At 66.1% G+C, this 114,477-nt stretch carries 111 protein-coding genes, 1 pseudogene and 2 riboswitches (1 of these 114 only partly in view); of the genes and pseudogenes, 59 read left to right on the top strand and 53 right to left on the bottom strand.

Features of this window, described 5'->3' with window-relative positions; translation table 11 throughout:
• Positions 1-101: 101 nt before the first annotated feature.
• On the bottom strand, positions 102-1,352 hold the full coding sequence (locus tag CI785_RS09905; RefSeq protein ID WP_157940224.1) for an MFS transporter: 1,251 nt from the start codon (positions 1,350-1,352) through the stop codon (positions 102-104).
• A gap of 310 nt (positions 1,353-1,662) precedes the next feature.
• On the opposite strand from CI785_RS09905, the gene CI785_RS09910 reads away from it, so the two are divergent.
• Complete coding sequence (locus CI785_RS09910; RefSeq protein ID WP_105032160.1) at positions 1,663-2,496, top strand: acetolactate synthase small subunit; 834 nt, start codon at positions 1,663-1,665, stop codon at positions 2,494-2,496.
• A gap of 35 nt (positions 2,497-2,531) precedes the next feature.
• On the opposite strand, the gene CI785_RS09915 is transcribed toward CI785_RS09910, so the two are convergent.
• From CI785_RS09915 to CI785_RS09940, 6 genes are all read right to left on the bottom strand, one after another.
• Complete coding sequence (locus CI785_RS09915; RefSeq protein ID WP_240615122.1) at positions 2,532-3,197, bottom strand: HAD hydrolase-like protein; 666 nt, start codon at positions 3,195-3,197, stop codon at positions 2,532-2,534.
• A gap of 116 nt (positions 3,198-3,313) precedes the next feature.
• Entirely contained in the window at positions 3,314-4,675 is a 1,362-nt protein-coding gene (gene nhaA, locus CI785_RS09920; protein ID WP_105031913.1) for a Na+/H+ antiporter NhaA, read from the bottom strand.
• Positions 4,676-4,805: 130 nt separating this feature from the next.
• Positions 4,806-6,413: a gluconokinase gene (locus CI785_RS09925; protein WP_240615123.1), complete on the bottom strand. Its 1,608-nt coding sequence runs from the start codon at positions 6,411-6,413 to the stop codon at positions 4,806-4,808.
• Positions 6,410-7,429, bottom strand: coding sequence for an L-idonate 5-dehydrogenase (locus CI785_RS09930; RefSeq protein WP_105031914.1), 1,020 nt, complete (start codon positions 7,427-7,429; stop codon positions 6,410-6,412). Before CI785_RS09930 ends, CI785_RS09925 begins: the two co-directional genes overlap by 4 nt.
• A 48-nt stretch (positions 7,430-7,477) precedes the next feature.
• Positions 7,478-8,248, bottom strand: coding sequence for an SDR family oxidoreductase (locus CI785_RS09935; protein WP_105031915.1), 771 nt, complete (start codon positions 8,246-8,248; stop codon positions 7,478-7,480).
• Positions 8,248-9,630, bottom strand: a complete 1,383-nt coding sequence (locus CI785_RS09940) for a GntP family permease (protein WP_105031916.1) — start codon at positions 9,628-9,630, stop codon at positions 8,248-8,250. The genes CI785_RS09935 and CI785_RS09940 overlap by 1 nt, the downstream gene beginning before the upstream one ends.
• Positions 9,631-9,766: 136 nt before the next feature.
• Here CI785_RS09940 and CI785_RS09945 point away from each other — a divergent pair, with 136 nt between their 5' ends.
• Positions 9,767-10,450, top strand: coding sequence for a FadR/GntR family transcriptional regulator (locus tag CI785_RS09945; RefSeq protein ID WP_240615124.1), 684 nt, complete (start codon positions 9,767-9,769; stop codon positions 10,448-10,450).
• Positions 10,451-10,894: 444 nt separating this feature from the next.
• On the opposite strand, the gene CI785_RS09950 is transcribed toward CI785_RS09945, so the two are convergent.
• Positions 10,895-11,998, bottom strand: a complete 1,104-nt coding sequence (locus tag CI785_RS09950; protein WP_240615125.1) for a DUF3500 domain-containing protein — start codon at positions 11,996-11,998, stop codon at positions 10,895-10,897.
• Here CI785_RS09950 and CI785_RS17505 point away from each other — a divergent pair.
• On the top strand, positions 11,946-12,194 hold the full coding sequence (locus CI785_RS17505) for a hypothetical protein (protein ID WP_240615154.1): 249 nt from the start codon (positions 11,946-11,948) through the stop codon (positions 12,192-12,194). The genes CI785_RS09950 and CI785_RS17505 overlap by 53 nt on opposite strands.
• Before the next feature lie 215 nt (positions 12,195-12,409).
• Here the strand turns inward: CI785_RS17505 and CI785_RS09955 are convergent, their stop codons facing one another.
• The 5 genes from CI785_RS09955 to CI785_RS09975 all read right to left on the bottom strand — a co-directional run bounded on the left by CI785_RS09955 (position 12,410) and on the right by CI785_RS09975 (position 17,049).
• Positions 12,410-13,807 carry a sensor histidine kinase gene (locus CI785_RS09955; RefSeq protein ID WP_105031919.1) on the bottom strand — a complete coding sequence of 466 codons (1,398 nt, stop codon included), beginning with the start codon at positions 13,805-13,807 and terminating at the stop codon, positions 12,410-12,412.
• A gap of 221 nt (positions 13,808-14,028) precedes the next feature.
• Entirely contained in the window at positions 14,029-14,778 is a 750-nt protein-coding gene (locus CI785_RS09960; RefSeq protein ID WP_105031920.1) for a response regulator transcription factor, read from the bottom strand.
• Positions 14,779-14,925: 147 nt separating this feature from the next.
• Positions 14,926-15,183, bottom strand: a complete 258-nt coding sequence (locus tag CI785_RS09965; RefSeq protein WP_157940225.1) for a hypothetical protein — start codon at positions 15,181-15,183, stop codon at positions 14,926-14,928.
• Positions 15,184-15,478: 295 nt separating this feature from the next.
• The gene (locus tag CI785_RS09970; protein WP_105031922.1) at positions 15,479-16,045 is read right to left on the bottom strand and encodes a hypothetical protein; all 567 of its coding nucleotides are present in this window, start codon (positions 16,043-16,045) and stop codon (positions 15,479-15,481) included.
• A gap of 365 nt (positions 16,046-16,410) precedes the next feature.
• Complete coding sequence (locus tag CI785_RS09975) at positions 16,411-17,049, bottom strand: helix-turn-helix domain-containing protein (RefSeq protein WP_157940226.1); 639 nt, start codon at positions 17,047-17,049, stop codon at positions 16,411-16,413.
• A gap of 382 nt (positions 17,050-17,431) precedes the next feature.
• Here CI785_RS09975 and CI785_RS09985 point away from each other — a divergent pair, with 382 nt between their 5' ends.
• Complete coding sequence (locus tag CI785_RS09985; RefSeq protein ID WP_157940227.1) at positions 17,432-18,667, top strand: HupE/UreJ family protein; 1,236 nt, start codon at positions 17,432-17,434, stop codon at positions 18,665-18,667.
• A gap of 157 nt (positions 18,668-18,824) precedes the next feature.
• On the opposite strand, the gene CI785_RS09990 is transcribed toward CI785_RS09985, so the two are convergent.
• Positions 18,825-19,742, bottom strand: coding sequence for an EamA family transporter (locus CI785_RS09990; protein WP_105031926.1), 918 nt, complete (start codon positions 19,740-19,742; stop codon positions 18,825-18,827).
• 86 nt (positions 19,743-19,828) lie between these two features.
• On the opposite strand from CI785_RS09990, the gene CI785_RS09995 reads away from it, so the two are divergent.
• Positions 19,829-20,683, top strand: coding sequence for a LysR family transcriptional regulator (locus CI785_RS09995; RefSeq protein WP_105031927.1), 855 nt, complete (start codon positions 19,829-19,831; stop codon positions 20,681-20,683).
• A 132-nt stretch (positions 20,684-20,815) separates the two neighbouring features.
• Here the strand turns inward: CI785_RS09995 and CI785_RS10000 are convergent, their stop codons facing one another.
• Complete coding sequence (locus CI785_RS10000; RefSeq protein ID WP_105031928.1) at positions 20,816-21,730, bottom strand: AraC family transcriptional regulator; 915 nt, start codon at positions 21,728-21,730, stop codon at positions 20,816-20,818.
• Between the two features lie 271 nt (positions 21,731-22,001).
• Here CI785_RS10000 and CI785_RS10005 point away from each other — a divergent pair, with 271 nt between their 5' ends.
• From CI785_RS10005 to CI785_RS10040, 9 genes are all read left to right on the top strand, one after another.
• Entirely contained in the window at positions 22,002-23,363 is a 1,362-nt protein-coding gene (locus CI785_RS10005; protein ID WP_105031929.1) for an ABC transporter substrate-binding protein, read from the top strand.
• A gap of 79 nt (positions 23,364-23,442) precedes the next feature.
• Complete coding sequence (locus CI785_RS10010; RefSeq protein ID WP_105031930.1) at positions 23,443-24,414, top strand: carbohydrate ABC transporter permease; 972 nt, start codon at positions 23,443-23,445, stop codon at positions 24,412-24,414.
• Positions 24,411-25,310, top strand: coding sequence for a carbohydrate ABC transporter permease (locus CI785_RS10015; RefSeq protein ID WP_105031931.1), 900 nt, complete (start codon positions 24,411-24,413; stop codon positions 25,308-25,310). The genes CI785_RS10010 and CI785_RS10015 overlap by 4 nt, the downstream gene beginning before the upstream one ends.
• Before the next feature lie 27 nt (positions 25,311-25,337).
• Positions 25,338-26,387, top strand: a complete 1,050-nt coding sequence (locus tag CI785_RS10020) for an NAD(P)-dependent alcohol dehydrogenase (RefSeq protein ID WP_105031932.1) — start codon at positions 25,338-25,340, stop codon at positions 26,385-26,387.
• The gene (locus CI785_RS10025; protein WP_105031933.1) at positions 26,387-27,352 is read left to right on the top strand and encodes a carbohydrate kinase family protein; all 966 of its coding nucleotides are present in this window, start codon (positions 26,387-26,389) and stop codon (positions 27,350-27,352) included. Before CI785_RS10020 ends, CI785_RS10025 begins: the two co-directional genes overlap by 1 nt.
• A gap of 50 nt (positions 27,353-27,402) precedes the next feature.
• Positions 27,403-27,774, top strand: a complete 372-nt coding sequence (locus tag CI785_RS17700) for a nucleoside/nucleotide kinase family protein (protein ID WP_338064893.1) — start codon at positions 27,403-27,405, stop codon at positions 27,772-27,774.
• Positions 27,750-28,034 (top strand): nucleoside/nucleotide kinase family protein, encoded by a 285-nt coding sequence (locus tag CI785_RS17705; protein ID WP_338064894.1) that lies wholly within the window; start codon positions 27,750-27,752, stop codon positions 28,032-28,034. The genes CI785_RS17700 and CI785_RS17705 overlap by 25 nt, the downstream gene beginning before the upstream one ends.
• 38 nt (positions 28,035-28,072) lie before the next feature.
• On the top strand, positions 28,073-29,542 hold the full coding sequence (locus CI785_RS10035; protein WP_105031934.1) for a mannitol dehydrogenase family protein: 1,470 nt from the start codon (positions 28,073-28,075) through the stop codon (positions 29,540-29,542).
• Positions 29,543-29,544: 2 nt separating this feature from the next.
• A complete protein-coding gene (locus tag CI785_RS10040; protein WP_240615149.1) occupies positions 29,545-29,982 on the top strand; it encodes a MarR family winged helix-turn-helix transcriptional regulator in 438 nt (145 codons plus the stop codon).
• 100 nt (positions 29,983-30,082) lie between these two features.
• Here CI785_RS10040 and CI785_RS10045 read toward each other — a convergent pair whose 3' ends face one another.
• The 12 genes and pseudogenes from CI785_RS10045 to CI785_RS10100 form a co-directional block, all read right to left on the bottom strand.
• Positions 30,083-30,577: a DUF6644 family protein gene (locus CI785_RS10045; RefSeq protein ID WP_105031936.1), complete on the bottom strand. Its 495-nt coding sequence runs from the start codon at positions 30,575-30,577 to the stop codon at positions 30,083-30,085.
• Positions 30,570-31,334 (bottom strand): hypothetical protein, encoded by a 765-nt coding sequence (locus tag CI785_RS10050; protein WP_205753597.1) that lies wholly within the window; start codon positions 31,332-31,334, stop codon positions 30,570-30,572. The genes CI785_RS10045 and CI785_RS10050 overlap by 8 nt, the downstream gene beginning before the upstream one ends.
• Positions 31,335-31,619: 285 nt before the next feature.
• A pseudogene (locus CI785_RS17510) lies at positions 31,620-31,739 on the bottom strand (sugar O-acetyltransferase); the annotation flags it as partial.
• A gap of 63 nt (positions 31,740-31,802) precedes the next feature.
• Positions 31,803-32,390: a cyclophilin-like fold protein gene (locus CI785_RS10060; RefSeq protein ID WP_157940228.1), complete on the bottom strand. Its 588-nt coding sequence runs from the start codon at positions 32,388-32,390 to the stop codon at positions 31,803-31,805.
• Positions 32,390-33,157: a glucose 1-dehydrogenase gene (locus CI785_RS10065; protein ID WP_105031938.1), complete on the bottom strand. Its 768-nt coding sequence runs from the start codon at positions 33,155-33,157 to the stop codon at positions 32,390-32,392. Before CI785_RS10065 ends, CI785_RS10060 begins: the two co-directional genes overlap by 1 nt.
• 54 nt (positions 33,158-33,211) lie before the next feature.
• Positions 33,212-33,556: a lipocalin-like domain-containing protein gene (locus CI785_RS10070; RefSeq protein ID WP_205753598.1), complete on the bottom strand. Its 345-nt coding sequence runs from the start codon at positions 33,554-33,556 to the stop codon at positions 33,212-33,214.
• A gap of 202 nt (positions 33,557-33,758) precedes the next feature.
• The gene (locus CI785_RS10075; RefSeq protein WP_105031940.1) at positions 33,759-34,169 is read right to left on the bottom strand and encodes a (R)-mandelonitrile lyase; all 411 of its coding nucleotides are present in this window, start codon (positions 34,167-34,169) and stop codon (positions 33,759-33,761) included.
• A 49-nt stretch (positions 34,170-34,218) separates the two neighbouring features.
• Positions 34,219-35,430, bottom strand: a complete 1,212-nt coding sequence (locus CI785_RS10080) for an MFS transporter (protein WP_105031941.1) — start codon at positions 35,428-35,430, stop codon at positions 34,219-34,221.
• Positions 35,431-35,494: 64 nt separating this feature from the next.
• Positions 35,495-36,670 carry a PQQ-dependent sugar dehydrogenase gene (locus CI785_RS10085; protein WP_105031942.1) on the bottom strand — a complete coding sequence of 392 codons (1,176 nt, stop codon included), beginning with the start codon at positions 36,668-36,670 and terminating at the stop codon, positions 35,495-35,497.
• A gap of 56 nt (positions 36,671-36,726) precedes the next feature.
• Positions 36,727-37,392, bottom strand: a complete 666-nt coding sequence (locus CI785_RS10090; RefSeq protein WP_105031943.1) for an SDR family NAD(P)-dependent oxidoreductase — start codon at positions 37,390-37,392, stop codon at positions 36,727-36,729.
• Positions 37,393-37,556: 164 nt separating this feature from the next.
• The gene (locus CI785_RS10095) at positions 37,557-38,711 is read right to left on the bottom strand and encodes an alpha/beta hydrolase (RefSeq protein ID WP_105031944.1); all 1,155 of its coding nucleotides are present in this window, start codon (positions 38,709-38,711) and stop codon (positions 37,557-37,559) included.
• 145 nt (positions 38,712-38,856) lie between these two features.
• Complete coding sequence (locus CI785_RS10100; RefSeq protein ID WP_205753599.1) at positions 38,857-39,882, bottom strand: zinc-dependent alcohol dehydrogenase family protein; 1,026 nt, start codon at positions 39,880-39,882, stop codon at positions 38,857-38,859.
• A gap of 149 nt (positions 39,883-40,031) precedes the next feature.
• Between CI785_RS10100 and CI785_RS10105 the strand changes: the two genes are divergently transcribed.
• Together CI785_RS10105 and CI785_RS10110 are read left to right on the top strand one after the other, a co-directional pair.
• Positions 40,032-40,910 (top strand): helix-turn-helix transcriptional regulator, encoded by an 879-nt coding sequence (locus tag CI785_RS10105; RefSeq protein ID WP_105031945.1) that lies wholly within the window; start codon positions 40,032-40,034, stop codon positions 40,908-40,910.
• A gap of 219 nt (positions 40,911-41,129) precedes the next feature.
• Complete coding sequence (locus tag CI785_RS10110) at positions 41,130-41,489, top strand: hypothetical protein (RefSeq protein ID WP_105031946.1); 360 nt, start codon at positions 41,130-41,132, stop codon at positions 41,487-41,489.
• A 20-nt stretch (positions 41,490-41,509) separates the two neighbouring features.
• Here CI785_RS10110 and CI785_RS10115 read toward each other — a convergent pair whose 3' ends face one another.
• Entirely contained in the window at positions 41,510-42,241 is a 732-nt protein-coding gene (locus CI785_RS10115) for a response regulator transcription factor (protein ID WP_105031947.1), read from the bottom strand.
• Positions 42,242-42,512: 271 nt separating this feature from the next.
• On the opposite strand from CI785_RS10115, the gene CI785_RS10120 reads away from it, so the two are divergent.
• Both CI785_RS10120 and CI785_RS10125 read left to right on the top strand, forming a co-directional pair.
• Positions 42,513-43,859, top strand: coding sequence for a hypothetical protein (locus tag CI785_RS10120; RefSeq protein ID WP_157940229.1), 1,347 nt, complete (start codon positions 42,513-42,515; stop codon positions 43,857-43,859).
• Between the two features lie 29 nt (positions 43,860-43,888).
• On the top strand, positions 43,889-44,788 hold the full coding sequence (locus CI785_RS10125; RefSeq protein ID WP_157940230.1) for a class F sortase: 900 nt from the start codon (positions 43,889-43,891) through the stop codon (positions 44,786-44,788).
• 33 nt (positions 44,789-44,821) lie between these two features.
• On the opposite strand, the gene sfnG is transcribed toward CI785_RS10125, so the two are convergent.
• The 8 genes from sfnG to CI785_RS10165 form a co-directional block, all read right to left on the bottom strand.
• On the bottom strand, positions 44,822-45,991 hold the full coding sequence (sfnG, locus tag CI785_RS10130; protein WP_105031950.1) for a dimethylsulfone monooxygenase SfnG: 1,170 nt from the start codon (positions 45,989-45,991) through the stop codon (positions 44,822-44,824).
• A gap of 5 nt (positions 45,992-45,996) precedes the next feature.
• Positions 45,997-46,102, bottom strand: a riboswitch (SAM riboswitch).
• Between the two features lie 260 nt (positions 46,103-46,362).
• On the bottom strand, positions 46,363-47,760 hold the full coding sequence (locus CI785_RS10135; protein WP_105031951.1) for an L-serine ammonia-lyase: 1,398 nt from the start codon (positions 47,758-47,760) through the stop codon (positions 46,363-46,365).
• A 117-nt stretch (positions 47,761-47,877) separates the two neighbouring features.
• Positions 47,878-48,513, bottom strand: coding sequence for a sarcosine oxidase subunit gamma (locus CI785_RS10140; protein ID WP_105031952.1), 636 nt, complete (start codon positions 48,511-48,513; stop codon positions 47,878-47,880).
• Positions 48,506-51,448, bottom strand: coding sequence for a sarcosine oxidase subunit alpha family protein (locus CI785_RS10145; protein WP_105031953.1), 2,943 nt, complete (start codon positions 51,446-51,448; stop codon positions 48,506-48,508). Before CI785_RS10145 ends, CI785_RS10140 begins: the two co-directional genes overlap by 8 nt.
• Positions 51,445-51,852 (bottom strand): sarcosine oxidase subunit delta, encoded by a 408-nt coding sequence (locus CI785_RS10150; protein ID WP_105031954.1) that lies wholly within the window; start codon positions 51,850-51,852, stop codon positions 51,445-51,447. Before CI785_RS10150 ends, CI785_RS10145 begins: the two co-directional genes overlap by 4 nt.
• A 14-nt stretch (positions 51,853-51,866) precedes the next feature.
• Positions 51,867-53,087, bottom strand: a complete 1,221-nt coding sequence (locus CI785_RS10155; protein WP_105031955.1) for a sarcosine oxidase subunit beta family protein — start codon at positions 53,085-53,087, stop codon at positions 51,867-51,869.
• Entirely contained in the window at positions 53,084-54,382 is a 1,299-nt protein-coding gene (gene glyA / locus CI785_RS10160; protein ID WP_105031956.1) for a serine hydroxymethyltransferase, read from the bottom strand. The genes CI785_RS10155 and glyA overlap by 4 nt, the downstream gene beginning before the upstream one ends.
• A 186-nt stretch (positions 54,383-54,568) precedes the next feature.
• Positions 54,569-55,246 (bottom strand): GntR family transcriptional regulator, encoded by a 678-nt coding sequence (locus CI785_RS10165; RefSeq protein WP_105031957.1) that lies wholly within the window; start codon positions 55,244-55,246, stop codon positions 54,569-54,571.
• Positions 55,247-55,365: 119 nt separating this feature from the next.
• Between CI785_RS10165 and purU the strand changes: the two genes are divergently transcribed.
• Both purU and CI785_RS10175 read left to right on the top strand, forming a co-directional pair.
• Positions 55,366-56,280, top strand: coding sequence for a formyltetrahydrofolate deformylase (gene purU, locus CI785_RS10170; protein ID WP_105031958.1), 915 nt, complete (start codon positions 55,366-55,368; stop codon positions 56,278-56,280).
• Positions 56,281-56,331: 51 nt separating this feature from the next.
• Positions 56,332-58,824, top strand: coding sequence for a GcvT family protein (locus tag CI785_RS10175; RefSeq protein WP_105031959.1), 2,493 nt, complete (start codon positions 56,332-56,334; stop codon positions 58,822-58,824).
• A gap of 36 nt (positions 58,825-58,860) precedes the next feature.
• On the opposite strand, the gene CI785_RS10180 is transcribed toward CI785_RS10175, so the two are convergent.
• Positions 58,861-59,556 (bottom strand): GntR family transcriptional regulator, encoded by a 696-nt coding sequence (locus tag CI785_RS10180; RefSeq protein ID WP_105032163.1) that lies wholly within the window; start codon positions 59,554-59,556, stop codon positions 58,861-58,863.
• Between the two features lie 477 nt (positions 59,557-60,033).
• On the opposite strand from CI785_RS10180, the gene CI785_RS10185 reads away from it, so the two are divergent.
• Positions 60,034-62,052 carry a BCCT family transporter gene (locus tag CI785_RS10185; RefSeq protein WP_240615126.1) on the top strand — a complete coding sequence of 673 codons (2,019 nt, stop codon included), beginning with the start codon at positions 60,034-60,036 and terminating at the stop codon, positions 62,050-62,052.
• Between the two features lie 70 nt (positions 62,053-62,122).
• Here CI785_RS10185 and CI785_RS10190 read toward each other — a convergent pair whose 3' ends face one another.
• Positions 62,123-63,055 carry a LysR family transcriptional regulator gene (locus tag CI785_RS10190; protein ID WP_105031960.1) on the bottom strand — a complete coding sequence of 311 codons (933 nt, stop codon included), beginning with the start codon at positions 63,053-63,055 and terminating at the stop codon, positions 62,123-62,125.
• A 158-nt stretch (positions 63,056-63,213) separates the two neighbouring features.
• Between CI785_RS10190 and CI785_RS10195 the strand changes: the two genes are divergently transcribed.
• The 16 genes from CI785_RS10195 to CI785_RS10270 all read left to right on the top strand — a co-directional run bounded on the left by CI785_RS10195 (position 63,214) and on the right by CI785_RS10270 (position 81,492).
• Positions 63,214-64,518: an aromatic ring-hydroxylating oxygenase subunit alpha gene (locus CI785_RS10195; RefSeq protein ID WP_105031961.1), complete on the top strand. Its 1,305-nt coding sequence runs from the start codon at positions 63,214-63,216 to the stop codon at positions 64,516-64,518.
• Entirely contained in the window at positions 64,515-65,930 is a 1,416-nt protein-coding gene (locus CI785_RS10200) for a ferredoxin reductase (RefSeq protein ID WP_105031962.1), read from the top strand. Before CI785_RS10195 ends, CI785_RS10200 begins: the two co-directional genes overlap by 4 nt.
• 191 nt (positions 65,931-66,121) lie before the next feature.
• Positions 66,122-66,595: a cupin domain-containing protein gene (locus CI785_RS10205; protein WP_105031963.1), complete on the top strand. Its 474-nt coding sequence runs from the start codon at positions 66,122-66,124 to the stop codon at positions 66,593-66,595.
• 459 nt (positions 66,596-67,054) lie between these two features.
• Positions 67,055-67,144, top strand: a riboswitch (SAM riboswitch).
• 143 nt (positions 67,145-67,287) lie between these two features.
• Complete coding sequence (locus tag CI785_RS10210; protein WP_240615127.1) at positions 67,288-68,907, top strand: ABC transporter substrate-binding protein; 1,620 nt, start codon at positions 67,288-67,290, stop codon at positions 68,905-68,907.
• 6 nt (positions 68,908-68,913) lie between these two features.
• Positions 68,914-69,873, top strand: coding sequence for an ABC transporter permease (locus CI785_RS10215; protein ID WP_105031965.1), 960 nt, complete (start codon positions 68,914-68,916; stop codon positions 69,871-69,873).
• Positions 69,874-69,900: 27 nt separating this feature from the next.
• Complete coding sequence (locus CI785_RS10220; protein ID WP_240615128.1) at positions 69,901-70,830, top strand: ABC transporter permease; 930 nt, start codon at positions 69,901-69,903, stop codon at positions 70,828-70,830.
• 84 nt (positions 70,831-70,914) lie between these two features.
• Positions 70,915-72,591 carry an ABC transporter ATP-binding protein gene (locus CI785_RS10225; protein WP_240615151.1) on the top strand — a complete coding sequence of 559 codons (1,677 nt, stop codon included), beginning with the start codon at positions 70,915-70,917 and terminating at the stop codon, positions 72,589-72,591.
• 11 nt (positions 72,592-72,602) lie between these two features.
• Complete coding sequence (locus CI785_RS10230; protein WP_240615129.1) at positions 72,603-73,898, top strand: acyl-CoA dehydrogenase family protein; 1,296 nt, start codon at positions 72,603-72,605, stop codon at positions 73,896-73,898.
• Positions 73,898-75,286 carry an NtaA/DmoA family FMN-dependent monooxygenase gene (locus tag CI785_RS10235; RefSeq protein WP_105031968.1) on the top strand — a complete coding sequence of 463 codons (1,389 nt, stop codon included), beginning with the start codon at positions 73,898-73,900 and terminating at the stop codon, positions 75,284-75,286. The genes CI785_RS10230 and CI785_RS10235 overlap by 1 nt, the downstream gene beginning before the upstream one ends.
• A gap of 289 nt (positions 75,287-75,575) precedes the next feature.
• A complete protein-coding gene (locus CI785_RS17755) occupies positions 75,576-75,980 on the top strand; it encodes an MmyB family transcriptional regulator (protein ID WP_205753601.1) in 405 nt (134 codons plus the stop codon).
• A gap of 162 nt (positions 75,981-76,142) precedes the next feature.
• A complete protein-coding gene (locus CI785_RS10245) occupies positions 76,143-76,889 on the top strand; it encodes an ABC transporter ATP-binding protein (RefSeq protein WP_105031970.1) in 747 nt (248 codons plus the stop codon).
• A complete protein-coding gene (locus CI785_RS10250) occupies positions 76,876-77,688 on the top strand; it encodes a hypothetical protein (RefSeq protein ID WP_105031971.1) in 813 nt (270 codons plus the stop codon). Before CI785_RS10245 ends, CI785_RS10250 begins: the two co-directional genes overlap by 14 nt.
• 52 nt (positions 77,689-77,740) lie before the next feature.
• A complete protein-coding gene (locus CI785_RS10255) occupies positions 77,741-78,997 on the top strand; it encodes a serine hydrolase domain-containing protein (protein WP_105031972.1) in 1,257 nt (418 codons plus the stop codon).
• A 122-nt stretch (positions 78,998-79,119) separates the two neighbouring features.
• Positions 79,120-80,304, top strand: coding sequence for a sensor histidine kinase (locus CI785_RS10260; protein ID WP_105031973.1), 1,185 nt, complete (start codon positions 79,120-79,122; stop codon positions 80,302-80,304).
• Positions 80,301-80,996 (top strand): response regulator transcription factor, encoded by a 696-nt coding sequence (locus tag CI785_RS10265; RefSeq protein ID WP_105031974.1) that lies wholly within the window; start codon positions 80,301-80,303, stop codon positions 80,994-80,996. The genes CI785_RS10260 and CI785_RS10265 overlap by 4 nt, the downstream gene beginning before the upstream one ends.
• A 163-nt stretch (positions 80,997-81,159) precedes the next feature.
• A complete protein-coding gene (locus CI785_RS10270; RefSeq protein WP_105031975.1) occupies positions 81,160-81,492 on the top strand; it encodes a DUF6968 family protein in 333 nt (110 codons plus the stop codon).
• A gap of 195 nt (positions 81,493-81,687) precedes the next feature.
• On the opposite strand, the gene otsB is transcribed toward CI785_RS10270, so the two are convergent.
• Positions 81,688-82,464, bottom strand: a complete 777-nt coding sequence (otsB, locus tag CI785_RS10275) for a trehalose-phosphatase (protein WP_105031976.1) — start codon at positions 82,462-82,464, stop codon at positions 81,688-81,690.
• Between the two features lie 201 nt (positions 82,465-82,665).
• On the opposite strand from otsB, the gene CI785_RS10280 reads away from it, so the two are divergent.
• The 4 genes from CI785_RS10280 to CI785_RS10295 all read left to right on the top strand — a co-directional run bounded on the left by CI785_RS10280 (position 82,666) and on the right by CI785_RS10295 (position 84,764).
• Positions 82,666-83,097 (top strand): universal stress protein, encoded by a 432-nt coding sequence (locus CI785_RS10280; RefSeq protein WP_105031977.1) that lies wholly within the window; start codon positions 82,666-82,668, stop codon positions 83,095-83,097.
• A gap of 207 nt (positions 83,098-83,304) precedes the next feature.
• On the top strand, positions 83,305-83,976 hold the full coding sequence (locus CI785_RS10285) for a class I SAM-dependent methyltransferase (protein ID WP_105031978.1): 672 nt from the start codon (positions 83,305-83,307) through the stop codon (positions 83,974-83,976).
• 121 nt (positions 83,977-84,097) lie between these two features.
• A complete protein-coding gene (locus CI785_RS10290) occupies positions 84,098-84,385 on the top strand; it encodes an ArsR/SmtB family transcription factor (protein WP_105031979.1) in 288 nt (95 codons plus the stop codon).
• Entirely contained in the window at positions 84,375-84,764 is a 390-nt protein-coding gene (locus CI785_RS10295) for a VOC family protein (protein ID WP_105031980.1), read from the top strand. Before CI785_RS10290 ends, CI785_RS10295 begins: the two co-directional genes overlap by 11 nt.
• 63 nt (positions 84,765-84,827) lie before the next feature.
• Here CI785_RS10295 and CI785_RS10300 read toward each other — a convergent pair whose 3' ends face one another.
• Both CI785_RS10300 and CI785_RS10305 read right to left on the bottom strand, forming a co-directional pair.
• Positions 84,828-86,231, bottom strand: coding sequence for a multidrug effflux MFS transporter (locus CI785_RS10300; RefSeq protein ID WP_338064897.1), 1,404 nt, complete (start codon positions 86,229-86,231; stop codon positions 84,828-84,830).
• 69 nt (positions 86,232-86,300) lie between these two features.
• Positions 86,301-87,389, bottom strand: a complete 1,089-nt coding sequence (locus CI785_RS10305; protein ID WP_105031982.1) for a LacI family DNA-binding transcriptional regulator — start codon at positions 87,387-87,389, stop codon at positions 86,301-86,303.
• A 209-nt stretch (positions 87,390-87,598) separates the two neighbouring features.
• Here CI785_RS10305 and CI785_RS10310 point away from each other — a divergent pair, with 209 nt between their 5' ends.
• The 12 genes from CI785_RS10310 to CI785_RS10365 all read left to right on the top strand — a co-directional run bounded on the left by CI785_RS10310 (position 87,599) and on the right by CI785_RS10365 (position 99,784).
• Positions 87,599-88,444, top strand: coding sequence for an ABC transporter substrate-binding protein (locus CI785_RS10310; RefSeq protein WP_105032166.1), 846 nt, complete (start codon positions 87,599-87,601; stop codon positions 88,442-88,444).
• A 95-nt stretch (positions 88,445-88,539) separates the two neighbouring features.
• Positions 88,540-89,328, top strand: a complete 789-nt coding sequence (locus tag CI785_RS10315) for an amino acid ABC transporter permease (protein WP_105031983.1) — start codon at positions 88,540-88,542, stop codon at positions 89,326-89,328.
• Positions 89,325-90,092, top strand: coding sequence for an amino acid ABC transporter ATP-binding protein (locus CI785_RS10320; RefSeq protein WP_105031984.1), 768 nt, complete (start codon positions 89,325-89,327; stop codon positions 90,090-90,092). Before CI785_RS10315 ends, CI785_RS10320 begins: the two co-directional genes overlap by 4 nt.
• Positions 90,092-91,138: a Gfo/Idh/MocA family protein gene (locus tag CI785_RS10325; protein ID WP_105031985.1), complete on the top strand. Its 1,047-nt coding sequence runs from the start codon at positions 90,092-90,094 to the stop codon at positions 91,136-91,138. The genes CI785_RS10320 and CI785_RS10325 overlap by 1 nt, the downstream gene beginning before the upstream one ends.
• 33 nt (positions 91,139-91,171) lie before the next feature.
• Positions 91,172-92,287, top strand: a complete 1,116-nt coding sequence (locus CI785_RS10330) for an NAD(P)/FAD-dependent oxidoreductase (RefSeq protein ID WP_105031986.1) — start codon at positions 91,172-91,174, stop codon at positions 92,285-92,287.
• Positions 92,288-92,559: 272 nt separating this feature from the next.
• Entirely contained in the window at positions 92,560-93,558 is a 999-nt protein-coding gene (locus CI785_RS10335) for an SIS domain-containing protein (protein ID WP_105031987.1), read from the top strand.
• A gap of 73 nt (positions 93,559-93,631) precedes the next feature.
• Positions 93,632-94,546, top strand: coding sequence for a PfkB family carbohydrate kinase (locus tag CI785_RS10340; protein ID WP_105031988.1), 915 nt, complete (start codon positions 93,632-93,634; stop codon positions 94,544-94,546).
• A 6-nt stretch (positions 94,547-94,552) separates the two neighbouring features.
• Positions 94,553-95,662 (top strand): LacI family DNA-binding transcriptional regulator, encoded by a 1,110-nt coding sequence (locus tag CI785_RS10345; protein WP_105031989.1) that lies wholly within the window; start codon positions 94,553-94,555, stop codon positions 95,660-95,662.
• 143 nt (positions 95,663-95,805) lie between these two features.
• Complete coding sequence (locus tag CI785_RS10350; RefSeq protein ID WP_105031990.1) at positions 95,806-97,122, top strand: ABC transporter substrate-binding protein; 1,317 nt, start codon at positions 95,806-95,808, stop codon at positions 97,120-97,122.
• Positions 97,123-97,128: 6 nt separating this feature from the next.
• Positions 97,129-98,103, top strand: a complete 975-nt coding sequence (locus tag CI785_RS10355; protein WP_240615130.1) for a carbohydrate ABC transporter permease — start codon at positions 97,129-97,131, stop codon at positions 98,101-98,103.
• Positions 98,097-98,933: a carbohydrate ABC transporter permease gene (locus tag CI785_RS10360; RefSeq protein ID WP_105031991.1), complete on the top strand. Its 837-nt coding sequence runs from the start codon at positions 98,097-98,099 to the stop codon at positions 98,931-98,933. Before CI785_RS10355 ends, CI785_RS10360 begins: the two co-directional genes overlap by 7 nt.
• Positions 98,930-99,784 carry a sugar phosphate isomerase/epimerase family protein gene (locus CI785_RS10365; RefSeq protein ID WP_105031992.1) on the top strand — a complete coding sequence of 285 codons (855 nt, stop codon included), beginning with the start codon at positions 98,930-98,932 and terminating at the stop codon, positions 99,782-99,784. Before CI785_RS10360 ends, CI785_RS10365 begins: the two co-directional genes overlap by 4 nt.
• Before the next feature lie 104 nt (positions 99,785-99,888).
• Here the strand turns inward: CI785_RS10365 and CI785_RS10370 are convergent, their stop codons facing one another.
• Both CI785_RS10370 and CI785_RS10375 read right to left on the bottom strand, forming a co-directional pair.
• The gene (locus CI785_RS10370) at positions 99,889-100,284 is read right to left on the bottom strand and encodes a DUF2256 domain-containing protein (protein WP_105031993.1); all 396 of its coding nucleotides are present in this window, start codon (positions 100,282-100,284) and stop codon (positions 99,889-99,891) included.
• Positions 100,281-101,123 (bottom strand): DUF1206 domain-containing protein, encoded by an 843-nt coding sequence (locus CI785_RS10375; protein ID WP_205753602.1) that lies wholly within the window; start codon positions 101,121-101,123, stop codon positions 100,281-100,283. Before CI785_RS10375 ends, CI785_RS10370 begins: the two co-directional genes overlap by 4 nt.
• A gap of 284 nt (positions 101,124-101,407) precedes the next feature.
• On the opposite strand from CI785_RS10375, the gene CI785_RS10380 reads away from it, so the two are divergent.
• Entirely contained in the window at positions 101,408-102,967 is a 1,560-nt protein-coding gene (locus CI785_RS10380; RefSeq protein WP_105031994.1) for a GGDEF domain-containing protein, read from the top strand.
• Between the two features lie 76 nt (positions 102,968-103,043).
• Here CI785_RS10380 and CI785_RS10385 read toward each other — a convergent pair whose 3' ends face one another.
• Together CI785_RS10385 and CI785_RS10390 are read right to left on the bottom strand one after the other, a co-directional pair.
• Complete coding sequence (locus CI785_RS10385) at positions 103,044-103,808, bottom strand: MerR family transcriptional regulator (RefSeq protein ID WP_105031995.1); 765 nt, start codon at positions 103,806-103,808, stop codon at positions 103,044-103,046.
• Positions 103,809-103,943: 135 nt separating this feature from the next.
• A complete protein-coding gene (locus tag CI785_RS10390; RefSeq protein ID WP_105031996.1) occupies positions 103,944-104,207 on the bottom strand; it encodes a cupin domain-containing protein in 264 nt (87 codons plus the stop codon).
• Between the two features lie 157 nt (positions 104,208-104,364).
• Here CI785_RS10390 and CI785_RS10395 point away from each other — a divergent pair, with 157 nt between their 5' ends.
• Positions 104,365-104,775, top strand: a complete 411-nt coding sequence (locus CI785_RS10395; protein ID WP_105031997.1) for a helix-turn-helix domain-containing protein — start codon at positions 104,365-104,367, stop codon at positions 104,773-104,775.
• A 24-nt stretch (positions 104,776-104,799) separates the two neighbouring features.
• On the opposite strand, the gene CI785_RS10400 is transcribed toward CI785_RS10395, so the two are convergent.
• A complete protein-coding gene (locus CI785_RS10400; protein ID WP_105031998.1) occupies positions 104,800-106,026 on the bottom strand; it encodes a PucR family transcriptional regulator in 1,227 nt (408 codons plus the stop codon).
• Positions 106,027-106,292: 266 nt separating this feature from the next.
• On the opposite strand from CI785_RS10400, the gene ald reads away from it, so the two are divergent.
• On the top strand, positions 106,293-107,405 hold the full coding sequence (gene ald, locus CI785_RS10405; RefSeq protein ID WP_105031999.1) for an alanine dehydrogenase: 1,113 nt from the start codon (positions 106,293-106,295) through the stop codon (positions 107,403-107,405).
• Here ald and CI785_RS17100 read toward each other — a convergent pair.
• Positions 107,402-108,460, bottom strand: coding sequence for a Gfo/Idh/MocA family protein (locus tag CI785_RS17100; protein WP_170068232.1), 1,059 nt, complete (start codon positions 108,458-108,460; stop codon positions 107,402-107,404). The genes ald and CI785_RS17100 overlap by 4 nt on opposite strands.
• Positions 108,457-109,158 carry a TetR/AcrR family transcriptional regulator gene (locus tag CI785_RS10415; RefSeq protein WP_105032000.1) on the bottom strand — a complete coding sequence of 234 codons (702 nt, stop codon included), beginning with the start codon at positions 109,156-109,158 and terminating at the stop codon, positions 108,457-108,459. Before CI785_RS10415 ends, CI785_RS17100 begins: the two co-directional genes overlap by 4 nt.
• Positions 109,159-109,273: 115 nt before the next feature.
• Here CI785_RS10415 and CI785_RS10420 point away from each other — a divergent pair, with 115 nt between their 5' ends.
• Positions 109,274-109,834, top strand: a complete 561-nt coding sequence (locus CI785_RS10420; protein WP_105032001.1) for an NAD(P)H-dependent oxidoreductase — start codon at positions 109,274-109,276, stop codon at positions 109,832-109,834.
• 208 nt (positions 109,835-110,042) lie between these two features.
• On the opposite strand, the gene CI785_RS10425 is transcribed toward CI785_RS10420, so the two are convergent.
• From CI785_RS10425 to CI785_RS17105, 3 genes are all read right to left on the bottom strand, one after another.
• On the bottom strand, positions 110,043-110,234 hold the full coding sequence (locus CI785_RS10425; RefSeq protein ID WP_105032002.1) for a hypothetical protein: 192 nt from the start codon (positions 110,232-110,234) through the stop codon (positions 110,043-110,045).
• A complete protein-coding gene (locus CI785_RS10430; protein ID WP_105032003.1) occupies positions 110,231-111,205 on the bottom strand; it encodes a lantibiotic dehydratase C-terminal domain-containing protein in 975 nt (324 codons plus the stop codon). Before CI785_RS10430 ends, CI785_RS10425 begins: the two co-directional genes overlap by 4 nt.
• Positions 111,206-111,287: 82 nt before the next feature.
• A complete protein-coding gene (locus CI785_RS17105; RefSeq protein WP_157940232.1) occupies positions 111,288-111,428 on the bottom strand; it encodes a hypothetical protein in 141 nt (46 codons plus the stop codon).
• A 375-nt stretch (positions 111,429-111,803) separates the two neighbouring features.
• On the opposite strand from CI785_RS17105, the gene CI785_RS10435 reads away from it, so the two are divergent.
• Together CI785_RS10435 and CI785_RS10440 are read left to right on the top strand one after the other, a co-directional pair.
• On the top strand, positions 111,804-112,772 hold the full coding sequence (locus CI785_RS10435) for a helix-turn-helix transcriptional regulator (protein WP_105032004.1): 969 nt from the start codon (positions 111,804-111,806) through the stop codon (positions 112,770-112,772).
• Positions 112,773-112,839: 67 nt separating this feature from the next.
• A complete protein-coding gene (locus CI785_RS10440) occupies positions 112,840-114,144 on the top strand; it encodes an aminotransferase-like domain-containing protein (RefSeq protein WP_105032005.1) in 1,305 nt (434 codons plus the stop codon).
• A gap of 3 nt (positions 114,145-114,147) precedes the next feature.
• Here CI785_RS10440 and CI785_RS10445 read toward each other — a convergent pair whose 3' ends face one another.
• Both CI785_RS10445 and CI785_RS10450 read right to left on the bottom strand, forming a co-directional pair.
• Positions 114,148-114,369, bottom strand: a complete 222-nt coding sequence (locus CI785_RS10445; RefSeq protein WP_105032006.1) for a hypothetical protein — start codon at positions 114,367-114,369, stop codon at positions 114,148-114,150.
• A 9-nt stretch (positions 114,370-114,378) separates the two neighbouring features.
• Positions 114,379-114,477, bottom strand: the 3' portion of a protein-coding gene (locus CI785_RS10450) for a 2-oxo acid dehydrogenase subunit E2 (RefSeq protein WP_105032007.1). 1,563 nt of this gene lie beyond the right edge of the window; 99 of the gene's 1,662 nt are visible here — the last part of the coding sequence; its start codon lies beyond the right edge, outside the window — the gene reads right to left on this strand; it ends in the stop codon at positions 114,379-114,381.

Consider the following 114,477-nt stretch of genomic DNA (forward strand, 5'->3'; position numbering starts at 1 on the left):
CCCCCGCGGGCGGCACGGATCGAGTCTTCGAGTCCATCGCCGCCGACGGAGCGCTCCGTCACCCCGGCGCCCACAGCGGCGCACGCCATCCGCTCCCTGAGTCAGGTGGTGCGACGACGCCGGTCTGTTGCACGGATGGAACCGGCGAGCCCGGCAGCGGCGAACACGACAGTAGCCGCCAGCACGACGCCGATCGGCAACGCCCAGGTGCTGGTGGTGTCATGGACGGCACCGATGAGGGAGGGAGAGGTGGCGCCGATGGCGTAACCGGCGCCCTGCACCATTGCGGACAGCTGCCGCGCGTGCGTACCGCTCAGTGCCAGCTGCACGACCAGCATGAAGACGATCGTGATGCCGCCGCCCTGGGCCACACCACCCAGAAGACCCCATGCCAGCCAGCCGGCGGGAGCCAGCAGCAGTCCCAGCGGACAACTGATCCACAGCGCGGCGACCAGGGCGAACGTCCTCGGGACACCCAGCCGCTGGGAGAGCAACGGCACCCCGAGCGCGCCGACGACCGCCGCGATCTGGAAGATGGACGAGCTCGTCCCGGCCCGGCCGGCCGAGTAACCGAGCTCCTGCTCGAGGATGGTCGGCAGCCACGCGGTGAGCCCGTAGTAGGAGAACGCCTGGGCGCCGAAGGTCAGCGCCAGCAGGACGGCCGAGAGGCTGAGCCAGGTGCGCGGTTTCGCGACCGGGAGCGGGATGCCACCGGTGCCAGGCCCTGCTGCGTCGGCCGCGGATGATTCGACGGCGGGTCTGAGCGGCCCCCACCGGAAGGCCGATCCGGGCCCGATGGCGATCAGCCACACTGCGGCAGCGGTGACAACGAACCCGATCCACGTCAGTAGTGCTCCACGCCAGCCGAAGGCGGCGGCCAGAGGGACCGTCGCGAGGGTCGTGATCATCGAGCCCACGTTCAGCGCCGAGGTGTATGCACCCGTGACGATGCCGACACGCCTGGGCTCGATATCCCGCCGGATGATCACCGGGAGGACCACATTGCCGACGGTGATGAACGCTCCCATGATGATCGTGCCCGCGACCGTGGCTTCCACGCCGCCGGCCGAGCGCACGATGGAACCGACCCCGACGCCGAGGATGGCCGTCGTCGTGGCGAAGTTCGCGCCCGCTCTCCCGACGAACAGGGACGCGAACGGCGTCATGAGGGCGAAACACAGGACCGGCAGCGTCGTCAGCAGCCCTGCCTGGGCCGCGCTCAGCGACAGCTCACCGCTGATCTGGCCGGTAATGGGAGCGACGGCCACAATCGGCCCCCGAAGGATGAAACCGATGAACACGATGCCCAGCAGAAGAAGAACCGGGAAACGGGATCGGGCAGCGGTATTCATCGATCCCACCGTACGCCGAGAGGGGGCATATTTTGACACGCATCGTACTAAGTGACGTGCGGGAGATCTACTCCTCGACGGTGCCCGGTGCTGACGAGCACTGACACCATATCTCCGAACCTCGCCGTGCAACGGGTCATCCACCATCCACATGACGCTCTTGCGAGAATTAGACGAGCACCGGCGAACATGACGACATCCCACATCTCGGGAGCTGGATCCTGATCACTTCCGAGCCCCATGCGTCAAGTTGTTCGTCGTGGAACAGGGCCGCAACGTTGTCGAAACGGGCGCCTTCCACGCTGAAGCCATGACACGTTCTACAGGTTCCACTGCCGCGTCGCTTCGATGCGATTCCTGCGGGCAGCTGCCCGAGCCAGGGAAGGTCCGGCTGACGCTGGCCAATGTCGCCGTGATGCTGCCCATCGAACTGGCCGTCCACGCCGTGATCGTGCAGACGCACCTCAGCTACCCGCTCAAGGTCCTCATCCTCGCGCTCACCGCGACCGCACTGGTGATCTGGGTGGCGGAGCCCTCGGTCATGAGGTTTCTCCGAGCCTGGCTCCACGCGCCTGCCCTGCGACAGCGCAGGCACCTCGACACGGCGACCGATCTCTGGCGGGCTCGCGTCCTGGTCGAAGAGAGCCCGGGCGCGCTTGAGCGTGTCTCTCACCAGCTTGCCCGGCGCGGTGTCAACATCCTCTCGCTGCAGATCCACCCCGGCGCACAGGCGAGTGTCGATGAGTTCGTCCTCGCAGTACCCGCAGGCGTCTCTGAGCAGGACCTCGTTCGGGCCTTCACCGCTGGGGGCAGCCTATCGGCCCGGGTGTGGCCGTCGACGGCTCTGGCTCTCGCCGACGGGCAGACGAAGGCTCTTTCGCTCGCCTGCCGGGTCGCCCAGGATCCCGCGGAACTGCGCTACGCCGTCGCAGAACTCCTCATGGCCGAGCCCGTTCTGGCGCCGTCGGCGACTGTCAGGTCGTTCGTCGAAGGGTCCGAGGTCCTCAAGATCCCCTCCCCCGCCGGAGAACCGTTGGTGTTCTCCAGGGTCGGGGATCCCTTCACGGCCGCCGAATCGGCGCGGGCCCATCGGCTGTCCGAGCTGGCTGCGGTGGCCACGCACCCCACGAACCGCATCTTCTAAGGTTGCGGCGCCGCCGTACTCCCGCGCGCGTCATGTCACGGACCGGTCTGAAGCACCTCGAGCAGTTCGTCGGCTGATTGCACGACGGCGGAGGCTCCCGCGTCCTCCAGCTCCCCCGGCGCGGCGAAGCCCCAGCCGACGCCGATGCAGGGCAGGCCGTTCGCGGCGGCGCCCTCGACGTCGTGCCGGCGGTCCCCGATCATCACGGCGGAGCCGGCCACGTCGGGGTGACGTTCGAGGGCTGCCCGGATGATGGGGGCCTTGCCTGGAGCGGCCGTGGTTTCGTCCCGCGGTGAGCCGTGCACCGAGGCGAAGAGGTGTCGGAGCCCCTGTACGGCGAGGAGTTCCTCGGCGAGCCATTCGGGCTTCTGGGTTGCCACGGCGACGACGGCGCCGTCGTCGGCCAGCGCGCCGACGCAGCGGGCGATCCCGGCGTAGGGCCTGCTGCGCGCCATGCCGGTGGCGACGTAGCCCTCGCGGTAGGAGGCGATGACGTCCTGCACGTGGGAGGCAGGCACCCCGGCCAGCGAGGTCAGCGATTCGACGAGGGATGGCCCGACCATGGCCTGAAGGGTATCGTCGTCAGGAACCGGCAGCCCGTGGCGGCGCAGTGCGGCGCTGATGCCCCCGGTGATAGCTCCCGCGGGGTCGACGAGCGTGCCGTCGAGGTCGAAGAGGATCAGCGAATGCACAGAAGCCACCGGGCAAGCTTGCCATAGTGCCGGGAGGGCATGCATCACGCACTCCCCCGAACCGCCGTCCAGCGGGTGGACTCCCTCCCCCGGAGTTCAGCCGGCGTGCCTACGCCTCGCTCGCCCTACTTCCCGTGGTCTTCGTAGAGGTCGGGGATGCCGTCGTCGTCGGCATCGATCGTTTCCTGTTCCTCGATACGGCGGTAGTGCTTGTTGCGGCTGCGCAGCACCACGCTGGCGAGTAGGGCGGCGGTGAGTGAGGCGGTGAGGATGGCGACCTTCGCGTGGTCCTGATGCTCGCTCCCGGCACTGAAACTGAGGTCGTTGACCAGGAGGGAGACGGTGAAGCCCACTCCGGCGAGGATTCCGACGCCGAGCAGGTCCCACCAGCTCAGGCCGGGGTCGAGATGGGCCTTGGTGGTTCTCGTGACGATGAACGTGGTGGCCATGATCCCGAGCGGTTTTCCCAGGACCAGGCCGAGGACGATGCCGATGAGCACAGGGTCGGCCAGGGCCGAGGTGAAACCCTGGACGCCGCCGATCGCCACCCCGGCGGAGAAGAACGCGAAGACGGGCACGGCGAAGCCGGTGGAGATCGGCCGGAACCGGTGTTCGAGCACTTCTGCGAGGCCGGGCTTGTTGGGGCGTGGCAGGGCCGGCTTGCCCTCGGGTGTGCGTCGCAGCACCGGGACGCAGAAACCCAGGAGCACGCCGGCGACGGTCGCATGGACGCCGGAGGCGTGCATGAGCGCCCAGGCCGTGATGCCCAGCGGCAGGAGGATGAGCCATGGTCCGACGGTGGTACTGCCGAAGAACTTCGGATTGCGCTGGGCGAGGATCGCGAAGAGTCCCAGCGGCAGGAGCATCCACAGCAGGAAGATCAGGTGGACGTCCTCGGAGTAGAAGAACGCGATGATCGCGATCGCGATGAGGTCGTCGACGACGGCGAGGGTCAGCAGGAAGATTCGTAAGGCACCGGGTAGGTGTGAACTGATCACGGCTAGGACGGCCAGGGCGAAGGCGATGTCCGTCGCGGTGGGGATGGCCCAGCCGCGCAGGGTGTCCGGCGAGGACAGGTTCACGATGGTGTAGATCAGTGCCGGGACGGCGACTCCGCCGAAGGCCGCGGCGACGGGCACGATCGCACGGCTGATCCGCCGGAGGTCACCGGCGACGAATTCCCGCTTGAGTTCGAGGCCCGTGAGGAAGAAGAACACCGCGAGGAGCCCGTCCGACGCCCACGTGCCGACCGAGAGTTTCAGGTGCCACGGCTCGTAGCCGAACTCGAAGTCCCGGACGGCGAAGTACGAGTCGGCGAACGGGGAATTCGCCCAGAGGATCGCGATGGCGCTACTGATCAGCAGCAGGATGCCGCCCACGGTCTCCTTCCGCAGGATCTCCGTGATCCGCAGGTACTCCGGATAGCTGGAGCGCTCGAGAAGCACGCGTGCAGAACGATTCGGTTCAGCTGGTTCTGAGGCGGACATGCCGACTCCTTCGACGACGTGGAGAGAGACTGAGGTAGGCATCGGCCCGGTTCTCGTCGTCCCAGAGACGACTACGTATCGGAGCCCTCTGTTCGCTGACTGTTGCCGGCAGCCCGAGGCAGGTGTTGCTTCACGTCGAACGATCGGCAACGGCGGATCCTGAACCAGGGTCGAGGTCGATGGGTAGTGATGGAGCAAGTCGGCGCAGGGAGGTGAAGGTCGGTACGAGGGCGTTGTACAGCTCGGAGTAGACCGGCAGGAGCGAGGCGTAGACCGCGGCGGCGGCGGGGCGGGGCCGGACGGTCTGCTCGATCTCGACCATGTCAGCGACAACGTCGATGGACGTGATGAGGCCGAGGGCTTCCATTCCCAGTAGCGCCGCGCCGAAGCCCGAACCCTCCTGTCCGTGCGCGAACTCGATGGGCATCCCGAAGACGTCAGCCAGGATCTGACGCCAGAGCGGACTACGCATGACGCCCCCTGTGGCTCGTATGTGGGTAACCTCGAGTCCGGCGGCGCGCATGGAGTGAAGTACCAGTGCCAGTTGCAGGCAGACTCCCTCGAGGGCGGCTCGTACGAGGTGCTCGCGACGATGAGCCCGGGTGAGACCGACGTAGGCGCCCCGGGGTATCGAGCTCCAGTGAGGTGCCCGCTCGCTGAGCAGGTAGGGAAGCATCAACAGTCCCCCAGATCCGGGGGCTGCCCGTGCTGCGAGAGCTAACAGCTCTTCCTCTGACGGTTCAGGAAGGTCCGGCGCGATCGCGTCACCGGCCCATCCGAGGACCACTCCCCCGTTGTTGATCGCTCCGCCGACAACCCACCGGGTGGAGGTGAGCGCGTAGCAGAAGACTCCACCGAGCGGATCGACAGCGGGTCGGTCGACAGAGACACGCAATGCCCCGCTCGTTCCGACCGAGCATGCTGCGACGCCCGGGCGTACCGCGCCTACTCCGAGGTTCGCCAGGGGCCCGTCTGCGGCTCCCACGACCACGGGTGTGGCGGTCGGCAGACCCAGGGCAAGGGCCGTCTCGTCGGTCAGTGATGGCAGCACCGTCGTCGTCGGGACGATCTCCGGTAGCTGTTCGGGTTGCACACCGGCGATCGTGAGCGCTTCCTCATCCCATGTCAGGGTGCCCATGTTGAGCAGACCGGTTGCTGAGGCGATGGAGTGATCTGTCACCAGGGCACCGCAGAGTCGTAGGAGGACGAATTCCTTGATGCCGACCCAGAATCCGACGGCCTCGCACAGCTTCGGCTCCTGTTCGCGGAACCACACGAGTTTGGGCAGCGGCGACATGGGATGCACAGGGGTGCCCGTACGGCGATGGAGGGCCAGCCCGCCGGCCGAGGCACGCAGGCGCTCTGCCTGGACACGTGAGCGGGTATCGGCCCAGGTCACGACATCCGTCACCGGATCTCCGGCCGGGGACAGCCCGATGAGACTGTGCATCGCCGAGCTGAACGAGAGGCCGGCGACGCGGTGTGCACCTACCTGGCTCACGACGTCACGCACCGACTCGAGTACTGCTGCCAGGATGAGCAGCGGATCCTGCACGGCGTGCCCCGGGTGTGGCTCATTCAGCGGGTACCCGGCCGAATGCGAGGCCTCGAGGGTGCCGTCGGTCCGGAAGGCGACCGCCTTCGTGTTGGTCGTGCCGAGGTCGACGCCGATGACGACGCGGTCGGACGCACGCGGTTCCTGGTCCATCTCGCCCTCTCCGGCTGCGGTGGTATTCATCGCTCGTCGTGCCAGAGAGAGATGACCACCTTGCCGGAGGTTCCGGAGTCCTTGGCGATCGCAAAGGCTTCGAGTGCCTGGCTGGCCGGTAGGACGTGCGTGATGACGTCCTCGATCGCGGGAATGTCAGCGAGAAGTTCGATGGCGCGGTCCATCTCGTCGTTGAATCGGAAGGCACCCCGGAGCTGGAGCTCCTTGGAGATCAGGGGGGCGAGGTTGATGCCCCGAAGTTCGTTCGGAACCATCCCGACCTGCACGACGATTGCTGCGCGCCGGGCGGCCTGCAGTGCTGCGTTGACGGCCGCGGGAACGCCGGAGCACTCGAGGACGACGTCGAACTCCATGGCAGGGACGTCCTCGGTACCGATCTGGATGGTCCTGTGGACGCCGAGGGATCGGGCGCGTTCCAGCGGTCCGGGAAGGACATCGGTGGCGACGACCTCGGCTGCGCCTTCAGCGAGGCAGGCGGCCATCGTGAGCAGACCGATGGGCCCCGACCCGGACACGAGTACGCGCTTACCCCGGACTCCTCCGCTGACCGTGAGTGCGTGCAGTCCCACAGCGAGAGGTTCTGCGAGGGCTGCCCGCCGCAATGACAGACCGTTCGGGAGGGGCCGCACCATGGATCGATCAACGATGAGGAATTCGCTCATCCCCCCTTGAGTGTGTGGCTGGGTGGAGGCGCTGCCAAGATAAGCGCCTCCGGGCCATAGATGCCGGCGGTCCTCGATGCCCGGTTCGGGATGACCGAAAGTAGCGGGGTGGACAGTCACAGGAGTACCTGATGGGAGCGCACCCGAGGGGTCCGAGTCCACCGTGCCTGACACTTCGTGGCCGGGAACGAGGGGTTCGCGCACCACGTACTCACCGTTGGCACCCTCGTTGTAGTAGTGGAGGTCGGAGCCGCAGATACCGCCGAAGGCCATCCGGAGGCGGACCTGACCCTTCCCGGGTTCGGGCGTGGGCACATCGGTCTCGACGAGGTCGAGCTTGCCGTTGATGACGAGCGCTCTCATGTGATGCCTTTCATTCGGTGCCGCTCCTGCCGACCTTGAGGTCCATGGTCAGACGACGGAAGTCATCCCGCCGTCGACGAAGATGTTCTGACCGGAGACGAAGGTCGATGCGTCGGAAGCCAGGTAGACGAGTGTGCCGACGAGCTCGTCGAGGCTGCCCCACCGCTGAGCGGGCGTGCGGTTGATGACCCAGGTGTTGAAGGCCTCGTCTTCGACCAGCGCGCGGTTCATGTCGGTCGCGAAGTATCCGGGGGAGATCGCATTGACCTGAATGTTGAACCGCGCAAGATCCGCCGCCATACCCTTGGTGAGCATGGCCACCGCGCCCTTGGTCGCCGAGTAGGGGGCGATGGTCTGGCGTGCCAGCATGGACTGGACCGATCCGATGTTGATGACCTTGCCCGAGCCGCGTTCTGCCATTCCTCGAGTGACTTGCTGGGAGACGTAGAAGACGCTGGACAGGTTCGTCGTGACGATGTCGTCCCAATCAGCCGGTTCGAAATCGTTGAACGGTGCCCGTCGTTGCACTCCGGCGTTGTTGACCAGGATGTCCGGTACTCCATGTTCCGCGACGAGGGAGGTGATGCCCTGCTCGACCGCTTCCACGTCCGTGACATCGAAGGTGGTGGTGGCGGGTGCGGTGCCGGTTGCCTCCCTCATCATCCTGGCAGCGTCGGTCACGGTGTCCGTGTCGCGTCCGTGGACGATGACACGGGCACCGGCTCGGGCCAGACCGGTTGCAAGGGCATGACCCAAGCCCCGGGATGAACCGGTGACGAGCGCGAGGCGGTCTGTGATGTCGAAGATGTTGGTTGTCATCAGCCGATCCAGAAGACGACGAGGGTGAGCCCGAACCCGGCCACGGATTCAAGGGACTGCTGAACGGTCCAGGTTTTCAGCGTGGTCTTCACATCCATGCCCATGAGTCGGCCGACCAGCCAGAATCCGGAGTCGTTGACATGGCTGGCGAACACGGATCCCGCCGCGCTGGCTAGCGTGATGGCGGCGATCTGGAGGGGGCTGAATCCGCCGGCGAGCACGGCCGGCGCCATCAGGCCTGCCGTCGTGACGAGTGCGACCGTGGCCGAGCCCTGCGCGACACGAAGGATCACGGCGATGACGTAGGCGGCGAGGATGATCGGCAGCCCGATCGATGCGAGGGAGTCCGAGAGTGCATCCCCGATACCGGAGGCGCGAAGGACCCCGCCGAACATCCCGCCTGCGCCGGTGATGAGGATGACGGAGCAGACCGGGCCCAGCGCCGAGTCGAGCACTTTCTCCAGGGCCGTGCCGTTCTCGCCTCGCCGGTGACCGAGGACCGCAGTCGCGACGAGGACCGAGATGAGCAGTGCCACGGGTGATGAACCGATGGCGGTCAGAACCTGCACCCAGGTCTGCTCCTCTGCGTTGACCACGCCGGCAGCGTTCAGGAAGTCCAGGCCGGTGTTCATGAAGATGAGGACGAGGGGCAACAGCAGCATCGCGACCACGGTCGAGAACTTGGGTGGATTGATCGGCTGGTCATTGTCGATCGCACCGAACAGTGCCGGCACCGGAAGGATGTACTTGGTGGAGACGAACTTTCCCCACAGGTACCCCGTCACGTACCAGACGGGGAAGGCGATCAGCAGGCCGATAAGGAGCACCAGCCCGAGATTTGCGCCATACAGTTCGGTGGCTGCAACTGGCCCGGGATGCGGCGGCACGAAGACGTGCATCACCGAGAACGCGGTGGCCGCAGGGATGCCGTAGAGCAGTACGTTTGTTCCACCCATGCGCCGAGCGACGGCGAAGATGATGGGAAGCATGACGATGAGGCCCGCGTCGAAGAAGATCGGGAAACCCATGATCAACGATGCGAGCCCGAGGGCGAACGGCGCACGCCGTTCGCCGAACACATCGACGAGCCTGTCTGCGAGGACGCGAGCCCCACCGCTGTGCTCGATCATCTTGCCCAGCATCGCGCCAAGCCCGATCAGCAGGGCGACGGACCCGAGGGTAGTGCCGAAGCTCGTCACCAGGGTAGAGACGATGTCGCTCGTCGGGATCCCTGTTGCGAACGCGGTCACGAGGGACACGAGAACGAGCGTGAGGAACGCGTGTACCTTGAACCGGATCACCAGGATCAGGATCAGAGCGATTGCACCGGCCGCGATGCCCAGCAAGGGGCCCGCGCCAAGTGTTTGGGTCCAAGTCTCCACAGAACTCTCCATCGATGTTCAGGCCCCAGGGGGGGCGTTTTCCCGCTTGGAGCGATAGTGTGTCACAAAGATCACATCTACAGCAAGAAAGATGACACCTTTGAGTCGCCGCGCTCCAGAACCCTCACCCGCCCCAGTGCTGCACAACGCCGTTCTCGAACGCCTCGGCATAGAAATCGCACAGGGCATCCGACCGCCGGGTAGCGTCATCACGCTCGCTCAGCTGGAAGGTGAGATCGGTGTGTCCCGGACTGTCATCCGCGAAGTCGTACGCATCCTCGAGTCGATGGGGATGGTCGAATCCCGCCGGCGCGTGGGCATAACCGTGCTTCCCGTCGCTGCCTGGAGCGTCCTGGATCCTCAGCTGATCCGATGGCGTCTGAAGGGAGATGAGCGGCTCACCCAACTACACCGGCTCACCGAGATGAGACTTGCCCTCGAACCGACTGCAGCCCGCCTCGCTGCACACAAGGCACCCGCCGAGGTAGGACTGGAGCTGCTCGAACTTGCCAGTCGCCTGCGCATCCTCGGTGAGGCCGGTCAGGGACACTCGCGGCCTTACCTCGAAACGGACATCGCCTTCCACGCACTGCTGCTTGCAGCAAGTGGAAACGACATGATCGCTTCCCTCCACGGAATCGTCACAGAGGTGCTGGCAGGCCGTACCGAGTTGGGCCTCTCACCCGAACACCCGGTCGCGATCGCCTTCGACAATCACGAGGCAGTGGCTCGTGCCATCGTGGACCGGGATGAAGACCTGGCGGAGCAGCACGCCCGAGCCGTAGTGATGGAAGTGTGGCAGGAACTGAGTAATCAGTAACCCGACAGGGCTTGAGGGCACGTACACCTGGACCTGTCCATGCAGGGCTAGGAGGAGTGCCCTCGTATCGTTGGCGTTGATCAGATAATGCGGAAAGATCCGGGCGACATAGGGTCGGTTGCTTGAAAGAGTTTTGAAGGGCCGCAACGGGATTCGATGAGCTCGGCTGGCCTGGTGTGTGGCGGAGTTCCTTTATGACACTCGACAGATGTACGTGTGGTCGGCGCAGTAGCACTGGCAATTTTCGGACTCGTTACCCGCAGAGCACGCCTCCTCCGCGCCGAAGTGAGCAAACCAACTACCGGAGTCGGTATGAAAGCAAGGCCCCCCGTAAGCTGCACTTCGACCCATCACACCGCTGAAAGCAAGAGGCAGCCGAACCGCAGTTACACGGATCGGCTGCCTCTTCTTCATTGATGGATCTGCTGTGACACAGAGTAGGGGTTAGCCGTTGGGAGGTGTTCCGCCGGGGGCAGCAGCGCCGCCCATACCGCCCATACCGGTTGCTTCCTCCTGCGTGACGCTGTTCGCGTAGTCGTTGCTGGGGTCGCGGTAGATGGTGTGAATGTGTCCCCAGCCGCCGGTGGTGTACCCGGTCACATCAGCACCGGCAGATCCCTGTTGGTTGGAGAACTCGATGAAAGCATCCGGCCCTGAGATCTGGAAGTAGATGCCGTCGCCCTGGGTCATGTCGTAAACGGTAGCTCCGGACCAGTTGATGTAGGTCTCATCCAGCGTCGCCTCGATGTCCGCCAGCGCGGCAGCGGTTGTCTCTTCGTCGGCGAGACCAACCCAGTTCGCGATCACGTCGAGCAGCAACTGCTTCTGCTCATCGGTGAGTTCCGATCCGGCGATACCGGTACCGGTTGGGTAATCACAGGTGCCTCCTGGGGCGCAGGTCAGGTTCGAGACCTCCTCGCCCTGGTACAGGGCGGCTTGCTGCTCGGCGGTCAGGCTGTCGTAGAAGGCGAATGCCGTCTCGTACATACCGGCCAGGGGCTGCACTTCGGTGCCATCAGCGGCCGTGTAGACAGCTGGCTGGGACCCCAGGTGGGTCGGCGCGAAGGTGATGGCGTCCGCCGTTCCGTCAAGGGTGGCGTTGATACCAAGGTGGTGGCCACCGAACTGAACCTCCCAGGCACTGGTATCGGAAGGGTCGCCGAAGAACGCGATGTAGTACTGACCGAGCGAGGCCTCTGTGCTGGTGCTGTTCTCGAGAAGGAACTGATCCCCGTTCATGATGCCCTCGACGGTGGCATAGGCCTCGTCGCTGAGCAGGGACTCGAGCACCCCCAGAGCCGCGGTCTGCTGCTCCTCGGTGAGGTCCGCCAGGTTCACACCCGCTCGCTCGACGAAGGTCACCGGAAAATTGGACCACGATGTCGTCTTGGTCGCATCGTCGTAAGAGTAGAGAACCTGTTCCTGCTGCTCGGCTGTCAGCGTTGCGAGGAAAGCCTCGGCAGCCGCAGCAGTATCTGTGACAGTCTCAGCCGTCGTGGCCGCACTGTCCGTAGCCGCCCTTTCTGTCGTCGTGCTCTCCGACACCATTGCCGTGCTGCTTGCCGTGCTGCTTGCCGTACTGGTGGACGAGGAGGACGCGACGGTGTCGGTTGCGGCACTAGTAGTGGAGTCGGAGACACTGCAGGCCGCCATCGAACCAGCCAGGGCCAATGCCGCGATGGAGGAAGCGAAGCGATACCAAAGACGCCGGGAGGAAGTTGTTGAAGTAGTCATGAATCCATGACAGCGGCCCTCCCTATTCGGAGTTTTGTTCTGCGCTGTGTGCAAGCTGTGAGACGCCTCGGTCAGTCGAGGTTGTTCGCTGGGGCCAACTCAGGATCCCCCTCAAGCGAGCCCGATGCAGTGTGCCTACTCCTTTAGCAGAACACAACACAGCAGGCCCCGACTGAGTCGGAGCCTGCTGTGTTGTTGTCCTACGAGTGCGGGATGTAGTGCCGCTCACACCAGGATGTGCTGCACCTGTCGGGCCGGTTGCGGGAGTGGCAGGTCCACCCTGAACTGTGTGCGGCCCGGCTCGCTGGTCACGCTGATCGTGCCTCCGTTCGCCTCGACGAGGGCCTTCACGATTGCCAGTCCCAGCCCGGTGCTGGTGGTGCTGCCGGTTCCGGCCGAGCGCGCGGCATCACCCCTGCTGAAGCGCGTGAAGATGGTGTCAAGGAATGATGGGTCGATGCCTGGTCCGCTGTCCGTGACCGTGACGGTCGCGTGCTCGCCATCGTCGTCCGGGGTGATGGTGAGTGCCGTCGCGATCTTGGTGCCGGGTGGTGTGTGCTTGTGTGCGTTAGAGAGGAGGTTGATCAGGACCTGGCGGATCTCGGTGCCCACGGCCCGGATTTCGACGGGCTCTTCCGGCAGGTCTAGGCTCCACGTGTAAGCCGGCGCTGTGACCCGGGCATCGCTCGTGGTCTCGATGACCAGTTCGGTCAGGTCGACGTCGGACACCTCTCCCCGCTGGCCCTCGTCGAGGCGGGCGAGCAGCAGGAGGTCCTCGACGAGGGAGGACATGCGCCGCGATTCGCTGTCGACGCGCTCGAGGGCCGACCGGCCGGCCGGGCTGACCGTCTCGCTCATTAGGACCAGTTCGGTGTACCCGCGGATGGAGGTCAGGGGTGTGCGGAGTTCATGGCTCGCGTCCGCGACGAACTGGCGCACCTTTGTCTCACTCGCATGCCGTTCGCGCAGGGCGCTGGTGACGTGGTCGATCATCTCGTTCAGGGCCAGCCCCACGGTGCCGACCTCCGTCCCGGGCTGAGCGGCCGCGGGCGGGACGCGCATCGGCATGGCCACCTCGCCGGATGACAACGGTAACCGAGACACGGACGTCGCGACAGCGGACAGCTCCTCCAGCGGCCGCAGGGACCGCCGGATAATGGCCGTCCCGGCCAGGCCGGTGAAGACCAAGCCCGCGAGGGACACCCCGGCAACGGTCAGGTCCAGAGATGTCAGCGTACTGTCCCGCTCCGCCGTGGAGAGGCCGGTGACGAGGACGGATCCCTTATCAGGGCCGAAGGCCAGTGACGCTGCATCGACTCGGTATTGCCCGGATGAGAGCACCAGCTCTTCAGGCCCGTTGGCCGGATCCACCGAGGCGAGCAGGTCGAGGTCGGCGTCGGTGAGGGGCTCGGTGCTGCCGTTGTCCTGCACGAGCGCGGATTTCTGTGCTTCGCCGTCGTCGAGCACCGCGTTGAGGGTGCCCGGCCGTTGACCGGCCGCATTCTCCGGATTCACGTCGTTGATGTCCGGTGATTGCCCAGGAGGTGGGCCGTTGGAGAAGCCGGCTCGCCCCGCGGCCGGGGTCAGTGCCTCATCGAGTTGGCCCGTGAGGTAGCTGCTCATCGCAACATGACTGAACACGCCGATCGCAATGCATATCGCGGTCAGCAGTGCCAGAGTCGCGAGGATCAGCTTGGTCCGTAGGTGTAGTCGCCGTTGGCGGTGTTTCCACCATCGGGCACCGGGGCGACGGGGAGGAGCGAGACCCGGTTGAAGGCTCGGCGTAGGAGTGAGTTTGGAGTCAGATACGTCAGTACCTGGCAGCGCGGGCGGGGGTGGAGGACTCACGGGACCGCGGGCTTGATGACGTACCCGGCGCCGCGCACCGTGTGGATCATCGCGGGGCGTCCGACGTCGATCTTCTTGCGCAGGTAGGAGATGTAGAGCTCGACGATGTTGGCCTGTCCGCCGAAATCGTAATTCCAGACGTTATCGAGGATCTGGGACTTACTAACGACGCGGCGCGGGTTCTCCATGAGGTAACGCAGCAACTCCCACTGCGTGGTGGTGAGCACGATGTCCTCTCCCCCACGGGTGACCTCCCTCGTGTCGACGTTCATCACGAGGTCCCCGACGACGAGTTCGGCGGAATCGGACGCCGCGACGCCTGAGCGCTGCACGAGCCGGTGCAGGCGGAGCATGAGTTCCTCCATGCTGAAGGGTTTGGTGACGTAGTCGTCTCCCCCGGCGGAGAGACCGGAGATGCGGTCCTGGACGGCGTCCTTGGCGGTAAGGAAGAGTGCGGGCATGTTCGGGGCGAACGTGCGGATCTTTTTCAGGGCCTCTATGCCGTCCACCCCGGGCATCATGACGTCGAGCACCAGGACATCGGGGCGGAAGTCGCGCGCCGCGGCCACTGCTGTGGCACCGTCGTTCGCCGTGGTGACGCTCCAGCCCACCATGCGCAGACCCATGCTGACGAGTTCGGCGAGGCTCGTCTCGTCGTCGACGACGAGCGCCCGGATGGGGCTGCCGTCTGGGTGCGCGAGACGGGGCAGGTTGTCGGTCATGGAGTGGTGCGAGGCGTCGGCCATCGTGTCTACCTTGGTGTCTTCCGTCATGTCGTACGCGGGTGCCGGTGGGACCGGAGGGATTGCGGGCTCGGCGTTGCGGTCCAGTATCCCGTACGGAACAACATCCCATGCGGGACGGCAGGACGGCGGGACCGCTTGAGCGGTGCGTCAGGCGGTCAGGGGTCCGGTTGCAGCACCCTGGTCGAGAGAGCCTCCGGTGTCTTGACGGCGGACCGTCGCCTGCTCCGCGGGGACAGTGGTTTCGACGACGACGCCGGCGCGGGCCTCCGAGGCGATAGGGGTTTTGGCTCCGATGGGCGCGAAGGCCGTAGTCCCGAGGACCGCTGCCAGGGCCATGGCACCAATTGCAGCTCTGAAGTCCTTGCGTCCTGCGGTGAGTTCTGGGGTGGGTCGGTAGCTGATCATGATGTTCTCCTGGCGGGCTGTGGTTGTTCTTCCACTGTGCCGCCCGGGCTTAGGACGTGCCTTCTCAAAAGCTGTGCAGCTGCTGTGCAGTTGTTTTCAGACTCACGCGGAGTTGATCGGTCGCCCCGCGGAAGAGCTTTCGGAGACCACCTGGAGCAGGGCAGCCTCGGTGCCGAAGTAGTCGATGTGTTCAGTGGCGGCTTTTGGAAAGGCTGTCGTCCCGGCGAGGTACACAGTGGTTTATACCGGTGTCTACCTCGCCGAGACGCTTGTTCTCTTCTACATGCGGTGGCTGTTAACCGCGACCTCCGCCGCCGAGGATTCCCAGTTCGAGTGCCTTGGCGGCGCCATCGGCTTCGGCTTGGCTGAGAGACCCGTCCGTCACCGCAGCGTCGAGTCGCTCCTGCACTGCCGCGGATCGTTCGGCTTTCTTCTCTGTCTGAAGCTCATCGATGGCCGTCTGGACGGTTGCTTCATCGAGGCCGAGAGCTTCGGCCAATGATGCGGCCACAGCACTCTGGAGTGCTTCCCTGTCAGGCTTCTCGCCCTCGGTGGTTTCGGTGTGCGCCTTGGCTGCGTCCCTAGTGGCCTGCAACGCGTCGGTCATTGCTGCCTCGTCGACGCCGAGCTTGGTTGCCAGTGCAGCGGCGTCCACACCGCCCTGCCCGCGCACGTGTCCGGGTCCGCCCTTGCGGTCCATGGCTGTCTCGTCCCCGGTGGTGGCTTCCGCGGTAGCCGAGGATGTTGAGGTCGGGGCGGGGTCCGTGGTCGCAGCCGAAGCCATACCGGTAGCGCCCAGACTTACTCCGAGAGCGACTGCCGCCGCGCTGGCTCCGAGTGCGATTTTCTTGGGAGTAGACATGATGTGTGTTCCTCACTGTGCCGCTACGCGGCCTTGGTAATCGTTCCTGGTGGTAGTAGTCCCGATGGAGGGACTACTACGAATCTGGGCTCGCACTGTAGGTGTGCCCTGTCATGCACCTGTCATCGGGCTGTGAACCGAAGGGGGTTTCCTGTGCTGCCCTTCTTTTGGCCCATCCGTACTCTGCACCCGGGCCGTTTAACCACACCCTGCATGGATACATGCCAGTGCGCATCGATTCCTCACGCAGGTGGGAGTGGCAGCGCTAGCACAACGAAGGCACCCGGTGGTTTGCCGGGCGCCTTCGTTGTGATGTTTCGGACGTGCAGTGAAGTAGGTCCTGAGGATGTTGTCCGCCGCCGGTGTTAGGCGGTGAGGCCGTCGAAGGTAGGGGTTGCTTCTTCGCCGTCCCAGGTGACGCGGTAGGTGAAGGCTTCCTCGAGTGCGGCAGTGTAGGCGTCGGCTTCTTCCTGGGTGATGGTGCCCGCCGCGAGGAGGTTGTCAATCGCGGGGCTCCACGATTCAACGAGTGCATTGACGAGGGTTTGCGTGCCGACGCCGAGCTCGTCGGCGATGTCGGAGAGGTTCTGACCGGCTTCCATGCGTACGTGCAGTTCCTCATGGGAGATGGCGAGGACCTCGTCGAGGACGTCCTGTACCGGCATGTGGCCGCGGTGCAGGTCTAAGCCCGCATCGCCATAGGCTTCCTGGATCAGTGCGATGAGTTCGTCTTCGGTCGCGACGCTGGAGGCATCGACGCCACCGCCCGGGTCGCCCGCAGGCATCTCACCGGCGGGCATGCCGCCTTCAGGAAGGGTTCCAGTTCCGATGGTTGATCCGGCTGTCGACCCAGCGGCAGATTCGGTGATTGTGGCGGAGGCGCTGGAGGACGTGGTGGTTGCTGAGGAGTCGGTGGTTGAGCTGGCTGTGGATCCGGCTGCGCAGCCTGAGAGGGCGAGGCCAGCGGCGAGGCTGAGAGCAGCGAGCTTCATTTTGAGGTTCATGGTGTTGGCCCTTCCAGGCTGGTACGGGTGGAGTTGATGGTCTAAGCCTCGAACCCGATCCTTTCGAATTCCTATGAACCACCCATGGCATGGGTATAACTAAATTCGCGCCCCGACTGGACCAGGCACACCGATCGGAGGGGTAACCACTTCCCCACCCATTCCCGCTCATCTCTTCGCCCATTTCGTCGCCGGACGGAGAGCGGTAGAGGGGCAGGTGTGTAGGCATTGGTGGGGCTAATGACGGTCACAGGCTGAGCAAAGCAACGGTGGCGAGCCTTGATTCATGCAATCTTTTCAACGACGTAGCCTTGCCGCTTTCACCGCTGTAGCCGCCACTCTGCTGACACTGATCCCTGCAGCATCAGCGCAGGCACACAGTGTGGACAGCAGCACCATCGCGGTGCGCCTGACCGATGACTCGGCGGAGGCGACAGTGTCGGTCGCGTTGGAAACACTCGATGAGACACTCGGTACTTCCTACGCGACAGCGACGGAGCTGACCGAGGGCCAGGTCGAGGTCATCACCGAATACATCGACGAGCACCTCACGCTGACCGGGACCGATGGAACCACGTGGTCTGAGACCTATTCGGATGCCGTCGTGGAATCGGTTGAAGGGATCCAGTCATTCAGTGTCGACGTCACCTTCGATACCGGCGCGGTCGATCCCTCCAGCCTGGTCATCGACTATGACGGCATCATCGAATCCGATGCCTCCCATGAGGCGGTCGTCGTCCTCACCGATGCAACCGGCTCCATCTCAACGCCAGGGGTAATCACCGCGTCCGATGGAACCCTGGCCATCGGTGATGCTGTCGAACCGGGTCTGATCGACATGATCAGCTACGGCTTCCACCACGTCCTCAGCGGAGCTGACCACCTACTGTTCCTCACTACCCTCCTGCTCGTCGCACCCCTGGTGGTGACGCGCGGGCGTCGTTGGGTTCCGCGTGGCGGTTTCGAGCGGTCCCTGCGTATCGTCGTCAGCGTCGTGACGGCCTTCACCATCGGACACTCATTGACTCTCATCGCAGCCGCCTTGGACTGGATCGCGTTACCGTCCGGGCCCGTGGAAATCCTCGTCGCCGCGTCCGTCGCCGTCGCGGCCCTCCACGCCATTAGACCTCTCATCCACGGGGGTGAGGTCCTCATCGCGGGCCTGTTCGGGCTGGTCCATGGATTAGCATTCGCCGGTATCCTCACCGACCTCGGGTTCGACAGAACCCTGTCAATGCTCACCTTGCTCGCGTTCAATGTCGGCGTGGAACTCGCCCAGCTCACTACCGTCGCCCTGGTCTTCCCATCCATCTACGTCATCTCGCGCACCAGCTGGGGTACACGGATACGCACAGGGATAGCCCTCGTCGCCCTCACTGCTGCCGGTTTCTGGATCCTCGACCGCACCGGCGTACTCACCAGTCCCATCACGGGACTGGAAGAAACACTCATCGACAATTCCTGGGCCACCGTTGCAGTCCTCGCCGGCATCGCTGTCACCGCTTGGCTGACGAACCGTAACGGCACGGAATCTCAGCTAACCGGAACCACTCCCACCACAAAACGGCCACGCGCGATGCGACGAGCCGACAAGGTATACAGTCCCGGGCTGCGTTGATTTATCAGTTCTGGCCTTTTGAAGAAATTTTGGGGTCGCCTGCCGGTGGACAAGTCAGGTGAAAGACAGAAGCTTCAAGAGCGACGTTATGTGGGCAGAGAGCCACACCGAAGCGCGATCTCTGCCACTACCACCGTGGGCAGGTGGAGCCCGAAGGCTAGAGTTTAGAGCCGCCTACCTGTGCAAGAACGGACGCGTCCGCATCCGGCTGTGAAGCGGACCGGGCACGAGAACAAAGGAGTGCTAGGGCGTTGGCGGTGACGATCAAAGCAATACCCGCCCATTCGATCGCTCCGAGTGTTTCGTGGAGGGAAATAACGCCGATCAGCGCGGCCAGAACGGGGTTCACACTCATCAGAATCCCGAAGAGACCCGCCGGAACCCGGCGAAGGGCCAGCAAATCAGCGACGAATGGCACTACGGAAGCGAGTATCCCTGCAGCTACCGCGTACAGCACCGCAGCAGTATCCGGTTGCTTGTCGATGAAGATCAGGACGGCGATCGGCAGGAACGCCCCTGCGGAAACGCCCGTCGCGGTCGCGGTGCCTTGGACTCCCGGTATGCGGGCACCGATGGTCCTGTTGAGCAGGATATACGCGGCCCAACTGCAGGCTGCGATCATGCCAAGCCCGATGCCGATGTAATCAGTGGTCGGTTGAGGGCGGGCTATGGCTATGACGCCGGTTCCTGCGATGACGGCGCAGACCGCACTGATTCTGGTGCGGGAGTTGAATAGGGCAACAGTCAGGGGACCAAGGAACTCCAGAGTGACTGCGAGTCCGAGCCCGACGCGCTCCACCGCCGCGTACAAGCTCAGGTTCATGGTTCCGAACACGACGGCCAGCAGCAGGACCGGCCACCACTGAGCTCGGGTCATTGATCTAACCCTGGGTCGGACAAGCGGCAGCAGGACAGCGGCGGCCACAAGCTGGCGGACCGCGACTACTCCGACCGGCCCGATGACCGGGAAGGCCAGCGATCCACTGGCAGCGCCCAACTGGTTCGAGGACGCACTGATGATCGAAATGATGATGCCGGCGCTCCGGCCCCGCCCCACGGGTGCTCCTTTATCCATCCTCGGAGTGTGCACTGCACCTCCTGCTGTCTCACAATGCATAGAACACATCACTTATGCGTTGGATGCATCAATAAACTGGGAGTATGGATGTGGAACTGCGCCACCTACGCTCACTGGTCGCTGTCGTCGACGCCGGCAGTTTCACCGACGCAGCAATCGAGCTCGGTATCTCCCAAGCTGCCGTGTCACGCAACATCGCAGCCCTTGAACGCACCTTAGGGGTCAGGCTCTTGCACCGCACTACCCGCAGCGTAGAGCTCACCATCGTTGGAGAACGGGTGATTCAACGGGCACGCCGTACCCTCTCAGCTGTAACCGACCTCCGTCATGCAGCATTGGTTGGCAACGAGATTCTCCGGATTGGGTACGCCTGGTCCGCTTTGGGCAAATACACCCCTGAGTTCCAACGCCAATGGGCGGCAGCCTTCCCGCACAGTGAATTGCGCCTGAACAGGACGAACACTCCTACGGCGGGACTGCATGAGGGGACCAGTGATCTAGCGATCCTGCGCCGACTTCCACTTACGCACAGGCTCGAAGTGTTCGTCATCGGTGAGGAAAAACGCTATTGCGCGATGACCGCCGGCCATCGGCTGGCCGGCAGACGCAGTGTCACCCTCGCGCAGGTCGCGGCCTGTCCACTGGCGGTAGACCGACGAACTGGGAGTACACAGCTGGACCTCTGGCCCAAGGACAACCGACCAGCAGAGGTCGTCGAGACGGACGACGTCGATGACTGGCTCACCGTCATTGGTAGTGGCCAAGCACTGGGTGTGACTGCGGAATCGACAGCACACCAGTACCGCCGCTCAGGTCTGGTGTACCGTCCGGTCAGAGACGCGCCACCAGCTCCGGTCTACGCCGCATGGAATGAGGGCGAACCACCTGCAGGGCATCAAGCCGTTCTGGCACTCCTTCGCAACCTTTACCCCTCGTGACGCCACTTTGAGTGCGACGAAGGCCTAAGCCTTCGCATTGTCAACGCCACCCTGTGTTGAAAGCAGATGCAACTCAGGCAGGTGTTAGGCGAAGTGCTGCCGATTCTGGCGAGGCACTTCTCTGAGATCCGTTTAGATGGTTCGTGCGCGGTATGCGCGAGGAGTCATGCCCATCTCGGTCTGGAAGTGCCGGTTGAAGTTGGAGAGATTCGAGAATCCGACGTCGTAGCAGATGGAGGAGACCGGGATGTCGGTCTGGTCCAACAGACGGCATGCATGAGCAAGGCGTAGCTTGCGGACCATCTCGCTGAAGTTCTGTCCTGTGGACTTTCGAAAGTATTTGGAGAAGGTGGGCTCTGTCATACCTACCAACTCCGCTACCTCGCCCAGCCGTACCGTGCCGGAGTGGTTTGCGAAGATGTACTCGAGGGCGATGTCGACGATTGCAGCTGCTTCACCATCGAGTTGTGGTTCGAACCAGTCGCGAGCGAGTAGACGTCGCTCGGCCAAGGGTGATCTTGCGAAGATCGTGAAGACTCTCAGCACGTGGTGTAGGCGCTCCATTCCGGTGGCAACTCCTACGGACTCGATGGCATCTGCAGCCTTGAGCGCGGTTTCGCCGGTGAACTGAATACCTCGTGCTGATTGCTGCAACACTTCTTCTGCCTCCAGGAGCTCTGGCATCAGTTCGGCGCATCGGAGTAACCATTCGCCATCGAACTGAAGGACGGCGTCACGTTTTTCGATCACCTCCCCCGGTTCGAGGTCGCTGACCCAATCATGTGGGAGGCCTGAACCGATAAGAGTGACTTGCCCGGCCTCGAACGTGCCGAGATAGTCACCCACGATGAAGCGACCCGTGCCCTTGCGAATGAGGTGGATTTCGTACTCGGGGTGGTAGTTCCACCGCGCGATGGGGCTTGGATAGTCGTGTTCATGCCATCGAACGGAGTGCTTGGGGTCATGGGGAATCACCTCGCGGTTCGCGTGAAGCCCAGTCAGGCGCTCAGCGAGGCGGACTGCTGCGTCCGATGCTTTCTGAGCCACTACGCGTCTCCTCCTCGTACATAAAAGTTATCCAACGGTCCCCGCTATGGGTCTCACGTAGCTGGAGGCACGGTTGTGACCTTCAGAGCCTCTTGGAAAATAAGTATCAGTCGGGGGCAACTAGAACGCTAGTTGTGCACCATGTCACACCTCTACCTTTGTAGGACAGGGGCAGGCACCCGGTTCCCCCGGTTGTAGTCCTCCCCCTCCACCCTGAAGGCACCTGCGTCGATCCGACGCGCCCTTATTGAGTAAGAACAAAGGAGTCCTTATGCGAATCCCACCTGCACGGGCAACACTCACCGCCGGCCTTGCCTGTCTGGCCCTGACCCTCACAGCCTGCTCCGGTGCCGGCGGAGGCGGGGGTGGCGGAGCCGAATCCGGCGAGGCACAGAGCATCAACGTGCTGATGGTCAACAACCCGCAGATGGAGGACCTGCAGCGCCTGACGGCGGAGAACTTCACGGCGGAGTCGGGTATCACCGTGAATTTCACGTCCCTGCCGGAGAACGACGTCCGGGCGAACATCAGCCAGGAGTTCTCGGCCCAGGCGGGCCAGTACGACGTCGCATCCCTGTCCAACTACGAAATCCCGTTCTACTCCGCCAACGGGTGGCTCGCCCCTCTCGACGAGTTCGTTGCAGCGGACAAGGAATTCAATCAAGAAGACATCCTTCCGGCGTACACCGAGTCCCTGACCGGAGAGGACGGCAAGCTCTACGGTGAACCGTTCTACGGCGAGTCTTCCTTCCTCATGTACCGCACGGACGTATTCCAGGAGCTCGGCCTCACCATGCCGGAGAACCCCACCTGGGACCAGGTCGCGGACCTCGCCGCGCAGGTCGACGAGGCCAAGGAGGACATGAAGGGCATTTGCCTGCGCGGCCAGCCGGGCTGGGGCCAGGTCTTCGCCCCGCTGACCACCGTGGTCAATACCTTCGGCGGGACCTGGTTCGACAAGGACTGGAACGCGCAGGTCGACTCCCCCGAGTTCACCGAGGCCGTCCAGTTCTACACCGACCTCGTGAAAAACCACGGCGAGGCCGGAGCCGCCCAGGCCGGCTTCACCGAGTGCCTGAACAACATGACGCAGAGCCAGACGGCTATGTGGTATGACGCCACTTCCGCGGCCGGCAGCCTCGAGGCCGAAGGATCACCCGTCGCGGGCAAGATCGGCTACGCAGCCGCCCCGGTCAAGGAGACGGAATCCTCCGGTTGGCTCTGGACCTGGTCGTGGGGCATTCAGGCCGCCTCCGAGAAGCAGGACGCCGCCTGGGAGTTCATCTCCTGGGCAAGCTCCCAGGAGTACGAGGAACTGGTGGCAGAAGAGCTCGGCTGGGCGAAAGTCCCCTCAGGCAAGCGGATTTCCACGTACGAGAACCCTGAGTACCAGGCTTCGGCACCGTTCTACGAGGCCGAGCGCTTCGCGATCGAGAACGCCGACCCGAAGAACCCGGGCCTGCAGGAACGCCCCTACATCGGCATCCAGTTCGCCGGATTCCCGGAGTTCGCCGATCTCGGAACCACCGTGTCTCAGGACATCAGCGCCGTGATCGCCGGACAGAAGACGGTCGAGGAAGCCCTTGCCAAGGGGCAGGAAACCGCCGAGGCCATCGGCGAAGAGTACAAGTAGCCACACCTACCGCACGGACGGTGTCCGTTGCCCGCCTCAATCCCACGGCAACGGACACCGTTCGGCAGGAGACCCCCCCATGAGCTCAGCTACCGCAGCCCCGCAGCGCCAACGTCAATCTCGTCCCTCCACCTCGGATCCAAAAGCCACCGCACGCGCCCGTACCACCCGGTGGGCCCGCCGCGCCCCACTGCTACCGGCACTGATCTTTCTGATCATCGTCACCCAGCTACCGTTCGTCGCGACGCTGATCATCTCGTTCATGAACTGGAACAGTCTCCGGCCCAACGACACGAGCTTCGCCGGTATCGACAACTACATCAGTGTCCTGACCGACCAGGGCCTGCGAGCGTCGATCATCACCACCATCATCCTCACCGTCACGGTGGTGCTGGTCAGCCTGCTCCTCGGGCTCGGCCTGGCCCTGCTGCTGGACAAAAAATTCATCGGTCGAGGGATCGTACGAACCATGCTGATCGCGCCATTCCTCATCGTGCCGGTCGCGGCGGCCCTGGTCTGGAAGCATGCACTGCTCAACCCCTCCTATGGGCTCGTCAACGGCACGCTCACCTGGGTCTGGTCCCTGTTCGGCAGCGACAATCCGCCCCAGCCCGAGCTCCTGTCCCAGGCACCCCTGTTCGCCGTCGAGGCCTCGCTCATCTGGCAGTGGACCCCATTCATGATGCTGATCCTGCTGGCCGGGCTGCAGTCCCGCCCCATGGACGTCATCGAAGCAGCGCAGATCGACGGCGCCTCCCGGTGGCAGATCTTCCGCTACCTCACCCTGCCCCACCTGCGGCAGTACCTGGAGCTGGGCGGACTGCTAGGCACCATCTACATCGTCCAAAACTTCGACGCCGTCTTCACGCTCACCTCCGGAGGACTCGGGACAGCAAACCTCCCGTTCTCCATCTACCAGACGTTCTACACGGCCAACGACTACGGTCTGGCCTCGGCCACGGGCGTCGTCGTGGTGATCGGCACCATCATCATCGCCACCTTCGCCCTGCGCACCGTCTTCACACTCTTCCAGAAGGAGGAATCCCGATGACCGCCCTGAACCCCACCGTGCAACCCTCCGCCGGCCCCACGTTCCTTGGACGGCGCCGCAAGTCCCGCATGGACCCAACTCGTAACAGCACCATCGCCGGCCTGGCCGCGTGGGCTGCCGCGCTCATCTTCGCGATCCCCGTGTTCTGGATGGTGCTGACGTCCTTCCACTCCGAGAACGACGCTGCGACCAACCCGCCGTCCATCGCAGCCGAGCTCACGTTGGACTCCTACCGCAATTTCTTCGGTGGTGCGTCCGGGCTGGACCCGTGGCCGCCACTGATTAACTCGGCGACCGCCTCGATTACCTCGACCATCCTGGTGCTCGTCCTCGCGATTCCGGCGGCCTACGCGCTGTCCATCAAGCCGGTCGAGAAGTGGACGGACGTCATGTTCTTCTTCCTCTCCACGAAGATGCTGCCGATCGTCGCCGCATTGCTGCCCCTGTTCCTCTTCGCACGCAACGCCGGGACGCTGGACAACATCTGGTTCCTGGTCCTTTTGTACACGTCGATGAACCTGCCCATCGCGGTATGGATGATGCGGTCCTTCCTCGCCGAAGTACCTGCGGAGATGCTCGAGGCAGCACAGATCGACGGCGCCGGACTCATCCTCACGCTGCGCAAGGTCGTCGCCCCCGTGGCAATGCCCGGCATCGCCGCCACGGCGCTGATCTGCTTCATCTTCAGCTGGAACGAACTGCTGCTCGCCCGAGTCCTGACCGGTGTCGTGGCCGGCACGGCACCGGTATTCCTCACCAGCTTCGTCTCCAGCCAGGGCCTGTTCCTCGCCAAGGTCTGCACCGCGGCCGTAATCATCTCCCTGCCCGTCCTCCTCGCCGGCTTCGCCGCCCAGGACAAGCTCGTCCAGGGCCTGTCACTCGGCGCCGTGAAGTAACGCCTCCCTTCCCGAAAGGATTCAGTCATGACTGCAACAGTCGAACGGACAACCCTCGAGGTTCCCACGACCATGCGCGCGTCCCTCCTCAAGAAGCAGGGCGACGTCGCCTTAGAAAACCTCGCGGTACCCACCATTGATGAGGACCAGGTCCTCGTGCAGGTCGCCGCGGTCGGCGTCTGCGGCAGCGACGTCCACTACTACGAACACGGCCGGATCGGCCCGTACGTCGTCGATCACCCCCTGATCCTCGGCCACGAACTCTCCGGACGCATCGTCGCCGTCGGCGCGCAGGTCGATTCGTCACGGGTAGGTCAGCGCGTGGCCGTGGAACCCCAGCGCCCCTGCCGGGTCTGCGACCAGTGCAAGCACGGACGGTACAACCTCTGCCCGAGCATCGAGTTCTACGCCACCCCACCCATCGATGGCGCCTTCACCGAATACGTCGCCATCCAAGCGGACTTCGCGTTCCCTATCCCCGACAGCGTGAGCGATGAAGCCGCAGCACTCATCGAACCGCTCTCGGTGGGCATCTGGGCCTGCCAGCGTGCCGGGATCGGCTCTGGCAGCCGCGTCCTCATCGCCGGCGCGGGGCCCATCGGCATTATCGCCGCGCAGACCGCCCGGGCCTTCGGAGCCACCGAGGTCTATATCAGCGACATTTCCCCCGACCGACTCGCATTCGCCGTCAAGTACGGGGCTACCCACGCCCTCAATGCACGCACCGACTCTGTGGAGGGCCTCGACGTCGATGCTTTCATCGACGCCTCCGGCGCACCGCGGGCAGTGCGCTCCGGCATCCTCGCGGTACGTCCGGCCGGTCGTGTGATCCTCGTGGGGCTCGGCGCGGACGACGTCGAACTGCCTGTCTCCTTCATCCAGAACCGGGAGATCTGGCTCTCCGGCGTCTTCCGGTACGCCAACACGTGGCCGCTGGGCATCCAGCTCATCGCGGACGGGAAAGTGGACCTCGACGTTCTGGTCACCGGGCGCTTCGGCCTGTCGGAAGCCGAGGCTGCGCTCCAGGCCGGCAAGCAGCCGGGGCAGCTCAAAGCCGTCGTCTACCCCGGCCGCTGATGAACCCGAACCCGGAGGCACCCCGCATCGTGGTCATCGGCGAATCCCTCGTCGACGTCGTCCAAGATGACGGCCGGCAGGCCACCGTCGAACATCCTGGTGGAAGCCCGATGAACGTGGCGGTCGGGACGGCCCGGCTCGGCATGCCGACAACCCTGGTCACCGCCTTCGGGAACGACCGCCGCGGTCAGGTCATCGAGCATCACCTCACCGCGAACGGGGTCCACGTCATCAACGCCGGGGCCGCGCGCACCAGCACCGCTGGTGCGCGCATCGGCACCGACGGGTCCGCCACCTACTCCTTCGACATCGGCTGGGACATTTCCACCTCGGTCGACGCTGCACGTTCCACGGCGCCAGCGCACTTCCATACGGGATCGATAGCAACCGTCCTCGCGCCGGGGTGCCACGACGTGTTGGACCTCCTTGAACAGGTCCGGGACAGCAGCACGATCAGTTTCGACCCCAACTGCAGGCCTACGATCACACCAGACCGTGATGAGGCACGCCAGACAGTGGAACGTTTCGTCGTGCTCAGCGACATCGTGAAGGCGAGTGACGAGGACCTGGCCTGGTTGTACCCAGGAACGGAGCTGACGGACGTGATGGATGCGTGGTTGACCCTCGGGGCCGGTCTCGTTGTCGTCACCTGTGGCAGCGAGGGGTCCCTCGCCGCAACCGCGTCCGCGCACGTTACTGGGGAAGCAGCTCCGGTGAACGTCGTCGACACCGTCGGTGCGGGGGATTCCTTCATGGCCGCGCTTCTGGCCGGGCTGCGGTGGTGCGGAGTCCTAGGAACAGATGATCGATCAAGGATCGCAGCTCTTGACCACTTGACCGTGCAGCAACTTCTGTCCTTCGCGGCTACAGCGGCCGCCATCACCTGCTCACGAGCAGGAGCCAACCCGCCGTCACTGTCCGAGGTGGCAGCCGTCGAGGGCGTCCCGTGGAAACTGCTCGCATGACACCCACGATAGGAACACCTTCGGGAGTCGGAGGCACTACAGCCGCTGTGATGCACATCAGGAACGCCCACGAACTCCAGGATCTACTCCCCCGACTAAGTACTGGCCGCACCCTGCTGGGCATCGTCGGAGCACCCGGCTCGGGTAAGTCAACCGTCGCCGCCGCACTCAAAGTACTGAGCCCAAGAACGTTCGAGCAGGTACCTATGGACGGCTTCCACCTCGCGGACAAGGCGCTGGACAGACTCGGGTTGCTGGAGCGCAAGGGGGCGCCGGAGACGTTCGACGCCCACGGCTACGCCGCCCTCCTGTCCCGTCTCCGAGACAGACCTGATCATGTCGTCTACGCGCCGGCCTTCGAGCGGGACCTCGAACAGCCCTGGCCAATGCGCTGCCTGTGCCACCGGCAGCCTCACTCCTGATCACCGAAGGCAATTATCTTCTTCTCGACGGGCCCGGATGGCGCAAGGCCCGGCAGCAGCTCGACGAGGTTTGGTTCATCGACGTGGACCCGGATGTACGTCGGCGCCGACTCATCACCCGGCACATCCTATTCGGCAAAGACCCCGCCGCAGCCGAGGAATGGGTGCGGCGAGTGGACGAACCGAACGCCGAACTCGTGGCCGCTACCCGGCACCGGGCAGACCGCATCCTCGACCTGTCCAACTGGCAGCTCAACTGACCCAACCAGGCACACCATCTACTACGCAAAGGCGCGCAATGACCCAGCTTTCAAACGCAGCACTGTCTTCTCTTCCTCCCGGACTGCCGGTGCCCACATATGATCGTTCGGCGCTCAGTGTCGGCATCGTTCACTTTGGCGTAGGCGGCTTCCACCGCGCCCACCAAGCCATGTACCTCGACCGACTCATGTCCCAGGGGCAGGCCCACGACTGGGCGATCCTCGGCGTGGGCGTCCTCCCCCACGACGTGACCATGAAACGGGTCATGGACAACCAGAACAGCCTCTACACGCTCGTCGAGAAAGCACCCGATGGCACGCAGAATGCCCGTGTAATCGGCTCGATCGCGGACTATCTCTTCGCGCCCGATGACCCTAAGGCTGTCATCGAAGCCATCGCAGATCCCGGTGTCCGTATCGTATCGATGACTATCACCGAGGGTGGGTACTGCATCGACCCGGTGACCGGAGAGGTCGACGTCGATCATCCCGCCCTGCGCGCCGATCTCGCGCCAGACGCCGTGCCAGCATCGGTCTTCGGGCTCGTCACTGAGGCCCTAGCCCGCCGTCGGGAAACCGGACTTCCAGGTTTGACCGTCATGTCCTGCGACAACATTCAGGGCAACGGTGACACCGCCCGTGCCGTGTTCACCGCCTTCGCACATCTCCGTGACCCCGACCTCGCCATCTGGATCGCAGACAATGTCACCTTCCCCAACTCCATGGTCGACCGCATCACGCCCGCGACGACGGATCAGGACCGCGCCCAGGTTGCAGAGGACTTCGGCCTCGAGGACGCCTGGCCCGTGGTGTGCGAGGACTTCGAGCAGTGGGTCCTCGAGGACGACTTCGTGCAAGGGCGCCCCGCCTGGGAGAACGCGGGCGTGCAGCTCGTGGACGACGTCGAACCGTACGAGCTCATGAAACTCCGGCTACTCAACGCAAGCCACCAGGCCCTCTGCTACCCCGGCTACCTTGCCGGCTACCGGCTCGTCCACGACGTTTGCCAGGACCAGACCTTCGCCCGATACCTTCTCGCTTACATGGAGCAGGAGGCCACCCCGACCCTCCGCCCCGTACCCGGCGTGAACCTCGACGCCTACCGGCACCAGCTCATCTCGCGGTTCTCGAACGCCGCCGTTCGCGACACCGTCGCCAGGTTGTGCGCCGAGAGTTCCGACCGTATCCCCAAATGGCTGGTCCCGGTCATCCGCGAGAACTTGGCCGCCGGACGAAGCGTCCGCTACGGGGCGGCGATCATCGCGACCTGGACACGCTACGCCGAAGGCATTGACGAAGCAGGGACACCCATCGACGTCGTCGACCGGCTCAAGGACCAGGTGATGGACGTCGCCGCACGCACACGGACGGATCCACTCGCTTTCCTGCAGCAACGCGATCTCTTCCTCGACCTGGCCGACCAGCCCGCGTTCGTCGACGCCTACCTCGAAGCCCTCGGAACACTCCACGGGCCAGGCGCCGCGGTACTAGTGACCGAAATGGCGTGACCATGCACCAGGAAGCAACACCCGCTGATCCCGATGGGGCCGCGATGTGGAGCCTCATCCGAGCCTCACGGAAAATTGAGCGGGTCCTCGCTGATGTCCTCGCGGCCTATGGCCTGACGCCGACTCAATTCAGTGTGCTCGCCCAACTCGACGGCGTCCTCGCCCTGACCCAAGCAGACCTTGCGCGCACCACCTTCGAGCAGCCCCCAAGCATGGCGGCACTCCTGAGGGGACTGGAGAACCGGAACCTCATTGCGCGATCGCCTGCACGGGGCCGGGGTAACCGCCAACCATTCGAGCTGACGAACCAAGGCCGAGTGCTGCTCTCCTCCGCGCGCCCGGCTGTGGGATCCGCCAATGACCTTCGCCGGTACGGGCTCTCATCCCTTGAGGCAACTTTCCTCAATACAAGCCTGCAATCAATCCTGACCAATGGATGATCCTGGGTCGCACCGGGCAAACTGACAAAAGGTCAATCTTCGGTACTTTAGTGAGGCGTTCGAGTGCGTGAGAGTACCGCTTGGTAGGGGTGATGAACCATCAGACGTAGGCCAGAAATCGCCCTGCGAAGATCACGCCCGTCCACGTCGCCATTGATACGACCGCTGAGATGCGGGCTGCGATTGGTGTCGCATCGGCGTCTGCCCACTCGTCGACTCGACGGTGGACGCCCTGGTGGAACACAAGGACGTTCAGCCCGGCCAGGAGCAGGAGTCCGAGCTTCCACGGGGCAGCACCGGAGCCGGCGACGCCGACGGCCTGTGTGCTGAACAGCAGGATGCCGGTGACGACTGCGAGGGCAAGTCCGAGGTGGGAGACTGGCAGGAGATAGCGTGCGGCTCTCGTCACGGGTATCAGACGACGCCCGACGCCCAGCAGCCGGAAGTCGAAGGCGAAGGCCGGACCGACGAGCATGGCGATCCCGAGGATGTGGAGGCTTTCGAGCGTCGGATACATGAAGGGAGTAGAGCGCACGGCATCACCGAGCGCGGAATCCTGCAGCCAGCGCAGAATCGGTTCAAGCCGTTCAGGCATCGGGGTTCCATTCGTCCTGGCGGGTGCGGCGGCGCATGTAGAAGAATCCGCCCACGACAGCGGCGACGACGGCGACACCAAACACTACCCAGACGACCTGCGTCTCCAATCCGCTGTCATCGATGCTGCCGGCATCCTCTGCCGGAGAGTCCATCTCCACAGGATCATCTACCGCAGAGGGCGCACCGGCAGGCTCGTCGCCTGCCCGGGCGCCGCCCGGTATCGGTGCCCTAACCGGGAGCGTATTGCCGATCACCTGGTTGACGGGCGCATGGTCGTCTCCGTACCAGAACGCAACTGGACGGAAGAGACCGTCGTCGGTGCTGTTGATGTACCCGACGCCCTGGAAGCGCTCTCCTACCTCCAGGGCGCGATCCAAGCCGTTGCTGCTCGACCACCACGGCGGAGCGATGATGACCTCGAGCTCGTCGTGGGGGCCGTCATACGCGAGAGCGGTTTCGACCCGGACGCTGTCCTCCGGGCCTGACAGCTCCTCAGGGACCGTCAGATCGGGCGTGATAGCCGGGAGCTGTGCATCAAGTGCCACTTCGAAAAGCGAATGCGGATCACCCCAGTTTCCGTCGGACGAGACGGTGCCGGCGATGTAAACGAGGTCGTCGGTCTCAAAGCCGTCCCAGCCGTGGTGCGCGGAGGCCGGTGATGCCGCGAGCAGCGCAGTGGCTGCCGTGACGAGGACAGCCGCCGTGGCCAGAAGGCCGTGGTGGGGTCGTCGGTCGGTGTGTATGGAGACGCTCAAAGTCGTCGATCCTCTCTATGAGCGGTGTGGCTCTCGTTTGGCGAGCCTGGGGTTGGAGTTCAGCTTTCTGCGGGGAACGACACGCCGGTCTGCTCGGCGTAGGAGGCCAGCAGCCGGTCCTGCGCCTGGGCGTCGTGCACGAGCTCGTTCACACAGTTTTCGACCGTCTGGTGGGAAAGGAACTCGTCGGTGACGTCGCTGTCGGGCTCAATGCCCTCAGCCAGTCAGACCTGGATCATGTAGCCGTCGCGCGCGCTGTCGGGAGTGCTGATGTCCCCCGTTGCATCAGTCGGAGACGTAGCGGACAACCTTGGCCGGCGACCCGACAACGATCGCATTATCAGGGACGTCCTTCGTCACGACCGCGGCAGCCGCTACGACGGCGTTGTCGCCGATGGTGACCCCGAGCCCGCCTAGGTAGTTCGGCGGATGAAAGCTGCTGCGAAGGCTCGGGCCAGGAGCCCGGAATCACTCGTCGATCCGGAGGGTGAGGGTGGTTCCGTCGGGCGCACCCTCGATGGCCGGCACATCGTCGAAGGTGCCGAGGGGGACGATGCCGGCGTGATACCCGACCTGCTCGTAGTAAAGGATGAGCCGTTGGTCCGGCACGTAGTAGCCGATCAGGCCCGGTTCGGCACCGCTGCCGGCTGGTGCTCCGTCGAGATCGAGGGGCTTGGGAAGATCGGCGACTTTCTCCTGACCGCCGAAGTCGCGGACGGGCAGGGTGAGCGGAAGCTGCTCCACCAACGAATCAGAGACCGCGCTGCCGTCGAGGCGCGCAGAGATCGTCGAGCCGTTGACGTCCAGCAGAAGCGGTGTGCTGCCGCCCACGGTGTCGCTGGTGGGAGCGGTTGCTCTGGTGGGGCGATCGGATGCAGTGCTGGATCCGGGCGGATTGTTGGGTGAGGACGCCATGGGGGTCTCCCGTAGTGGTAGGGACGGTGCGGTATCGAGAGTCGTGCCGGTGGTCCCGCTGCACCCGGTGAGGGCGACGGCGGCCACCAGTGCGACGGCGAATGCGGTGTAGATGCGATACACGTCACGATTTGGGCTCATCAGCCGACCGTTTGTCCGCCGTCGACGATGAGGGTGTGTCCGACGGCGAAGGCACTCTCGTCGGCTGAGAGCCATAGCACGGCGGAAGCAATTTCCTCTGGTGTTCCGAGTCGGCCGATGGGTTCCTGGTCCACCATCGCCTGTCGACCTTCCTCAGTGCCACCGGAAACACGTCCAATCATTTGGGTGTCAATAACCCCGGGCGCGACGACGTTGATCCGTACCCCGTCGCTGATGCTCTCCAGCGCAGCGGACTTGCTCAACCCGATGACCGCGTGTTTCGTCGCGGCGTAGGCGGCCTGACCGGCGATGCCCATGACGCCTGCTCCGGAGGAGGTGTTGACGATGGTGCCGCCACCATGGGCGGTCATGAACCTGATTTCGTGCTTCATGCACAGGTACATGCCTGTGAGATTGACCGACAGTAGGCGGTGCCATTCGGCGTCGTCGAGCTCTGCGATGGTGTCGTGGGATTGTTCGATACCCGCGTTGTTGAAGGCAGCATCGAGGCGGCCGTACGTCGACACGACCTGATCGAGTGCGCTTACGACGTCGTGGCTATCCGTGACGTCGCAGTCAAGGGCGAGGGCAGTCCCACCATTTTCGGTGATCAGGCGTGCTGTTTCCTGATGGCCTGCTCCGGGCAGGTCGGTGGTGGCGACGCGGGCTCCTTCCGCAGCGAAGGCCAGGGCGGTGGCACGGCCGATACCTCCTCCTGCGCCGGTGATGAAGACGACGGTATCGGTGAAGCGCTGGGACTGGTTCATGATGAGCTCCTAGAGAGGTTCAGGGAATCGTGAGGGACGAAGGAATGACCGGTGTCAGCGGGCGGCACGGTCGTAAGTGACACGCCAGCCTTCGGCCGGGTCGATGGGGGTGAGCACCAGGGTGTCGTCGGTCACCTCGTAGTTGCGGGTGAGGGTCTGCCCGATCAGGTCGCGTGCGGCAGCGGACTCGACATCGACGCTGAACGTCCCGGCGTCCGCGTCGATCTCGGCGTCACCGTAGAACGCTTCGTAGCCCTGAACCGTGTAGGCCGTGTCCGCTGCGCTCGTATCCGGGTTCTGCGCCTGGACGGAGACGGTACCGGCGTCGGTGAAGATGATCTGCCCGGAGAAGGGGACCTCCTCGAACTGGCCGTCGGTCTGGAACTCGAGCGTGGTCATCGTCCATTCCCCGACGATCGTGTCGGTCGCAGCCGGGGCTTCGGAGGCGGTGGCTGGTGAGGCATCTGCCGGGCCAGCGGGTGTCGAGCAGCCCGTGGCTGTCAACAGGAGTCCGAAAGCAAGGACGGGCGCGGTGATATTCAGTCGGGTCTTCATGATGCCCTTTTCGTTCGTCAGGTAGTGGGGAGTTAGAAGTGGGGAGTTACTTGTCGGCCGGATACTGCCCGTCGGTGAGTTTGTCGCCCCATTCGGTCTCGGGGTCGTCGCCGTCGAGGGGTGCTTCCCAGAGGGCGAGGTGGCACATGAAGTTGTCCGCTGTGGCGCCGTGCCAGTGCCACTCCCCCGCCGGCGTGTACACGGTGTCCCCCGGATGGAGTTCGATGAGGTCCTCGCCGCGGGACTGGACGTACCCGAGTCCTTCGGTGACGTGGAGGGTCTGACCGACGGCGTGCCTGTGCCAGGCGGTGTGAGCTCCGGGGGTGAAGCGGACCAGGTTCAGCCGTGCGCGGGACGGGGTCTGACCGGTGTAGTAGGCGTTGAAGTACACGTCGCCGGTGAACCATTCCTCCGGTCCCTTCACCGTGGCGGTCCTAGCTTGCTTCTGCGTGCTCATGGCGGTGTTCCTTGTCTGTCGAGGGTATCGAGGGTGATGTCGTCGCGGGTCAGAGGTGGGCGCGGAACGCGGTGCGGCGGCCGAGGATGGTCAGCAGCAGGGCGACTGCGCCGAAGACGATCATGATGACGGGCAGGACGAGACCGTCGACACGGGTCAGGGCCGCGGCGCCCAGGATGCCTGCGATGAAGATGGCGATGTTGAAGGCCACAGGCAGGAAGGAATTCGCGACGTCGGCATTCTCTCCTCCTACCGAGGTCAGGGCCGCCTGCAGCTGGGCGGCAGCACCACCGAAAGTGACCCCCCAGAGCACTGCGGCGACGACGATGACGACCGTAGAGCCGCTCCCTACCAGGAGCAGGGTCCCAGCTGCGATGAACAGGGCCACACTCGTGTGCAGGAGGGGCCGGGGGTGCCGGTCCAGGAGGGCTCCGGTGATAACGACTCCGCCGATGGAGGCGATGCCGAAGATGAGCAGGAGGACGTCCACAGTCAGGGTGCTGCTCGTGGCCCGCAGGTATGGAGAGATGTAGGTGTAGATGGTGTTGTGGGCGAGCATCCACGTCAGGATGACGGCGAGGATGATCGCAATGCCGGGAATCCGGAAGACCCGGCCCAGGGGTAGCTTCTCCGATGTCTCGGACACCGGGCCCTGCCCGCTGGCGTCGGGTGCGAGTGCTGCGATCAGAAGGCCTGCGACGACGGCGACGAGGCTGAGTCCGATGAAGGACCAGCGCCAGTCGAAGGTCATGCCCAGCCATGATCCGAGCGGCGTGCCGAGGGCGAAGCCGACCGGAGCCCCCGTGGACACGATGGCCAGGGACAGGCCTGCGTTGCGGGGTGGGCTGATGCGGCGCCCGTAGGCGGCGAGCATGCCCCAAATGACCCCGGAGAACGCTCCGGCGACGAATCGTGAGATCAGGGACAGGGCGACGTCGGAGGAGAACGCCGTAGCTGTGTTGGACAGGATGAGGCCGGTGATCGCTGCGAGGATGAGTGGCTTCCTGCGCAGGCCGCGTGTCAGGGCGATCGCCGGGACGGTCACGACGACTGTGCCGAGGGCGTAGGCACTGACGAACAGGCCCACCGAACCTTCGGTGGTGCCCATGCCGGAGGCGATGACGGGCAGCAGTCCGGCCGGCATTGTCTCCATGGCCACGAGGACGAATCCGATGACGGCAAGCACGATTAGGGTCAGCAGCGGCAACCGCTGCGGGGTGTGAGCCTGCGGGGGTGTCGTCTGGATGGTTTCGGTGTTCATGTCAGTCTTTCTGGCGGTCTGCGTGGAGGGGTGATGACGTCATGACCGCGGTTGGAGTATCGGGTCAGGAAGCCGGTACGGGTACGCGGAGGAGTCGATCATCGGCCTCGGAGGGGTCGCCGCGTCCGTCGGTGTTACTGGTGAGGATCCACAGGCCACCGTCGGGGCCGGCGGCGACGTCCCGGAACCGGCCGTAGTCGCCCGTGTAGTAGTCGGTGGAGGCACCAGGGTCGGCGACGGGCACGGCGCGCAGCACCTGGCCGCGGAGATTGGCGATGTACAGCGTGCCGCCCAGGTGCGTCATTCCGCTGGGGCTGGCCACTGCCGGATCCCACTGCTGGACCGGGTCGGTGAACCCTTCCGCGCCGGCGATGCCTTCGACGACTGGCCAACCGTAGTTGGTTCCGGCCGTGATGATGTTCAGCTCGTCCCAGGTGTTCTGCCCGAATTCCGTGGCGAACATCGTGCCGTCATCCGCCCATGTCACGCCCTGCGGGTTGCGGTGCCCATAGCTGTAGGTGAGCGAGTCGGGGAACGGGTTGTCGGCCGGGACCTCTCCGTCAGGAGTCATCCGGAGGATTTTTCCGGCAAGGGATGAACGATCCTGGGCAGCGTCGCGCCGGCCGGCGTCGCCGCTCGTCGCGTACAGCATCCCGTCGGGGCCAAAGGCCAGACGGCCACCGTCGTGATAACTCGCCGAAGGGATGCCGTCGAGCAGGGTTTCCGCCTCCCCCAGTTCCAGCGAGCCCGGGTCACCGATGGGAGTGAACCGCTGGATGCGATTCCCATCGGCTGCAGTGGAGTAGACGTAGAGCCTCTGCTGGTCATCGACCGTCATGCCGAGCAGGCCCCCCTCCCCCGTACCGGCGACGCCCTCGACGGTTCCGGCGACGCGGGTCGAACCGTCGGGAAGGACCTCGAGAACCCGGTCGCTGTCCCGTTCACTGACGAGCGTTGCCCCGTCCGTGAACGCCACGGACCACGGAGCCTGCAAGCCCGAAGCGACGGTCTCGGGTTCAGCCCCCGGTACCAGTCGACCCGGGGAGGGTGTTCCCTCCGAGGTCGGTTGGGGTGAACCGGTCGCACCTGGGGTCGGAACACTGGTGGAGGACGAGGACGAGGACGGTAGCGCAGCTTGAGGTGCGGCTGTATCGGTCGCCGGGCTGCAGGAGCTGACGAGCACGGCGGTGCCGAGTGTCGCTACCGCAAGGGCCGCTCGGTGCGTGAAGCGAATGGTCATGATGGTTCTCCTGCTGCGACAGTCTGGGCTTCGGGTATCAAGCGGTGCGAGCGGTGTCAGTCGTCGAAGTCGTGGGCGTAGACGCGGAAGTCGCCTCGTTTTTGGTGCATCGTCCACAGGGTGTCCGCGAGGGTGTCGGGGTCCGTAGCGGGATCGCCGGGTGTGATGGCGCCCGGGATGATGAGCTGGCCGACGTGGATGTTGTCGGCTTTCACGGTGTCGTGGAGCATCTGCGCGTAGGCGCTCTCACCGGCGAAGGCGATAGACGTCCCGGCATAGGTTCCATTCGGGCGGACGGCGCTGCCGCCGTTGACGAACAGGATGGTGCCCCGCCCGAGGAACCTCATGCCCTGCAGGACCTGGTGCACGGCGGTCAGCGGCCCGTAGACGGAGAATTCGACGGCGCCGGCCAGGTCCGTGACCGTGGTTTCCAGCAGGGGACGGAGGAACTCCTTCTGCGGCAGGGGGCTGTACTCGAGGATCTCGATCGGGCCGAGATCAGCGGTTGCCTGCTCAAGGGCGGCGACCAGCGATGCCGAGGTCCGGACATCGGCGGCGTATCCGCGGGCCGTGATGCCCTCGCTGGTGAGCTCTGCCGCGAGAGAGTCGAGGCGTTCCTGGTTGCGGGAGATCAGGGCAACGGAGAGTCCTTCGGAGCCGAACTTCCGGGCGATGGCAGCGCCGAGGCCCTGACCTGCTCCGATGATGGCGATCGTGGTCATAATGTGTGGTCCTTTCGAGACGCTGACGTCAGATGTGTCTTAAGGTCCCCGTGGTGAGTGCTGAACGCAGACGATGCGGCATATCCGGCCGGGGCTGGGGGGCGCGGACCCCATATGTGGGGATAGGACGGGTGGGGCCCGCGCCGTTCAGGGAGGGAAAAGGCTCAGAGGTTCTCGTTGAAGAAGAACGTGAGCTTGTCCCAGGGAATGAGGTCGACACGGTCGTAGAGATCGACGTGGCCGGCACCGGGAACGATGTAGAGCTCCTTCGGTTCGGCGGCCTGCGCGTAGGCGTCCTCGCTGAAGTAGCGCGAGTTCGCGACTTCTCCATGGACGAGCAGCACGGGGCGGGGCGCTATCCATTCGATGTTGTCAAACGGGTAGAATTGCATCAGTGCGCCGTTGCTGGTCATCGACATCTCCGTGGTGGAGCGGGGGTGCTGACCGCGCGGGGTGCGGTAGTAGTCGTAGAACTCCTTGGCGACGTCCGGGGAGTCGGCTGTGATGGTCGCAGGGGTGCCGACGATGTATTCGGTCGGCCCGCCCTCGGCTTCGATCCAGCGCTGCCGGCTCATCTGCTCGACGTGCTCGCGGCGCTGCTGCTGGGTCCAGGTGTCTCCGAGCTGCTGCCTTCGGTCACGTCCCATGTCGTACATGCTGACCGTGGCAACAGCCTTCATCCGCGTATCGGTCTGTGCCGCTGCGATAGAGAACCCGCCGCTGCCGCACACCCCGAGCACGCCGATGCGTTCCCGGTCGACCAGCGGGTGCCGGCCGAGGTAGTCCACCGCTGCACTGAAGTCCTCGACGAACGCCTCCGGGGACGCGATGAAATGAGGCAACCCGCCGCTCTCGCCGTTGTAGGAGGCATCAAAGGCGATCGTGACGAAACCACGCTCAGCCATGGTCTGCGCGTACAAGCCCGAGGTCTGCTCCTTCACACCGCCAAAGGGGTGCCCGACGACCAGCGCCCGCATGGGGGCAGACGATGAGGCGTTCTGCGGTGTGTAAAGGTCCGCGACGAGGGTGAGTCCGAGCCGGTTCGGGAAGGTCACTTTCTCGTGGGCGACCAGCGGGTTGCGGGGGAAGGTCTTGTCCCACGACGGGTCCACGGCTGGTGCAGGTGCCGGAGCGCTCCCACCCCCGGGCCCGCTGGCCGCGGCACTGGCGATGGAGAAAGCACCCAGGGCCGCTCCTCCGACACCTGCAAGCTTCAGGATGTTCCGTCGCCCGAGAGCTCGGCCGTCATTCCCGGACCGGCCCGGCTGGGTCAGTTCCGTATTCGGAATTGCTTCGGGAGGTAGCTGCTGGGCATTCATGGGGTACTCCTTAGATGTTCGGCAGGTATGGAGGTATTCGACGTGATCGCAGAGCAGGCCAGAAGGGCCGCGGATTCGCTGCCTGACCGCATCAGCGATTTGATGCAGGCAAGCCGACGCGGTGCCCAATGCGTCTGGTCGAGGATCAGTCGAGGGTCAGCAGGACTTTCGTGGCCCGACGTTCTGCCATGGCCTTGTAGCCTTCCGCGGCGTCCTCGAGGGGCAGAGTGAGATCGAAGACCTTGCCCGGGTCGATGGTCCGGTCCCAGATCAGCTCGATCAGGTGCGGCAGGTAGCGGCGCACGGGTGCGGGCCCGCCGAGGGTATGGATGCCGGCGAAGAACAGCTCCATGCCCGGGATCTGCACGTCGTAATTCACACCGACATAGCCGAGGTGCCCACCACCGCGGGTGGCTCCGACCGCCTGCATGAAGGACTCCTGCGTTCCGACGGCTTCGACGACCGAGTGAGCCCCCAGCCCCCCGGTGAGTTCCTTGATTCGTGCGACGCCCTCTTCGCCGCGCTCCTCCACGATGTCGGTCGCACCGTAGAAGCGGGCGAGCTCCTGCCGATCCGCGTGCCGGGACATGGCGATGATGCGCTCTGCACCGAGCTGCTTGGCAGCAAGGATGGACATCAGACCGACAGCGCCGTCGCCGACAACGGCGACGGTCTTCCCCGGACCGGCCTGGGCGGCCTCAGCCGCGAACCAACCGGTACCGAGGACGTCGGAAGCTGCCAGCAGCGACGGGATCAGGTCGGCGTCCGGCTGCCCCGGCGTGGCAACCAGTGTCCCGTCGGCGTAGGGAATGCGCGCCTTCTGGGCCTGGGTCCCGATCCCGCCGGCCACGAACGAGGCGTGCACGCACTTGGACTGGAACCCGGCCTGACAGATCTCACAGGTGTTGTCGGAGATGACAAAGGACCCGACGACGAAGTCACCGACCGCAAGGGTCTTCACCTCCGCGCCGATCTCCTCGACGATGCCCACATACTCGTGACCCATCAGGGTGTGGTCCACCGGCTCGATCCCGCGGTAAGGCCACAAGTCGGACCCGCAGATGCACGTGGCGGTGAGACGGACGATCGCGTCGGTGGGCTCGATGATGGTCGGATCCTCACGGTCCTCGACCCGGACATCGCCCGGGGCGTGCATGATGACTCCACGCATGATGAAACTCCTTGTCGTTCGGCTTTCCAGTGGCACTGGATGGTCACTGCATCCAGTCAAACCCCGATTCGAGACGCGAAGGAGTCCCTGTCGAGGGATGTACTGACAGGGAACCCCAGCGCCGTGAAGAGCGACCTACGCTTGATTCCATGGACAATCGAGCCGAAGTCCGCGCCTTCCTCATGTCGCGGCGCGCGAAGGTGACACCGGAAGAAGCAGGGCTGATCGCAGGCCTCAACCGGCGAGTGCCCGGGCTCCGCCGCAACGAGGTCGCAACCCTGGCCGGAGTCAGCGTCGAGTACTACTCCAAGCTCGAACGCGGCGCCATCGCCGGTGCATCATCCTCGGTCCTGGACGCCCTAGCCCGGGCCCTGCAGCTCGACGACGCCGAACGCACACACCTGTTCGACCTCGCCCGCGCAGCCGATGGCATACCTACTTCCGGCCGGCCCCGCCAACGCACCCCGCGGAAGGCGCCCACGCGGCCGAGTCTGTTCTGGGCACTGGAATCCATCACGGACGGCATTGCCTTCGTCCGTAACCAGGGCCAGGACCTCCTGGCCGCGAACGCCCTCGGCCGCGCCTTCTACTCACCCATGATCGGGGACGGCGGGATGGTCCCGAACCTCGCACGCTTCCAGTTCCTCGACCCCGCATCGCGCGACTTCTACCCCGACTGGGACGCCTTCGCCGCAATGTGCGTAGCCATCATGCGAGCTGAGGCCGGACGGGATCCCCATAACCGTGCACTGCAGGACCTCGTGGGCGAGCTGTCCACCCGCAGCGACACCTTCCGTACCCTGTGGGGTGCCCATGACGTACGACAGCACGCCACAGGGACTAAGCGCTACAACCATCCCGTGGTCGGCGAACTCACCCTGGCCTACGAGGAATTGCTCCCCACTGCTGAGCCGGGACTGGCCTTCATGATCTACACGGCCGAACCCGGATCGCCCTCCGCAGAGCGACTCCGACTACTTGCTTCATGGGCTGCCGAACATACGACGGCACTCATTAACTCCGATTGAGCAGGCCCAGCACGATTTGCGTCCAGCCATAGATTTAGGTGATCAAGCGAGAAAGGTAATTCAGCGCCACGGTATTTGTGAGACATAAGTTTGATTATCAGCGAATTGTTCTTGCTCGTGTGTTACCTCGTGAACCTGTCGGGCTGTGTTGGCTAGCCCGGGCAGGATCACCGTGTTGCCTCGGTGCCAGCGTCTCTAGCTAGAACGTTGGACCGGATTGTGAAGGGTGTAGAGCTCGCTGCAGGCGGGGAGCTGTTGGATTGCATCGATGTGATGCAACCTAGGTATATGCAGTACATACGAGCTGGCGCCGACGATCGCATCACGGCGTACTTAGACGTATGCGGGATAGGTATGCCGATGGCTTCTGACGGGCGGCTGCGGATCCTGGTGCAGGACTTGTTTGATTTCTACGGCAGTGATTCAGACGGCGAGCATGTCACTCCTGTGCAGCCGTTCATGCTTGATGGTGAGGACCCGGACTACCTTGACTTCGTGACAGGCGGTGTGGAGGAGCGGGAGCAGATCCTTGAGAGGCGCATCATCCTTCGCTTCAACGAACTGATGCACACCCTTTAGTGCTTCCCTTTGGTTCTCGGTCAGATGGGTTTATCCTCGGCCTTGATCTGTAGGAGGATCCGATCGACGATGGCGTCGGGCTCGTCGTCGACGAGCCCGCATTGAACGGCTTGGACGGCAAGATCCACGCGGCTGGCCGCTTGCATGACCTCCATGATGCGGGCGAGGTCCGCTTTGATGGTGGCCACACTGACGTGGAGTGGTTGTGCGATCTGCGCGTTTGTTCGTCCGGCTGCTACTTCGCGCATGATCTGCAGTTCCCGGGCGGACAGTGTCAGGAGCCGTGAGGCGCGCTTGGGATCGATGGGCCGTCGATCAGAGGCTGCGGCTTTCAGGGCTGAGTGGCCTGTGGTGACGTGCCCTCCTCGGTGCACGATACGTAGCACGGCGCCGATGTCTTCAAGGTAGTCGCCGCCTCTTACGAGGACGGCTTCGAGTCGTATCAGGTCTTCCATAATGAGTTGGTGCGCGAGAGCCTCATCGGCAAGGACAACCACTTTTGTCGTCTGGCTGACTATTCGGGCCGCTGCAGCCAGGGCTTCGATCTCGTGCTCATCAGTGCTGCTTACTACGAGCACATCAGGATTGCTCGCTGTGACCGCGGCCAGTGTTGCTTCGTCGTCGGAGGTGACACCACAGACGCTGATGAAGGCGCATGGTTTCAGGAGTTGCCGTAGACCAGCGATTGTCAGAACGTCCCGTGATGCCAGGTGGACTCTCACCGTGCTGTTGGACCGTGCTGCGAGACCCATGCCAAACCCCTGCCCCCATGGTGGCCTCCCTTGGCCACTTGGCTAGTTTGACTGACCACTTGGCTATTTACCAGCCATTACTCAGGCTACTTACTAGCTACTTGGCTAGAGGAAGTGTAGCTACTTGGCCGTAGCGCTGGACTACTTGGTGGTGTGGGGTGAGAAGTAGGACAAATCGAGGCGGCAGGGGTGCCTCGCGTTTCCCCTCCCTAGGTCTCTTGGGAGTCACCTTCGAATTACTTGGAGAACATCAATGCTCACTCGCAACCGCATGCTGGCGACCGGTTCCACCGTTGCTCTGGCCGCAGGAGGCCTCTTCTTCTCAGCAGCACCCGCGTCCGCTGACCTGGACTCGCCCGAGTGCCTGGCCGCTCAGGCCGCGTTCATCGCAGCCCTGGACGGCGCCGGCGTCGATGCCGGCCTGTTGGCCGAGCTCGACATCGCGCTGGACAACGTCGTCACCGCGCAGACCGCCCTCGATGCCCTCGTGAACGGCTCCAACGGCGAGCAGGCACAAGCGCAGGCCGCCCTCACCGCTGCGGAACTCGTCCTTGAAGGACTCGCGGTCGATTTGGGTCTTGTGCAAGGCGATCTGGAAGCGGCCCTGGCATTGGTGGCGGCAGCGGACCTCGAGATCGGTACTGCCCAGGGCGACCTCGAAGCTGTTGTGAACGCTCAAGCCATCCTTGTTGCTGATGCTCAGGCCGATATCAACGCTGCTCTCCGTGCGCAGGCAGACGCTGCCCAGCTTCTGGCGGACGCGAACCTGGCTGTCGCAGCTGCGCTGCTGACCCCCGATGATCTGACCGATGATGCCGCTGCCGCACAGTTGGTTGCCAATGCGAACCTGGCGATCACCACCGCCAATGGCCTCTTTACCACAGCTACGCTTGACTTCAACACGGCTGTCGAGACTCAGACTCGCCTTGTAGGAGAGGCCGAGGCGGCTGTCACGGTCGCTGTAGACGCGCGTGATGCTCTGATCCTCGAACTCGACATCGCGGGACTCCGCGCTGCAGTTGACCAGCTCGAACTCGATGTCGCAGCTCAGCTCGGGGTCGTCGCGGAACTCAACGCGGCACTCATCGCCGCAGGTGACCTCGACGCCATCGCCGCTGCGGCCGCCAACCTCGAGGCCGCTCTCGCGGTCGTCGCCGGCCTCCAGGTCCAGCTCGACGGTGAAGCACTCGACCTCGTGGCCCTGGAAGCACTGTTCGACGCTTCGATCTCCGCGTGCGGAGTCGTCGGGACCGTCGGTGGCCCCGGGGTCGTCGAGGTCGTCGTCGACATCGACATCATCGTCGACAACAACAATGGTGGAGTTGTCGGCGGCGGCACCGGCGGCGTAGTCGGCGGCGGTACGGGTACCGGTACGGGTGGATCGGTCGTCGTCGAAGGCGGCACTGGCGGTACCACCGTCACCAACCGTGGTGGAACCACGGGGGTCGGTGGAGCCGGCAACACCGGAGCCAACCGCGGTGTCAACATCCAGACCGCCGCAGAGACAGAGGAAACCGGCAGCGCCGCGGGCCTCGGACTCCTCGGCCTGATGACAGCCGGCCTGGGCGTTGCAGCAGCGACCGTCGGCCTGCGCCGCAAGGCACAGCGCACCAACTAGTTCCACCGGGGGCAACCCCTGAGCGCTGCATGACAACCAGCACCACCCAGGGGTACCGGTCCATCGGGCCGGTACCCCTGGCCAGTTCCACAGGAAATCAGGGGACAGCAGAGGACACCATGGAACCCGAGAACACCGCAGTACCCACCGACCACCACGACGCATCAACGCCGTTCGAGCGCATCGTGAAGATCCTCCGCTTCGCCCTCCTGCCTCTTGCTGCTGTCGCCCTCGTCGCGGTAATGATCATCTTCATCCCGACCCTCGGTGACTCCTCGCAGGCCGCCGAGGACGGACAGGGGCAGGCTCTGACCGCTCCAGTAGTACCGACACCAGACTCGACGGCAGCACCGGACACTGCTGAAGCCACACCTGACAACACCGCCGCCGACACTCCGGCCTCTGCGCCGTCCACCCCACCAGCTCCTGTCGCCTCCCCCACACCGACTCCAAGCGGCTCCGGGGAGGCGACAGGTGCATCGTCCCCGCAGGGAGTCGCTCCGACGCACATCACCGTAGCCGCAGCAGGCATCGACGTCGCCGTCCTACCTCTCATTCCCACCAAGGATGAAATTGCCGCGCAATCGATCGTCCCGCCCATCACGGACGACGGCTACTGGCTCACCTCCTACGGCGCCCCCGGTGAGGGCTCCACAGACACCACCTACATCGCCGGCCACAGCTGGGAAGGACGGGAAGCACCATTCGACCTCTTCAGCACCAATACGGACCCTGGTGACACGATCGTCCTCGACACCATGGCAGGACCGCTGACATACGTGGTCGACGATGTCACCACCTACGACAAGAACACCCTCAAAGACAGCGACATCTGGGACATCACCCCACACCGACTCGTGATCATCAGCTGTTTCACCGAGGACCCGTGGGGTAAAAACGTCGTCGTCACCGCATCACCGGCAACTTAGACCCACGCGTGCGGGATGCGAAGAAATGTCCTACTAACGGACACCTGCCGTGCTGGATGCGGGGGCTGCGAGGGTGGATTCGGGGTCGAAGTCCACTCCCGCGCTGCGTGCGGCGTCGGCCTCGAGCTCCCGCACGATCGGCAGGATGTCCGTGCCGAAGGCTGCAACTTCTTCCTGGAAGTGCAGGTAGCAGGTGAGGAAGAGGTTCACGCCGATCTTCTTGTACTCCACGATGCGTTCGGCGATCTGCTCGGGCGTGCCGATGAGCTGGGTCTTGAAGCCGTCGTTGTACTGGATGAGGTCCTCGAACGTGGAGTCGGCCCACATGCCCTTGCCGTCCTTCGTTGAGGCGCCGGCTTCCTGCACAGCATCGCGGAAGCCCTCCACGGCGGGGCGGTGCGCCTTCGCGACGATCTCTCGCAGGGTGTCCCGGGCCTCCTTTTCCGAGTCGCGGGCGATGACGAAACCATTGAGGCCGTATCGAGGATGCCGGCCCGCCTGGGCAGCGGAGGCCTGGACGCCTGCGATGTTGTCCTTGAAGTCCTCGAGGTCCTTGCCGTTGGAGAAGTACCAGTCCGCTACCCGGCCCGCGGTGGCCTGAGCCGCCGTCGAGTTCCCACCGAAGAAGACCTCGGGGTGCGGACGTCCCGGTACATCAATGGGGGCAGGGCTCAGCGTGAAGTCGTTGATGTCGTAGTACTTGCCCGACTGGCTGTACCCCTCTTCGGTCCACAGGCCGCGCAGCACGCGGATGAACTCCTCCGTGCGGACATAGCGCTCATCGTGCTCGAGCCACTCCAGGCCGAAGTTCACGAATTCGTCCTTCAGCCAACCGGAGACAATGTTGACGGCGGCACGGCCGTTGGAGATGTGATCGGCGGTGATGATGAACTTTGCCAGCACGCCCGGGTGCCACATGCCAGGGTGGACAGCGGCGATGACCTTCAGCTTCTCCGTCGCGGCAAGGAGGGCGAGGGAGAATGATGTCGCCTCGTGCTGTTTGTCCGCGCCGTAGGACGCGGCGTACCGGGTCTGCGACAGGGCGTACTCGAACCCGGCATCCTCAGCGATCCGGGCGAGTTTCTTGTTGTAGTCGAAGTCCCAGCTGGTGCGCTGCTCGATGGTCGAGACCACCAGGCCGCCACTAACGTTCGGTACCCAGTAGGCGAACTTCAGGGGGGTGGAAAGGTCGGCTGCGCTCATCAGATCCTCCATCGGTCTGGCAGTAGCACCCTAATGTCGCCGCGTCAGATGCGGTGGCCAGGGTTGCTGCGGCGTCAGTGAGCCAGATCTCTCAGCCGCTCGGGATGGTCACGACGAGTGTGACACCGCGCCGTTGCAGGACCAAACCATATGACTTGCTATGCAGCCCACGTCCGTCGAGCACAGAACACGACCTAGGGACACACCCAGCCTCATCGCGAACCGCCACCTGACAAAAGGCAGGTTACCGGCGATCCAGGATGAGGCGTACTGCCACCGGCGCGTGAGCACCAAGGTCCTCCTTGCAGCTGCATCGTGCAACGCGGAAACGTACGCGTCGACCGTCTCACCCCGATGACTCGCAATTGTCCTCAGCACGCCACCACGTTGACGGCCAGCCCGCCCATGGCCGTCTCCTTGTACTTGGAGCTCATGTCCTTGCCCGTCTCCCGCATGGTGATGATGACCTCGTCGAGGGACACCCGGTGTACGCCGTCTCCCCACAGCGCCATTTTCGCCGCATTGATCGCTTTCGCCGCGGCGATGGCGTTTCGTTCGATGCAGGGCACCTGGACCAGACCACCGATGGGATCGCAGGTCAGGCCGAGATTGTGCTCCATCGCGATCTCGGCCGCGTTCTCGACCTGCGACGGGCTGCCACCCATCACTTCGGCCAAACCGGCGGCAGCCATGGACGAGGCGGAGCCCACTTCGCCCTGGCAGCCCATCTCCGCGCCTGAGATCGAGGCTTGTTCCTTGAACAGGACTCCCACGGCACCCGCGGTCAGAAGGAACTTGACCACCACGTCGTCACGATCCTGCTGGCTGGCGTCCTGCATGCCGGGCGCGAAGTACAGGGCGTAGTACAGCACGGCGGGGATGATGCCCGCCGCTCCGTTCGTCGGCGCGGTGACCACTCTGCCCCCGGATGCATTCTCCTCGTTGACGGCAAGAGCGATCAGGTTCACCCATTCCTGCCAGTACCGGGGATCGCGGTCCTTGTCCTCCTTCAGCAGGCGGTCATGCCAGTCGGGAGCGCGCCGGCGGACCTTGAGCCCCCCGGGTAGCAGTCCATCACGGGTGAGACTGACCTCCGCGCAGCTTTCCATGACCGAGTAGATGTGGAGCAGGCCCTGCCGGATCTCCTCTTCCGTGCGGCTGTCCTTCTCGTTGGTCAGCATCACATCGCTGATACCGAAGGAAGTTCGACGGCAGTGCTCCAGCAACTCCGCCGCGGTGCGGAACGGTAGCGAAAGTTCCTTTCTCGAGGTTTCGAGTTCCTGCCGGGCAGCGTCCTCCTCACCGTCCCGCACGATGAAGCCGCCACCGACGGAGAAGAAGGTGGCCGTACGGAGGACTCGCTCGGCCGGCCCGTAGACGGTGAATGTCATACCGTTCGTATGACGCGGCAGGATCGTCAGGGGGCGTAGGACCATGTCCTTCACTCCGTAGGGCAGGGACACGCTTCGACCAAGCTGCAGGATGCCGGTGTCGGCGATGGTCGCCAACCGTTCCTCCACCTCCTCGGGCTGGATGAGCTCCGGATGGAAACCCTCAAGACCGAGGAGGATCGCCGTCATCGTTCCGTGCCCGTGCCCTGTCGCAGCGAGCGAGCCATAGAGGTCGACTCGCAGTGACTCCACCTCGTCGAGGACCCCCGAGGCCTTCAGTTCTTCGCTGAACACCGCTGCGGCCCGCATCGGTCCGACAGTGTGCGAGCTGGAAGGTCCTATCCCTATGGAGAAGAGGTCGAAAACTCCTACGGCCATGGTGTCGTTCCTTCGTGTCGTGAGGCCCGGCAGAAGATCCTGTCGGAAGGGCGTCGGTGATCCGCCGACGCGTGATTCGGAAGAACCGAGCAGGCGGAAGCCGAACGCCGGCGGCCGTCAGGGAACCTCGGGCGAGGCGTACTCGCGCATCGCGTCGAGGAGCCACCGGCCCAGGAAGTCCGCGAAGGAGGCACGGGGGAAGAGCCGGAAGCTTTCCTCCCCGGTCTTCTCGAGGACCAGCGGAATGTTGCCCACCTCTGTGCTCAGGGCCGTTCCCGGGGGGAAGCTGCGGCGGTGCAGGTCCAAGGAACAGCCCTTCTCCAGGACGGCACGCGCCCGGGTGCCGGAGAGCTCGAAGGTGGTGCGGTTCGCGGACAGGTCCACCACCTGGCCCGGGGCTCCGCCCAGGGCGGCGCCGAGGGAACCGATGAGATCGCCGCCGAGCGAGTCGTGGGCCTCCTCAGGTGCGACCACCAGGAACTCGGACGGCCCCAGCCAGAGGACGCTGACGCCGTCGGCGCCACCCACTTCGCCGCAGCGGGCAGGCAAGCCGCCGGCCAGGGCGGCAACCCGCGCGCCTTCCTCGGAGCGGGGGTCCACCCGGAGACCCACCATGGTCTGGAATGGACCCTCCTTGAGGGTCACCGTCCCCTCGACGGACCCGGCTTCCATCGCGGCGGTCAAATGGGAGGCAGGGCTGCGCCGGATCTCCCGGAGTCCATTGATGCCGTTGAGTGCTGCGGTGTCAGCCATCCTTGCGGGTCCCTTCGGGGTCGAAAAGCACGGTTTCGGCGACGACGACGTCGACCAGCTGGTCGCCTGCGGCGGCCACCAGGGTCTCCCCGATGCGGTTGCGGCCGTTCTTGATCAGTGCCAGGGCGAAGGTCCGGCCCAGGGCGGCGCTGTGGTAGCTGGAGGTGACGAAGCCCTGCATCGGGACGGGACCGGTGGCAGGGTCGACGCCGATGCCCTGCTCCACCAGCTGGGTGCCTTCGGGGAGCCGGAAGGAACGATCCACGGGCAGCACGCTGACTAGGTGCTTGCGGTCCTCGCGCTGGGTATCGGCCCGGGCGTAGGAACGCTTGCCGATGAATTCCTTGGCCTTGGACACCACCCAGTCCATGCCGGCGTCCTGCGGGGTGACGGTGCCGTCGGTATCCTGGCCGACGATCGGGTAGCCCTTCTCGGCGCGGAGCACGTGCATGGTCTCGGTGCCGTAGGGGGTGATGTCGAACTCGGCGCCTGCGGCTGCCACGGCTTCCCAGGTGTTCAACCCGTACCAGGAAGGAACGTTGATCTCGTAGGCCAGTTCGCCGGAGAAGGAGATCCGGCAGACGCGGGCCTGCACGCCGGATGCGAGGGTGGTCTCGCGGAAGGTCATGAACGGGAAGGCTTCTGCCTCCAGCCCGCCATCCGCTGCCAGTTCCGGTGCCAGCTTGGCGATGACGGCCCGGGATCTGGGCCCGACGACGGCGATGGTGCTCCATTGTTCGGTCACGGAGGTGCAGTGCACGTCGAGGTCGGGCCACTCGGTCTGAAGCCATTCCTCGAGCCAGTCCAGCACCTTGGCGGCGCCGCCAGTGGTGGTGGTCATGAAGTACCGTTCCTCATCGAGGCGGAGGGTGACGCCGTCGTCGAAGATCATGCCGTCCGCCATGCACATCACGCCGTAGCGGGCCGAACCCGGGGCGAGCTTCTTGAAGGCGTTGGTGTAGATCCGGTTGAGGAACTCACCGGCGTCCTTGCCGCGGATCTCGATCTTCCCCAGGGTGGTGGCGTCCATGAAGCCGACGGAATCGCGGACGGCCGCGCACTCGCGCAGTACGGCCGCGTCCATGTCCTCCCCGGGCTGCGGGTAGTACCAGGGCCGCTTCCACTGTCCCACGTCCTCGAACAGGGCTCCCTCGGCTTCGTGCCACGGGTGGATGGACGTCTTGCGGGCGGGGTCGAACAGTTCGCCGCGCTGGCGTCCGGCGAGTGCTGCGAAGGCTACCGGGGTGAACGGAGCACGGTACGTCGTGGTGCCGATGTCACCGATGCCACGGGAGGCTTCGCCGGCTGTGCGAAGTGCGGCGGCGATGACGCCGATCGCGTTGACGCCGGAGGTCTTGCCCTGGTCGTTGGCGGTGCTGATGGAGGTGTAGCGCTTGATGTGTTCCACCGAGCGCATGCCGGCCCCGGTAGAGCGCAGGACATCGGCTACGGACTGGTCGCGCTGGAGATCCACGAAGTGGTGGTGCCAATCATCCGGCGTGCCGGCCTGGCCCGGGACCAGCCACAGCTGACGGGTCGGCGCGGAGGGCTTCGGCTCGCCGATGACGGACGGCTCCGTGGCGGACTCGAAGCCGGCGGCCCTGGCGGCGGACACGCCTGCCGAGATGCCTTCGGCCAGTACGTCCGCGAGGTCGAAGCTGCCGCGGCCGGAACCGATGGTCTGCTGGTTCGGGACCACGGTACTCGGCACGAAGGCGGCCAACTCGTCGTCCCAGCGCAGCTTGCCCTGCCGCTGGGAGTGGAGGTGCACCAGCGGACTCCAGCCGCCGGAGACCGCCAGCAGATCGCAGCCGATCTCCTCGACGCCGGAGGTGAGTTCGCCGTCGTCGTCGATGCTGCGGACGGTGACGGTGTCCAGGCGGCCGGTGCCGTCCGCAGAGGTGTCGGCCACCGCGCTGCCGATCAGCACCCGGGAGCCCGCGCCGACGGCGGCAGCAGCCACATCGGTGAGTTGTCGACGGGCGTCCACGATGGCCGCGACCTCGACGCCGGCGGCGCGCAGATCCGCGGCCAGGGCGTAGGCGCTGTCGTTGGTGGTGCTGATGACCACACGGTGTCCCGCGGCCACGGCGTAGCGGTTGAGATAGCTGCGGACGGCGGAGGCCAGCATGATCCCGGGGCGATCGTTGTTCTCGAAGACCAGGGGGCGTTCGTGGGCGCCGGGGGCCAACACCACCTGCTGGGCACGCACATGCCAGATACGCTGGCGGGAGACGCCGGGTGCTGCGGGACTGGACAAGTGGTCGGTGCGATTCTGGACCGCGATGACGTAGTTGGCGTCGTATGCGCCGAACGCGGTAGTCCGGTTGAGGACGGTGGATTCGGAGCCTGACACGAGTTCGGCCTCGACATCCGCCACCCATCCCAGGGCCGGCTTGCCCTCGATGGTCTCGGCCAGCCCGGGTGCGGTGGACCCGGACAGCAGGGATCCGCCGAGCTCGGGCTGGTCGTCGAGGAGCATGACGCGGGCGCCGGTACGGACGGCTTCGCGGGCGGCGGCCAAGCCGGCGGGACCGCCGCCGATGACAAGGACATCTGTGTGGACGTACTTCTTGTCGTACTCGGCGCGGTCATCCTCCGGGTCCAGCTTGCCCAGTCCGTTGAGCAGCTCTGCCTTCAGGCCGTCCACCAGGGTGACCGTGGTGGCCGGGAGCATGGACTCGGCGACGTGGCCGGGGAAGCGTGGCTGCACCTTGACCAGGGCATTCGACTCCTCGACTCCGGCGGACATGATGCCCCGGGGGCGGTCCTCGTACAGTGAGTTGCCGGCGGCGATGCAGCCATTGGCGAGCAGGGCCGAGGCGAGGGTGTCGCCGGGGTGGCCGGTGAATTCCTCGCCGTCCACGCTGAAACGCCAGGAGATGGTGCGGTCGATACGTCCGCCGGCTTCGAGGCGGAAGTTCTGGGAAGTCACTCGGTTGCTCCTTCCGGGGCGGTGGTGCTGGCGGAGCCGGTGCCTGTACCGGAGACGTCCGGAGCCGCGGTCCCGGTGGTGGTGCTGTCCGGAGCGGTGCTGGCGGTGCCGGATTCAGGTGCCGGAGCGGCTCTGTCGGGACGGCCCCCGCCCATGGGGTAGACCGCTTGGATCTCGTAGGTGACCGTGTCGCGGAGCATGTTGAACCACTGGCGGCAGCCGGTGCTGTGAAGCCAGCGTTCGGCGAAGGCACCCTTGGTGTTGTCCCGGTAGAACAGGAACTGTGCCCATTGGCGGTCGTCCAGCGCCGCCGGGTTCTCGGGGTAGGGCACGTGGGCCTGGCCCCCGTAGTGGAATTCGGTCTCGTCGCGGGAGCCGCAGTTGGGGCATGAGATGAGGAGCAAGTCCGGACTCTCCTTCAGTGGGCCACGGCGGCTGCGCCGTGTTCGTCGATGAGGGCACCGGTCTCGAACCGCTCCAGCGCGAACGGCCTGTTCAATGCGTGGGGGGATCCCGTGGCGATGGTGTGGGCGAAGGTGAGCCCTGCCGCGGGGGTCCCCTTGAACCCGCCGGTACCCCATCCGCAGTTGACGAACATGTTGTCCACGGGGGTGGTACCGACGATGGGTGAGGCGTCCAGTGTGGTGTCGACGATCCCGCCCCAGGTCCGCAGCACGTGTGCCCGCGCAAAGATGGGGAACAGCTCGACGGCGGCGGCCATCTGGTGTTCGATCACGTGGAAGGAGCCCCGCTGACCGTACCCGTTGTAGGCGTCGACGCCGGCGCCCATGACCAGTTCACCCTTGTGGGCCTGGGAGACGTAGACATGGACGTGGTTGGACATGACGACTGTGGGGTGGACCGGTTCGTGGAGTTCGGAGACCAGCGCCTGCAGGGGATGGGACTGGATGGGGAGGCGGAAACCGGCCATCTCGGCCAGAACCGAGCTGTGGCCGGCAGCGCACAGCCCCACCTTCTCGGTATGGATGGTTCCCTGGCTGGTCTTGACCCCCACCACGCGGTTTCCGTCCTTCAGGAAACCGGTGACTTCGCAGTTCTGGATGATGTCCACGCCGAGCTCGTCGCATTTGCGGGCGAAGGCCCAGGCCACGTGGTCGTGCTTCGCGATGCCGGCCCGCGGCTGGTAGGTGGCGCCCATGACCGGGTAGCGGATGGTGTCGCTGATGTTCAGGATGGGGCACAGTTCCTTGACCTGCTGAGGGTCGAGCCACTCGGCGTCCACGCCGTTGAGCTTGTTCGCTCCGACCCGGCGCATGCTCTCGCGGACATCCCCCAGGGTGTGAGCCAGGTTCATCACGCCGCGCTGACTGAACAGGAAGTCGTAATCGAGCTCTTCGGGCAGGATCTCCCAGAGCTTGAGGGCGTGCTCGTAGATGGCCGCGCTCTCGTCCCACAGGTAATTGGAGCGGATGATCGTGGTGTTCCTGGCCATGTTCCCACCCGCCAGCCAGCCCTTCTCCAGGACCGCGATGTTGGTCATGCCGTGGTTCTTGGCCAGGAAGTAGGCGGTGGCAAGTCCGTGCCCACCGCCGCCGACGATCACGGCGTCGTAGCTCTTCTTGGGGGTCGGGTTGTGCCACAGGAATTCCGGGTGCTCGGGAAGCAGGTCGGCCATCATGCCACCTCGGTCGTGTCGGAGGAGAGGTTCGGGTACAGGGGGAACTTCCCCGCCAGGATCTCGACCCGCTGCCGGAGTTCCGCCACGGTCTCGTCGCTGAACTCACGCCTGAGTGCTGCGGCGATGATGTCCGCTACCTCGGTGAATTCCGTCCTCCCGAAGCCACGCGTGGCCAGCGCCGGCGTGCCGATACGAAGACCGGAAGAGACCATCGGCGGACGCGGATCGAAGGGCACGGCGTTGCGGTTGACCGTGATCCCGATCCGGTGCAAGCGGTCCTCGCCCTGCTGGCCGTCCAGCTCCGAATGGCGCAGGTCCACCAGGACCAGGTGCACGTCAGTGCCACCGCTGACGACCGTCACACCGCACTCTGCGACGTCGGCGGCCAGCATGCGTTCTGCAATGATGCGGGCGCCCTCGAGGGTGCGTTCCTGGCGGTCGCGGAACTCCGGCTCGGCAGCGAGCTTGAACGCAACAGCCTTCGCGGCGATGACATGCTCCAGCGGGCCACCCTGCTGTCCGGGGAACACCGCGGAGTTGACCTTCTTGGCGATATCCGCGTCATTGGTCAGGATGACACCACCGCGCGGGCCACCGAGGGTCTTATGGGTGGTGCTCGTGACGATGTGGGCGTGAGGCACGGGGTTGGGATGGAGTCCTGCGGCCACCAGACCTGCGAAATGCGCCATGTCCACCATCAGGTAGGCGCCCACCAGGTCCGCGATCCGCCGGAACTCTGCGAAGTCCAACTGCCGCGAGTATGCGGACCAGCCGGCGACGATCAGCTTCGGTCGTGTTTCCACCGCCAGGCGCTCGACCTCGGCCATGTCGATCGTGAAGTCATCTTCACGCACCCCGTACGGGACGATCGTGTAGAGCTTGCCGGAGAAGTTGATGCGCATCCCATGCGTGAGATGGCCGCCGTGCGCGAGATTCAGTCCGAGGAGGGTGTCGCCGGGCTGGATGAGGGCGAACATCGCCGCTGCATTGGCCTGGGCGCCCGAGTGGGGCTGCACGTTGGCGAACCGGGAGCCGAACAGCGACGTCAGACGGTCGATGGCGAGCTGCTCGACCACGTCCACGTGTTCGCAACCGCCGTAGTAACGCCTGCCCGGGTAGCCCTCGGCGTACTTGTTGGTGAGCACGGAACCCTGGGCCTCCATGACCGCGGTTGGCGCGAAGTTCTCGGAGGCGATCATCTCCAGGGTGCCCTGCTGGCGCAGCAACTCCTGCTGTACAGCGGCATGGACCAGGGGATCCGTCTCCGCGAGCGAGCGGGTCAACACGTCGACCATCGTTTCTCCTCGGTCAGCTCCCTAATATCCTACTGATATATTAGTTGAGTGACTTTAGTATCCTGTTGCTCGCGCAAGCTGTCAACAGGTCTTCGTGGATTCGCCGGCGAAGCCTGGATGGCGGCGCAGCGGAGACAAGGCCAGAACGGAACCTCCCCGGTCCCATCCCTGACACGCAGAAGGGCCTCAGGCGGCGAAGAGGGTTTCGCGCACTGCGTGCTCGAAGCCACTGACGTGGTTGCGCGCGAGCTCCCCGGCCCTGGCTTCGTCTCCGTCGATCACGGCACGGAGCAGGTCCACATGCTCATGCACGTGGTGTGCCAGGTCCGGAAGGCGATCCAGGACCATGCACCAGATCCGTGTCGCGAGATTGTCGTACCGGATCAGGACATCTTCGAGGTGGGGATTGGCTGCGGCCGCGTAGATGCCCTGGTGCACACGGGCATCCAGGCGCAGGGTCTCGATGACGGAGGCGGCACTCGCATCGAACAACTCGACATCACGCATGACGGCCCGCAACCGCTCCCTCACCGGCTCTGTCGCCACCCGCGCAGCCCGGGAAGCCGCAAGAGGCTCGAGCTGGGTGCGGATCTCGGATATGAAGGCAAGATCGGTGACCTCCACCCACGTCGCGAAAGTACCCCTCCGAGGATAGGAAACCACCAGGCGATCCAGCTCCAACCGCTTCAAGGCTTCACGCACCGGAGTCCGACCTACACCGAGGTCCTTGGCGAGTTCATCGTCATTGATCAGGTCACCAGGCTTGATATCGAGCATCAACAGCCGGTCCCGGATGCGTTCGTACGCCACTTCGGCCAGTGACCTCTTCGCCGCATCAGCGATTGCCAGAACCTCGTAAGCCATGGTGCGGACCCCTCCATACTTGAGCCAACAGGCCGTTGACCTTCACTCCTGACCAGTATACGCTCATGCCAGTTCTAATATATCAGTCTCATGTTGCAGAATATATCCAAGGAGGGGACATGACCCTAGTGGCAACGGACTCATCGACCAGCACGCTGCCTCGGTCGGAGGCCCACGTGGAGGACCGGACGCAGAAGTTCGTGCTCACATTGTCGTGCGTCGAACGCGCGGGCATCGTTCAGGCGGTGACAACCTTCCTCTTCGAACGTGGCTTCAACATCGACGAGCACCAGCAGTTCGATGACGGCCTCCGCCAGACACTTCACCTGCGCTCCGCCTTCTCCGGTCCGGCGGCCTACAACCCGGAGCGACTCCACGAGGAATTCCGTCCCATCGCGGACCGCTTCGACATGAAGTTCAGCTTCCATGGCCAGACGAAGCAACGCATCCTCGTGATGGTGTCCAAGTTCGGCCACTGCCTGAACGACCTGCTCTTCCGCTGGCGGGGCGGGAGCCTCGGCGGCGACATCGCACTCATAGTCTCCAATCACGAGACCCACCGGGCCATGGCCGAGGCCGCCGGCCTTCCCTTCATCTACCTTCCGGTGACCCCGGAGACGAAGTCGGATGCCGAACGGCGCCTGCTGGAACTGGTCGACGAGCATGACATCGACCTCGTCGTGCTCGCTCGGTACATGCAGGTACTGTCCGACGACCTCTGCCGCGCTCTCGAAGGCCGGGCGATCAATATCCATCATTCCTTCCTCCCGGGATTCAAGGGTGCACGCCCTTACCACCAGGCCTACGATCGTGGCGTCAAGCTGGTAGGCGCCACGGCCCACTACGTGACTGCCGAGCTGGACGAGGGGCCGATCATCGAACAGGAAGTCATCAGGGTCGACCACAGCTATGGACCGACGGCCCTCTCGACGGTCGGCCAGGACGCCGAAGCACTGGCACTGTCCCGCGCCGTGCGCTGGCACTGCGAGCACCGCGTGCTGCTGGACCGGACCAGCACCGTCGTTTTCCGGTAAGAGCCACCCCATCAGCAGAGCCACCCCACGAACATCAGCAGGAGAAGCCCCATGGCATCCACGCCAAGCATTGTCATCATCGGAGCTGGAATCGTCGGCACGAACCTGGCCGATGAACTGGTCGCCCGGGGGTGGAACAACATCACCGTCCTGGATCAGGGACCGCTGAACATGCCCGGAGGCTCCACGTCCCACGCCCCGGGTCTCGTCTTCCAGACGAACCCCTCGAAGACGATGACCGCCTTCGCCAAGTACACGGTCGAGAAGTTCCTCTCCCTGACCGAGGACGGCGTCAGTTGCTTCGACCAGGTCGGTGGCCTCGAAGTCGCCACCACCGAGTCCCGCCTGGCGGACCTCAAGCGGAAGCTCGGGTACGCCGCATCGTGGGGGATCAGTGGAAGGATCCTCTCCCGCGCCGAGTGCAAGGAGCTCTACCCGCTCCTGAACGAGGAGGACGTCCTGGGCGGGCTCCATGTACCCACTGACGGCTTGGCCCGTGCCGCGCGGGCCGTCCAGTTGCTGATCAAGCGCACGGAGGCCGCAGGCGTCAGGTACCTGGGCAGCACCACGGTCACGGGCATTGAGCAGTCCGGCCGTCGTGTGACCGGCGTCGAAACCTCCGCAGGTGTCATCCCCGCCGATATCGTGGTGTCCTGCGCAGGTTTCTGGGGCGCCGAGATCGGCGAGATGATCGGCATGGTCGTCCCCCTTCTCCCCCTGGCCCACCAGTACGTCACGACCACTCCGGTACCGGCACGGAAGGGCTGCAACGAACTGCCCAACGGGGCTTCGCTGCCGATCCTGCGTCACCAGGACCGGGACCTCTATTACCGCGAACACGGCGACCGTTATGGCATCGGCTCGTACGCGCACCGCCCCATCCCTGTGGGCCTTGCGGACCTCGGCTCCTACGACGCCGACACCATCAGTGACCACAACATGCCTTCCCGCCTCGACTTCACCCTGGAGGACTTCCTCCCGGCATGGGAGGACACCAAGCAGCTGCTCCCGGCGCTGCGGGAAAGCGACATCGAAGATGGCTTCAACGGCATCTTCTCCTTCACCCCCGACGGCGGAGCACTGGTGGGCGAATCGAAGGAGCTCGACGGCTTCTTCGTGGCCGAAGCCGTCTGGGTGACCCATTCGGCCGGCATCGCCCGGGCTGTCGCCGAACTCTTGACCACCGGCAAGTCCCAGGTCGACCTCGGTGAATGCGACATCCACCGTTTCGAGGCGGTCCAGCTGACCCCTGAGTACGTCAGCGAGACATCCCAGCAGAACTTCGTGGAGATCTACGACGTGCTGCACCCGCTGCAGCCGAAGCTGTCCCCCCGCAACCTCCGGGTCAGCCCGTTCCACGCCCGCCACAAGGCGCTGGGGGGATTCTTCCTGGAGTCCGGCGGATGGGAGCGCCCCTACTGGTTCGAAGCCAATGCGGAACTGTTGAAGGAGATGCCGGCCGAGTGGCAGCCCCCGGCCCGTGATGCCTGGTCCGCGATGTTCAGCTCGCCCATCGCAGCAGCCGAAGCCTGGAAGACCCGTACCGCGGTGGCCATGTACGACATGACCCCGCTCAAACGCCTCGAGGTCTCCGGCCCGGGAGCACTGAAGCTGCTGCAGGGACTCACAACAGCGGACATGGCGAAGAAACCCGGGGCCGTCACCTACACACTCCTGCTGGACCACGCCGGTGGCATCCGGAGCGACATCACCGTGGCCCGGCTGAGTGAGGACACCTTCCAGCTCGGAGCCAACGGGAACATCGACACCGCCTACTTCGAACGGGCCGCGCGCCACCAGACCGAAAGCGGCACCGCCGGCGACTGGGTACAGGTGCGCGACACGACAGGCGGCACCTGCTGCATCGGCCTGTGGGGCCCCCTCGCCCGGGACCTCATCGGCACCGTCAGCAGCGACGACTTCTCCAACGACGGCCTTCGGTACTTCCGGGCCAAGCAGGTTGTCATCGGCGGCGTCACCGTGACCGCGATGCGCCTGTCCTACGTCGGCGAGCTGGGCTGGGAACTGTACACGAGCGCAGACAATGGGCAGCGCCTCTGGGATGCCCTGTGGAAGGCCGGGCAGCCCCACGGCGTGATCGCCGCGGGCCGGGCCGCGTTCGGCTCGCTGCGCCTAGAGAAGGGGTATCGCTCGTGGGGCACCGACATGACCACCGAGCACGACCCCCTCGAAGCGGGCCTCGGCTTCGCCGTGAAGATGACCAAGGAAGATTTCGTCGGAAAGGCCGCCCTGGAAGGCCGCACCGAGGAGAACTCCGCCCGACACCTGCGCTGCCTGACGGTCGACGATGGCCGGAGCGTGGTACTGGGCAAGGAACCGGTCTTCTACAAGGACCAGGCAGTCGGCTACGTGACCAGTGCCGCCTATGGCTACACCGTCGCCAAGCCGATCGCCTACGCGTATCTTCCTGCCGTTGTGAGCATCGGGGATTCGGTCGAGATCGAGTACTTCGGACGGCGCATTCAGGCCACCGTGACCACGGATCCGCTCTATGACCCCACAATGTCCAGGCTCCGCGGCTGACCCGCCCCTGGACCATCCGAGGGCATGCGGCCCGGGCTAGAGCACAGCCCTGATGAGGTTCTCGAAGTCGCTCACGTGCTGCGTGGTCAACCGCGCAGCAGCTTCGGAGTCCCCAGCCGCGATGCACTCGAGCAGCTCGATGTGCTGGGCGATGTGCTCGGACACGGGCGGAAGCTTTTCGAGCACCAGACTCCAGATCCGCGTCGCCAAATTGTCGTATCGGACCAGGATGTCCTCAAGGTGCCTGCTCCCGGAAGCCCGGTAGATCAACCGATGGACCCGCATGTCCAGGCGCATGAGATCCTGCTGTGACTGCAGCCGCGGCAGCATCTGCCCGACTTCGTGCGCGAAGTCCCGGAGCTCGTTCCGGAGTTGCGGCGACGCATGCCGTGCGGCCCGTGCAGCCGCCGCCGGCTCCAGAAGCTGTCGGATCTCGGAGATCTCAGCCAGGTCCTTGATGTCCACGCCGGAGGCGAACGTTCCGCGGCGGGGGTAGGCCACCACCAGATGGTCACTCTCGAGCCGCTTCATGGCCTCGCGAATCGGTGTCCGGCCGACGCCGAGTCTCCGGGAGATCGCTTCGTCATTGAGGGGCTCGCCCGGCTTGATATCCAGGACGATCAATTCGTCGCACAGCATCCTGTAGGCGAAGTCGGCAAAGGATTCGTCGTCCTGCCTCGACGGCGCCAACGGGTCCCCCGCCTCCACCGGCAATCGGCCACCGCGTGCCATATCCATGTCTCCTCCCGAGGGGTATCCAAGCCCCGGCTCTCCGGCTGCCTGTTCATACTATTGCCGCAACTGATACCAGGAAGTGGTCCCGCGCGTGACGCAGACGGCGGGGCGCCCACCCGGATATATCCGGTTCCTGGCCGGGACCGGAGTGCCTGGTACCGGGCGTCAGGCACCTATGGACATCCATCCCACCATGCAATACTGTCTACTGATATATCATTACCGATGGTCGGAACATATCAGCAGCGCCGCGGGTGACCGGGAAGTGCGCACGACGCTCAGCCCCCGGACGGTGCAAGGGATGAGCTCACGACGCTCGATCCCTGAACGGACAAGGGGCGCACTCACGAAGTTCATCTCGTCGACGGAAACGTCATGATCGTCGAATCGGAAGAGGCTCCAACCTTCCCGGTCTGACTCCCGAGGGCCATGCGCAACCGCAGGCCCATGCCTCACCGAGCAAAGGACCCGCTCATGGCTTTTGAAAGTGACCTGAAACCCCAGACTCCCGAGGAACTGCCTGCTGAGAACGGGGCGGCACAGGGCTCGCACGAAGGGCCGCTTGGTAGCAGGGACAAGAATGCAGCAGGCACTGGTGTCACCGGTGACATGAACAGGAATCCCGCCGCCCACGATCCGGAAGAAGGCGTCCCACCCTTTCCGGATGTCGAGTATGAGCAGATCCTCGAGGAGTTGCGCCATGCCAAGACGGAGCAGGCAGTTGCGGATCGCCGGAACCACAAGCTCACCCTCGACAAGACCATCTTCGGGATCACCGGCGCCATCGCCATCGCCTTCGTCATCTGGGGGTTCGTAGGACGCGACAGCCTGTCCGGCACGTCCACGGGTGCACTCAACTGGGTCATGGAGTACACCGGATGGCTGTTCATGCTCATGGCATCGCTCTTCGTGATCTTCGTCCTGTGGCTGGCCCTGGGCAAATTCGGCAATATCCCGCTGGGCAAGGACGGCGAGAAGCCCGAATTCCGTACCGTCTCCTGGGTCGCGATGATGTTCGCCGCCGGCATGGGAATCGGCCTGATGTTCTATGGCGTGGCCGAACCGCTCTACCACTACATCTCCCCACCGCCCGGAACCGTCGATGGAAGGACGTCAGAAGCAATCCAGACGGCAATGGCTACCTCGATCTTCCACTGGACCCTGCATCCGTGGGCCATGTACGCCGTCGTGGGTATCGCCATGGCGTACGGGACCTACCGCCTGGGTCGCAGGCAACTGATCTCTGTGGCCTTCACGTCGCTTTTCGGCGTCAGGACGGTCGAAGGGCCGATCGGGAAGTTCATCAACATCCTTGCCATCTTCGCGACCTTGTTCGGTACCGCTGCGTCCTTGGGCCTGGGCGCCCTGCAGATCGGCAGCGGCATGACCTCCAACGGCTGGTTCGGTGAGATCGGGACCCCCGTGCTCGTGGCGATCGTCGCCATCCTCACCCTGTGCTTCGTCGCCTCGGCGGTCTCCGGCATCAGCCGCGGTATCCAGTGGCTCTCCAACATCAATATGGTCCTGGCCGTCGTCCTCGCATTGATCGTCTTCATCGCCGGCCCCACCCTGTTCATCCTCAACCTGGTCCCCGCCGCGGTCGGCGACTACGCCCGCGACCTGGCCGAGATGTCGTCCCGGACTGAAGCAGTCGGCGATGAGTCACTGCGCAGCTGGATGACCAGCTGGACCATCTTCTACTGGGCCTGGTGGGTGTCCTGGACGCCTTTCGTGGGCCTCTTCATCGCCCGTATCAGCCGCGGTCGCACCATCCGTCAGTTCGTCACCGGTGTGTTGCTGGTGCCCAGCGTCGTCAGCGTGCTCTGGTTCGCCGTCTTCGGAGGCGCCGCCTTCCACATCCAGCAGGAAGCCGACGAGGCCAACACACCCGGCCTGGTCACCATGGTCAACGGGACACCGTCCGTGAACTTCGACGGAGCGCTCTTCGACCTGGTCAAGAACCTGAGCATGCCTGATGTGGCCACCACCGCCGTCATCGTGCTGGCCATGGTCCTGGTGGCCATCTTCTTCATCACTGGCGCCGACGCCGCCTCTATCGTGATGGGGTCGCTGAGCTCCAATGGTGCCGAGCACCCGCGCCGCGGAGTGGTCGTCTTCTGGGGCTGCCTCACCGGCGCCGTGGCCGCGGTCATGCTGCTGGCCGGCGGCGACCAGCCATCGGAAGCCCTGGCCGGGCTCCAACGGATCACCATCGTGGCGGCACTACCGTTCGTCATCGTCATGATGGTGCTCTGCTTCGCCCTCACCAAGGACCTCCGTCGCGATCCCCTCTCCCTGCGGCGTCGCCTGGCCACATCCGTAGTGGAGCGGGCCATACGCACCGGGGTGGAACAACACGGCGGCGTGCAGTTCGACCTCGTGACGAAGCACGACTGCTCCGGACAGTGCGCTGACCCGGGTTGTCCGGGAGGCACCCCCACGGCAAGCATCCCAGCAGTGAAGTTCCCGCAGCGGGACCCGGACAGCAGATGACTGCACCGGTGCCCGCTGGTCGCCCATCGGATCTGCTCGCCCCTCGGCAATTCATCGCGGTCATGGGATGTCAGAGACCGTCTTCGGGTCGGGCGCGAAGGATCCGGTTGGCGCTGACCTGCAGGATCTCGAGCGACTCCTGAATCAGGGGTGATCCGATGCTGCCCCTGCGCGCCGCGGCGACGATGCGGCGCGTGGGCTTCCCCCTGCCGGTAATGCGCAGGCGAACCACGTTCTCGGCACTGCGCAGGGGCGCCAGGCGCGGCAGCAGGCCCACGCCCAGCCCCGCACCGACGAAGGCGATCTGCGTTTCCCATTCGACGGCCTCGTGGGCAATCCGCGGTGTCACCCCGACCGCCGTGAACGCCGCAGTGAACAGGGAATGGTAGGTGGATCCGGCGGCATCGGTGATCCAGGGTTCGGACGCCAGCTCTTCGAGCGTCACTGTTTCCCGCGATGCGAACGGATGCTCGCAGGGAATGATCACGTCCAAGGGATCATCGAGCAGAACGGTCTGTTCGAAACGCGGATCGTCCTCGCCGAAGGTGTCGGACTGCATGGCGACGATGACCGCGAGGTCGATCCGCTCGGCGACCAGCAGGTCGAAGCAGCGGGCCGGGTCGGCCTCGAGTACCTGCACCTTCAGCAGGGGGCGTGTCGAACGCAAGGTGGCGGCCAGCGGCGCGAGCAACTGAGCGGCCGCCGTGGAGAATCCGCCGAGGCCGAAACTGGACTGCACCTGGTCACCGGCTTCCATGGCCGCGGCACGCAGTCTCTCCCATTCCGCAATCAGGGTGTCCGAGCCCGCCACGAGAAAGCGACCCGTGGCGGTCAGCCGCACACCCCGGCCGTCCTTCACGAGTAGCTGCATCCCGAGCACGCGCTGGAGCTCGCGCAACTGCGCGGAAACGGCGGAGGGGGAGTAGCCCGTGAGTTCCGCGGTCGCGCCCACCGTGCCGCAGCGGGCAAAGACCCGAAGCGTAACGAGTCGTGGATCGATCATGCACCTACTGTGCACGGTTCTGTCCCAGATGTTGTGCTTTTGTTACAGGCCGATTGTCCCTACCCTCGTGGCAACGACATTAACGCAACGCCCGCAGCACCCGGCGACGTGAAGTCCCGACGAATCGCACCCTTACCCAGTCCCCTTGGGAGGAACCCATGTCTGCTCCAGTGAACGTGCCGCTCAACCCACGCGGACGACTCGTCTCCTCATTGCCGGCCGAGCAGCTCGCGGAAATCACCGAGTTGTTCGATTTCCGGCGCGTGGGATACTCCCTCGATGCTCCGTTCTATACCGCTCCGGCGATCTTCACCCTCGATATGCAGGCCATCTTCGGTGAGCACTGGATCTTCGCTGCCAGTATCGCCGAACTCCCTGAGCCGGGCGATTACGTCACGGTCGACTACGGACCCTACTCGCTGATCGTGCTGCGCAACGACGACGGCGGCGTGAACGTCCTGCACAACGTGTGCCGCCACCGTGGTGCCCGCGTCCTGACCGAAGCCGCGGGGACCACGGGAAACCTGGTCTGCGGCTATCACTCCTGGACCTACTCCCCTGACGGCAATCTGATTCATGCCTCTGCGCCGGGAGAGGCGACGTTCGACAAGGGTTGCTTCGGCCTCAAGCGCGCCCACAGCCGCGTGGTCGCCGGACTCATCTTCGTCTGCATCGCGGACGAACCGCCGACGGATTTCGACGAGACCGGAAAGATCTTCGAACCGTACCTCGCGCCGCATGATCTGGCGAACACGAAGATCGCCTACCAGCAGAACATCGTCGAGGAGGGCAACTGGAAGCTCGTCATGGAGAACAACCGTGAGTGCTACCACTGCGACGGACACCCAGAACTCGCCTGTTCCCTCTTCCCCACCTGGGGCCTGACGGAGGGCCTGATCCCGCGGCATCTCGAGGAGGTATGGGACCGCAACAAGGAAGCGCAGTCCTCGCTCGAGGATCGTTGCCGCCGCTATGGCCTTCCCTTCGACGTCGTCGAGGAGCTCGACACCCGCGTAGCGGGAATCCGCATCTCCCGTGAGTCACTGGACGGTGATGGTGAATCGTTCTCGCCCGATGGGCGCCGGCTCTCCAAGAAGCTGCTCGGCGACTTGCGGGATTTCCGCCTTGGTCGCTGCTCGATGCACCTGCAGCCCAACAGCTGGTTCCATTTCCTCGGGGACCATGTCATCACCTTCGCCGTCTTCCCCATCAATGAACACCAGACCCTTGTGCGCACCACCTGGCTCGTTGCCGATGATGCCGAGGAAGGCGTCGACTACGACCTGGAGAAACTCACCTACACCTGGAAGCAGACCAATCTGCAGGACAAGGCGTTCGTGGAGCTGTGCCAGAAGGGCGCCGGCAGCCCCGCCTATGAGCCCGGCCCGTACATGAAGAGCGAGTACCAGGTCGAGGCGTTCATCAACTGGTACGTGCAACGCGTGCAGGAGTACATGGCATGATCGAACTCGGCACCGTCACGGCAACCCAGGAACCACGGCGCATCCGCGGTCTTGAGATGCCGTGGAACAGGGTGATGAGCAGCACCGAGGGGCCGGCCGGTGCCGCCCGCGCGTTGGGGCCATGGCACCCGCAGGAGTTCATGGCCGAATGTGTCGAGATCGTACCCGAGGTGGGCGGCATGATGACCTTCGTGTTCCGCCGCTCCGACGGCGCGCCCCTGGCGTTCCGTCCGGGCCAGTACGTGAATGTCGCCTTTCCGGTCAACGGCGAGGACCAGGACGCGGTGGACCGCAGCTATTCGCTGTCCAGTTCACCCACACAGCCATGGACGTTCGACATCACGGTCAAGCGCGACCCCATGGGACTGGTGTCCCCGTGGGTGCACGAGAACGTCAAACCCGGCACCGTCCTCGAGATGCTCGGACCGGTCGGGGCATTCCACCTGCCCGACGCCGACCGGCGGGCACGGTACCTCCTGCTCGCCGCCGGCGCGGGCATCACCCCCATCATGTCGATGGTGCGGACCATCCACTCCCTGCCCGGACAGGCCGACGTCGTGGTGCTCTATCACGGAGCGGCGGCCGGAGGCTTCGCGTTCCACCAGGAGCTGGCCTACATCGCCTCCGTGGACTCTCGCATCAAGGTCTTCTACTCGCTGGGCGACCGCCGAGAACCCGAAGGATGGGAGTGGCTCACCGGACGGCTGACGGCAGCCATGCTCGACGAGGTGGCCCCCGATGCCAACGGCCGCCAGGTTTACGCCTGCGGCCCCGAAGCCTACCTGAACACCGCCGCCGAACTCCTCCAGGAGGTCGGCGTCGATGACACCTCCATCCACATGGAATTCTTCTCGGGCGACCGCCAGACGCTCCTTGAGTACCAGGTGGAGCTTGCTCATGCCGTGGATATAGCGGGTGAGATCGCCGAGGAGATCGCTGATTCCGCCGAGGACTACTACGAAAGCCAGCCCACCGCGTTCGGTCTCTACGAACCCGGCTACGACGTCGCGGGAACCCTGGAGGCCACCGGACTGTCGCTGGAGACGGTCGCTCCGGACGTGTCCGCGTCCGGGGTCCTCAACGGCAGTCCGAGCGTGGGATCAGAGGCCCGGTCCCCCGACGCCTCGAGCTTCGACACCGTCGGAACGGGGAGTCTCACCCTGTCCTTCATGCGTACCGGCCTCAATGTGCGCATCGGCCCCGACGAACATATCCTCGGGGTGGCCCAACGCGCGGGCATCAGGATCGGCGCGAACTGCAAGGAAGGCATGTGCGGCTCCTGCAAGGTCGTCAAGTTCTCCGGGGAGGTTCAGATGAACCACCAGGGCGGGATCCGGGCACGGGAGATCGATGCAGGCAAATTCCTGCCCTGCTGCTCCACCGCGCGGACCGATCTGGTGATCGATGCCTAGCCGCTCCCAGCTGCTCCCAGCTGCTCCCGGCCGGACAGCATGAGGGGCTGTCACGATAGGGCTGTCTCCTGCGGGTGAATGGTGTGCCGTCAGCCCTTCGACGGCACAGCGAACCACCTGACGAGATGTCCTCGCGCGACGTTTCTTCCCCTTTCTGGCAACCCGGGCGGGACATGGGACAGAATGCGGTCATGGACATCAACGACAACGGACCGAATCCGAACGCCTTCGACATCGAGCGTGCTGCGACGGACAACACCGCCTACCGCCGCGTCGCCTGGACGGGCAAGCACCTGCAGGTGACGCTCATGTCGATCGAGCCCGGCGGAGCGATCGGCCTCGAGGTGCATCACGGCACCGACCAGTTCCTGCGCATCGACGCCGGAAAGGGCCGGGTGAAGATGGGGCCCTCGAAGGACGACCTCTCGTTCCAGCAGGACATCGAGGACGGCTGGAGCATCCAAGTGCCCGCCGGTACCTGGCACGACGTCGAGAACACCGGGGACGAGCCGCTGCGCCTCTACACGATCTACGCCCCTACCCACCACGCGCAGGGCATCGTGCAGGAGACCCCGGAGGCTGCCGAGAAGGACGAGGAGGAGGGCCGCGACGAACCGCCGTCGTGGGTCGAAGAAGTGGACGACAAGGGAGAAGAGAGCGCCTGAGCCATCAATTGTGACGACACCCACTGAGCGCGCGGCGGCCGAGATCCCGATGACACGCCCGCGTCGGGGTCGAGGCGAGCCGCTTCGGTCAGGCGGGCATCGAGCCTGACCGGGCGCTTCGCGCCGTCGACTCCATCGGTCGTCCGCACACGGTCGGGTGGAACCCGAGGAACAGCGCTCGAAGCCGTCCTGTCGTGACAGGGCACCAGAGTGTCCTGTCACGACAGGACGGCTGCTCGACCCGGATCGGTGACGGACCACAGGTCCGTGCGAGGCGATCCACGTGCCGCCAGCCATCACCGGCGCCCGGCAGTTCGAGGGCGGCGTTCCGGTACCAGCCCCTTCGGGAGCCACTGGTTCCTGGCGTGAATATGTCGTCCCGAGACCTGCCCGTCTTGATCGGTCGGCCCTTCTGGGGTTTCATCTACTTGTCCGCTGGGTTCGCTCCCCTGGACAGAACCACCATCCAGAGCGGTTGAGAGACCTGGCTCGTTGAAGCCGCAGCAACCACCCCGTCGGGGCCGGTGCTACTGCCAGGACCGATGGAGATAGCCTGTCCCCCGTTGGTGTCGACCTCCCTGAGAGGTTGAGCCTGCTGCGTGCGCGGATAGGGAACCCTCATCATGACTGAGAGGACCGGCATGACTTCCCGCCCCGTTTCCAGCACTGATTCAGCACGGACATTCCCTGCCATGGCTCGCCGGCCTGTGCGGGTGACGGCGATGCTGAGCCTCGCCGCGCTGGCGCTCACTGCGTGCAGTTCCGCCTCGAGCACTCCGGCGGCGCAGGATGCCGGTACCGGCGGACCCGTCGAAGGAGGGACGCTCGTCTACGCCGAAGTCACGCCGATCAACAACTGGCAGACCCAGGCGGCTCGCTTCTACGAGAAGTCCAATGTCCTCAACAGCGTCCTGGACCGGTTGACCTACTTCGATCCCGAGCAGGGTGAGCTCGTCCCCTGGATCGCGTCCGACTTCTCCTCCAATGCCGACGCGACCGAGTTCACCTTCACCATCCGCTCCGGGGTGACCTTCAGCGACGGTTCGCCCCTGAACGCCGAGGCGGTGAAGTTGAACCTCGATGCCCTGGGACTGGGGATCGAAGCCGCGCAGGTCCAGCCGAACGTCGACTTCGCCGGCTACAGCTCCGCGGAGGTCATCGGCGAGGACCAGGTGAAGGTCACGCTGTCCTCCCCCAACGCGAACTTCCTGCGGGCCACGTCGTCGGTCACCGCCGGTCTCGTCTCACCGGCGACCCTGAAGCTGGATGCGGCAGGACAGTCGGCGATCTCCCGGATCTCCGGCTCCGGCCCGTTCACCTTCGAGTCGGAGAAGCCTGACGAGGAAGTGGTGCTCGCCAAACGGACGGACTACGCGTGGGCTCCGGAGACCGCCGGGAACCAGGGGGATGCCTACCTCGACAAGGTGGTCGTCAAGTACCTGCCCGAAGTCGCTCACCGAGCGGGCGCCGTGCAGTCGGGGCAGGTCGACCTGGTACGGGGCTTGCAGCCCCTCGACGAGGACGCCCTCGCTGCGAGCGGAAACCAGGTCCTTCCGGCTAAAGGGATCGACCTCACCGTGAACATGGCTGCTGTCCGCATCGGCAGCGGCAAACTCGCCGACGAGAACGTCCGTCAGGCGTTGCAGATCGGCATCGACCGGCAGAGCATCAAGGACACCGTCCTGTCCGACAGCTACGAACTCGCAGCGTCCGTGCTGAACCATCAGGCCCCGGGCTTCGTCGACCTGTCCGAGGAGCTCGAATACCAGCCCGACGAAGCCCGGGCGCTCCTCGACGAAGCAGGGTGGGACGTCGGCGCGGACGGCATCCGGGAGAAGGACGGGGTGAAGCTCGAGGTCACCGTCACGAGTTCCAACAACTCCGTGGTCATCAAACCGGCCTTCGAACTCATCGAACAGCAGTGGCGGGAGATCGGGGTCAAACTCGACAACCGTGCCGGTGACAATACGTTCCTGGCGACGGCCATGCCCGATCCGAATGTCGAGTTCTTCGGTACCCGGCAGTTCATCTACGGCGGCCTCGGGCCGATCTTCGAGCCGGCCAACAACACCATGACGCACACGAGCGACGCGGACCTCAACGCGATCTTCGCCGCAGAGCGTGCTGTCACCCAGGGCCCCGAACGCGATGAGCTGCTCGCCCGGGAACAGCAGGCCCTGGTCGTGGACAAGGCCTACTCCCTGGTGCTGTGGGACGAGGTGCAGGTGTACGGAGCCCACAGCGACACCCATGTGGAGTTCACCTCCGGTACGGCTCCTGTCTTCCAGGGCGCGTGGAAGACAGGCGGATAGCGGGCTGTGGCACGCTACCTCGTCCAGCGGATCGGCCAGGCGCTCCTCGTGGTGTGGCTCGCCTACACCCTCGTCTTCCTGGCGGTGCAGCTCCTGCCCAGTGACCCCGTGACGATCTTCCTGACGGTCGACTCGGCGGTCGACCAGGCGGCGATCGACACCATGAAGAGTCAGTACGGCTACGACCAACCGCTGGTGGTCCAGTACCTGCACCAGCTGGCAGGGCTGTTCTCCGGGGACTTCGGGTACTCGCTGGCCTCCGGCCAGTCGGTGCGGGACCGGATCAGCGGTGTCGCCGGATCGACCGTGGCGCTGGCGGGCTCTGCGTTCGTCACGGCCGTGGTGATCGCCGTCCTTCTCGTCGCTGCCGCGACCCTCACCCGTTCGGGTGTCGTCCGCCGCGTGCTGGTGAACCTGCCTCCCCTGTTCTCGGCGATCCCCGTGTTCTGGCTCGGGCTGGTCCTGCTGGAACTGCTCTCGATCCGCTGGGGCGTGATGTCACTGTTCCCGGATGGATCCTTCCTGTCCCTCGCGGTGCCCGTCCTGGTCCTGGCGATCATCGTCTCGGCTCCCCTTGCACAGGTGCTGCTCAAGAGCGTGAGTCACGTCTATGACCAGCCCTTCATCGACGTCCTCCGGGCGAAGGGCGCCTCACGGTCCTGGATCTTCTTCCGCCACGCACTGAAGAACGCGGCAGGACCGGCCCTGACGATCACCGGGATCACGGTGGGGACGCTGTTCGCGGGCTCCGTCATCACCGAGACCGTGTTCGCGCGCTCAGGGCTGGGCTCGGTGGTCCTGCAGGCCGTCACGACCCAGGACGTGCCCCTGGTACAGGGGCTGGTGCTCCTGACCGCGACGGTCTTCGTCGTCGTCAACCTGGTGGTCGACCTGCTGTATCCCCTGCTCGACCCGCGCATCCTCAAGAGCAACGGGCAAGGGGCCCCGCGGGCCCTGACCGCCTGATGACCACGATCGGATCGAGGTATCTCCTTGACACCCCCTGACGCTTCCCTCCCGCTGATCGTGCCGGATACTGGACCGACCGCGGCCGGCAGCCCTCCCGCAACCGGCGCAGCCGGGCCGTCCGTACCGGCGCTCCGGCCCTCGCGGCGCCGCCATGGACCTGTCGGCAACCCCGCCCTGTGGTTGACGGCCCTTCCCCTGACGGTGATCGTCGCGTGGGCTGTCGCCCCGGAATGGTTCACCGCGTACTCACCCCTGGATGGCGTGCCCAGCGAGAACTTCCAGGCGCCGAACGCCACCCATCTCTTCGGGACGGATCACCTCGGCCGGGACGTGTTCTCCAGGGTGGTCTTCGGTACGCGGCAGACGCTCCTGACCGCGGGCTTCGCCGTGATCATCGGCCTCGTCGTGGGAACGATCATCGGCCTAGTAGCCGCAACAGCGGGACGGGCGGCGGATGCCACGGCCATGCGTCTGGTCGACGTGCTGCTCGCCGTCCCCGGGTTCCTGATCTCCCTCGTCATCGTCACCGCGTTCGCCCCCGGACCCGTATCGCTGGGGATCGGCGTCGGCATCGCATCCATCGCGTCCTTCGCACGGGTCGTGCGGTCCGAAGTGCTGCGGGTCCGGAACCTCGACTTCGTGGAAGCCTCCTTCCTCAACGGCGGAACCTACCGGTCCGTCGTCGTCCGTCACATCCTGCCCAATGCGGCCGGCCCGGTGCTGGCATTGCTCGCGGTGGACCTGGGCGCTGCCATCCTCGCCATCTCCGGTCTGGGTTTCCTCGGCTTCGGCGCTCCACCCCCCACCCCCGAGTGGGGGCTGCTGATCGCGGAGGGACGCCAGTACCTCGGCAGTGCCTGGTGGCTGACGTCGTTGCCCGGCGTCGTCATCGTCGTCGCCGTCATCCTGCTGGCCGCACTGGGCCGCCGGCTGCTCAAGACCTTCCGAATCTAGGCCAGGAGAACCGTGAACACCGCAGAGCCACGCGTCCACCCCGACGCCTCGCAGACCCGGACCTTCCAGCGCCCCGCCGATCCGTTGCTGCAGGTACGTGGCCTGCGGGTCGAGTACCGCCACCACGGCAGTACCACGACTGCCGTGGACGGCATCGACCTAGCTGTCGGCCGCGGTGAGATCGTCGCCCTGGTGGGTGAATCAGGATCAGGCAAGTCCACCCTGGCGAAGTCGATCATCGGGCTGCTCCCCCGTGCGGCAGAGCGGACAGCCGGGTCGATCACCCTCGGCGACACGGACCTGACCAGCGCCCGGGAGAAGGATCTGGAGGGGATCCGCGGCCGACGGATCGGACTGGTGCCGCAGGACCCGGGGGCGTCCCTCGACCCGGTCAGGACCATCGGTTCGCAACTGGCCGAGGTCTTCCGCCTGCACCCCGATGGTGCGCGGCGCTCACGCAAGGCCGTGCGCGACGACGTCCTCCGGCTGCTCGAGCTCGTGGGCATCGATCGTCCCGAGGAACGGCTCAGGCAGTACCCGCATGAGCTCTCCGGCGGCCTCAAGCAACGCGTGCTCATCGCCATCGCCTTCAGCCTCCAGCCCGACCTGCTGATCGCGGACGAGCCGACATCGGCCCTGGACGTCACCGTCCAGGCGAAGATCCTGGAGGTCTTCGAACGTCTGGCGGGGGAGTTCGGCACGGCCGTGCTGTTCGTGACCCATGACCTGGCCGTCGCGACGGATCACGCCGCGCGCATCGTCGTCATGCAGCGAGGTCGCATCGTCGAGGACCGCCCCGTGGCCGACATCCTCGCCGCCCCTGACGACGAGTACACGGCGCGGCTGCTCGAGGAAGCCTCGCCCCACCGCCGCCCGGCAGAGGCCCGGACGGCATCGACGGCGGAACCCGTGACCGTTCCCGCCATCGAGGTCCGGGGCCTCACCAAGGACTTCCGCGGAAAGGGCGAGCATCACCGGGCGGTCGACGATGTCTCGTTCGGCGTCGCGCAGGGCACTACCTTCTCCCTCGTCGGTGAGTCCGGGTCCGGTAAGTCGACCACCGCACGCATGATCCTGCGCCTGCTCGATCCCACGGCCGGGCAGATCCTCCTTCACGGGGAAGACGTCACCACCGCCTCCCGGAGCCGGAAGCGGGAGCTGTGGCGGAGCCTCCAGCTGGTGTATCAGAACCCTGACTCGGCCCTCGATCCCCGCCTGGCCGTCAGCGATATCATCGGCGAGCCCCTCCTCAACTACCGGGTGGGCACCGGCGCCGAGCGATCGGCGCGGGTGGCGGAACTCCTCGAGCAGGTCGATCTCCCGGTGGCCCTCGCGGGGAAGCGTCCCCTCGAGCTGTCAGGTGGCCAACGCCAACGGGTGGCGATCGCGCGGGCCCTGGCCCTGGGCGCCCGGACACTGGTGCTCGACGAGGCGCTCTCCGCCCTCGACGTGCTGACCCAGGCGCAGGTCCTCGCCCTCCTGGCGGACCTGCAACAGGACCTCGGGCTGACCTACCTCTTCATCTCGCACGACCTCCACGTCGTCGAACAGATCTCGACGACGGTCGGCGTCATGCGGCAGGGACACCTCGTCGAGACCGGCCCCACAGCGCAGATCTTCGGCAATCCCTCGTCCGACTACACCCGGGTTCTCCTCGCGTCCAATCCCGGGCACCGGCTACGCGCGCGCTCCGGATCCCGTACCGCTGCCGCTCATGCCCACACCGCCCGTCCCGGTCTCTCCGCCCTGTCAGCCCCGTAAGGACACCCACCGTGACCACCACTGCCAGCACGTCGCCCCGGACCGCACCCGACAGCCCGACCCTCCCCGGCCAGGGAGCACCTCCGGTGTCGGGGGAGGCACGGTACGCAGAGCTCGCCGCACGCTTCCGGCCGGTCTTCCAGCGCATCGCCGAGGGGTCCCTGGACCGGGAAGCGAACCGCATCCTGCCTTTCGAGCAGGTGGGATGGCTGAAGGACGCCGGCTTCACGACCCTTCGCGTGCCCGCCCGCTACGGTGGCGACCCCGTGAACCACGAGCACCTGTTCCGGTTGCTGATCGAACTGGCCGAGGCGGACTCGAATACAGCCCACCTGCTCCGATCCCACTTCTCGTTCGTGGAGACCGCCGCACTGCAGCCCCCGGAGTTCCAGGACCGCTGGTTCCCGCGCGTCGCCGACGCCCAGATCTTCGGCAACGCGGCCACCGAGCGGGCAGGGAACGCACTCGGCACGACGCAGACGACACTGCACGACGAGGACGGGCGGTGGTTCCTCACCGGCGAGAAGTACTACACCACCGGCAGCATCTTCGCTGACTGGGTCGTGGTCATGGCGAGCACCGAGGGCGTCGAAGGACGCCAGTACGCACTCGTGAAGGCCGACGACCCACGCGTCACCATCGTCGACGACTGGGACGGCTTCGGGCAGCCACTCACCGGCACCGGGACGGCCCGCTTCGCCAGGGTTCCGGTGGAAGCCGGGGACATCCTGCAGAGGAAGGTCACGAGCACGCTCGAGCCGGCGTTCTTCCAACTTTTCCTGCTCGCCGTCCTTGCGGGTATCGGACGCGCAGCCCTCCGCGACGCCCGGGACCTCGTACGCACCCGCACCCGCACGTTCAACACCGGATCCGGTGGTCTCTTCCGGGACGACCCGCAGATCCAGGAACACGTGGGGCTCCTCGCTTCGAAGTCCTTCGCCGCCGAGGCGATCGTGACCGCGGCTGCCCGTGACCTCGATGCCGCCGTCGATCCCGTGCTGGCGCTCTCACCGGAGCACGCCTTCCTCCGCGCGGAACTCGCCGTCCAGCAGGCGCACGTCGCGGTCCCGCCGCTCGTGCTCGCAGCAACCAGTGAACTGTTCGACGTGACCGGGGCATCGTCGGTCAGCACCGGCAGAGCACTCGATCGTCACTGGCGGAACGCACGGACCGTCGCCACGCACAATCCTGCCCTGTTCAAAGCACGCTCCGTGGGCGACTACTACGTCAACGGAACCATCCCCACCGGCTTGAACAGCATCGGTGAAGCCACCACGCAGCCACCCACCACCGGAGGTACCCCCTGATGTCAGTCTTCACCGAACGCCCCCGGCTCCTTCTGAGCGCCTTCGCCATGAACACCACCAGCCACATCCTCGGGGGTCAGTGGCGCCACCCCGAGGCCCGGCAACACCGCTTCAACGACCTGAAGCTCTGGACCGACCTTGCCCGGACCCTCGAGGACGCCCGCTTCGACGCACTGTTCCTCGCCGACGTCGTCGGGCTGTACGGCAACCACGGCGGCGGCTGGGCCTCCCATGTGGACCGGGGGCTCCAGGTCCCGTCCAACGACCCCCTGGTCCTGCAATCAGCCCTCGCCGCGACCACCGAACACCTCGGCCTGGCCCTGACCAGTTCCGTCGTGCAGTCCCACCCGTTCCAGTTCGCCCGTCAGCTCTCCACCCTCGATCACCTCAGCCAGGGGCGCGTCGCGTGGAACATCGTCACCAGCGTGCTCGAGAACTCCTTCCGGAACTTCGGCAACGATGGGCTCGTCGAGCACGACAGCCGCTACGACTGGGCGGATGAATACCTCGAGGTCTGCTACAAGCTGTGGGAAGGATCGTGGGACGACGGCGCGCTGCTGCAGGACAAGACCACGGGACGTCATGCTGATGCTTCGAAGGTCCACAAGATCAACCATGAGGGGGCCCGCTACTCGGTCGAGGGACCGCACCTCGTGGCGCCGTCACCCCAGCGCACGCCACTGCTCTTCCAGGCCGGCTCGTCGGGCCGTGGGCAGCACTTCGCCGCCGCGAACGCCGAAGCGGCCTTCCTCTTCGCGCCGAACGTCGACTACGCGCGGAAGACGACGACGTCGGTCCGCGCGCTCGCCCGCCACGTGGGCCGGCGCGACGACGACATCAAGTTCTTCGCGGGCCTGTCCTTCGTCGTGGGATCCACCGAAGCCGAAGTGAAGGCCAAGCAGGCCGACTACGACGAGTACCTGGATCTCGACATGATCGTCGCGCACATCGGCGGCGGCATCGGCGTCGACCTCGGAGGGCTTCCCCTGGACACCACCCTCGGCGACGTGCGCACCGACGGCGCCCGCGGAGTCCTCGAAGCATTGTTCGCCTCGGTACCGGGCGGCAATCCGACCATCGCCGACGTGGCCAGGTACCGCGCCTACAACCAGCAGATCGCCGGCACGCCCGAACAGATCGTCGACCAGCTCGAGACCTGGCAGGAAGCCGGGATCGACGGGATCAACATCATCAACCAGATCATCCCCGGCTCCTACCAGGACTTCATCGAGGGAGTCCTCCCGGAACTGCGTCGGCGCGGTCTGGCCCAGAGCGAGTACCGGCCCGGGACGCTGCGGGAGAAACTGTTCGGGGAAGGTCCGCAGCTGCCCCATCGCCACCCCGCCGCCGCGCACCGCGGATCCTTCGATCACGTCTCCGTTCCCTGACCCTCCTGATGGATCCATGGAGAGACTGCGCCGGAACCGGCACAGCGTGTGACAGCCGCCCCGGGCCGAGTGGTGGTCACGTCGATCAGACTCGGACGATGTCCGTGCTGAGGGCGATGTCACGGCCCGCTTCGAAGTCCGCGGCCAGCGCGTCGACGGCGGAGGCCGCGAATGAGAGGGAATCCGAGCCGAGCAGCTGGTGCTAGGGCGCCTCGGGCGAGGTCGCAACCGTGATGATCGCGGAGGCAGCCTTGACCGGATCGCCCAGCTGAATGCAGGGCATGGACTGGTGCGCGCTGGTCATCCCACGAATGGCCGTGTACCCGTCAACGGTCCGGGCAGGCAGGGCCAGGGAGTTGCTGGCGAGGAAATCGGTCTGCAGGTAACCGGGTTCGATGAGGTCCACCCGGATGCCGAACTCCGCGAGTTCACCCGCGGACGCACGGCGAAACACCTGCGCCATCCCGTCATCGGCGACATCACGCTCGACGACGAGACCTTCACGATGCCGGGAGACCCGGGCCAGCACCTGTTCGTCTACACCACGGCCCCGGGCACACCCTCGCGACAGGCGATGGAGCTCCTCGGAATCCTCACCACATCTGCACCCGGGGACAGCACCACGCGATCCCCACCCACCCCACGTTCCCTCGGCCCGAACGACCAGGAGCCGGGGCTGCCGAGCGGCACATAGGGGCCGCCACAGCTGCAGGCACAGCAGCCACGGGTTCCACGGGATCCACGGGATCCACGGACTACGGGGTCCCGTGGCCCGACACGCAGACTGTTCTCGCGGCCAGTGGGAACTGTCCCTGAGGCCGGGGCGCGGGGGATGGGCCGCGGGCAGGGTTGAGGCATGGACAACCACACTCCCGCACCCGTCACCATCCGGCATCTGCGCAAGGCGTTCCATGGGGTCCCCCGGGTCGAGGACATCACCTTCACCGTCGGCCCCGGCCGGATCGTGGGTCTCCTGGGCCCCAACGGAGCCGGCAAGACGACCAGCATCCGCATGCTCCTGGGTCTCACAGCAGCCGACTCGGGAGAAGCGCTCGTCTTCGGCAAACCCTTCCGCGAGCTCTCCGACCCCATCCGGCGCGTCGGTGCCGTGCTGGACGCCGGCGGCCTGCACCCCGGGCGCACCGGCCGCGAACACCTGCGCATCGCCGCCGCCCAGGGCTACCTGCCGACGTCGCGCGTCGAGGAGGTGCTCGAGACCGTCGGTATGACGGACGACGCCGGACGCAGGATCCGCGACTACTCGCTGGGCATGCGTCAGCGGGTGGCAGTCGCGACAGCCCTTCTGGGCGGACCGCAGCTCCTCGTGCTCGACGAGCCCGCCAACGGCCTCGACCCGACCGGCATCCACTGGCTGAAACAGTACCTGCGGTCCTTCGCGGACAACGGCGGCAGTGTGCTGCTGTCCTCGCACATGCTCTCCGACGTCGCCCAGATCGCCGACGACATCGTGATCATCGCCGATGGCCGTGTCCGCACCGCCACCTCGCTCGACGAGGCCCTCGCCAGTTCCCGGGGCGACCTCGAGCACTACTACCTCTCCCTGACCGGCACGGACGAAAGGGCTCCCCATGCTGCGCGCTGAGATCCTCAAACTGACCACGACCACCTCGACCAAGGCCGCCATCCTCATCGCCGCCCTCGGGCTGATCGCGACGCAACTCGCCTTCACCCTCCTGCTGCCCGCACTTCGTGAGGACGGCGCTGCCGGGGCCGACGTCAGTGCCGGACTACCGATCATCGACCTGACCCTCCCCGAGAACCAGCTGGCCGCCCTGAACCTGTTCGGGGCATCGATGAGCACAGGGTCGATCGGCGTCGTGATCGTCGCCGTCGTCCTGCTCGGTGTCCTGGCCGGCACCGGTGACTTCCGATACGGCGGCCTCACCGGCGCTGCCCTCGCCGAGCCCCGGAGGTCCCGCATCGTCCTGGCCAAGTCCGGCGCGGCGGCTGCAGCCGGCGCAGTGGCAGGAGTGCTCCTGGCGGCCACGGCCTTCCTGACCCTCCTGGCCACCCTCCTCACCCGGAGCGCAGCCCTGAACGCTCCCCCGGTGCAGGTCCTCGGCCTCCTCGGCCGCGGGGTACTCGCCATCATGCTGCTCAGCCTCATCGGACTGGCCGTCGGCCTGATCCTGCGCAACCAGCTCGCCGCGGTGCTCGTCATGCTCGGCGCCCTGGTGCTCGAGCCCGTGCTGCTGTCGATCGTGCAACTCGCCGCCGGGACCCTGCCCACCTGGGCGCAGTTCCTGCCGGTCTCCCTGTCCCAGGCAGCCGTCGGATCCAGCGGTGCCCTGGCGCCCGGCATCGCCCTCGCGGCCCTCGCCGCCCTGACCGCAACCGTGCTTGCAGCTGCAGCGATCACGCTGCATCGCCGCGACCTCTGATTCCGGACCCGGTTACGCCCCCTCCATCGACCCTCAAAAGTCAGGATCCATCATGCCTGCATCGCCCGCACACCCCATCAGGCGCTCCCTCACGTCCCGCTGGACCGCCGTCACCCTCGCCGCGGCGCTCACTGCAGGCACCGGTATCGCCCTGCTCCAACCCGGCACGCTCGAGCCCACACATGCTGCCGCAGCAGCACCGGCCGGCGCCACCGCCCCCGAACGGCAGGCTGGTCCTGACGTCGGCGTCGTCCAGGAGCAGTTGCAGAAGCTCGTCGACGCCGGGTATCCGTCCGCCTCGGCTGCCGTCACCGGTCCCGACGGGAACACCATCACCCTCGCAGCGGGTACCGGGAACCTCGCCACCGGCGAGCCCGCTCCCGTCGACGGGCAGGTCCGCATCGCCAGCAACACGAAGATGTTCGTCAGCACCGTCGTCCTCCAGCTCGTCGAGGAAGGCGCCGTCACGCTCGACGAACCCGTCGGGACCTACCTCCCCGGACTGGTCACGGGCGAGGGGATCGACGGCGGAGCCATCACCGTCCGGCAGCTGCTGCAGCATACCAGCGGCCTACCCGAGTATGCCGACCGGGTCGCCGCGGATGCCTTCGGCGCCCAGCACACGTTCATCTCACCGAGGGACATGCTCGACATCGCGCTGGAGAAGCCTGCGGTCTTCGTGCCCGGTGCGACGTGGGAATACAGCAATACCAACTATCTGGTCCTCGGACTGGTCATCGAGCGCCTCACCGAGCGACCGCTGTACGAGGAGATCGAGCGGCGCATCGTCGGCCCGCTGCAGCTCGTGAACACGTACCTGCCGGTCCCGGGCGAGCAGGAACTGCGCGGCGTGCATCCCCTCGGTTACCACCTCGACGACGCCGGCGAACTGAAGGACATCACCACCATGGATCCGTCCTTCGCCTGGGCCGCCGGCGCCATGGTCTCCACTCCGAGCGAGCTCAACACCTTCATGAAGGCGCTTCTCGACGGCACCCTCCTGAGCGACGCGAGCCTTGCGGAGATGCGGACGACCGTGCCGGCCGGGGACGAGCTGTGGCCCGAAGCAACCTACGGACTCGGTCTGCAGAGCTATCCGCTCAGCGGTGGCGGCACGGCCTGGGGACACGGCGGAGACATCCCCGGCACCCAGACCCGCAACGCCGTCGGACCTGACGGAACCGCCGTCACGATCGCAGTGGCCGCCCTTCCCTGGGCCATCGTCGACCCCTCCGACGAGGTCGAACTCATGAGCCTGTACAGGATCGTCGTCGAGGCCCTCGACGTGATCCTGCAGGCGGGGTCATAACCCGACACCACCACGGACGCACCGGCGCGCATCCCGCGCCGGTGCGTCCGTGGTTGACTCGATCCGTGCGAACTATCAGGGAGGGCGGACACGGTGCTCCGCGGCGGACCGGAGCAGTTCCGTTGGCGGTCCTTCTTGCGGCAGTCACCTATCTCGGAGCCGGTGTCGGCGGGATCCTGGAACCGGCCCAGGATCTGCTCCTCACCACCCTGCAAGCCGTGCTCGTCGCCGGACAGGCAGCCGCCCTGCTCTTCCGCTGGACCTCACCCGTACGGGTCTTCGCCGCCGTCGTGCTGCTGCACTGCGGGCTGCTCGCCTCCAGCGCCGCCGAACTGGGTATCGGGAGCCTGGCAGTGATGCTTGCCGCCTTCCACCTCGTCCGCCGGTCCGAGCGGCCCGCTGCCCTCCGGGTGCTCTCCGCGATGGCCGTCCTCAGCAGCCTGGTGGGGTTGGTCGCCGCCCTCCACTCCGGCCTCCTGCCTCTTCCGATGGTCTTCGGCCTGATCGCTGCGCGGCTCGTCTTCGAGTACCTGGTTCCCGCCCTGATCGCCGAGTTCAGCCGCGGCCGGGCGCAGCTCCGGGAGGCAGCCCGCGAGCGCCAGGACTTCATCGAACGTGAGCGGATCCACCTCCTACAGCAGGACCGCCGCGCAGAGCGCACGGCACTCGCTCGCGAACTCCACGACATCGCAGGTCACCATCTGTCCGGCATCATCGTCAGTGCGCAGGCAGCCGGCGCGCTGATGGCGTCGGACCCGGAACGGAGCCGCTCGATGCTCCGCGAGCTGGAACAGGAGGCCCGTGCGACGATGGTCGACCTCCGCGGAACCGTGGGGCTGCTACGCCCTGACGACGGCCCGAGAATCGACGACGGACGTACCACCATCGGTATCCCCGGGCTGGCCCACCTGCCGGCGCTCATCCACGCAGCCGCCGGGCGGGGCCAGAACGTCGCCTTCACCGTCACGGGCGAAGAGTTCCGCCTCGGGCCCGTGGCAGAAGCGTCCGTCTACCGGACCGTGCAGGAGTCCCTGACGAACGCCGCCCGCCATGCGCCGGACGCCAGTTGCACCGTCTCGCTCGAGTACCGGACGGAGGAGATGGTGGTCACCGTGGAGAACGCGCCGGGCGCCGGATCCCCGGCACGGGCGGCGGAGGGGACACCGGGTGGTCGGGGGTACGGACTCGTCGGGATGAACGAGCGTGCCGAACTGATCGGAGCCGATCTCGTGACGGGTCCCACGGCGGGCGGCGGGTGGCGCAACCGGCTCCGCATCCCTCGCCCTGCCGGCGGACAGCGACCATGATCCGCGTGATCGTCGCGGACGACCAGCTCATCGTCCGCACCGGGCTCTCCGTCCTGCTCGGCTCGGCGGAGGACATCACGGTGGTCGGTGAAGCCGCGAACGGCGAGGAGGCCGTCCGTCTGACCAGGGAGCTCCGGCCGGATGTCGTGTGCATGGACATCCGCATGCCCGTCATGGACGGCATCACGGCGACGGCCGCCATCACGACCGATGATTCGCTGCACGGCGACGTGCTGATCCTGACGACGTTCGACATCGACGAAGACATCTTCGCCGCCCTCGAAGCCGGCGCTGCCGGGTTCCTGCTCAAAGGGGCGGACGAGGACACGCTGCTCGACGCAGTGCGATCCGTCGCCCGGGGCGGTGGGACGCTCGACCAGCGCCTGACGCGCCGGATCCTGCAGGAGTTCGGCCGGCGACGCCCGGCACCCTCTCCGGCATCACCGCAGCCCCGGTCCGTCCAGCTCGCGACGCCGCTGACCACCCGTGAGCTCGAGGTCCTCCACCTGCTGGCACAGGGCCTGTCCAATGCGGAGATGGCGACCCGACTCTTCGTGGAGCAGACGACCATCAAGTACCACCTTGCGGGGCTGCTGCAGAAGACGGCATCGCGTGACCGCCTGCAGGCCGTGCTGTGGGGCATCAGGAACGGCTTCATCGACGTGGACGCGCACACCGAGAACCGACCGTGAGCGAGGAGCGGCCGCTGACGCAGCCGCAGGGGTGTGCGCACTATCAGGTCTTCACACTGATGCATTGGAACCGGCGTGAACCCCACCCCGTTGGCAAGAAGCGGTGGGCGGACTCTGAGAACCCCCGAATCACCCGACGATCCTCCGTTCCGAAAGGACCTCGATGACACCCGACTACGCGTTCGATCCCGCAGCGATCATCGGAAGCAGAACAATGCAGAGCTCCACCGGGAAGGACGTCATCGTCGAGCTCTGTTCACCTGCAAGAATGCCGGACCCACCCTTCGACTGGTTCTGCGCCTACAGGATCACTGGCCTCGACGATGACGCGATCGACGGCAGAGCCCTTGGGATCGACGCCATCCAGGCTCTTACACTGGCCCTTGTCCACGTCGGGGACAGGCTGAGGACAGCCACGACCGGCCTGACCTTCCTCGGACGGAACGACCTGTTCCTTCCCACGACACCTGTACCCGACCCCTGGGCTGCCCGGTAAGCCACCCGGGGACCGTCGAAGGCACGTGTCGCAGCTACACCTGCCCGAGCGGGACGATCTGAGGCATTCCGGCGCCCCTCACGCTGTCGTGGCGTCCAGGGTGGCTCGGCGACCGGGTCGGGGTGGCCCTGCCGGGTATCTTCGCCCGGCAGCAGGGGGGACTGGCGGCACGACGCCCTCGGGGCTGGTGTTCGCCTAGGGCAGTGCGCCGTCGAGTTCCTGCAGCCAGGACCGGAACTCCTCAGGTCCCCCGAAGTGCGCACCGGGGATCCAGCGCACCTCCGGAGCGATGTCCGCGCCCTCGACGACCAGCGCATGACCGCCGGCAGCGATCACTGCTTCGAAGGCCGGCACGTCTCCGCGATCGTCGCCGGCATAAGCCACCGATTCGAGACCGCTGGCGCCGATGATCCTGCGCAGGGCGGTGCCTTTGTCCTGATCGAGCGGCATGCGGAGTTCCTCGACGAACTTGCCCGGCTCACGCCGTAGACCGTGCGTCTCCATCGCTGTTCGGATGATCGGTGCAATCAGCTCCACGGCGCGGTCCCGGTCCGGAGCACGTCGCCAGTGCACGGCCACGGCGAGGGACTTGTCCTCGATATGGATGCCGTCCACGCCATCCAGTTCCTGGTGCAGCATCGCCGCGACCTCCTCGACGGCGGGTAGCCACTGCTGCGCCTCCGGGCTGACCTCGATTCCGTCAGGTGTGAGGCGCTCCAGACCGTACGAGCCGTGGAGTTGCACGGCCGGTATGGTGGCCTGCCGTGCAAGGAAGGCCACCGGCCGGCCGGACAGGAGGGCGACGACGGACACTTTGCGCGCGAGGCTCGCGAGGATCTCATCGGTGCCCGGCAGTAGTGCGCTCAGGGCAGGATCATCAGTGATCGGAGCGAGGACGCCGTCGAAATCCATGACGATCCCGGTACTCCCACCGGCTGTCAAAGCGCGCAGTGCCGCGGTTGCCTGATCCATGACAGCAACCCTAGCCCGACCGCGCCGTCGAGCGTCGGGCACGATGATCACCCCGCGGATCCATCAGGCCAGGTCGAGTGTTCTGGCGTTTCCCTACGGTAGTACCCGTCGCGCACGCGCTGGCGATGCGGCGTGGCGTCAGGGAAGATATCAGACGTGCCCCGTTGGTCGGGACAGCAGGAACCTCACAAAGGAACAGGAATGCCGAACCCCATCGTCGTCGGAGTCGACGGCAGCGCAACCGCGCAGAAGGCCGCAGAAGTAGCCAGGGATCTCGCTCTCGCGCTCGGTGCCCCACTGCTCGTCGTCTCGGCTTTCGATAGCGATCATGTGGAGGTGAGGCGCAGCGGATCGGAGGAATTCATCATCTCGGCGGCCAACGCCGCTGAGAGGGCGGTCGAGGGCGTCATCAAGAGCCTCCAGAGTCATGACCTCGAGGTCACCCACACCGTTGTCCGCGGCAAGCCGGCGGAATCGCTGGTGAGCGAAGCGGCCCGCGTGGAAGCTCGCATGATCGTGGTCGGGAATCGCCGCATGCGTGGCATCGGCCGGGTACTCGGCAGCGTCGCCAACAGCGTCGCCCACACCGCCTCGTGTGACGTGTATATCGCCAACACCTACGACGCCGAATAAGGCGAACGGGCGCCTGAGCGGGCAGGACGGACGGCAGCCGGTCGCCATCGGGATTTTTGCCAGAACGTCAAAGTTGTTTGCCCGCAGGTGCAATCATCCGAGAACCTTGATCCAGGAGGTCCTCATGAATCAGAACAAGCCGGCCGATGTGGCCGACGGGGTGGTTGTCGGTGCGCGACCTCGCGAGAAGGAAAGCGTGGACGCCCGATGAGCGAGCATGCCGCAACGCATCCGGCGGCGCCTTCCGTGTTCTGGGAGACCCGGTACCAGGAAACCGGCACCGTCTGGTCCGGACGGGTCAACGCGACGACAGCCGACGTCGTCCGCGGCCTGCAACCGGGGCGAGCTGTGGATCTCGGTTGCGGTGAAGGCGGTGATGCGATCTGGCTGGCGCAGCAGGGCTGGAACGTGACGGGCGTGGACATCTCGCCCACCGCCATCACTCGGGCGAGGACGGCAGCCGCCGCCGGCCCCCTGCCGGGAACGGTGCGGTTCGACGCTGTCGACCTGGAATCCTGGTCGGACGGTGAGGACGACGGCGACGGGTACGACCTCGTCTCCGCATCCTTCTTCCACTCCCCGGTCGCCCTGACCAGGACGTCCATTCTTCGCGCTGCCGCATCCCGCATAGTCACCGATGGCCACCTACTCATCGTGACCCACGCAGCAGCACCTCCATGGGCGCCTCCCGAGACACACAGGAAGCACACCTTCCTCACACCGGACGAGGAGATCGCGGAGCTCGGACTCGACCGGGACCTCTGGGAGGTCCGCATCTCCGAGACCCGGAGCCGCACGACGACAGGACCCGACGGCGAGGCCGCGACCCTCGACGACGGCGTCGTCCTCCTGCGACGTCGGCGGCCCTTCAGCCCGTGACACCCCTCGTAGGACATCCCCGCATCGACTCATGCACGGCGGGGCGATCCGACCCCGCCCGCACCACCTCACCCGCTGGCGACACTTTACAGGTAAGCGTTCACTTACCTATCCTGTCGGTGTGACGGACATCTATCGGGCGTTGGCCGACGAGACGCGGCGGGCGCTGCTGGATGAACTCCTGGGTCGGAAGCAGCAGACCCTGTTCGAGCTGTGTTCGAAGCTCGCGACGAATCACGACCTGACTCCGACACGCCAGGCAGTGGCGCAGCATCTCGACGTCCTGGAGTCAGCCGGTCTTGTGCACTCGGAGCGGAGCGGACGCTACCGGTTCCACACCATCGACACATCGCCCTTGGCCGAGATCCTCGACCGATGGCCACCGGAAAGGCAGAGTCATGAAACTTGAAGCAGTCAGCATCTTCGTCGACGACCAGCAGCGAGCCGTGGATTTCTACACGCACCACCTGGGCTTCGCGGTGTCCGCGGACATACCTATGGGCGAGCACCGATGGCTCACCGTGATCGACCCTGAACGCCCCCGGGGCACCCAGATCTCCCTCGAGCCGAAGGGGCACCCTGCCGTCGCACCCTTCACCGATGCACTCGCCTCCGATGGCATACCGTTCTGCGTCCTCGGGGTTGCCGACGTGCAGGCCGAGTACGAGAGGCTGACCGCCCTGGGCGTCACCTTCACACAGCCTCCTACCGACATGGGGCCTGTCATCGTGGCCGTACTCGACGACACCGTGGGCAATCTGCTGCAGCTCGCACAACTCGTCGGCTGACCTCGGGTACGGAATGCCGCGGACCGCTGAACCCGGGGCTTCACCGGACCGATCGGGCCGTCCTCACAGACCTTTCCGACCGGATCTCCTGACGCCGGAGATGAGGAGGAGGCCGCCGATGGAGGCGCAGCACAGCATGACGACGGCGGTCGGCACAGGGGAAGACAGCCCGAACATGCCGGAGACAGGAGCAATGACGGCCGATCCGGCCATGTTGGATGCTCCGAGGAGGGACGCTGCGGTGCCGGCACGCAGGCCGTGGTGCTCCAGGGCCGTGGCCTGAAGTGCCGGGGACACCAGTCCGAAGGCGGTCGTGAACGCCATGATCGGCGCGGTCAGGCCCCACAGGCCGAACTCCGGGGCCACGCCGACGCTCAGCAGCAGGATCACCATGGCCGCCACCAGGGCGACCGCCCCGATGCGGATCACGAGCACGGACGAGGAGCGCCGGGCAATGAAGCCTCCGGCCTGCGCCCCGAGCACCATCAGCGCACCCTGGGCCCCGAACAGCAGTGCGTAACCCGTAGGGGTCAGCCCGAACACTTCCTGCAGCAGGAAAGCACTGCCCGCCATGTACGACATCATCGCCGCGAACAGGAATCCTCCGGCCAGCGCGAGGTCGCGGAACTGACGGTCGCCCAGAAGACTGCGGTAGTCGTCACGCACGCGCACACCCTTCCGGAGCAGGCGGCGGTCGGCAGTGTGGGTCTCATTGCGCAGCAGGATCACCCCTGCGATACAGAGCAGCACCAGACCATAGAGGAGCAGGATCCAGAAGAGCCCTCTCCATCCCACGACCTGCAACAGCTGCGCGCCAAGGGCGGGTGAGATCACCACGAACACTCCCGAGGCAATGGCCAACCGTGCCAGGAACACCAGCAACTGCTTGCCGGCATACAGGTCCCGGACGATCGCAAGGGCGATGACCGCACACGCCGCCGAGCCCATGCCCTGGAACGCCCGGCTCACGATCAACCACCCGAGGTCAGGGGCGAGGGCGCACGAGGCTGTCGCGAGGCAGTAGACGACGATCATCACCGAGAGCGGACGGGCCCGTCCGACAGCGTCGGACACCGGTCCTGACGCCAACTGACCGATCCCCATACCGATGAAGGCCGCCGTGAGAGTGAGCTGGACGCCGGACTCGGGGGAGCCGAAATCGCGGCGGATCGTAGGAAGGGACGGCAGGTACAGGTCCATGGTCAGCGGCCAGATCACCTGGAGCATCACAAGGGCGAGGACGAGAAGAACGACCCGCTGTCGAGGTCCCTTCTGATCGGTTCGGGATGGGTCGGGAACCACGTGAGCTGTGTGCTCCATGCAGCGGGCCTCCTGGATAGCGCTTTCCCTCCATCTAAGTACGGAACGCTGCATCTGGATAGGCCGGAGAAGTCGACTCGGCGACCTCACGGGTCGCATTGGACGAGCCCGCGGGAGCCCTCGATCCGGCATCATCGGCCGGGGCATGACTATCGACCGGCGCGTGAGCGAGTGCCGGTGCACATGAAGCTATCGATGCTCGCCATGCCCCCACATCTACACGGAGACTCTCGGCCGGCGGTCCGGGGCCCCCACCGATCCGCGGAGCAGTAGCTCCGATTCGAACAGCAGATTCCCAGGCTGCAGCGGACGCCCCAGGATCTGATCGAGCAGCGCAGTTGCCGTCGCTGCCCCGATATCGTAGACGGGTTGGGCGACCACCGTGATGGGCGGTTTCATGAGCTGCGCCCACGGCATGTCGTCGTACATCATGAACGACACGTCATCGGGGATCCTCATATCGAGGTCCTGGATGGTGCGAAGTACATCCAGGGCGATCAGGCTGTCGGACGCGATGATCGCCGTGGCCGGCGACGCGCATTGCAGCAGTTCCTCGACGATCTCGCGGATGGGTTTCGGCTTACCCGCACTCAGGCGGATCAGATCCTCGGATGTCGGGATGCCGGCAGCACGGAACGCCCTGCGCATGCCGGCCAGACGTTCGGACACAGGGTTGGTGCCCAGGTCCAGCTCCTCGCCGGGCGACCAGCTCCCGACGTCGAGCGACGAGATGTACCCGATGCGGGTATGTCCGACCTCGATCAGGTGACTCACCGCTTCGAACGCCGTCCCGTCCATCTTCGCCATGGCGGCACTCACTCCCAGGGCGGGGATCTGGCGGTCGAGCAGCACGAGCGGACGGCCCGATTCGACGACATCCCGCAGGTGGTCCACCGACAGTTGCGAAGCAGGCGCCACAATCATGCCGTCGACGCGCTTGTCCAGCAGGACGCGCACGGCTTCCGCTTCTGCGGTGACATCCTCCCCCGTATTGATGAGGATCACGTCGAAACCCTCTGCTTTGGCGGCATCCGAGATGCCCCGCATGGCGAGGCTGAAGAAGGGATTCTCGATGTCTCCCACCACGACGCCGAGCGTCTTGGACCTGCCGGTATTCATGCTCCGCGCTACTTCGTTCGGACGGTACTCCAGCGCCGCAGCGGCCGCCAGTACCCGGGAGCGGACCTCATCACTGACAGCACCGTAGGCACCCAGTGCCCGAGCGGCCTGCGCCTTCGACACCTTCGCTTCCCGTGCGACATCTGCGACCGTCGCATCCTTGCGGCGAGAGGAAGAAGTACTCATCGTGACCTTTCCGGAAAGGTTGACCCTCAACGGATCAGTGTGTAGATTCCTCAGCAACCCAAATGTGAGTCCGGTCTCACTCTAACGGATTGAGACCGGACTCAACGAGGGGTTGGCCTTCCTTCTTCCAGCAACTTCCCGGCTGTCCGGCACCGAAGTGCCATCATCGATTGGACGAACCAGTGAACAAAGTCTTCCGCTTCCGCCCCATGGCCACCGCCGCGGCCACCACCCTGGCCGCACTGCTGGTCCTCACGGGATGCGGGTCCTCCCCTTCGGCATCCCCGGAGGAGAACCCCTATGGCCTGATCGAACCAGGCACCATCCGTGTGGCGAGCCTGGGTGATGCCAAGCCCTACACGTTCACGGATGAGAGCGGGAACTTCACCGGTTTCGACGTCGAACTGTTCCAGGACGTAGCAGGGCGCATCGGCGTGGACGACGTCGTCTTCACCGGGCAGGATTTCTCCGGCCTGCTGTCGGCCGTCGCGAACGGGCAGTTCGACGTCGGTGTCGCAGCCATCGGCATCACGGAGGAGCGCAAGCAGACCGTGGAATTCTCGGAGGGCTACCTCGCCGGCTACCTCACCGTCATCACCACGAAGGACTCAGGCGTGAAGGACGCCGAAAGCCTCGACGGTCACCGGCTGGGCGTCGTGCAGGGGACCTTGCAGGAGGCGTACGCGGTGAAGAACTTCACCGACACCGACCTCGTCCGCTTCCCGGACAACAACTCGGCCATTGCCGCCGTCAACGGCGGGTCCGTCGATGCCCACTTCCTCGATTACGAAGCGGCCAAGGACTACACGGAGAAATTCGGCCTGGTCTCGGCTGCGGACATCCCGTCGTTCGATGCTCCGGCAGGGTTCGCTCTCGCCAAGGGCAACGACGAGTTGAAGACTGCGCTCGACGAGGGTCTGGCCGAGGCGATGGAGGACGGTACATGGAAGGAGCTCTACGAGAAGTGGTTCCCCGGCTCGCCGATGCCCGAGCAGTACCTGCCGTCCGCCGAACGCACGTCCGAGCCGACTCCCGAACCGACCCCGAGCAACTAGCTCGGGTCTCGTCCACCCGAGAACCCACTCGGGAACACCCTCCAAGGGGGCCGCAGAGCGGCCCGCACCCCGGCTACAGACACTGAGAGCTAGACATGGACTTCCTGGACAATCTGACCAAGACATTTCTCGACGTCGACGCGATGCTCGCCGTCCTGCCCCAACTGCTGGGCGTCGGCCTGGTCAACACGCTGATCATCTCCGCTGCAGCGACGGTCATCGGGGTGGTGCTGGGAATGGTGGTCGCCGTGATGGGCATATCGACATCGCGCTGGCTCCGGATCCCTGCCCGGATCTACACGGACCTGTTCCGGGGGCTACCCGCCATCCTGACGATCCTGCTCATCGGTCAGGGCTTTGCCAGGATGAGCCAGGAGATCTTCGGGCCCTCGCCGTATCCGCTGGGCATCATCGCTCTCAGCCTCATCGCCAGCGCCTACATCGGCGAGATCTTCCGCGCCGGCATTCAAAGCGTGGAGAAGGGGCAGCTGGAAGCCTGCCGTGCCCTCGGCATGGGGTACGGCAAGGCCATGGCGCTGGTCGTCATCCCGCAGGGAGTGCGACGGGTCCTTCCAGCCCTGGTGAACCAGTTCATCGCGATCGTGAAGGACTCCTCCCTGGTCTACTTCCTGGGCCTCCTGGTCTCCGAACGTGAACTCTTCCGCGTCGGCCAGGACGCAGCGGTACTGACAGGGAACCTCTCGCCCCTGGTGATGGCGGGAGTCTTCTACCTGATCATCACCGTCCCCCTGACCCACCTGGTCAACTACTTCGATGCCCGCTTCCGCAGCGGACGGCGCCGCCCCACAGCCCCCAGCAGCGGACTGAACGAAGTCAAAGAACTCGATGCGGTCACGCCGCACATCACAGGGAGCAACACATGAGCACCTCCACGAACACCTCCGCCGATCTCCTCACGTTCAGGGGGTCCAGCCTGGAAGTCCGGGACCTCACGATGGCCTTCGGCGACATCAAGGTCCTGCGCGGTGTGAGCCTGTCGATAGCCCCGGGAACCACGACCTGCATCATCGGGCCCTCGGGCTCGGGGAAGTCCACCCTGCTCCGCGGCATCAACCGCCTCCATGAACCCGCGGGCGGGGACGTGCTCCTCGATGGAGAGAGCGCGCTGAACGTCAAACCGGACGTCCTGCGCAGTCGCATCGGCATGGTCTTCCAGCACTTCAACCTCTTCCCCGACCACACCGCACTCGAGAACGTCGCCCTCGCGCTCTGGAGCGTCAAGGGCATGTCGAAGGCGGAAGCCAGGGAACGCGCCCGACGCCGGCTCGCCGAGGTCGGCCTCGCCGAACGCGCCAACCACCGCCCCCGGGACCTCTCCGGAGGCCAGCAGCAACGCGTCGCCATCGCCCGGGCCCTGGCGATGGAACCGGAAGTCATGCTGTTCGACGAAGCCACCTCCGCACTGGATCCGGAACTCGTCAAGGGCGTCCTGACCCTCATGGCCGGTCTCTGCGAGCGCGGGATGACGATGGCCGTCGTCACCCATGAGATGGGTTTCGCCCGCAGGGTCGCCGATCAGGTGGTGTTCATGGACGAGGGTGAAGTCATCGAAGCCGGCAAACCCGCCGACCTCTTCGACAACCCCCGGAGCGAGCGCCTCCGGCGCTTCCTGTCGGAGGTCCTCTGATGCGCGATGCCGGCCTCCTCCGCACCGCCGTCCTCGGGTTCGGCGTATCCGGCAAGGTCTTCCACGCCCCGCTCATCGAGGCGGACCCGGACTACTCACTGGACGTGATCGTCACCGCGAACCCCGCCCGGGCCGGCCTCGCCGCACAGTCCTATCCCGGAGCCCGGATCATCGGAACGGCAGAGGAACTGTTCACCGCTCTCGATTCCGGTGAACTGGAACTGGACCTCCTCGTCCTGGGGACACCTCCCGGCACACATGTGGAACTGGCGAACAAGGCCTTCGACCGCGGGCTGAACGTCGTCGTGGACAAACCCTTCGTACCCACGAGCGCGGAGGGCGAGATCCTCATCGAGCGAGCCGCCGGGGCCGGGGTGATGCTCACCGTGTTCCAGAACCGTCGCTGGGACGCGGACTACCTGACACTGAAGAAACTGCTCGATGACGGCGCCCTGGGACAGGTCCGGTCCTTCGAGTCCCGGTTCGAGTGGTGGATGCCCGAGGGCTTCGGCAACTGGCGGGACGAGGCCACCATCGCCGAAGGCGGGGGGATCCTCCACGACCTCGGAGCACACCTCATCGACCAGGCCATCGAACTCTTCGGCCCCGTTTCCGGGACCTACGGCGAGACCGCAGCGTACACCCCCGGCAGTGGCGCCGACCAGGACAGCTTCGTGTCGCTGCAGCACCGGTCAGGAGTCCGGTCGCGGCTGTGGATGAACGGTCTTGCAGCACAGGTCGGAGCCCGGTTCCACGTCCTCGGATCCACCGCCGGATACACCACGTGGGGGCTGGACGGGCAGGAAGCGGCACTGGCATCCGGAATGCTCCCCACCCATGAGAAGTACGGCGTGGAGCCCGACAGCAGGTGGGGCCTGCTCGGTGTCGACGGCGCGACGGTGCCCGTACCCGCCGAGCGCGGCAGCTACCCCACGTTCTACACCCTGCTTGCCGCAGCGCTGCGCGACGGGACACCACCCCCGGTCGATCCCGCCCGATCGGTCGCGGTCCTGCGGATCATCGAGAAAATCCACGGCGCCGGCTGACCGGCCGACGCCTCCCCAGAAAGAGAGTTATCCATGACCCCCTCCCCCTCCCGCGTGGCCGTTATCGGCGGCGGCATCCTCGGCGTCTCCGCCGCTGTCCACCTGCTGCGCGGTGGTGCGTCCGTCGTCCTGGTGACCGAGGCCGAGCTGGCCAGCGGCGCCTCCGGGCGGTCGCTGTCCTGGCTGAACTCCGCAGGCGAACGCACCACCCCGTACCACGAGCTGCGCGTGGCCGGCATCGACCGGTACCGCACGCTCTTCGCTGCGGACCCGACCCGGGAATGGCTCCACTTCGACGGCGGCCTCCACTGGGCAGCCGACGGTGAGGACGGCACCACCAGGGACCGCCACGCCTACGAGAAGGCGCACGGTTACGACTCGCGACTGGTCACCCCCGAAACGGTCGGCGACTACACCACGGGCATCAATCCGGAGTCCGTCCCCGGCGCGGCCATCTTCAACCCGGGCGAGGGATGGGTCAGCCTGCCGCACCTGATCGAATTCCTCATGGACGAGTTCAAGCACCGCGGGGGCGAACTGGTGACCCACGCAGGCAAGACCTCCGTCCAGGTCACGGACGGACAAACCACCGGGGTGACAACCGCGCAGGGCGAGCAGTACCACGCCGACACGGTCGTGGTGGCCTGTGGCCCGCAGACCCCCGCCGTGGTCAAGGAACTCGGGGTGGAGATCCCCGACGCCTCACCGGTGTCGATGCTCGTCCTCACCGAACCGGTAGCCCAGGAGGTGCGACCCGTCATGAACACCCCGCGCGCCGCGCTCCGGCCGAATCCCGGGAACACCCTGGCGCTGGACCATGACTGGTACGAGGAAAGCATCACCGAGAACGCGGATGGCACCTACACCATCCCGGAATCAGTGGTGCAGCAACTGGCGGACGAAGCCTCCGTGCTGCTCCAGGGAGAACCGCCGCTGAAGGCTGCCTCGTGGAAGCTCGGTCGCAAGCCGATCCCGGGTGACGGTGAACCCGTCTTCGGAGAGCTGCAGGAAGTCCCCGGGTGCTTCGTCGCCTTCACCCACTCCGGGGCGACCCTCGGGCTCATCGCAGGCGAACTGCTGGCCGAGGAGATCCTGACCGGACAGAAGCATCCGATGCTCGCGACGTTCCGGCCCGAGCGGTTCCACTGACAGAACCTGCTCCGCGCACGACGACGGCCTCCGGGTCGAGGGACCTGCAGCACCCTCGACCCGGAGGCCGTCCCGTCTGTAGGGACAGGAGCATTGCGGTGATCACGGTCGATCGGACGCCCGGTCGGTCGATCCGAGCCGTTTTCTCGCCGACCCGTTGACTTCTCCTGCCGACCCGGCGAAGATTGAGCGTGATTGATACCGGTATCAACTCGTATCAGTCGTCGCCTCGTAGACGAGAGCGGTTCCCACCAGCAGGAGGAGAAAACGAGTTGCTCGGCTTCAACAAAGAGGAAACCCAGGCCCAGATCAGAAGCGCGATCGCCCTTCGCCCCGAGATCGAGAAAACCGTGGCGTTCATCGAGGAGCGTGGTTACGACAACATCTACTTCATCGGCGCCGGCGGCACCTACGCAGCTGTCCTGCCCTACGAGCTCTACTTCCAGGCGTACTCCACCCTCCCGGTGCGTGCGGCCATCGGCAAGGAGCTGATGCTGGCCCAGGACGCCGCCTTCGGTGAGCGCTCCATCGCCGTCTTCACCTCCATCTCCGGCACCACCGAGGACGTACTCGAAGCCATCGAGTTCGCCAAGTCCAGGGGCGCCTACACGATCGGTTTCACCGGGTACGACGACAGCCCCTTCGCCCAGGCCGTCGACTGCTCGATCATCTCCGCACCCAAGACCTGGTTCGATGTCCAGCTCCTGCTGTTCACCACGGGGGTCCTCAGTCGCCGCGGCGAGTTCGACGACTACGAGGCCTTCGCCGACGAACTCACGAACCTGCCCGACGCGATCGTCGCCGCTGCGGAGCGGGCCGAGCCCATCGCGGAAGCCTTCGCGAGGAAGCACTCCGACACCGACTACTACTTCGTCGTGGGCGCGGGCAACCTGTGGGGCTACGCCTACCTCTACTCCATGTGCGTGCTCGAGGAGATGCAATGGCTGCGCACCACGCGCGTGCATGGCGCCGAGTTCTTCCATGGATCGCTCGAGCTCATCGAGAAGGACACGGCACTGCTGCTGTTCAAGGGTGAGGACCAGAGCCGGCCCCTCATGGACCGCGTCGAGAACTTCGCGGTGAAGTACAGCGACGACGTCACCACCATCGACACGAGGGACTACGCGCTCGAGGGCGTCAGCGAGCGCTTCCGACCCTTCATCGGCCCGATGGTCATCGACGCGGTCACGCATCGCTTCAGCAAGCACCTCGAGGCCGTCCGCGGGCACTCGCTCGACCTACGACGCTACTACCGCGTCGTGGAGTACTGAGTCCCCAGGAGACGTATCCGGTTGCGGGGCTGGGAACCAGCCCCGCAACCGTTCGATCATGAAAAGAGCAGATGTGAGAGTTGCGGGTTTCGGCGACAACATCGTCGACCGGTTCATCGACCGCCGGATCATGTATCCCGGTGGCAACTGCGTCAATTTCGCCGTCTACTCCCGACAACTCGGCGTCGACTCCGCCTATCTGGGCGTGTTCGGAGACGATCACCACGGGCGTTTCGTGCACGGGATCCTGGACAGCCTCGGCATCGACCTGCGCCGCTGCCCGTTCCGGGACGGCCCCAACGGCGCCACCGATATCGAGGTCGTCGACGGGGAGCGTTTCTTCCGCAGCTGGAACGAAGGCGGCGTGACCGCCAGTGCCCCCTTCCACCTCACGCCCGACGACCTGGTGTACCTAAGCGGGTTCGACCTCATCCACTCCAGCGTCTTCTCGGCCTCCGTACCGGAGCTACCCGCGCTACGCACCACAGGTGCGCTCGTCTCCTTCGACTTCTCCGACGACCCGGCGCACCGGACGGACGACTACCTCCACGCCGTCGTACCAGCCATCGATCTTGCGCTCGTGTCCTTCGCCGGCGCAGTCGAGGCGCAGGTCGAGGACGAGGTGCGACGCATCGCCGCCCATGGCTCACCGCTCGTGCTCGCCACCCGCGGCCCGTACGGCGCCTTACTGTTCGACGGCGAGGACTTCCACCGCGTGGGTGCGACCGGCACGGATCCCGGGCGCTTCAAGGACACGATGGGTTGTGGCGACGCCTTCCTCGCCGCGTTCACCCTCTCACTGCTCCGCTCAGGATGGTCGCGCGCTACTCCTCCGTCGTCCGCCGACATCCGGGACGCTCTCGCCGACGGCTCCCGCTACGCGGCGCTCCAGTGCTACGTCGAAGGCGCGTTCGCGCACGGACGACGCTTCGACGATGAGGAATACTCGAATCATGAACAGCGTCGAGTGTCCTCAGCCGGAAAATAGGCGGCGATGACGTCGGACCGCCCTCGTCCCACCTCCTCCCCCACGATCTCCGAAGTAGCCGCCGCGGCCGGCGTGGGGCGCGCCACGGTGGCCCGCAGCCTCGGTGGCTACGGATCGGTGAGTGAACCGACCAGGGCGCACGTACTGGCCGTGGCCGCGCGCCTCGGCTACCGTGCGAACAGCCTTGCGCGCAGCATGACCACGGGGGTCACGAAGACCCTCGGCGTCGTGCTCGCCGACATCGCGAATCCGTTCTTCGCCGGCGTCCTGCGGGGCCTCTCCGACACCGCCAAGCAGGAGGGCTACGACCTCCTGGTACTCAGCACCGATGAGAAGCTCGCCGAGGAACAGGCCGCGGTCGGCCTCCTCCTCGACAAGCAGGTCGACGGACTGGTCATCGCGTCGGCCGCCACTGCCGGCGACGACCTGAGTCACCTCCTGGCCGCCAGGGAGCGGAACACCCCGCTCGTGCTCATCGACCGGCTGGTGAGCGGCTTCGATGCGGACTCGGTGGTCATCAACAACCGGGAGGCGGCGAGGGAGGCCGTCACCACCATGATCGCCGCAGGACACACCCGTATCGGTTTCGTGTGGGGGCCGGTCACGGTGCAACCGGCAGAGGATCTGGGGACGATGCGCTCGGTCATCGCCGGAGCCCTGTGGAGCGATGGTGAACGACTCAGCGGATACCTCGATGCGCTGCTCGAAGCAGGCATCGAGTTCGACACCTCGCTCGTGACCCATGTGCTGAAGACCGAGGGCCAGGCGGCGCGGGCCGTCTCCGGGATGCTCGCCCTCGCACAACCACCGACGGCGTTCTTCACCACCGAGACCGACGCGACGGTGGGAACCCTACGGGCACTGCGCACCCGCGGACTGCGCTACCCGGACGACGTCTCGCTCCTGGGTTTCGACGACACGCCCTGGGCGGCAGTGATGGACCCACCCCTCACGATGGTCGCCCAGCCCATGCAGGAGGTCGGCGCGAGGGCCGCCGAGATCGTCACCGGACGCATCAAGGGCGACGATTCCGATGTCGTCCACGACGTCCTTGACGCTCGACTCGTCCAGCGCCACTCCGTGCAGCACCGCGCCGCACGCGTACTGCCTCTCTGACTCAGAAATCTCGCTGAAGGACTAGGCAGGGTCCTCTCTCCTTGCTATCGTCTGATACCGGTATCAACTTTGATACCCGGCACCACTTCTGATCCAACGGCGGGTCTGCGCTGCAGCTGGCCGTACCAGCGAAAGAGAGAACGATGCTGAAAGTCAGGCAGATCGGATTGGCTGCGGTTGCTGCCATGGCCGTCACCCTCACGGGCTGCGGGTCGTCAGCTCCGCAGGAGACAGCGGACCTCGCGGCCGAGCCCGAGTACTCGGGCACGCTGAGCATCCTCACCAAGTTCGGAGGTGAACCCCTCGAGAGCTACTTCTCCGACCTCGCCTCCGAATACATGCAGATGCACCCGGATGTGCAGTTCGAGCTCATCCAGGAGACCGACCAGAGCATCAAGGACAAGACCAAGACGCTCACCGCGTCCCAGGCGCTCCCCGACATCTACTTCACCTGGGCCGGTGACTGGGCAGCCAACTTCGTCGACGCCGGACTGGCTGCCGACCTCACCCCGGTCATCGAGCCGGGTACCGAGTGGGGCGACACATTCGGCGAGGCCTCCCTGAGCGCATTCCAGTACGACGGCAAGTACTACGCCGTGCCGCTCTACAACAACGGCAAGTTCATGGGCTACAACGAGAAGATCTTCACCGAGCTCGGCATCGAGCCTCCCACCGGTTTCGACGAGCTCATCAGCGCGTGCGGCACCATCCGGGACGCCGGGTACGAACCCATCGCCTTCGGGAACAAGGACGGCTGGCCGGCACTGCACTACCTCCAGCAGCTGTTCGCCTACAACGTCCCGCAGGACACGCTGCAGGCCGATTTCGACCCGGAGACAGCTACCTGGGAGGACGAGGGTTACATCAGGTCACTCGAGCAGTTCTCCACCCTCGTGACGGAGTGCACAGGCTCGGGCGCCGATTCGAACGGCGTCCTCTACACCACCGCCCAGCAGGCGCTCGCCGAAGGGCGTGCCGCCATGTACTACCAGGAGATCCTCGAGTTCGACACCTCGGCCGCAGAAGGCACACCCCTCAGCAAGGACGGCTTCGGGATCTTCCCCCTGCCCGTCCCGGCAGGCGCGAAGGGCGATCCTGGCGCCATCGAGGGCTCACCCGAGGGATACATCATCAACGCCCGCTCGGAACGGGCCGCCCTGGCGGCCGACTTCATGGAGTTCGTCACCGAATCGGCGAACGCCTCGACGCTCTCCGCACCCCCCTACGGCCAGCCCAGCGCCGTGGTAGGCGCGGTCACCGCTGACAGCTCGAGCCCGAGCGTCGTGAAGGGCATCGAAATGGTCAATGACGCGTCCTCCACCGTCATCTGGCTCGACTCCGTGACCGTCCCCGACGTCGCCGACGCATGGCTGGCCGGTGGCGAGGCCCTCATCAGCGGTGACAGCACCCCCGAGGAGATCCTCTCCAGTGTCCAGGCCGCATCCGAAGCCTCCAAGTGACCGATCGTGACCACCAATGAACTGACGCGGGGGCCCGTGCTGCCGGCCCCCGCGTCGGGGTACCGCTCACGGCCCGCGAAGAAGCGCCGACCCGGCACCTCCAGGATCAGCTCGCTGCGCGCACTCGTCTGGGTACTGCCCGCCGTGCTGATGCTCGCGGTCTTCGTCTACCTGCCCCTCGCGCAGAACTTCGGTTTCAGCGTCCTCGAATGGGACATCTACACCGGCAGCCAGAGTTTCATCGGCGCGGAGAACTACCGGAAGATGTTCGCCGACCCCGTCTTCTGGCACGCCCTGGCCAACAACGCCTGGTACTCGGTGATCTCGATCCTGTTCCAGGTGTGCGGCGCCCTCGTTCTCGCAGCTCTCGTCGAGGGACTGCGCCACGACCGCTGGAAGCAGATCTTCAGGGTCCTCTACTTCATCCCGTCGGCCATCTCGCTGACCGTCGCAGGGCTCCTGTTCTACTTCATCTACGAACCGGAACTGGGGCTCCTCAACGCAGGCCTCGAGCGCCTCGGGCTGGGGGATCTGACCCAGTCATGGCTCGGCCAGGAGAACACGGCGATCTTCGCGATCATCGCCATGAGCCAGTGGCAGGGCTTCGGCTACTGCACGCTGCTGTTCGCCGTCGCCCTGCAGCGGATCCCCTCCGAGCTCTACGAGGCCGCCTCCATCGACGGAGTGGGTCCCGTCCGCCGCTTCTTCTCGGTCTCCCTCCCCCTGGTCCGGGAGATGACAGGCCTGATGATGATCGTCACGGTCTCGGGCGCCTTCCAGGTGTTCAACGAGGTCATGGTCATGACCACCGGAGGACCCAACAACTCGAGCCAGGTCCTCGGCACGTGGCTCTACCGCAGCGGGTTCGTCCGCAACGATTTCGGCTACGCCGCCGCGATCGCCACGGCGATCTTCTTCATCACCCTGTCGCTCGCACTGCTGCAGCTCTGGATCTCCCGCAAACGAAGGGTGGAATGGTGAAACGCAGCACCGCACTAGGAGTCATCGGCTCGACGTTCGTCTGGGCCTTTTTGCTCGCCCTCGCCGTCGTCGTCATCTACCCGCTGCTGTGGATGACCCTCAACGGCTTCAAGACCAACGCCGAACTGTTCGGCAACCCGTTCGCGCTGCCTGTGGAGTTGCGCTGGGAGAACTATGCGAACGCCTGGAACAGGGGTGTGGGCAATTACCTCATGGTGAGCGTGCTCGTCACCGTCACCTCGACCATCGCCACGGTCTTCATCGGGGCATGGGCGGCCTACGGACTGACGAGGATCAAGATCCCGTTCAGTCGCACGTTCCTCATCGTCATCCTCGCCGGCCTGATGCTGGCACCCACCGTGGCTCTCATCCCGCTGGTGCGCATGTTCCAGGCCCTGGGCCTCTACAACACGTTCTGGGCACTGCTGATCCTGTACACCGCGTTCCGTATCCCCTTCACCGTCTTCCTGATCCGCGCGTACATGATGGATCTCCCCGTGCAGATCGACGAGGCGGCAGCGGTCGACGGCGCGTCGCGGGCCCGCGCGTTCTGGCAGATCATCCTGCCGATGTGCAAGCCGATCATCGTCTCGACCGTGATCCTCAACATCCTCTTCACCTGGAACGAGTACCTGTTCGCCATGGTGTTCACCAGCGGCGGCGACTTCCAGACACTGCCCGTGGGACTCACCAACCTGATGGCCAAACACGGCACGGACTACCCGGTCGTGTTCGCGGGCATGGTCATGGCCGCGCTGCCCATGGTCGTGCTGTTCATCGCCGGCCAACGGTACTTCATCCGTGGGCTGGCGGACGGGATCGGGAAATGACGACCTCCCCCGCCACCGGACTGTGCCGCGACCAGATCAACGGATCGAACTTCTCGTACCAGCACCAGTCCTTCGGACGCTTTCTGGACGACATGGTGGAGCTCGGACTGCACACCCTCGAACTGTGGGGCATCGCGCCGCACCTTCACATCCCCACCGTCACCGAGGAACAGCTCCGGGACATGGGTCGCTCACTCCGGCAACGCGAGCTGTCGGTCTGCTGTGTGACACCCGAACAGGTCGCGTACCCGGTCAACATCGCCTCCCCCGACGACGGGTTGCGCGAGGCCAGCGTCGCGATGTTCCTGCGGGCCGCCGAGGTCTGCAGCACCCTCGGAGCGCCACTGCTGTTCCTCACGTCGGGGCGAGGGGCCGAGGACGAACCGCGCGAGGCGGGCTGGGAACGCGCCATGACGAGCCTGCAGAGCATCACGGCCCGCGCGGCGGAGCTGGGCGTGGACTGTGTGCTCGAGCCGTTGCAGCGCGTCGAGTCCAATCTCGTCACGACGTCCTCGCAGGCCGCCGCGATGCTCGCGGACGTCGGGACGCCCGGACTCGGTGTCGCCCTCGACACGGTGGCCATGAACATGGCCGGCGAGACAGTCGCCGACTACTTCCGCGCGCTTCCGGACCTGATCCATCACGTCCACCTGACCGACGGGGCGCCGGCGGGCCACCTCGCGTGGGGCGACGGGAAGATCGACCTCGAGGGAGTGGTCCGCGACCTCGGCAGGGCGGGCTACCGGGGGAGGATCACCTTCGAGATCTTCGGCGACGGGACGTACGCCTTCAACCCGAGGCCCTCTCTGGAGCAGTCGCTGCGACACTTCGAACGGGCGATTCGTTCCTAGCACGGCCCGGACCCACTCCACCCACGGCGGCACGAAGGGGCCGACTCCACCGCCTTGCTGCTCGATGCGTGAGGGCATCGACCTGTCGGGCGCTGCCGGGATCCTCAGCGGGGCAGCCGCAGTGCCACCGGCCCCTTCGCCGTCGACGGGTCGACGACGACCCCGCGCTGCACCATCTCCGCGAGGCCACGGCTGACGAGGCGGCGGGCAGCGCTGCGCGCCGGTTCGTGCAGAAGGGCAGCATCGTCCGCGAGCGCGGTGGCGGCGTCGGCGGGGTCGACGACGGATCCTCGCGGTGCAGCACGCAGCCGCGTGAGGAGCCACTCCTCGAGGGCGGTGTCGATGGGCCGTATCTTCCGCGCACGGCAGGAGTCGCTGCAGTAGGTGATCGACTCCCAGTTCCGCTCCCACTTCTTCCGCCATTCGATGCGCCGACCGCAGGAGCGACAGGTCTTCGGTTCCTGTGCCCCCGTCCCCGCCGATGTCGGAGGCCGTCTCACATGCGGCCGTACACTGCGCGGATGATGGCGAAGATCCCGTAGCAGACGAGCCCCAGCGCGATCAGCGTCAGCACGTACACGCCCACCGGGTGGTACTGGAGCACCTTGAGGCTGCCGTCCAGTCCGGTGGACTCCTGCGGATCGCGGTGCAGTCCCGCGAGGACGAACAACCCGCCCACGAGCATCAGGGCCAGCCCCTTGGCCACGTGCCCGACGACGCCGAACACCTCGACCACGCGCCCGCGGGCGGTGTCCTCGAACCTCCGCAGCTCCGGTCGAAACCCCCGGCGAATCCCCTTGACGACGAAATGCACGCCGATACCCGCAACGACTCCCGCCGTCACGAACACGAGGAGGACTCCGGGGGTGGTGTCGAGAAGGGACCGCGTGAAGTCCACCGTCGATTCGGAGGAGTCGGGGCCGTCGCCGAGCGCGAACCGCGCGAACGTCGCCGCCATGGACCCGTAGATGAGGACCAGCGCACCGGAGGAGATGTGCTTGCCGATACGCCGGCCGGTCGGCAGGTGCCGCGCACGGAGGGTCGCCTCGCTGAGCTGCCACAGGGCCAGGCCCGCGCAGCCCACCGAGCAGATCCACATGATCGGTGTCCCGAGCGCTCCTTCCGCCACTTCCTCGAGCGCCCCGGTGGGCTCGGCCTCACCGTTGCCCCCGACGGCGAGGCGCAGCGCGATCATGCCGATCAGGATGTGCACCACCGCGAGCGCAGCGAAACCGAAGCGCGCGGTGACATCGAGCGCGCGCGTGTCGGTCGCCTGTTCGACGGCGTCGGCGGCCCGGCCGACCAGCCCCTGCTGGTCCGCGCTGCTGTCCGTGGTCACTCAACCTCCCGGCGTCGAGAAAGCCCCTCCTTCCGGACGGGGCTCCCTGGTTGTCCCTCAAGGATAGGAGCGCCGGGCATTCCCGACGCACGGCGCCCGGCGTCCTTGCCTTGCAGAACCGGTGCCATTCCGATGCGGAATCGGCAGTCATAATCCTTGAGGCCGAGGGCGGGACACGGCACACTGGTCAAGCCAGTCCTACCCGGCACGTCAGCGCACACCAGGGTCTCATTTCTTCTCCAGGTCGGTTCGACAGCGCTGCCTCGACGACCAGGAGTTCATGCATGATCCATGAAGATGCCGTGATCGAAGGCGGTTCCGTGCGCCTCGCGCAGGAACGCGACCTCACCACCCTGCTGGAGGCGGTGGAGACCAGCCCCGATCTTCCCCGCGCAGTGATCGAGGCAGCCGAAATCCGCGCCGCCGCCGAGGCCCTCGGCCGACTCGACGTCGCGTTCTGGGCGGAGGTCACCGGGCTCGATGCGCTCGCCCGCACGGAAGGTGCGCCCGGAGCGAGGACGCGCGGACAGGAGATCCTCGAATGGGCGCGGAACCAGGGCGATGCCCGGCTGGCCAGCCGTTGCCACGCCCTGATCGCGATGATGGACCTGATCGCCGGCCACTCCGGCTCCGGAGCCGAGCAGGCGACCATCGCCGTCACGCTCCTGGACGGCACCGAACTGCCCGCCCTGCGGGCGCAGCTGCTGACGCGACAGGCCCTGGGGCTCCTGGGCGCAGGGCTGCTGCAGCACGGGTTCGACGTCTCCCGGCGGGCGCTCGCCATGGCGAGTCAGCTGGGCGACCACGACCTCGTGGCCCGGCTGGGTTCGAACGCCTTCCACGCAGCCCTCGACGAAGGGATGCCGGACGAGGCACGTTTCTGGATGCGACGGCTCAGGACCGTGATCGAGGCGTCGCCCGCACTCGAGTCGGAACTGAGCGATGTCCTCGCCCGCGACCACCTCGTGGCCCGGCGCCTGCAGGAGGCACTCGAGGTGCTGGACCGGTCCGCGAACGACGACGCATCGGCCCAGCCAGAGACGAGGGCGTACGAGATGCTGCTGCGGGCGCAGGCGCACCACGGGCTCGGCGACCTCGGCGCCGCTCGGACCGCGCTCGACAGGGCCGAGCACATCACCGCGCGGCATGCCCTGGAGGAGGTCGCATCGATGATCCTCGAGGAGCGCGCCGCCGTCGCCGCATCCGGCGCCGACTACCACCTGGCCTACGAACTCCACCGGCAGTTCCACCGGGCGGTCAGGGCGCGGTGGATCGAGGCGCGCCGGTCGCAGGTGGACCACCTCTTCGCCGAGCAGAACGTCACCGAGGCGCTCGAGAGGGCCGAGCAGGCGGAGGCCGCCGTCGCCGTCGATCCGCTGACGAAGGTACGCAACCGGCGCTGGGTGGAGGACTCCCTGCCCGACGTCGTGCACGCCTGGCAGGCCGGTGGCGAGTGGACCGCCTCCCTGGCCATCCTCGACCTGGACCACTTCAAGCAGATCAACGACCGCTTCGGGCACCCGGCGGGCGACGACGTCCTCGTGGCCGTAGCCTCCTGCCTCCAGGGATGCCGGGGAGTACGGTACGTGGCCCGCATCGGCGGCGAGGAGTTCCTGCTCGTCCTCCGACAGGACGCCGACCAGGAGCAGGTGGCGGAGCATGTCCTGTCCGCCGTCCGCCGGCTCGAGTGGCCGCACATCCACGACGCCCTGCGGGTCACGGCGAGCATCGGATTCGCCGGGTGCGAGTCCGACACGACGTCGGCCGCCCTCCTTCGGGAAGCCGACCGGAACCTCTACCGGGCGAAGCGGGCAGGCCGGGACCGCGCGGCGGGCCCCTGGTAGCACCCGCTGCGCCGGGCCCGCCGCCGGACGCCGCTGCGCGGCCAGGACCGCAGTGCGAGGCCGGGCCGGCTGCCGCTCAGGTCCGGCGCAGCAGCCACTCGTCGAGCGCAGCCCGGACGAGTTCGGCTCCGTCCTGCCCGCCGTAGTTCGCCGCGAAGCGTGGATCGCCGACGTACATCTCCCCCAGTCCTCCGATGTACTCGGCAGACAGGGACCCGTCGTCGTCGCGCGGCACACCGGGGACCCCGGAGAGCCATGCGACGTGGCGTGCTGCGAGCGCCTGCGCCTCCTCGCCCGTCGGGGCGATCCCCCTGGTCGCTGCGTCCGTCCACCCTGCGTTGAGCTCCGCCACCTCCCGCGTGAAGGCGTCCTTCTCGGCGTCGGTCTTGCCGCGCCACCAGGAGTCGCCCTCGGCATAGGCGTCCCGACCCCACCGCTCCTCGACCTCCTCCCGGTACTGCGTGTGGTCGAATCCGTTGAACATGTCTTCTGGCATGGGTTCTTCTCCTCGTTCGAGGGCCTCCACCGTGGTGAGGACCGCCGTAATCTGCCGGCCGAGCCGTTCCTGCTCGCCGCGGAGGTACTGGAGGTGGACACGCAGGGTCGATGCGGGCGCGTCCGTCCGCCCGGCGTCGATGACCTCGCCGATGGCGGGCAGGGGCAGTCCCAGGGACCTCAGCAGCAGGATGCGCTGGAGCCGCACGAGTGCTTCGGCGTCGTAGTACCGGTACCCGTTGGCACCCACGCGCGACGGCGCGAGCAGTCCGACGTCGCCGTAATGGCGAAGCGTCCGGGTGGTGGTGCCGGCGAGGCGCGCGACCGTGCTGATCGGGTAGTCCACCTTGTTCTCCTCCCCCCGGCGGTCTGCGCCGGGAGATCCCACAGTAGGAGTTGACGTCGCGTCAAGGTCAACAGGCTCGATCAGGCCCGTCCGAGCGTCACCACGACCGGGCGTGGAGGAGTGCCGGATCCGTCGTCAGCTGTACCAGAACCACTGCGGTGGACGCCAGGACGGCGGAACCACATGCGCGTTGAAGGTGCCGCATTCGGAGCACGTGTAGGTGGCGCTGGCCGGAAGGAGGTCCGTGGAGTGCTCGGCCTGGCGTGCAGGCACGAACTCCTCGAAGATCAGGTAGTCGTCGGTCTGGCAGGTGGGGCAGAAAGGGGCTTCGCCCTTCTCGCCGAGTGTGGAGGGGGACCCGCTGAGGCGCAGGCTATGCCCTTGATCAAATATTGTCATGGGATTCACCGTTTCCTTCTTGCAACCGACGCTGGTTGCAAGTAGTGAGGGTATTTATACGCACACAGTAGACCCGCAGTACTCATAGCGGAAGGGCAGGGCCCGCGACTTCGCTCCGCCACCACTCGAGCGCTACTGCTGCTGGCACAATGACCCCATGACCGCCAGGGCACCACGATCCGCAGCAGCACTCCCGCCCGAGCAGGCCGCACCCCTGCGACGTGCACTGACCGACAGCACCGATGTGACCGTCTTCGTGGACGGAACGGCCCACCGACTCCCCGACGAGGCGCAGGCCGCCGTGGTTGACCTCCTCGCCCGCCTGTCCGACGGTGACGCCGTCCAGGTCACCTCGGTGGCCGAACTGCTGACCACCTCGCAGGCGGCCGAACTCGCAGGCATCTCGCACAGCTACCTCCGCAAGCTCACGGACGCCGGCACCCTCCCGGTCGAGTACCGCGGATCGCACCGGCGCCTCCGGCGGTCGGACGTCGAGGACTGGCTCCGCAGCCAACTGCACCGCGGGAGATCACCTGCCGACGCCGTCGCGGGTGAGACGGCGCCCTGACGGCGCTCCCGCCCCACGCTGCCCCTAGGAGAGACCGAACCGGGGACGGGACCTCCACCGGCGGGCCTTGAGGGCGAGATGCAGTTCCAGCCGCACCGTCCCGGCGAGGGGATCGACGCCGATGACCGAGCGGATCCGCGCCAGGCGGTTGTAGACGCTGCTGCGGTGCAGGTGGAGCTGGGCCGCGACGTCCTGCACGGAGCCGTTCTTGTCGTACAGCAGCTCCAGGACCGGCAGCAGTTCCTCCACCCGGTCGGCCTCGCTCAGCTCGCCGAAACGGATGCTGCCGTGCGCGGGCGCCTGCCACCCGACGGTCCCGAGGAACTGGTACACGCCGATGTCAGCATAGGACGCCACGTCACCGAGGTGCGGGTCCACCGCTGCCGCCTGGACGGTATGTTGGGCATGTTCGAAGGCCTCGGCCAGGTCTCGGGGATCGGCCACGGGCTCGCTCAGCCCCAGGAGGATGCGGCCCGCTGGACGGCCCGCGCGCTTGGCGACCCCGGCCCGGTACCTGTCGAGGACCTGCTGCAGCGCGGTGGCGCCGACGCCGGCGGCACACAGGAGCACCGAGAACCCTGAGGCCCCGGCACTGAACAGCACGGGTGCGACGCCGACCGTCGCCTGGAGCGCGAGCGTGCGCTGGAGGAGTGCGGCCTCATGCGGGTCGTCGATGTCGGGGGGCGCCGCCGCCGCGAGCTCGTGCACCACCGCAAGACGCCACGGGCCGTTCCCGCCGAGCTCGTGCCACCCGCGCAGCTCCTCGCTCGCCGCTGCCACCCCGCGGCACGCGGCGAGGAAGGTGGCCTCCCTCCGGGTCCGGCGTTCCGAGGAGGCCGCGTCCGTCTCGAGGAGGAGCTCGGCGAGGCGATCGGTCAGCGGTCGGACGACCGGCAGGGCGGCCAGGATGTCAGCTGCGGGATCCGCGCTCGACTGCTGCTGCACCCACAGATAGCCCACCCGGAACCCCCGCACGAGCAGGGGGACGCAGACGCGGGCCAGCATCCCGAGGTCCTCGTTGGCGGGGACGGCGACGGCGCGGACCGCCTGCGCGATGCCGTGCCGGAGCTGCCACTCGTCGACGTCCGCCGGGACCTGCTTGCTCAGCAGGAAATTGACCCGGACGCGGTCCGCAGTGCTCTGGTGACTGCTGTACGCGAGGAGGACGCCGTCCGGGTCCTCGAGGGACAGTCCGCGGCCCAGCTTCTGCGCGATCGACTCGACGACGTCATCGATGGCCTGGTTCTGCACCCTTCCACGATAGGTGCGTAGACCGCTATGGGCGACAATTGCCGCTGCGGAACTCGACATCTGTCGATGGCGGTGGAGGACGCGGCCTGCTAGTGCTCCACGTCACATCTCCTGTGGAGCGCGTGGTGGCGGGCTTCTGCAGCGCAGCGCAGGAGGCACGCCTGCTGCCGACATCGGCGCTCCGGCTGAGGGCCGGGCGTGCCGTGCCCGGACGCTCCTATTCTGGAGAGAACCCCCATCAGCCCGATCGCACCCTGGAGAACCCAATGATCATCGGCGTCCCCAAAGAAGTGAAGAACAACGAGTTCCGCGTGGCCATCACCGCCTCCGGTGTGCACGAGTTCCGCGCGCACGGCCACACCGTGCTCGTGGAGCGCGGCGCGGGCGTGGGCTCGAGCATCTCGGACGTCGAGTACGAGGCCGCGGGCGCCGAGCTCGTCGACGCCGCAGACGACGTGTGGGCGCGCGCCGACATGGTGCTGAAGGTCAAGGAACCCGTTGCCGCGGAGTACCACCGCTTCCGCAAGGGGCTCGTCCTCTTCACCTACCTCCACCTCGCTGCGGAACCCGAGCTGACCCGCGCACTCCTCGACGCCGGCGTCACCGCGATCGCGTACGAGACGGTTCAGGACGGGCGCGCCCTGCCCCTGCTCGCCCCCATGTCCGAGGTTGCCGGCCGCCTCTCCGTCCAGGTGGGCGCACAGGTCATGACCGCTCCCGCCGGAGGCCCCGGCCTGCTGCTCGGCGGTGTTGCCGGTGTCCGTCCCGCCAAGGTCGCCGTCCTCGGTGCGGGTGTCGCGGGCACCAACGCGACGGCCATGGCCGTCGGCACCGGCGCTGAGGTGACCATCCTCGACATCAACATCGCGCGCCTCCGCGAGATCGACGCCCTGTATGCGGGCCGCGTGAAGACCGTCGCGTCGAACTCCCTGGAGATCGAGAAGTCCGTACTGGAGGCCGACCTGGTGATCGGGTCCGTCCTGATCCCGGGTGCACGCGCACCGAAGCTCGTGACCAACGCCCTCGTGGCCCGCATGAAGCCCGGCAGCGTCCTCGTGGACATCGCCGTGGACCAGGGCGGGTGCTTCGAGGACTCCCGCGTCACCACCCACGAGGACCCCACCTTCACCGTCCACGGATCGCTCTTCTACTGCGTGGGCAACATGCCCGGCGCGGTCCCCAACACCTCGACGTACGCCCTGACCAACGTGACGCTCCGCTACGCCGTCGCGCTGGCGGACAAGGGCGTCCGCGGCGCCTTCGAAGCGGACGCGGCGCTCGCGCGCGGACTGAACGTCGCAGCGGGCCAGGTGGCGCACCACTCGGTCTCGGAGGCGCACGGCCTCGACCTCGCGGAGGACTGGGCAGCGCTCGTCTAGTCGGGCGGGTGTCCTGTCGCTCGCCGGACCGGGAAGGACGCGTGGACCTGCTCGATGATGCGCACCACGGCGACGGCGTCCTCCGCCGCGACCGGTGGGGGCCCGATCCCCCGGATCGCCGCGACGACGCCGGCGTAGAAGGACGGATACGTGCCCGGACCGACCCTCACGGGCTCCGTGGTCCCGGCGCGGCCGAGCAGCCCGCGCTCGCCCTCCCCGCTCCCGACCTCATGCGCGGCGGCCGTATCCTCCGGGAGGACACCGGCCGCCAGCAGCTCCTCCTGCGGGTCCGTGCCGGTGATGGTGAGCCCGCCGATCGTTCCCGTGACGTGGAAGCGGGGACGGGCCAAAGGGACGAGCGTGCCCGCGCGGAGGTGACTCGTGACGCCGCCGTCGTGCTCGAGGACGAGGAACAGCGAGTCCTCCGCGGCGGCGTCGTCCCGGTCCAGCCGCAGCTCCGCGGCGACCGGCACGGCCGGCCCGGACAGGACGAGCGCCTGGTCGATCAGGTGGGAGCCGAGGTCGTAGAGGACACCTCCGCCGTCGTCCGTTCCGGCGTCACGCTTCCAGGGCTTGGTGATGGACGGCTTCCAGGACTCCATCGCGGACTCGACGATGCGCACCCTCCCGAGCGCACCCGAGACCACCAGTGCCTGCACGGTCAGGAAGTCACCGTCCCAGCGCCGGTTGTGGAACGGGACGAGCAGCCGCCGCGCCGCCCGTGCAGCCTCGATCAGCCACTCTCCGTCCTCTGCGTGCACCACGAAGGGCTTCTCCACCACCACGTGCAGTCCCCTGCCGAGCGCGGCGGCGGCGAGGGCTGCATGGGTGGCCGGGGGCGTGGCGATCACGGCGAGCTCCGCGTCCGGCACCGCCTGCAGGGCCTCCTCCAGTGTCGCGACGACGACGGCGGACGGACAGTCGGAGCGCGCGGCCCTCTGGCGGTCCGGGCTGCGCACGACGACGGCGGCGAGCTCGAGATCGGGATCGTGCGCGATGAGCGGGGCGTGGAAGACCCGGCCGGCATGGCCGAAACCGACCAGGACCGCCTTCACGTGCACTCCCTGCCCGCATCGGAGGGGCGATCCAGGGCGCTGTCCGAAGCGCGATCCAGGACATGGTCCAAGCTGCGATCCGAGGTGCGATCCGGGGCCGGGCCCTGCGCCGCGAGCGCTGCGACGAGGGTGCGCCAGGACTCGCAGAGGCGGGCGGTGGACATGCCCCGGTGCTCCTGCAGGTGCAGCAGGAGTCCGGCGTTCAGGAAGGCCGCCAGCTGGTAGGAGGCCAGTTCGGGGTCCTGGACGCCGAGCTGGCGCAGCAGCAGGGACAGGTGCAGCCGGATGAGCTGCTGCGTCGGGTGCTCGGGATCCGGTCCGCCCCGCTGCTCCGCCGCGCGCAGGATCTGTCCGTCGAAGTGCATCCTCGCGATGCTCGCCTCCCCGAAGGCGATGAGCCGGTCGAGGGGGGCTGCTCCCGGCCCGAGGGGAGGCGGCCCTGCCATGAACGCCTGCTGGAAGGAGCGCCCGGCCTCGTCGGCGAGGGCGTGGAGGAGGCCCGCCCGGCTGCCGAACCGGCGGAAGACGGTACCCTTGCCGACGCCCGCACGGCGTGCGACACCCTCCGTGGTGAGCTTGTCGGGTCCGTGGAGCGCCACGATCTCGGCGGCGGCGTCCAGCAGCAGGCGCCGGTTGCGCGCCGCATCGGTACGCTCTCCGTCGTCGCCCGTGACCCGGAGCAATTCCTCGCCCTGCATGCCGCAACTATAGTCGGGGAATAAAGCGGACCGCGGTCCGCTTAGATACGGTGGGCGCAGCCGGTGCGCCTCCTGTCAGCCTCGACCGCACGGTCACACTACTTCGGGAGTACTCATGTCCACCACGATCCTCACCCTCGTCGGCAGCCTGCGGGAGGGTTCCATCAACCGCCAGCTCGCCGAGGCCGCCGCGGAGCACGCCCCGGACGCCGTCGACGTCGTCACCTTCGACGCGCTGAGTGACATCCCCTTCTACAACGAGGACATCGACAACGACACCGACCGCCCGAAGGCCGCCGACGACCTCCGGGCCGCTGCTGCCGACGCCGACGCCGTGCTGCTCGTCTCCCCCGAGTACAACGGGACGATGCCCGCCGTACTGAAGAACGCCATCGACTGGCTGTCCCGCCCGTACGGTGCCGGCGCCATCTCGAGCAAGCCCGCCGCCGTCATCGGCTCCGCCTTCGGCCAGTACGGCGGAGTGTGGGCGCACGACGAGGCCCGCCGCGCGCTCGGCGTCGCCGGCGCCTCCGTGGTCGACGACGCGAAGCTCTCCATCGGCGGCTCCATCACGCGCTTCGCCGAGCTGCACCCCAAGGACGACGCCGAGGTGGCCGGCGCGGTCAACGACGTGCTCTCGGCCCTCGCAGGCGCGGTGGCACCGGTCGCCGCCTGATACCCGCCCGGGTATCGCGGACGCCGTGAGCAACCACCTCGGGTGGGGGACCTGCAACGGCACCCTCTGAACAGCACGACGCCGGCGCATGCAGCGCCGGCGTCGTGCTGTTCGTGCCGAAGAACACCGGGAGGCGCCCGTTCGGGCCGGTGAGTACCTGGGGTGAACCCAATCCCTCCGAGGGGCGATCAGTGCGTCGGGGGAAGCATCAGTGCCAGAGGTTGTCCGCCCAGGCGGCGTCGCGCAGATAGTCCTGCGCCGGCCCGATCTCCCAGAGCTGGCCCTGCGACTCGAGCACGCCGTCGTGCTGCATGGACTCCACGGTCTCCGACGAGCAGCCCAGGGCCTCGGAGAGATCGGCGTCGTCATGAGCGAGTACGAGGGTGTTCCTTGCGGTCATGATGCTGTCCTTCGCTCGACGGGTCCGGCGGACACGGGCTTCCATGTCCGTGCATACAGTCCCAGCGCCGCCTCTTCACGGGCCACGAAACCGAGGCGGTTGAGGGTCATGTGCGCCTGGTACACCGTGAGGTGCTGCGCGCTGCGGCTGACGCGCACCTTGTCCGCACGGTACAGGTAGGTGTCGAGCGCCCGGAACCACCGGCGTCGCCAGTTGTGCACCGCCGACTCGGACGCGGTGGCGGCCATGAGGGCGTGGAAGCCCGTGGCCTTGGAGGCCACCTGGGCCGTCATGGCCTCGCGGACACCGGCGGCACGCGGGCCGACGTCGGCCGTGCAGGTGCGCAGGTGGCTGTCCCAGTAGAAATCCCAGGACAGGCGACGGCGGTCCGGCCAGCCGGCGGAGCGGGGACCGCGCATCATGCTCTGCGCCGCGTCGAAGAGCACCAGCGCTCCGAGCGCGGAACGGCTCTGCATGCGGGGGAACCGCTGATTGGCCCAGAGGGCGAATTCCGAACTGAGCTCGAAGACCTCCTCCGCGAGGTGGAGCCCCTCCACGCCGCCGTACTTCACGAGGTTCGCCTCGAGTTGCGGGTCGGCCGGCTCCTGGCCCCCGGAGTAGTAGGTGTTGCTGGCGGGTGCCGTGAACTGCTGGCGCACCACCAGCAGGGGCAGCGCCGGGGCGCTGCGTAGCTGGAGTGCGCGCTGGAACGCCCGCAGGCGTTCGAGGACGCGCGGGTGGGCGTGGATGCTGAGCCGGACCTGGCTGACGACGCCCGTGGACGCGTCCTCGCTCCGGCTGAAGTACCAGCGCTTGGCGCCGAGTGCCTGAGCCTGCGCCACCAGCGGGGTGACCAGCTCTTCGATGATGCCGTCCGCTACATCGAAGCCACCCGTCGAGAGGGAGAGATGCCACCACTGAGTGCTGACTGCCGTCCGTGAGGCGGTTCGAACGGCGGTCACCTGGCTCATGGCTCTCTCCTTCAGGGTCTGTGGTCATCCCCGCTGGGGCGGGCTCTGGGGCCTCCGGGCTCTAGTCCGGAGGGCTCCTGCTCTACTTCGGCCAGTCCCAGCTTCCCGCCGTGGCCTGGCTCTTGGGCCAGTCCCAGCTCGCTGCGCTGATGGACTGGCTTGCCGGCAGAACAGCCCCCACCACGATCAACAGGCCCGCAGTTGCGCCGAGTACTTTCTTCATGGCGATCCTTCCTTGCCGGTCTCCCGGGTGGTCGAGCTGTGCCGCACTGCTGATCCGCAGTGGCCGGTCGCTCCGGAAGCCCCGTTCGGGCCGCCTGCAGACCGGCTCACTCAGAATGTCCGGCACGGGCCGACGCTGTCCAGCGGTCCCGGTGGCCGTTTGTGGACATGCCGCGAACAGGACGCGGACCTCCGCCGCGCCCGGCTGTTACGCTGCTGAGCGGTGCGGAGAACCGCGGAATCACGGGGCTGGACGGCTCGCTTGCCCTCCCCGGATTGCCACTTCCCGCGATCTGTCATTAACTGGACATGTCATATTTTTCACCGCCTGATCGGCTGTTGCTGCGCCGGCGACCCGGGACAAGGACTGCTGCTCATGCTGGATGCGACATCGCTCGAGCTGTACCGCTACGCCGTCGGGCACCCCGGGTGGACGCGCGCGGAGGCCTCGGAGGCCCTCGGCCTCACCCTGCGCCGGATCGAGACGGCCATCGGGGAGCTCGCCGAGCGCCGGCTGCTCAGTCCCGAGGCGGGCCGGCCGGACGGACTCGTCGCTGTCTCGCCGGACGTCGCGCTCGCGGACCTCGTGGACGCCGACGAGCGCGCCATGCAGGAACTCAAGTCGCGCATCAGCGGCCAGCGGCGTGAGCTCTCGAGTCTCCTCCCGACCTTCCTCGAGGCGCGCAAGAGCGTCCTGGCCAGCACATCCGTGGAGACGCTCGAGGACCCCCACCTGATCCACCGGGTGCTGATCGACTACGGACGCGACGTCACCGAGAAGGTGTACATCGCCCAGCCGGGCCAGGGCTCGACGGCGGACGTGCACGAGGAGAGCGTCCGGAAGGATCTCGAGCTGCTGGAGAACGGGGTCCGGCGCCGGACGCTCTACGACACGAGCACGCGCGACCACGTACCCACCCGCAAGGCCGTCGAGGCGATCGCCGCCGGCGGGGGCGAGTTCAACGTGCTGCCGTTCATCCCCCTGCGCATCCTCATCTTCGACGACAAGCTGGCGCTCGTCGGCCGCCAGCTCACGCGCGACGACAAGGCGGCCCTCGTCATCAGGGACGCGAGCCTGATCCACATCTTCACGCACCTGTTCGACGTCGCCTGGGAGGTCAGCGAGTCCTTCCTCGCGCCCGGGCAGATCGCGTCGCCGCTGAGCAGCCTGCAGCGCTCCATCATCCAGGGCCTCGCCAACGGGCTGTCCGACGAGTCGATAGCGCGCCGCCTGGACATCAACGTGAGGACCTGCCGCCGGCACATCGCGTGGATGCTGGACACCCTGCGGGCGGAGAGCCGCTTCCAGGCCGCACTGAAGGCGCGTGAGGCGGGCTGGGTCTAGCCCTCAGGCGGCGCACCGTGGTGCAACACCTGTTGCCTGATGGTGAACCCGCGCCTAGACTCTGGGCGTGACATCCTCCAGCGAAGCTCCTGCCGACGTCCTGCCCGCCGAGACCGAGGCCGCCCTCGAGCGGGCGGTCGATTCCGCCAACCGCCACGATGCGCTGTTCTCGGTGCGGGCCGCGAACATCAAGCAGTCCGCGGTGCGCGACGTCTTCGACATCTCCATCCGCCCCGGGCTCGTGTCCCTGGCCGGCGGCAGCCCCTACCTCAAGTCCCTCCCGCTCGATGACCTCGGGCGCACGGCGCAGAAGATCATCGCCGAGCACGGCCTCGAGGCGCTGCAGTACGGCGGCGGCCAGGGCATGGAGGAACTCCGGCGGCTCGTGTGCGACGTCATGGCGGCCGAGGGCATCGAGGGGGCCAGCCCCGACGACGTCGTCATCACCACCGGCTCGCAGTCGGCCCAGGACGTCGCGGCCAAGGTGTTCTGCAACCCGGGCGACGTGATCCTCTGCGAGGACCCCACCTACGTCGGCGCGCTCAACACGTTCGAGGCCTACGAGGTCGACGTCGTGACCGTCCCCATGGACGACGCCGGGCTGGTCCCCGATGCCCTGGAACGCACCATCGCCGACCTCGAGGCGCAGGGCCGCGCCATCAAGCTCCTGTACACGATCCCGAGCTTCAACAACCCGAGCGGCATCACGATGGCGGCCGACCGCCGCCAGCGCGTCGTCGACATCTGCCGGGCCCACAATATCCTCGTCCTCGAGGACAACCCCTACGGGATGCTGCGCTTCGACGGCGAACCGCTGAAGCCCATGCGCGCGGACAACCCCGACGACGTCATCTACCTCGGCTCCTTCTCGAAGATCTTCGCGCCCGGCGTGAGGCTCGGCTGGGCGCTGGTGCCCCGGCACCTCTACCGGCGGTTCTACCTCGCCTGCGAGGCGGTGGTGCTGTGCCCGTCGCCGCTCACCCAGATGCTGGTGACCGCGTACCTCACGGAGTACGACTGGCGCGGCCACCTGCGCTCGATGCGCGCGCTGTACCGGGAGCGGTGCGAGGCGATGCTCGGTGCCCTCGCCGAGGAACTGCCCGACGGCGTGCACTGGACCACCCCCGACGGCGGATTCTTCGTCTGGGTCACCCTTCCCGAGGGCATCGACACCTATCCCCTGCTGTACACGGCGATCGACGCCGGCGTCGTCTTCATCCCCGGCGCCGCGTTCTCGCCGTCGGACGAGCCGTCCAACAAGCTCCGGCTGGCCTTCAGTGCCGTCTCCCCCGAGGACATCGTCGAGGGCGTGCGGCGGCTGGCTCCGATCCTGCGGACGGCCATCGAGGAGAACAGCACCCCGTCCGTCTGATCGCTACCGGGGTGGCCGCTTCTGCTGGCGCAGCGTCACCGCGATGGAGATGAGCGCTGCGACAATCACGAGGATCGACAGCCTCGCCACCGTGTTCAGCCCCGGGAACGCCATCTGCAGGGCGATCGAGGCGATGAAACCGATGGCCACCACGAGCAGGAGCCTGCTCAGCGGGTAGCGCGGACGCGACCTCCGGGGCCGGTCGCCGGGAAGGGGCTGGTTCATGACCCCACCCTAGTCGAGCAGCAGCGCGGGCTCCTCGAGGATCGAGGCGACGTCGGCCATGAAGCGCGCACTGAGGTCGCCGTCCACCACACGGTGGTCGAACGAGCC

It is taken from the genome of Arthrobacter ruber, assembly GCF_002954225.1.
Lineage (GTDB): Bacteria > Actinomycetota > Actinomycetes > Actinomycetales > Micrococcaceae > Arthrobacter_D > Arthrobacter_D ruber.

Coding starts and splice junctions, on each gene's coding strand:
- CI785_RS10365 (WP_105031992.1), top strand. CDS start 98,930: ATGACGACCTCCCCCGCCACCGGACTGTGCCGCGACCAGATCAACGGA.
- CI785_RS10060 (WP_157940228.1), bottom strand. CDS start 32,390: ATGAGCCCAAATCGTGACGTGTATCGCATCTACACCGCATTCGCCGTC.
- CI785_RS10070 (WP_205753598.1), bottom strand. CDS start 33,556: ATGACCACGCTCGAGTTCCAGACCGACGGCCAGTTCGAGGAGGTCCCC.
- CI785_RS10010 (WP_105031930.1), top strand. CDS start 23,443: ATGAGCTCAGCTACCGCAGCCCCGCAGCGCCAACGTCAATCTCGTCCC.
- CI785_RS10305 (WP_105031982.1), bottom strand. CDS start 87,389: ATGAGTACTTCTTCCTCTCGCCGCAAGGATGCGACGGTCGCAGATGTC.
- CI785_RS10120 (WP_157940229.1), top strand. CDS start 42,513: ATGCTGGCGACCGGTTCCACCGTTGCTCTGGCCGCAGGAGGCCTCTTC.
- CI785_RS10445 (WP_105032006.1), bottom strand. CDS start 114,369: ATGAACCAGCCCCTTCCCGGCGACCGGCCCCGGAGGTCGCGTCCGCGC.
- CI785_RS10295 (WP_105031980.1), top strand. CDS start 84,375: ATGAAACTTGAAGCAGTCAGCATCTTCGTCGACGACCAGCAGCGAGCC.
- CI785_RS10005 (WP_105031929.1), top strand. CDS start 22,002: ATGCGAATCCCACCTGCACGGGCAACACTCACCGCCGGCCTTGCCTGT.
- CI785_RS10080 (WP_105031941.1), bottom strand. CDS start 35,430: ATGAACACCGAAACCATCCAGACGACACCCCCGCAGGCTCACACCCCG.
- CI785_RS10105 (WP_105031945.1), top strand. CDS start 40,032: ATGGACAATCGAGCCGAAGTCCGCGCCTTCCTCATGTCGCGGCGCGCG.
- CI785_RS10155 (WP_105031955.1), bottom strand. CDS start 53,087: ATGATGGCCGACCTGCTTCCCGAGCACCCGGAATTCCTGTGGCACAAC.
- CI785_RS10205 (WP_105031963.1), top strand. CDS start 66,122: ATGGACATCAACGACAACGGACCGAATCCGAACGCCTTCGACATCGAG.
- sfnG (WP_105031950.1), bottom strand. CDS start 45,991: ATGAGCGCAGCCGACCTTTCCACCCCCCTGAAGTTCGCCTACTGGGTA.
- CI785_RS10100 (WP_205753599.1), bottom strand. CDS start 39,882: ATGCGTGGAGTCATCATGCACGCCCCGGGCGATGTCCGGGTCGAGGAC.
- CI785_RS10360 (WP_105031991.1), top strand. CDS start 98,097: ATGGTGAAACGCAGCACCGCACTAGGAGTCATCGGCTCGACGTTCGTC.
- CI785_RS09960 (WP_105031920.1), bottom strand. CDS start 14,778: ATGGCCGACGCCTCGCACCACTCCATGACCGACAACCTGCCCCGTCTC.
- CI785_RS10020 (WP_105031932.1), top strand. CDS start 25,338: ATGACTGCAACAGTCGAACGGACAACCCTCGAGGTTCCCACGACCATG.
- CI785_RS09910 (WP_105032160.1), top strand. CDS start 1,663: ATGACACGTTCTACAGGTTCCACTGCCGCGTCGCTTCGATGCGATTCC.
- CI785_RS10115 (WP_105031947.1), bottom strand. CDS start 42,241: ATGGGTCTCGCAGCACGGTCCAACAGCACGGTGAGAGTCCACCTGGCA.
- CI785_RS10065 (WP_105031938.1), bottom strand. CDS start 33,157: ATGAACCAGTCCCAGCGCTTCACCGATACCGTCGTCTTCATCACCGGC.
- CI785_RS09965 (WP_157940225.1), bottom strand. CDS start 15,183: ATGATCAGCTACCGACCCACCCCAGAACTCACCGCAGGACGCAAGGAC.
- CI785_RS09990 (WP_105031926.1), bottom strand. CDS start 19,742: ATGGATAAAGGAGCACCCGTGGGGCGGGGCCGGAGCGCCGGCATCATC.
- purU (WP_105031958.1), top strand. CDS start 55,366: ATGACCCTAGTGGCAACGGACTCATCGACCAGCACGCTGCCTCGGTCG.
- CI785_RS10095 (WP_105031944.1), bottom strand. CDS start 38,711: ATGAATGCCCAGCAGCTACCTCCCGAAGCAATTCCGAATACGGAACTG.
- CI785_RS09995 (WP_105031927.1), top strand. CDS start 19,829: ATGGATGTGGAACTGCGCCACCTACGCTCACTGGTCGCTGTCGTCGAC.
- CI785_RS10420 (WP_105032001.1), top strand. CDS start 109,274: ATGTCCACCACGATCCTCACCCTCGTCGGCAGCCTGCGGGAGGGTTCC.
- CI785_RS10250 (WP_105031971.1), top strand. CDS start 76,876: ATGCTGCGCGCTGAGATCCTCAAACTGACCACGACCACCTCGACCAAG.
- glyA (WP_105031956.1), bottom strand. CDS start 54,382: ATGGTCGACGTGTTGACCCGCTCGCTCGCGGAGACGGATCCCCTGGTC.
- CI785_RS10090 (WP_105031943.1), bottom strand. CDS start 37,392: ATGACCACGATCGCCATCATCGGAGCAGGTCAGGGCCTCGGCGCTGCC.
- CI785_RS17105 (WP_157940232.1), bottom strand. CDS start 111,428: ATGAAGAAAGTACTCGGCGCAACTGCGGGCCTGTTGATCGTGGTGGGG.
- CI785_RS10015 (WP_105031931.1), top strand. CDS start 24,411: ATGACCGCCCTGAACCCCACCGTGCAACCCTCCGCCGGCCCCACGTTC.
- CI785_RS10310 (WP_105032166.1), top strand. CDS start 87,599: ATGGCCACCGCCGCGGCCACCACCCTGGCCGCACTGCTGGTCCTCACG.
- CI785_RS10045 (WP_105031936.1), bottom strand. CDS start 30,577: ATGCCTGAACGGCTTGAACCGATTCTGCGCTGGCTGCAGGATTCCGCG.
- CI785_RS10315 (WP_105031983.1), top strand. CDS start 88,540: ATGGACTTCCTGGACAATCTGACCAAGACATTTCTCGACGTCGACGCG.
- CI785_RS09925 (WP_240615123.1), bottom strand. CDS start 6,413: ATGAATACCACCGCAGCCGGAGAGGGCGAGATGGACCAGGAACCGCGT.
- CI785_RS10180 (WP_105032163.1), bottom strand. CDS start 59,556: ATGGCACGCGGTGGCCGATTGCCGGTGGAGGCGGGGGACCCGTTGGCG.
- nhaA (WP_105031913.1), bottom strand. CDS start 4,675: ATGTCCGCCTCAGAACCAGCTGAACCGAATCGTTCTGCACGCGTGCTT.
- CI785_RS10255 (WP_105031972.1), top strand. CDS start 77,741: ATGCCTGCATCGCCCGCACACCCCATCAGGCGCTCCCTCACGTCCCGC.
- CI785_RS10395 (WP_105031997.1), top strand. CDS start 104,365: ATGACCGCCAGGGCACCACGATCCGCAGCAGCACTCCCGCCCGAGCAG.
- CI785_RS10085 (WP_105031942.1), bottom strand. CDS start 36,670: ATGACCATTCGCTTCACGCACCGAGCGGCCCTTGCGGTAGCGACACTC.
- CI785_RS10350 (WP_105031990.1), top strand. CDS start 95,806: ATGCTGAAAGTCAGGCAGATCGGATTGGCTGCGGTTGCTGCCATGGCC.
- CI785_RS10195 (WP_105031961.1), top strand. CDS start 63,214: ATGTCTGCTCCAGTGAACGTGCCGCTCAACCCACGCGGACGACTCGTC.
- CI785_RS10185 (WP_240615126.1), top strand. CDS start 60,034: ATGGCTTTTGAAAGTGACCTGAAACCCCAGACTCCCGAGGAACTGCCT.
- CI785_RS10270 (WP_105031975.1), top strand. CDS start 81,160: ATGACACCCGACTACGCGTTCGATCCCGCAGCGATCATCGGAAGCAGA.
- CI785_RS10125 (WP_157940230.1), top strand. CDS start 43,889: ATGACAACCAGCACCACCCAGGGGTACCGGTCCATCGGGCCGGTACCC.
- CI785_RS10135 (WP_105031951.1), bottom strand. CDS start 47,760: ATGGCCGTAGGAGTTTTCGACCTCTTCTCCATAGGGATAGGACCTTCC.
- CI785_RS10390 (WP_105031996.1), bottom strand. CDS start 104,207: ATGACAATATTTGATCAAGGGCATAGCCTGCGCCTCAGCGGGTCCCCC.
- CI785_RS10345 (WP_105031989.1), top strand. CDS start 94,553: ATGACGTCGGACCGCCCTCGTCCCACCTCCTCCCCCACGATCTCCGAA.
- CI785_RS10210 (WP_240615127.1), top strand. CDS start 67,288: ATGGCTCGCCGGCCTGTGCGGGTGACGGCGATGCTGAGCCTCGCCGCG.
- CI785_RS10300 (WP_338064897.1), bottom strand. CDS start 86,231: ATGCCCCGGCCGATGATGCCGGATCGAGGGCTCCCGCGGGCTCGTCCA.
- CI785_RS10200 (WP_105031962.1), top strand. CDS start 64,515: ATGATCGAACTCGGCACCGTCACGGCAACCCAGGAACCACGGCGCATC.
- CI785_RS09975 (WP_157940226.1), bottom strand. CDS start 17,049: ATGAACCTCAAAATGAAGCTCGCTGCTCTCAGCCTCGCCGCTGGCCTC.
- CI785_RS10140 (WP_105031952.1), bottom strand. CDS start 48,513: ATGGCTGACACCGCAGCACTCAACGGCATCAATGGACTCCGGGAGATC.
- CI785_RS10035 (WP_105031934.1), top strand. CDS start 28,073: ATGACCCAGCTTTCAAACGCAGCACTGTCTTCTCTTCCTCCCGGACTG.
- CI785_RS10245 (WP_105031970.1), top strand. CDS start 76,143: ATGGACAACCACACTCCCGCACCCGTCACCATCCGGCATCTGCGCAAG.
- CI785_RS09905 (WP_157940224.1), bottom strand. CDS start 1,352: ATGAATACCGCTGCCCGATCCCGTTTCCCGGTTCTTCTTCTGCTGGGC.
- CI785_RS10265 (WP_105031974.1), top strand. CDS start 80,301: ATGATCCGCGTGATCGTCGCGGACGACCAGCTCATCGTCCGCACCGGG.
- CI785_RS10040 (WP_240615149.1), top strand. CDS start 29,545: ATGCACCAGGAAGCAACACCCGCTGATCCCGATGGGGCCGCGATGTGG.
- CI785_RS09970 (WP_105031922.1), bottom strand. CDS start 16,045: ATGTCTACTCCCAAGAAAATCGCACTCGGAGCCAGCGCGGCGGCAGTC.
- CI785_RS10320 (WP_105031984.1), top strand. CDS start 89,325: ATGAGCACCTCCACGAACACCTCCGCCGATCTCCTCACGTTCAGGGGG.
- CI785_RS10330 (WP_105031986.1), top strand. CDS start 91,172: ATGACCCCCTCCCCCTCCCGCGTGGCCGTTATCGGCGGCGGCATCCTC.
- CI785_RS10380 (WP_105031994.1), top strand. CDS start 101,408: ATGATCCATGAAGATGCCGTGATCGAAGGCGGTTCCGTGCGCCTCGCG.
- CI785_RS10025 (WP_105031933.1), top strand. CDS start 26,387: ATGAACCCGAACCCGGAGGCACCCCGCATCGTGGTCATCGGCGAATCC.
- CI785_RS10280 (WP_105031977.1), top strand. CDS start 82,666: ATGCCGAACCCCATCGTCGTCGGAGTCGACGGCAGCGCAACCGCGCAG.
- CI785_RS10435 (WP_105032004.1), top strand. CDS start 111,804: ATGCTGGATGCGACATCGCTCGAGCTGTACCGCTACGCCGTCGGGCAC.
- CI785_RS10175 (WP_105031959.1), top strand. CDS start 56,332: ATGGCATCCACGCCAAGCATTGTCATCATCGGAGCTGGAATCGTCGGC.
- CI785_RS10235 (WP_105031968.1), top strand. CDS start 73,898: ATGTCAGTCTTCACCGAACGCCCCCGGCTCCTTCTGAGCGCCTTCGCC.
- CI785_RS10075 (WP_105031940.1), bottom strand. CDS start 34,169: ATGAGCACGCAGAAGCAAGCTAGGACCGCCACGGTGAAGGGACCGGAG.
- CI785_RS10190 (WP_105031960.1), bottom strand. CDS start 63,055: ATGATCGATCCACGACTCGTTACGCTTCGGGTCTTTGCCCGCTGCGGC.
- CI785_RS09935 (WP_105031915.1), bottom strand. CDS start 8,248: ATGACAACCAACATCTTCGACATCACAGACCGCCTCGCGCTCGTCACC.
- CI785_RS10285 (WP_105031978.1), top strand. CDS start 83,305: ATGAGCGAGCATGCCGCAACGCATCCGGCGGCGCCTTCCGTGTTCTGG.
- CI785_RS10430 (WP_105032003.1), bottom strand. CDS start 111,205: ATGAGCCAGGTGACCGCCGTTCGAACCGCCTCACGGACGGCAGTCAGC.
- CI785_RS10415 (WP_105032000.1), bottom strand. CDS start 109,158: ATGCAGGGCGAGGAATTGCTCCGGGTCACGGGCGACGACGGAGAGCGT.
- otsB (WP_105031976.1), bottom strand. CDS start 82,464: ATGGATCAGGCAACCGCGGCACTGCGCGCTTTGACAGCCGGTGGGAGT.
- CI785_RS09930 (WP_105031914.1), bottom strand. CDS start 7,429: ATGAGAGCGCTCGTCATCAACGGCAAGCTCGACCTCGTCGAGACCGAT.
- ald (WP_105031999.1), top strand. CDS start 106,293: ATGATCATCGGCGTCCCCAAAGAAGTGAAGAACAACGAGTTCCGCGTG.
- CI785_RS10165 (WP_105031957.1), bottom strand. CDS start 55,246: ATGGCTTACGAGGTTCTGGCAATCGCTGATGCGGCGAAGAGGTCACTG.
- CI785_RS09955 (WP_105031919.1), bottom strand. CDS start 13,807: ATGAGCAGCTACCTCACGGGCCAACTCGATGAGGCACTGACCCCGGCC.
- CI785_RS10325 (WP_105031985.1), top strand. CDS start 90,092: ATGCGCGATGCCGGCCTCCTCCGCACCGCCGTCCTCGGGTTCGGCGTA.
- CI785_RS10425 (WP_105032002.1), bottom strand. CDS start 110,234: ATGACCGCAAGGAACACCCTCGTACTCGCTCATGACGACGCCGATCTC.
- CI785_RS09950 (WP_240615125.1), bottom strand. CDS start 11,998: ATGGTGTCGGAGAGCACGACGACAGAAAGGGCGGCTACGGACAGTGCG.
- CI785_RS17700 (WP_338064893.1), top strand. CDS start 27,403: ATGCACATCAGGAACGCCCACGAACTCCAGGATCTACTCCCCCGACTA.